Origin of the sequence: Vibrio owensii CAIM 1854 = LMG 25443, assembly GCF_000817815.1 — a bacterium.
Lineage (GTDB): Bacteria > Pseudomonadota > Gammaproteobacteria > Enterobacterales > Vibrionaceae > Vibrio > Vibrio owensii.
In genome coordinates this window covers 1-115,343 of sequence record NZ_JPRD01000006.1, presented here as the reverse complement: position 1 = coordinate 115,343, position 115,343 = coordinate 1, and the positions used below count along the sequence as shown (strand labels likewise).

Genomic DNA, 115,343 nt, shown 5'->3' with positions numbered 1-115,343 from the left:
CATTCGTCACCCGGCTTAAAGTTCTTCTTAATGACGTTAGGGCCTTCCATACAAACTGGCTCTTGTGAGTGACCACCCACAATCATGTCCAAATCACCTTCATTTAGGTAGCGAGCCAAGGCTACGTCACCGGGAGCATTCACACCACGGTTGCCGTTTTCGTAGTGACCCATGTGTGTCACTGCGAAGATAAGATCTGGCTTTTCAGTTTGCTTTAGTTCAGCAATCAGCTTTTTCGCTTCTTCTTTCGGGTCGCGGAAATCAACCTCGCCGATGTATTCTGGGTTACCCAGTTTTGCCGTGTCTTCTGTCGTAAGGCCAATCACGGCAATCTTGATGCCTTGCTTGTTGAACATGGCATAAGGTTGGAACAATCGCTCGCCGGTTTCTTTGTCGTAAATGTTGGCAGACAGCATCGGGAAGTTTGCCCACTCTTGCTGTTTGAACAACACTTCCAGTGGGTTATCGAATTCGTGGTTACCCAGCGCCATTGCGTCGTAACCAATCTTACTCATGCCTTTGAAGTCAGGCTCAGCATCTTGTAAGTCAGACTCAGGAACACCAGTGTTGATATCACCACCTGATAGTAGAAGCACGCTACCGCCTTCGGCTTGAATCTCTGCACGCAGTTCATCAATCAGCGTCTTACGTGCCGCCATGCCGTACTCACCGTACTTGTTTTGCCAAAAACGACCGTGGTGGTCATTGGTGTGCAGTACTGTCAGTTTGTAAGTTGTGTCTTCATTCCATTCGTGTGCTGGTTGCGTGGCACATCCGGCAAGAGTTGCCAAGATAGCTGCGCTCAAAGCGGTTTTTACAATCAGGCGTTGCTTCATTGTTTTACCTTTTTATCGTCTGGGGTCCACTGCATTACACGCTCAGCAACCAAGAAACAGGGTTCTCATTGTGCTAAAACGCGCAAACTTGGCGCTAGTGTAAATCACTAAGGTATTGATTTCATGTTTCTGCGACGCACTTTACTCATAGCAAACCAATTCGCCGCAAATCTAAGCAAATTATAGACATAATCAAGGTGGTGTAAGCGAGAAGCGAGAAAAGGATAGTGAGACAGAATCAATGTGTCGATACAAAAATGGCCAGCACACAGGCTGACCATTTCATTTAAACATTCACAACAACCGATTATTTGATATCGATGTCTGCAAAGCTCTTGATTAGATCGTCTAGCGATTTCATTTGCGCTAGGAACGGCTCTAGTTTGTCTAGCGGTAGAGCAGATGGGCCATCACAACGTGCTTGATCTGGGTTCGGGTGCGCTTCAATAAATAGACCTGCAATACCTGTTGCTAGACCTGCTTTCGCCAGTTCAACCGTTTGCTCACGACGACCGCCAGATGCCGCGCCCGATGGGTCACGCATTTGTAGTGAGTGCGTTACGTCAAAGATGATTGGGCTGCCTTTCGATGCGTTTTTCATCACACCAAAACCAAGCATATCAACCACTAGGTTGTCGTAACCGTGGCAAGAACCACGCTCACAAAGGATGATGTTTTCGTTACCACACTCTGCAAACTTCTCAACGATGTTACCCACTTGACCAGGGCTCATGAACTGAGGTTTCTTAACGTTGATCACCGCACCTGTTTTCGCCATTGCTTCAACAAGGTCAGTTTGACGAGCTAGGAATGCAGGAAGCTGGATAACGTCAACTACGTCAGCCACTGGTTGAGCTTGTGCTTCAGTGTGAACATCAGTGATGATCTTCACGCCGAACGTATCTTTCAGCTCTTGGAAGATTTTCATGCCTTCTTCTAGACCTGGGCCACGGTATGAGTGAACAGAACTGCGGTTCGCTTTGTCGAACGACGCCTTATACACGTATGGGATACCAAGCTTGTCCGTTACTTTTACGTAGTGCTCACAGATCTGCATAGCAAGATCACGAGACTCAAGAACGTTCATACCTGCAAATAGGGTGAATGGCTTGTCGTTAGCAACCTGAATGTCGCCAATATTAACGATTTTCTGTTCCATTTTGATTCTCTTTTGTCTGTCTTCGGCACGCCGGTTTCAGCATGCCGATAAAATTAGTGAAGCGTAACGTGCTTTTCGCTCATGGCGTTAACTTGTGATTTTAGTAGCTCTGATGCCGGATCGTCTGGGCATTGGTCAATAAAGTACTGAAAATCAGACACGGCTACCTGATGGCAATCCAACTGCTGGAAGATAAAACCACGGTCACGAATCTCGTATGGGTCATCAGGTACAAACGTCAACGCAAGATTGGTACAGCGCAGCGCCAATGTGTAACGCTCTTCACGTAGCATGGCGCTCTTAATCAACGCCAACCAACGACCAATCACAGTCGGGTTGTCCGCTTCTTCAAAGTGTTCTGGCTTTAATGTTGCCAGCGGGCCTTCTTGACCAATCAACCAAGCTTGGAGGATTTTCTCACCGACATACTCACCGTTAAACGGGTTAATGTAGTCTGGTGTTTTGTGCATCCAATCCACTTTGATCAAAAACTGAGTCGGGAATGTCACCCCTTTCATCGGGAAGCCAAGACGATTGCCCAAGTAAAGCAAGATGGCACCAAGACTGACCGGAATGCCTTTTTTGCGCTCCAACACCTTGTCGATGAAGCTGTTGTCAGAGATAAAATACTCTTGCTCGTCGCCTTTAAAGCCCCACTCATAAAAGAATAAGCGCAGAAACGATTCGAAACGTTGTTCTTCATCCGTCTCGTGAACCAAGGTAGCTTCCGCTTCTTTATAAAGACGTTCTAGTTCCAGTTTTGCCCAATGGACATTGGTGTCTGGATTGATGGAGTGGTTTAGCTCTAACGCGCCTTCCACCAACGCCATGTTGTCAAAATCTTCGTCAAAAAACTCAAGCATGAAGATTACCCAAATAGGTTTGGATTTTTAGATACTGCAATATTGGCGGCCATGACTAACCAGCCTAGAGCGCCAAAGAAGGCAAAAATTCTCAGCAACTTGTTTTTCGCCATTTTCAGAGCGAAGAAACCAAGAGCGATGTACGCAAGCACACAAGTGATCTTGTTGGTTAGCCAAGGTGCAGCATCCGTAAATGGAATGAAGCCGGTCACCATAATTAGGCCGATACCTGACAACAATAGTGCCGTATCAACAATATGTGGGATAACTTTCAAGAAGCGATTGTTGCGCTTTGGAGAATCCATCATCAACAATACAAATCGGATCGATAGCAGCGTCGCGCTCAATGCGATCGTTACTAAGTGAATGTGTTTTAGAGCTACGTACATTTTCTTTCTCTTTTATAAGTTACTGCTGACTTGCTCGTTATTATTGCGGTTTGTAACAACCGAGCGTCACTCGATCGTTATCACCATAGTCTTTTTCCGTAACGACTTGTTCAAAACCAAAGTGCGTCATGATCTCACGAACGGCTTCGCCCTGATCATAACCATGCTCGAACGCTAACCATCCACCCTCTTGCAAATATTGGCGCGCAAGATCAGAGATATGACGAATATCCGCTAGACCATTCTCATCGGCAACCAGCGCCGATTTTGGTTCAAAGCGCACATCTCCTTGAGAGAGGTGTGGGTCTTTTTCGTCGATGTACGGTGGGTTGGAGACAATTAAAGCAAACTTTGTTCCGCTGGCAATAGGTTCGAACCAACTACCTTGATCAAACGTCACATTTTTGATGTTTAATTGCGACGCATTGTGCTCAGCCAGCTCTTTCGCCTCTTGCTTAAGATCGATACCCATCACTTGGCGATTTGGCATTTCAGACGCCAATGCTAAAGCTATCGCGCCAGTTCCTGTGCCAAGGTCTAAGATCGGTCCCGTTTGTCCGAAAGTCTTATCTAATGCGACTTCAACCAAACGTTCAGTATCTGGTCTTGGGATCAATGTAGATGGCGAGACTTTAAGAGGTAAAGACCAAAACTCACGTTCACCAATGATGTAAGCCACGGGTTCACCAGCGATGCGTCGTGCCAATAGTGCATCAAATTGAGCTTGTTGCTCGGTTTCTAATGCTCTTTCTGGCCAGGTCAGTAGGTAGGTTCGTGGTTTGCCAAGGACATGGCAAAGAAGGACAGCTGCATCGAGAGAAGGCGACTCTTTGCCGCCTTCTGTCAGAATTGCCGTCGCACTTTTCAGTGCTTGCTCAATAGATTGAACTTGGCTCATCGATTAGCCATTCTCAGCTAGCGCCGCTAGTTGGTCTGCTTGGTGCTCTTGAACTACTGGATCGATCAGGCTTTGTAGATCACCTTCCATCACTTCGTTCAAACGGTAGATGGTTAGGTTGATACGGTGATCAGAAACACGACCTTGTGGGTAGTTGTAAGTACGGATGCGGTCACTACGGTCACCAGAACCTAGTAGGTTACGACGTGTGTCAGACACTTCTGCCGCACGACGCTCTTGCTCCGCTTGAACGATACGAGCAGCAAGTACTGCCATCGCTTTCGCTTTGTTCTTATGCTGTGAACGCTCGTCTTGACACTCAACGACTGTACCAGTTGGTAAGTGAGTAATACGGATTGCAGAATCCGTGGTGTTAACGTGCTGACCACCCGCGCCAGATGCACGGAAAGTATCGATTTTCAGGTCTGCAGCTTTGATTTCTGGCAGATCCGCTTCTGGGATTTCCGCCATAACCGCTACGGTACACGCTGAAGTATGAACACGACCTTGAGATTCTGTAGCAGGAACACGTTGTACACGGTGACCGCCTGACTCAAACTTCAATACGCCGTATGCACCGTCGCCGCTCACTTTCGCGATCATCTCTTTGTAACCGCCGTGCTCTGCTTCGTTAGAAGACATCACTTCGATACGCCAACCACGCTTCTCTGCGTATTTGCTGTACATGCGGAACAAGTCACCCGCGAAGATGCCTGCTTCATCACCGCCTGCACCTGCACGGATTTCAAGGAAACAGTTACGGTCATCGTTTGGATCTTTTGGAAGAAGAAGAATTTGTAGCTCATCAGTCAGACGCTCGATCGCATCTTTTGCTTCTTTGATTTCTTCCTGCGCCATTTCACGCATTTCTTCGTCGTCTTCGTTAGCCATATCTTCAGCAGCGATGAGGTCATCTTGCGCTTGTTGATACGCTTGGAAGCAATTAGTAACTTCTTCTAGCTGAGAGTACTCTTTTGATAGAGCGCGGAATTTATCCTGATTTCCAATTACATCAGGATCACCAAGAAGATGTTGAACTTCTTCGTAACGTTCTACTAGCGTTTCTAGCTTAGTCAGAATAGAGGCTTTCATAGTGTCGTTTTCTTAATAAAAAGCGTGAGTTACAGATCATCCAAACCAAGGGTCTGGCGGATAACCGTTAATTTTGCTGGTTCGCCCTGCTCGGCCGCGCTTTGCAGCGCACGAGTTGGAGCGTGAATCAGTTTGTTGGTGAGTTTATTACTAAGCTCGCGCAGCACTTTTTCTGGGTCTGCGCCCGTTGCCAATGATTGTAGGCTCTTACTTAGCAAATCTTCACGAATTTCGTTGGCCGATTTACGATAATCACGAATACTGTCCACCGCTTGGAGTGAACGTAGCCACGTCATAAATGCCGCGCTTTCTTCGCTTACGATCGCTTCTGCTTGAATCGCTTCTACTTTACGTTGTTCAATGTTGCTATCGATGATCGACTGCAAGTCATCCACCGAGTACAAGTAAGCATCATTCAATTCACTGACCTGCGCTTCCACATCACGTGGTACCGCAATATCCACCAAGAGCATCGGCTGGTGACGACGTTTCTTCAACGCAGTCTCAACCATCCCCTTACCAATAATAGGCAGTGGGCTCGCCGTTGAGCTGATCACGATGTCTGCTCTCGGTAAATGGTCCGGAATTTCATTCAAGCTGATCACTTCTGCCCCAAATTGCTCCGCTAACACAAGAGCACGCTCTCGAGTACGGTTAGCAACAATCATCTTAGTACAGCCGTTCGACGCCAAGTGCTTCGCCACCAATTCGATGGTTTCACCTGCGCCAACCAACAATACTGTTGAGTCAGACAGTGATTCAAAGATGTGTTTCGCCAGTGTACATGCAGCATAAGCTACCGACACGGCGTTACCACCAATATCAGTTTCTGTTCGAACACGTTTTGCGACTGAGAAAGTCTTTTGGAACAACTTATCAATCGACGCATCCACCGCCTGATGATCTCGGGAATCAGAAAACGCTTGTTTTACCTGACCCAAAATCTGAGGCTCACCTAGTACCAGTGAATCAAGGCCGCAAGAAACACGCATCAAGTGCTTAATCGCCGCTTGCTCTTCATGGACATAAAGGCTGGGCATCAAGTCTTCTTGATTAACTTGATGGAACTGGGCTAGCCAGTCGATAAGCTTATTTCGCGCTCCTTGCTTCACGTCGCAGTACACTTCGGTACGGTTACAGGTAGAAACAATCACACTGCCATTTACGGCTTCATGGTCTCTGAGTTGCTCAAGTGCTGGGCCCAATTTATCGGGTCCGAACGCCACTTTCTCTCGCAAGTCAACAGACGCTGTATTGTGATTGATTCCAATAGCAAGCAAGGACATCTAACGTGGTATCTCTGAGATCGGTTATAAAATAGGTTCAGAATTTTACTGTAAGCACGCATTTATTGAAAGGGTAAGCCGGATTTGTTTTCCTTCGCTCGGCTTTTCAATGCTATAGTTGTGAGCGATTACCGATGAAACTGATTAATAAGCCATCAAACATGACCTTACGCTCCTTTCTCATCTTGCTCTTATCGAGCCTAGTACTCGCGGGTTGTAGTTCTGTTCCTGAAAGTGTCACCAGCGTAGAGTGGCAAGCGCACGAACAGCGACTGGAAACCATTGATAACTTTCAAGCTACAGGCAAACTTGGCTACATTGGCCCTGATCAAAGACAAAGCCTGAACTTTTTCTGGAAGCACTCTTCCGCCTTAAGCCAATTGCGCTTAACCACTCTGCTTGGTCAAACCGCATTAAAGCTCACGATTACCCCGCAAGGCGCGACGGTCGAAACGTACGATGATCAAGTACTCTCTGCCCGTGATGCTAACCAACTCATTTTCCGTTTGACCGGTTTGATGATGCCAGTCGACCACATGCCAGATTGGCTACTCGGCTTGCCAACCGATGCAGACTCTTTCCAGCTTTCACCAACCAATACATTACAAGCCCTCGATAAACAGATCGGCCAGAATGATTGGAACATCGCGTATCAACGCTATGGTGACATTGAATGGCATCAACAGACATTGCCTCTACCAAGCAAGTTAAAGCTGAGCACAGCAGACGTAAAAATTAATTTAGTGATCACAAAATGGAACATCACCCAATGATCGATATTTCAACCCGCTGGCCATCTCCGGCGAAATTGAATCTCTTTCTTTATATTAATGGCCGAACTAAAAACGGCTACCACGAGCTACAAACCTTATTCCAATTCGTCGATCACGGCGATGAACTCACCATTCAAGCGAACGACTCTGGTGAGATCACCATTTCACCTGAGATTGAAGGTGTTCCTCTAAAAGACAACTTGATCTGGAAAGCTGCCACGGCGTTGCAACGCTACGCAAATTGCTCATACGGTGCCCATATTGATCTTCATAAGATCTTACCGATGGGCGGTGGCATTGGTGGCGGTTCTTCAAATGCGGCAACAGCGCTGGTTGCACTGAACTACCTATGGCAAACCCACTTAAGTGATGATGAATTAGCCGAAATCGGCCTTGCGCTTGGTGCGGATGTACCCGTTTTTGTTCGCGGCTTTGCGGCGTTTGCGGAAGGTGTTGGCGAGAAACTTTCTCCGGCTCATCCAGATGAGAAATGGTATTTGGTTGTTCGCCCAAATGTTTCCATTGCAACCGCCGACATATTCGGTCATCCAGATCTGACCCGAAATACGCCAAAACGCGATTTAGAAACGCTTTTAAACGCGCCAAGCGTAAACGATTGCGAAAAAATTGTACGAATGCTCTACCCAGAGGTTGATAAGCAACTTTCATGGCTGCTACAATACGCGCCGTCAAGATTGACGGGGACAGGATCTTGCGTTTTTGCTGAATTTTCGAGCAAAACCGAAGCGGAAACTATCCTTGCACAACTCTCTGATAAAGTCTCGGCATTTGTCGCTCAAGGGCGCAATGTTTCGCCACTGAAAGAGACTTTGGCTGAATACCAATCAGCCTCACACCGACCTATTTAAAACTGGACGCAAACCCGAGGTTTCCACCGTGCCTGATATGAAGCTATTTGCTGGTAACGCAACACCTGAACTAGCCCAACGTATTGCTGATCGTCTTTACATCTCTCTAGGTGATGCATCTGTTTCTCGCTTTTCTGATGGCGAAGTTGCAGTTCAAATCAACGAGAATGTTCGTGGTAGCGATGTTTTTATCATTCAATCCACTTGTGCACCGACTAACGACAACCTAATGGAACTGGTTGTTATGATTGATGCAATGCGCCGTGCTTCAGCAGGCCGTATCACTGCAGTTATTCCTTACTTCGGCTACGCTCGCCAAGATCGTCGTGTACGTTCTTCTCGTGTGCCAATTACTGCAAAAGTTGTTGCTGATTTCCTATCTAACGTTGGTGTTGACCGCGTTCTGACTATCGACCTACACGCAGAGCAAATCCAAGGCTTCTTCGATGTACCAGTTGATAACATCTTCGGTACGCCAGTACTTCTAGAAGACATGCAATCTCGTGGTCTAGAAAACCCAGTAGTGGTTTCTCCTGACCTAGGTGGCGTTGTTCGTGCTCGTGCAACCGCAAAAGCGCTAGGCGATATCGACATCGCTATCGTTGACAAGCGTCGTCCACGTGCAAACGTTTCTGAAGTAATGAACCTAATCGGTGACGTTGAAGGTCGTGACTGTGTGATCGTTGATGACATGATCGATACAGGTGGCACACTATGTAAAGCAGCTGAAGCGCTAAAAGAACGCGGTGCTAAGCGTGTATTCGCTTACGCAACTCACGCTGTTTTCTCTGGTAACGCTGCAGACAACATCAAGAACTCAGTTCTTGACCAAGTTATCGTAACTGACTCTATCTCTCTATCTAAAGAGATGGCTGCAACTGGCAAAGTAACTACACTAAGCCTATCGCGCATGCTAGCTGAAGCGATTCGTCGTATCAGCAACGAAGAGTCAATCTCTGCAATGTTCAACTAATACGAACATTTCAGTTAGACTGATTTTAAAAGCACCCCTCTTTGGGGTGTTTTTTTATTTGTATCGATAGGCAGAAAATCCCTTGGTCGCCCACTGTGAGAATTCTGTGCTATCATACTGCGCTTTTTGAGATTCCAGAGAGATCCTAACCTTGACTCAACCAATCAAACTTCTTGTTGGTCTTGCTAATCCGGGACCAGAATACGCCAAAACTCGCCACAATGCGGGCGCTTGGGTTGTAGAAGAATTAGCTCGCGTTCACAACGTTACCCTGAAGAACGAACCAAAGTTCTTTGGCCTAACAGGACGCATTTTGGTCAATGGCCAGGATCTCCGTTTGCTAATCCCAACCACCTTCATGAACCTATCTGGCAAGGCGATCGCAGCACTCGCGAAGTTTTACCAAATTAAGCCAGAAGAGATCATGGTTGCTCATGACGAGCTAGACTTACCGCCAGGTGTCGCTAAGTTTAAGAAAGGTGGCGGTCACGGTGGCCATAATGGTCTGCGTGACACGATTAGCAAACTGGGCAATAACAAAGATTTTTATCGTCTTCGTATCGGCATCGGCCATCCGGGACACAAAGATAAAGTGGCAGGTTTTGTACTAGGCAAAGCTCCAGCAAAAGAGCAAGAGCTACTAGACGCCGCAGCTGACGAATCAGTGCGCTGTCTAGATATCCTAATTAAGGATGGTCTATCAAAAGCACAAAATCGCCTCCACACGTTCAAAGCTGAATAAGGTTACTATCATGGGTTTTAAATGTGGCATCGTTGGTCTTCCTAACGTTGGTAAATCAACTCTGTTTAACGCACTAACTAAAGCGGGTATTGAAGCAGCAAACTTCCCGTTCTGTACCATTGAACCAAACACTGGTGTGGTTCCTGTGCCAGATCTACGTCTAGATGCTCTAGCAAAGATCGTTAACCCACAGAAAGTTCTGCCTACTACAATGGAATTCGTAGACATCGCTGGTCTAGTTGCAGGTGCATCTCGCGGTGAAGGTCTAGGTAACAAATTCCTAGCGAACATCCGTGAAACTGACGCAATCGGCCACGTTGTACGTTGTTTCGAAAACGACAACATCGTTCACGTTGCAGGTAAAGTATCTCCAATCGAAGATATTGAAGTTATCAACCTTGAGCTAGCAATGGCTGACCTTGATTCTTGTGAGCGCGCGATTCAGCGTAACGCTAAGAAAGCAAAAGGCGGCGATAAAGACGCAAAATTCGAACTGACGGTTCTAGAAAAACTGCTTCCTATCCTAACGGAAGGTGGCATGGCGCGTACTGTTGAGCTTACGAAAGAAGAACTAGCAGCAATTGGCTACCTAAACTTCCTGACGCTAAAACCAACTATGTACATCGCTAACGTGAACGAAGATGGTTTTGAAGACAACGCGTACCTAGACGCAGTACGTGAGTTTGCAGCAAAAGAAAACAACGTTGTTGTTCCTGTATGTGCAGCGATCGAATCAGAGATGGCTGAGCTAGAAGACGACGAGCGTGAAGAGTTCCTAGCTGACCTTGGTATCGAAGAACCAGGTCTAAACCGTGTTATCCGCGCGGGTTACGAACTGCTAAACCTACAAACTTACTTCACAGCTGGCGTGAAAGAAGTTCGTGCATGGACAATCCCTGTTGGTGCAACTGCGCCAAAAGCAGCAGCGAAGATCCACACTGACTTTGAAAAAGGCTTCATCCGTGCAGAAGTTGTTGGTTACGACGATTTCATCCAATGCAACGGTGAAAGCGGTGCGAAAGATGCAGGTAAATGGCGTCTAGAAGGTAAAGAATACATCGTTAAGGATGGCGATGTTGTACACTTCCGCTTCAACGTATAATTAAGTGAATGAATTTTAAACACTTCATTTACATAAAAAGCCAGCCGTAGTGCTGGCTTTTTTTATACCTTTCATAAACAACAGAAAATAAACTCCCTCACTCCAAGCCAATTTATTTCCAGTTTTAGATCATAAACGCGCCTCTTTGTTTAAAAAGGAAGCGAACGATGGATTTTGCGGGATTTATTGAAAAAAACTGTTGACGGATCTCACTCAACTTCGCATAATGCGCGCCGTTCCCGACAACAAGGCAACTTAGCGACGAGAACGAAAAATATGGTATTGGCTACGTAGCTCAGCTGGTTAGAGCACATCACTCATAATGATGGGGTCACAGGTTCGAATCCCGTCGTAGCCACCATTCCTAAACATTCTTTTATTAGAATAGTTAGGAATAGATGCGGTCGTGGCGGAATTGGTAGACGCACCAGATTTAGGTTCTGGCGCCGCAAGGTGTGAGAGTTCAAGTCTCTCCGACCGCACCATGTTTTAAGTAGTAGAAATACTACTGCCTGCAGGTCTATCGCCAAGCGGTAAGGCAGCGGCTTTTGATGCCGCCATTCCCTGGTTCGAATCCAGGTAGACCTGCCATTATTCCAAAGTGAGATTCCTTTAAGAAAAAGGGTTGTCACTTAGAGCGTGAAGGTTTATATTGTCTCGCTCAAAAAGATGGCTACGTAGCTCAGCTGGTTAGAGCACATCACTCATAATGATGGGGTCACAGGTTCGAATCCCGTCGTAGCCACCATTCTTTCTTTAATGAAAGAAAAAATTCAACGATTAGTTTTTACCAATTAACTAATGGTTAATAGATTTCAAGATGCGGTCGTGGCGGAATTGGTAGACGCACCAGATTTAGGTTCTGGCGCCGCAAGGTGTGAGAGTTCAAGTCTCTCCGACCGCACCATATATTTATTGCCTGCAGGTCTATCGCCAAGCGGTAAGGCAGCGGCTTTTGATGCCGCCATTCCCTGGTTCGAATCCAGGTAGACCTGCCACTATTTTAATTATTGAGTTTACTCAGTAGTTATGCGGTCGTGGCGGAATTGGTAGACGCACCAGATTTAGGTTCTGGCGCCGCAAGGTGTGAGAGTTCAAGTCTCTCCGACCGCACCATAATTAAAGTCTCTTTTATTAGAGCAATGTAGGGCTATCGCCAAGCGGTAAGGCAGCGGCTTTTGATGCCGCCATTCCCTGGTTCGAATCCAGGTAGCCCTGCCATATTTTCCCTTTAAAGGGACGTTATTGAGTTTTTACCAATTCTCTCGATAACAACAATTAAGACGCGGTCGTGGCGGAATTGGTAGACGCACCAGATTTAGGTTCTGGCGCCGCAAGGTGTGAGAGTTCAAGTCTCTCCGACCGCACCATCTTAATTAAAAGAATACATATGTTGTTAAAACATATTGTTGGCTACGTAGCTCAGCTGGTTAGAGCACATCACTCATAATGATGGGGTCACAGGTTCGAATCCCGTCGTAGCCACCATTTATTTTATTGTCTAGGTTTTACCAATTTCCTAGATGATTTAGAAAAGTCGCGGTCGTGGCGGAATTGGTAGACGCACCAGATTTAGGTTCTGGCGCCGCAAGGTGTGAGAGTTCAAGTCTCTCCGACCGCACCATACTTTTCTAATTTGATATGTCTTTTGACTATCACCCGTAGGTCTATCGCCAAGCGGTAAGGCAGCGGCTTTTGATGCCGCCATTCCCTGGTTCGAATCCAGGTAGACCTGCCATTATTCTCCCTTTAAAGGGACGTTATTGAGGTTTTACCAATTCTCTCGATAACAACAATTAAGATGCGGTCGTGGCGGAATTGGTAGACGCACCAGATTTAGGTTCTGGCGCCGCGAGGTGTGAGAGTTCAAGTCTCTCCGACCGCACCATCTTAATTAAAAACATATTGTTGGCTACGTAGCTCAGCTGGTTAGAGCACATCACTCATAATGATGGGGTCACAGGTTCGAATCCCGTCGTAGCCACCATTTATTCCGATAAATAGTTTATACTTAAGACTATTGATCAGAAGCGTTAAAGCGCGGTCGTGGCGGAATTGGTAGACGCACCAGATTTAGGTTCTGGCGCCGCAAGGTGTGAGAGTTCAAGTCTCTCCGACCGCACCATAACTTTCCTTAAATGGAAAGCACTTAGCTGAAAGACTAAGACCTGTAGGGCTATCGCCAAGCGGTAAGGCAGCGGCTTTTGATGCCGCCATTCCCTGGTTCGAATCCAGGTAGCCCTGCCATTACAAAACGTTGTTAAGGTTATACCAATCACCTTAGTAACTAAAAAACACGATGCGGTCGTGGCGGAATTGGTAGACGCACCAGATTTAGGTTCTGGCGCCGCAAGGTGTGAGAGTTCAAGTCTCTCCGACCGCACCATACTTTCCTTAAATGGAAAGCACTTAGTTGAAAGACTAAGACCTGTAGGGCTATCGCCAAGCGGTAAGGCAGCGGCTTTTGATGCCGCCATTCCCTGGTTCGAATCCAGGTAGCCCTGCCATTACAAAACGTTGTTAAGGTTATACCAATTACCTTAGTGACTAAAAAATACGATGCGGTCGTGGCGGAATTGGTAGACGCACCAGATTTAGGTTCTGGCGCCGCAAGGTGTGAGAGTTCAAGTCTCTCCGACCGCACCATGATTGAAAAACCCAGCATTAATTTGCTGGGTTTTTTCTTTTTTCCGATTCTGGACTCGGTAGATCTCTGATTTATCGAATTAAAAAAGCGAGCTCATGGCTCGCTTTTTTTCTATCTATTACTTTTCTACCTGACGCTTAAGGGTATCCAGACTTACATACCCAATGCGTACTTCAATACTTGCGCTTTAATCGGCCCTGAGTTTTCCGCCAACTTTAATGCTGCATTACGAGCGAACTTCAATGGGCCCAAATCATTACTAAAGCCTTTGTAGAACACATCCATGCCCGTTTGCATTAACAAGTTATCTGGTCGACGCGCGCGCTCATACTTGGCAAGTAATGCATCATTAAGTTGCTCTTGCTGATCCGTCACTGAAAGCAGGACATCAACATCTTTGAAGCCAAGGTTCACGCCTTGCCCAGCAAGTGGGTTAATTGTATGTGCAGAATCGCCCACTAACACGCAATTCTTGTTTGAATAACTTTGAGCGTGACGGCGAGTCAGTGGGAATGAACCAAACTGTAAAACGTCGATATCACCTAGTTCAGCAGGGAAATGACGTAGGATCTCTTCTTTTAGCTGAGGTTTGGTCATCGCGCACAATTGCTTAATGCGTTTTGGCGAGTCATACCACACCAGCGAGCCCTGCCCTACTTCTTTGCCATCTTCAGTTAATGAGCATAATGGCAAGAAAGAGCGTGGACCTGACGGAGTAAATTGCTGCCAAGTGATGTCTTGTTGAGGAAGTTCGGTTTTCACGTTGATCAGCATACAGTGTTGACGGTAATCCCATGCGGTTACGCCAATACCCGCCAATTGACGAACTTTTGAGTTCGCGCCATCGGCACCAACCACCCAACTCGCTTCAAACTGCTCGCCGCTTTCTAGCGTTACACGGTTTACCTCGGCAAATTCGATGTCTTTCAATCGCTCTGGGCACATCACCGTTAAGTTGTCGTATTGTGCGAAAATTTGCCAAAGGCCTAGTTGGATTAGGCGGTTTTCAACAATGTATCCTAACTGCTCCAATGAGAGTTCATCAGAGTGAAAACGAGTACGGCACTCTGGGTGCTCCCACGTTTCCAAACGGCGATAAGGACACACTCGCATGCTCTCAATTGCTGACCATGCACCTAATGAATCAAGTAGCTTCACTGACTGATGAGAAATCGCAGAAACGCGAATATCCAACGCTTGAGAAGCCTCAAACGCCTTTGGCTCAGCACCTTCTACCACTACAACGCTTCTGCCTTGCTTGGCAAAGCCAACAGCCACCGCTGCCCCGACCATGCCGCCACCGATTACGGCGATGTCATACTTGTTCATTTTTTGCTCTTCATCATATTGATTAATTGGCGTTTTTTAATTGTACGTTCCGTGGCTATTTTTACAAAATTGTTTAACAAAAAACCTTGCTGTATATAGGGCAAAAAACTAGATTTCATCAGGGTTTGCAGAGAATTTGTCAGATCACTAGTCAGGTGCTTTTTAAAGCAGTACAATACGCCGCTTACCGCCGAGATGGCGGCTATAATTTGAGCAATAGCTCTCCGATTTAAGAACAACTGAACGAGCGAAAGTGAGATGAGTAAGAAACTGCTAATTAAAACCTGGGGCTGCCAGATGAACGAATACGATTCATCAAAAATGGCCGACCTGCTTAATGCTGCAAACGGCTATGAGCTGACCGAAGAGCCAGAGGAAGCAGACGTACTTCTACTTAACACCTGTTCGATCCGTGAAAAAGCGCAAGAGAAAGTTTTCCACCAGCTTGGCCGTTGGAAGACACTAAAAGATAAAAAGCCTGGCGTAGTTATCGGCGTAGGTGGTTGTGTAGCAACTCAAGAAGGTGATCACATCCGTCAGCGTGCTCCATACGTTGATGTAATTTTTGGTCCACAAACTCTTCACCGTCTTCCTGAGATGATCAAACAATCTCAATCGGATGAAGCACCAGTAATGGACATTTCATTCCCAGAAATCGAAAAGTTCGACCGTTTACCTGAACCTCGTGCTGAAGGTGCAACGGCATTCGTTTCTATTATGGAAGGCTGTTCTAAGTACTGTACTTACTGTGTAGTACCGTACACTCGTGGTGAAGAAGTAAGCCGTCCAATGGATGACGTACTGTTCGAAATCGCACAGCTAGCAGATCAAGGCGTACGTGAAGTAAACCTACTCGGTCAAAACGTAAACGCGTACCGTGGTCCTATGCACGACGGTGAAATCTGTTCATTTGCAGAACTGCTTCGTTTGGTTGCGTCTATCGATGGTATTGATCGTATCCGCTTTACAACAAGCCACCCATTAGAGTTTACTGATGACATCATCGCAGTATACGAAGACACACCTGAGCTAGTGAGCTTCCTTCACCTACCAGTACAAAGTGGTAGTGACCGAGTGCTGACTATGATGAAACGTCCTCACACTGGGATTGAGTACAAGTCGATCATCCGTAAACTGCGTAAAGCACGTCCTGATATCCAAATCAGTTCAGACTTTATCGTTGGTTTCCCTGGTGAAACAGACAAAGATTTCCAAGACACAATGAAGCTAATCAAAGACGTAGACTTTGACATGAGCTTCAGCTTCATCTTCTCTCCACGTCCAGGTACGCCAGCGGCAGATTACCCTTGTGACCTATCAGAGCAAGTGAAGAAAGAGCGTCTATACGAGCTACAACAAACCGTAAACGCACAAGCAATGCGCTACTCTCGCCTAATGCTAGGCACTGAGCAACGCGTTCTGGTTGAAGGTCCTTCTAAGAAGAACCTAATGGAGCTTCGTGCTCGTACAGAAAACAACCGTGTAGTAAACTTTGAAGGTAGCGCAGACCTAATCGGTCAGTTCGTTGACGTGAAGATTACGGATGTATTTGCTAACTCACTACGCGGTGATCTAGTACGTACAGAAAAAGACATGGACCTTCGTAGCGTGATTTCACCAACGCAAATGATGGCGAAAACGCGTCGCGAAGATGAGCTAGGTGTAGCTACTTTTACGCCATAAGCTCGTACAAATAGCCATTGAGGGCCTGGTCGTTATCAGGCTCTCGTTAAATGGCATAAAATGAGAGGCAACATTGAGCAATAAAATCGTAACGCTAGAAATCAATCTAGAACCTTCAGACAACCGCCGACTAGCAAGCCTGTGCGGTCCATTCGATGACAACATCAAGCATTTAGAACGTCGTCTAGGCGTTGAAATTAACCACCGTAGCGACCTTTTCACCATTGTCGGTAAACCTCATACCGCAGCTGCTGCGCTGGATATTCTGAAAACCCTTTATGTAGACACCGCTCCTGTCCGCGGCGAAACGCCTGATATCGAACCAGAGCAGATCCATCTGGCGATCAAAGAATCAGGTGTGTTGGAGCAAAATACCGAGTCGAACATCGAACACGGTAAAGAAGTCTTCGTAAAAACTAAGAAAGGCGTGATCAAGCCTCGTACACCAAATCAGGGTCAATACCTGATGAACATGGTGACGCACGATATCACTTTCGGTATCGGTCCTGCAGGTACAGGTAAAACTTACCTAGCGGTTGCAGCAGCCGTTGACGCACTAGAGCGCCAAGAGATCCGTCGTATTCTATTAACTCGTCCTGCGGTTGAAGCGGGCGAGAAACTGGGCTTCCTACCTGGTGATTTGAGCCAGAAAGTCGACCCTTACCTACGTCCTCTGTACGATGCCCTATTTGAAATGCTGGGCTTTGAGCGCGTAGAAAAGCTGATTGAACGTAACGTGATTGAGGTGGCACCTCTTGCTTACATGCGTGGTCGTACTCTAAACGACGCCTTCATCATTCTTGATGAGAGCCAAAACACCACCGTTGAGCAGATGAAGATGTTCCTAACGCGTATCGGCTTCAACTCTCGTGCAGTTATCACCGGTGACGTGACACAGATTGACTTGCCTCGTGGTGCAAAATCGGGTCTTCGTCATGCAATTGAAGTACTGAGCGAAGTTGATGACATCAGCTTTAACTTCTTCCAAGCTGACGACGTAGTGCGCCACCCTGTGGTTGCTCGTATCGTTAACGCTTACGAGAAGTGGGAAGCGCAAGACCAGAAAGAACGTAAAGAGTTTGAAAAACGCCGTCGTGAAGAACGTGATGCCAAACTGCTAGAAGCAGCCAAAGCAGAGCTTAGCGCACAAGTCGCGGCAACTAAGGAATAACCATGGCAATTGAACTTGATTTGCAACTGGCAGTCGAAAGTGAAGAAGGCTTACCTTCTGAACAAGATTTCCAATTGTGGCTAGATAAGACTATTCCTCTTTTCCAACCACAAGCGGAACTGACGATTCGTATTGTCGACGAGCAAGAAAGTCACGAGCTAAACCACGAATACCGTGGTAAAGACAAGCCGACCAACGTGCTATCTTTCCCATTCGAAGTACCACCAGGTATGGAGATGGATCTACTGGGCGATTTGATTATCTGTCGCCAAGTTGTTGAAAAAGAGGCAGTAGAGCAGAACAAGCCCCTACTAGCACATTGGGCGCATATGGTTGTACATGGCAGCTTGCATCTGCTAGGTTATGACCATATCGAGGATGATGAAGCTGAAGAGATGGAATCCCTCGAGACAGAAATCATGCAAGGTATGGGTTACGAAGACCCGTATATTGCTGAAAAAGAGTAACTTTGGTTGCTCGACAGGGAAAGACGAACCACCCAGATAACCATCTCGTGCTCGTCTTTCTATGTGAGCTATCACACATCTGATAGCGTTACTTAATTGAGAAACAATGAACGAAGATAATTCTCCCTCTTCTAATGAAGGCAAGAAAGAAAAGGCAGAAGGTCCGAGTAGAAAGTCCTTCTTTGAACGTCTAGGTCAACTATTTCAAGGCGAACCAAAAGACCGCCAAGAGCTTGTAGATGTAATCCGCGACTCTGAAATTAATGACCTGATTGACCACGACACCCGCGACATGCTTGAAGGTGTTATGGAAATCTCCGAAATGCGCGTGCGTGACATCATGATCCCGCGTTCGCAAATGGTTACCGTTGAGCGCACAGACGATCTTGATACTTTGATCGCGCTAATTACTGATGCTCAACACTCTCGCTACCCTGTGATCAGCGAAGATAAAGACCACGTGGAAGGCATTCTACTAGCGAAGGACTTACTCAAATACTTGGGCTCAGGCAGTAACCCATTTGATATCGAAGAAGTAATTCGACAAGCAGTGGTTGTACCGGAAAGTAAACGTGTCGACCGTCTGTTGAAAGAATTCCGTGAAGAACGTTATCACATGGCGATTGTTGTCGATGAATTCGGTGGCGTTTCTGGTCTAGTGACTATCGAAGATATCCTTGAAGAAATCGTAGGGGATATTGAAGATGAGTTCGATGACGATGAAGAAACCGATATCCGTAAGCTAAGCAAACACACGTTTGCTGTCAGAGCTCTGACAACCATTGAAGAGTTTAATGAGACATTCGGTACCAACTTCAGCGATGAAGAAGTGGATACCGTTGGCGGCATGGTAATGACTGCTTTTGGTCACCTACCATCGCGTGGCGAAGTCGTAGAAATTGATGCATACAGCTTCAAAGTAACGGCTGCCGACAACCGTCGTGTCATTCAACTACAAGTGACGATTCCAGACGAAGAAACGCTGGTTGAAGCCACTCAAGAGTAACGCGATACCCTAACAACGGGAATATCAGAAAAATATAATGATGAATGTACTCTTTCATCGCCTCAAGCGGCCCTTAGTGGCCGCTTTTGTTGGCGCCTCCACTACCCTAGCATTTGCCCCTTACCAGTTATGGCCAATCGCCATACTCAGCCCTGCTATCCTACTTATTCTTCTTGCAAACCAGTCACCTAAGCGTGCGCTTTGGATCGGTTATGCATGGGGTTTAGGACAATTCGCTACGGGTGTAAGTTGGGTTTACGTCAGCATTGCTGGCTTTGGCGGTATGCCGCTGATTGCAAACGTCTTCCTAATGGGCCTACTGATCGCTTACCTGTCGGTTTACACCGGCCTGTTTGCTTGGCTCAGTAATAAGTTCTTCCCTGAATTCACGATAAGCAAAGCCCTCCTGGCAGCTCCAGCGTTATGGCTAGTTACTGATTGGCTGCGTGGTTGGGTGATGACAGGATTCCCTTGGCTATGGCTTGGCTACAGCCAAATCGACGCGCCTTTCGCAAGCTTCGCCCCTATTGGTGGCGTAGAGCTTCTAACGCTATTCATTATGATCAGCGCCGGTGCGCTCGCTTACGCTTGGGTTCACAAACAGTGGTTGATGATCGTCATCCCTGTGGTGCTATTAAGTGCGGGCTTTGGTATTCGCCAATACGACTGGGTAACCCCTCGTGTTGAAGACACCACCAAAGTGGCGCTGATCCAAGGTAACGTTGACCAAAATCTAAAATGGTTACCGAGCCAACGTTGGCCAACCATCATGAAGTACGCAGATCTAACTCGTGAAAACTGGGATGCGGACATCATTGTATGGCCAGAGGCTGCCATTCCTGCGTTTGAAATCGAAGTACCATCTTTCCTAAGAAACATCGATGCCGCCGCGAAGATGAACAACAGTGCCATCATTACCGGTGTCGTGAACCAAGGTGAAGACGGCCAGTTCTACAACAGCATTCTATCGCTTGGTGTGAATCCATACGGCGACTACAGCTTTGATATGGATAAGCGCTACCACAAACACCACCTATTACCATTTGGTGAGTTTGTTCCGTTTGAAGATGTACTGCGTCCACTAGCGCCATTCTTCAACTTACCGATGTCATCGTTCAGCCGTGGCGACTTTGTTCAGCCAAATATCGTGGCGAACGGTAAGCATATGGACCCAGCACTGTGTTACGAGATCATCTTCAGCGAACAAGTACGCCAAAACGTCACTGACGATACTGATTTCATTCTAACGCTGTCTAACGACGCGTGGTTCGGTCATTCGATTGGTCCATTGCAACACATGGAAATCGCGCGTATGCGTGCTCTTGAGCTTGGTAAGCCACTTATTCGCTCTACCAACAATGGCGTAACCGCAGTAACAGACCACAAAGGCAAAGTGATTGAACAGATCCCTCAGTTTGAAACTGCCGTACTTCGTGCAGAACTTGTTCCAACTGATGGACAAACACCATACCGCGTCGTAGGCACTTGGCCGCTGTACATTTGGTCGGCGCTGAGCTTGCTACTTGCTTGGTGGTTACCAAGAAAGAAAAAGTCATAAACGCAAAAAAGAGGCTCTAGGGCCTCTTTTTTATTCTTTGTTCTTTCGACTACAAACGCTATGGCTTGAGTGACTGACGACTAAATCCGGTGTGATTGCACTTGATACATGGAATGATCACGGTTGGGTGATTATATGTCGTCTTATGACCACACTCGTCACAAACTAAAGTACCGAGACCAATCACCTCGCCCGCTTCATAAAGCCCTTGATGCTCCAAATCATCAAATAGCTCGACCCATTCTACTTTGGTTCGATCGGTAATATCGAGCAGACCTTGCCAAATTGAATCAGCAATCGTGAGATAGAAAGGCCCACTCTTACCTTCTTCATAGTTGTCGGAAAACTCTTTTAAATCGGCTTTTACATAAGCGGATATCAGTGAGAGTTCGTCTTTGGTCATGTCGTTGGCAGCGTCCACCACTTTGCCCGACGTTTCGAATACTTTGTTAACTTCATCCGGACTGTGCTTCAAGGTTTCAATCACATCCTCGAGCATTTCCTCATAACCTGCTTTACGTTTAGGCATAACTGACCTCCATCTTTCCACTACCAAGCGTCACTTCAAGGCGCATGGGTATAGATTGGCTATTGTTGTGATCCCTAGCTTTAGGTATTCTATGACGATCTATTTAAGTCTGTTCTAACCGAACTCACAAATTCCAAGATAACCGGATACCATCGATGCAAGAACAATACAATCCACAAGACCTTGAACAGAAAGTTCAAAAGCACTGGGATGACAACAAGACCTTTGTTGTAAGTGAAGACCCAAACAAAGAAAAATTCTACTGTCTATCCATGTTCCCATACCCAAGTGGCCGACTGCACATGGGTCACGTGCGCAACTACACCATCGGTGACGTAGTATCTCGTTTCCAACGCCTACAAGGCAAAAACGTAATGCAACCAATCGGTTGGGATGCGTTTGGTCTACCTGCAGAAAACGCAGCGGTTAAAAACAACACCGCGCCTGCACCTTGGACTTACGAAAACATCGAATACATGAAGAACCAACTTAAGCTTCTTGGCTTTGGTTACGATTGGAACCGTGAATTCGCAACATGTACACCTGAGTACTACCGTTGGGAGCAAGAGTTCTTCACTAAGCTTTACGAGAAAGGTCTGGTTTACAAAAAGACTTCTTCTGTTAACTGGTGTCCAAACGACCAAACTGTTCTTGCAAACGAGCAGGTTGAAGACGGCTGCTGCTGGCGTTGTGACACTCCAGTAGAGCAAAAAGAAATTCCTCAGTGGTTTATCAAGATCACAGAATACGCTCAAGAGCTGCTAGACGATCTAGACAAACTTGAAGGTTGGCCAGAAATGGTTAAAACCATGCAGCGCAACTGGATCGGTCGTTCTGAAGGTGTTGAACTTAAGTTTGAAGTTAAAGGTCAACAAGACCTAGAAGTTTACACAACACGTCCAGACACACTAATGGGTGTGACTTACGTTGGTATCGCAGCAGGCCACCCTCTAGCGGCCATCGCAGCAGAGAACAACCCAGAACTAGCAGCGTTCATCGAAGAGTGTAAGAACACTAAAGTAGCTGAAGCTGAATTGGCGACAATGGAGAAGAAAGGTATGGCAACAGGCCTTACTGCTATCCACCCATTGAACGGCCGTGAAGTTCCTGTTTACGTAGCGAACTTCGTATTGATGGACTACGGTACAGGCGCTGTAATGGCAGTACCTGCACACGACCAACGTGACTTCGAATTCGCAACTAAGTACGGTCTAGATATCGTGCCTGTTATCAAGCCAGTTGATGGCAGCGAGTTAGACGTTTCTGAAGCGGCATACACAGAGAAAGGTGTACTGTTCGATTCAGGTGAATTTGACGGCCTAGAATTCCAAGCAGCATTCGATGCAATCGCAGCGAAGCTAGAAGCTGAAGGCAAAGGCACCAAGACAGTTAACTTCCGTCTACGTGACTGGGGTGTATCTCGTCAACGTTACTGGGGTGCGCCAATCCCAATGGTAACCACTGAAGACGGTGAAGTTCACCCAGTACCCGCTGACCAACTACCAGTCATTCTTCCAGAAGACGTGGTAATGGACGGCGTAACAAGCCCAATCAAAGCAGACAAAGAATGGGCGAAGACAACCTTCAACGGCGAACCTGCTCTACGTGAGACTGACACGTTCGATACGTTCATGGAGTCTTCTTGGTACTACGCACGTTACTGTTCACCACAAGCTGACGACATCCTAGATCCAGAAAAAGCAAACTACTGGCTACCAGTAGACCAGTACATCGGTGGTATCGAGCACGCTTGTATGCACCTATTGTACTCTCGCTTCTTCCACAAACTGCTACGTGATGCGGGCTACGTAACGTCTGACGAACCGTTCAAACAACTACTGTGTCAAGGCATGGTACTAGCAGACGCGTTCTACTTTGAGAACGAGAAAGGCGGTAAAGAGTGGGTTGCTCCAACTGACGTTAAAGTTGAGCGTGACGGTAAAGGTCGCATCACTTCTGCTACGGACAACGAAGGTCGCAACGTTGAACACTCAGGCATGATCAAAATGTCTAAGTCGAAGAACAACGGCATCGACCCACAAGAGATGGTAGACAAGTACGGTGCTGACACAGTACGTCTATTCATGATGTTTGCTTCACCAGCAGACATGACACTTGAGTGGCAAGAGTCTGGTGTAGAAGGTGCTAACCGCTTCTTGAAACGTGTTTGGAAACTGGTTAACACTCACGCTTCAAAAGGCGCTGCTGAGTCTGTTGATACAGCTGCACTTTCTGGTGACCAAAAAGCGCTACGTCGCGACGTTCATAAGACTATCGCAAAAGTGACTGACGATATCGCTCGTCGTCAAACATTCAACACTGCGATTGCCGCTATCATGGAACTGATGAACAAGCTTGCGAAAGCGCCTCAAGAGTCAGCACAAGATCGTGCGATCCTTGATGAAGCACTTAAAGCCGTAGTTGCAATGCTTTACCCAATCACTCCGCACATCTCATACGAGCTATGGACTGCGCTAGGTGAATCAGACATCGATAACGCAGTTTGGCCAACGTTTGACGAGAAAGCACTGGTTGAAGACGAGAAGACTATCGTTGTAATGATCAACGGTAAGCTACGTGCGAAACTAATTGTTGCTGCTGACGCTTCAGAAGAGCAAGTTCGTGAGCTTGGTCTAAACGATGAGAACGCGAAGAAGTTCCTAGATGGCCTAACTATCCGTAAAGTCATTTACGTACCAGGTAAACTATTGAACATCGTTGCAAACTAGCCTCTCGCTATTAACGAAACGCAGCTTGCAAAAACTCAACGCCGAGCGAACTTATTCGTTCGGCATGAGTCTTTTAACAGGGTGAGTCATCACCCTGTTTATTTACCTCAAACCATTCACGCCGAGTGGCTTAAGGTAAATAACCCCTTCAATTTAGGATGAATACAATCAATGCGCTTTTTCTCTTTGATTAAACTACCAGTGGTATTGGTATTAGCGGGGCTTCTTTCTGCCTGTGGTTTTCACCTTCGTGGTGAGTACTCCGTTCCGGAAGAACTGCACACAATGTCTTTCACAAGCTACGACGAATACAGCCCTCTTACGCGCTACATCCGCGATCAACTTGAATTGAATAAAGTCGACTTGGTTCAACCATCTTCGAATACACCAAACCTGCATCTCATTGAAGCAACCATCGACGAACGCACGCTGTCTCTGTACCAAAACAGCCGTGCTGCAGAAAAAGAACTGACTTACGTAGTGCAATACCGCGTGACCATTCCGGGTTTCGGCGCAAAAAACTTTACGACAACGGTAAACCGTAACTACCTAGACAACCCGCTAACTGCACTAGCAAAATCGGTTGAACGTGATGTAATCGAAGACGAAATGCGTCAACAAGCGGCGAGCCAAATGATGCGTCAGCTTGGTCGTGTTCGAGCGGAATACGAACAAGGCCACGTTGCTCCTGAGACAACAAACGCTAACTCTACGAACACAAACTCTTAATCAGAATGCGAATTTTTGCCGACAAGCTGGCTGACCATCTAGCGAAACACATTAAGCAGGTTTACCTGATCTTTGGTAATGAACCTCTGTTGATTCAAGAAAGCCGTCAAACGATCCAAAACATGGCTCGTCAACAAGGCTTTGAAGAAAGACACCGTTTTGCTGTCGATGCCAGCTTAGATTGGAATCAAGTGTACGACTGCTTCCAAGCGCTAAGTCTATTCTCTAGCCGTCAACTCATTGAGCTGGAGCTGCCAGAGGCAGGAGCTAACGCAGCGATCAGTAAAGAGCTGGTCAACCTATGCGAAATGCTGCACGACGACATCATGCTTGTGGTTGTGGGTAGCAAGCTGACCAAAGCGCAAGAGAACGCAAAGTGGTTTAAAGCTCTGAGCGGCAAAGGCGATTGGGTAAGCTGCTTAACGCCAGATTTACAGCGTTTACCAATGTTCGTCCAAGCACGTTGCCGAGCTTTAGGGCTAAAAGCAGACCAACAATCACTGCAAATGTTGGCACAGTGGCACGAAGGTAATTTGTTCGCGCTATCGCAAAGTTTAGAGAAACTTGCTCTACTCTATCCTGATGGTGAACTGACCGTTGTACGCTTAGAAGAGGCTCTAAGCCGCCATAACCACTTTACAACGTTCCACTGGATTGATGCTCTACTTGCTGGCAAAGGCAACCGTGCCCAACGCATTCTGCGCCAACTGGAAGCAGAAGGCGTAGAAACCGTTATTCTGATCCGTAGTGTCCAAAAAGAGTTCAACCAACTACTGAATATGCACCGTGACTTAACCCAAATGGGCATGAGTCAGGTGTTTGAAAAGCATCGAGTGTGGCAAAACAAACGTCCACTCTACAATGCTGCTCTGACTCGTCTGTCAGCCTCACGAATTTGTGCACTTTTGTCTCTTTTGGCGCATGCCGAGATAAAAGCCAAAACTCAATATGATGAATCTGTGTGGCCAACGATCCACCAGTTGAGCTTAGAAACCTGCTCTCCTGATATTAAGCTGGCAATTTAACATTCAAAGCGTGATATAGTGCGCGACCAGTTTTGATGACCATCATTCAAAAGCCCACAGACAGAAAAGAAAATACCGAGGAAAACCGAGTGCTTCGCGAAGAACTTAAAGACTTTTTAGCCGATAAAGCCGACGACATGAAAGCGGAAGAGATTGTTATTCTAGGTGTAGAAGGCAAATCAAGCGTGACAGATTACATGATCATTTGTACTGGTACGTCTAAGCGTCACGTTTCATCTATCGCTGATCACGTCGCATCTGAAGTGAAGAAAGCAGGTCTAGAGCCGCTAGGTATGGAAGGCGAAAATGAAGGTGAATGGGTTGTCCTAGATATGGGTGACGCAATGCTTCACGTGATGCAAGAAGAGCACCGCGAGCTATACCAACTAGAAAAACTCTGGGGTTAATCGTTTGAAAATTCAACTAATTGCCGTCGGCACAAAAATGCCAAAATGGGTCGAAGAAGGTTTTCAAGAATACCGTCGTCGTTTCCCACACGATATGCCACTCGAGTTGGTTGAAATCCCTGCGGGCAAACGCGGCAAAAATGCAGACATCGCGCGTATCTTGCAAAAAGAAGGCGAAGCGATGTTGGCAGCCGTGCCGAAAGGTGCACGTATCGTCACCCTAGATATCCCGGGCAAAAAGTGGGACACCCCACAACTGGCAGAACAATTGGAAGCGTGGAAACTCGATGGACGTGACGTATCGATTCTGATCGGTGGCCCTGAAGGTTTAGCTCCAGCATGTAAAGCCGCTGCAGACCAAAGTTGGTCACTGTCAGCCCTGACGCTACCGCACCCACTTGTGCGTATCGTGATGGCGGAAAGTTTATACCGAGCGTGGAGCATTACTGCTAACCACCCTTACCACCGCGAATAATCGCTACTAAGCTGTAGAGACAAGCGTTAATGATTCGTAAACGCCGCAGTCAAATTCGAGATTACCAAGCAGAAGCGCGCCTATTTTCTAGTCGCGCTATTTTTGCTTTTCTGGGTATCGTCATTTTGATGGGCTTGCTGGTCGCCAACATGTACAACATTCAGGTGAACCAGTTCCAAGACTACCAAACCCGTTCTAACGACAACCGCATCAAAGTGGTGCCAATTGCGCCTAACCGTGGTCTTATCTATGACCGCAACGGTATTTTGCTCGCTGAAAACCGCCCTGTCTTCAACTTGGAACTGACTCCAGAAAAAATCAAAGACATTGACGGTACGATCAAAGAGCTACAAACCATCCTTGAGATCACACCAGAACAGGTCGAGCGTTTCCATCGTGAACGCAAGCGTACTCGCCGCTTCAAATCGGTACCATTACTGACTCAATTAGATGAAAGCCAAGTGGCTATCTTCTCGGTAAATCAATACCGATTCCCTGGTGTGGAAATCAGCGCAACACTGAAACGCTATTATCCATTCAGTGAAGTTCTTACCCACGTTATCGGCTACGTATCGCGTATTAACGATCGTGATATGCAACGTCTGATCCGTGAAGAAAAAGATGCCAACTACCAAGCGACTCGTGACATCGGTAAGTTAGGTATTGAAAAGTACTACGAGGATTTATTGCACGGAACTGCCGGCTATCAAGAAGTTGAAGTCAACAGTCGTGGCCGCGTGATCCGCACCTTAAAGTACGTACCACCGATCCCGGGCAAAGACATCGTATTGAACCTTGATATCAACCTACAGCTCTACGTACACCAACTGCTTGATGGTCGACGTGGCAGTGCTGTCGTACTTGATCCAAGAGACAACGGCGTACTTGCGATGGTGTCGAGCCCAAGTTACGACCCGAACGCTTTCGTACACGGTATTTCTGGCAAAGCATACCGCGCCCTACTGAACGACAAAAACCGCCCATTGGTGAACCGAACGACACTAGGTATCTATCCACCCGCCTCAACCATCAAGCCATTTATGGCAGTGGCAGCGCTGGAAGAAGGTGTTATCACACCAAAAACAACGCGTAATGACCCGGGTTACTGGCGCATTCCAAATTCAGACACTCGTCCATTCCGTGACTGGTTACGATGGGGCCATGGCCGAGTTGATATCATTAAATCGATTGAAGAGTCCGTGGATACCTTCTTCTATCAAGTGGCTTATGACATGGGAATCGACCGCATCTCGAATTGGATGATGATGTTTGGTTTTGGTGACTACACGGGCATCGATATTTACGAAGAAAGTAAGGCCAACATGCCGACTCGTGAATGGAAGATGGCTCGTCATAAAACGCCTTGGTACAAGGGTGACACGATTCCGGTTGGTATCGGTCAGGGTTACTGGACAGCAACGCCTATGCAGATTGCCAAAGCAACCTCAGTACTGGTCAACGAAGGTGCTGTGACCGCTCCTCACTTATTGAAAGCCACCATCGATAACGGCGGTGATTTCGAAGAGCAAGAAAATTCAGAATACGTCACCTACCCACCTATTCAAAATGTGCCAGACAAGTACTGGAATATGGCGAAAGAAGGCATGCGTTTAGTAAACCATGGCACGAAAGGCACCGCTCGTCGCTCTTTCTACAACATGGATTACCAAACCGCAGGTAAGTCTGGTACGGCACAGGTATTTGGCCTTGGCGAAGACGAAGAGTACAACGCCGATGAGGTCGCCGAACACTTACGCGACCACGCCTTGTTCACTGGCTTTGCCCCATTTGAAGACCCTGAAGTTGTGGTATCAGTCGTGCTAGAAAACGCCGGTGGTGGTTCCAGTAACGGTGCGCCAGTCGCGAGAAAGATCTTCGACCGAGTCATTATCGGCCCTGAAAAAATAGAACCTGATGAAGAGCAAAACAACGCGAAAGAAGAGGTAACGCAGTAATGAAAATGGATCCCTCTACAGGTAAAAACCGCGCCCTGTTTGAACGCTTCCATATCGACTTGCCGTTATTGCTTGGCATCTTTGCATTGATGGGCTTTGGCCTAGTTATTATGTACAGCGCAAGTGGTCAAAGCTTGGCGATGATGGATCGCCAAGCGATGCGTATGGTGCTGTCTTTGGTTGTGATGATCGTTCTGGCGCAAATCTCGCCCAGAACCTATGAAAGCCTCGCCCCATTGATGTTTGTTGGTGGTGTGGTGCTGCTGTTTGGCGTGTTGTTCTTTGGTGAAGCCTCCAAAGGTGCTCAGCGCTGGCTAAACCTTGGCTTCGTTCGATTCCAACCTTCCGAACTTCTCAAACTCGCGGTGCCGTTAATGGTCGCGCGTTACATCGGCCGCCAACCACTTCCGCCGACATTCAAAACACTCATCGTCGCGCTAATTATGGTGTGTTTACCAACCATTCTTATCGCAAAACAGCCTGATTTAGGTACGTCGATTCTGATTGCCGCTTCCGGTATTTTCGTTATTTTCTTGGCAGGTATCAGCTGGAAGATCATTGCGGGCGCCGCCATCGCACTCGGTGGTTTCATTCCTATTCTGTGGTTCTTCTTGATGCGCGAATACCAAAAAGTTCGCGTACGTACTTTGTTTAACCCAGAATCAGATCCGCTTGGCGCGGGCTACCACATTATCCAAAGTAAAATCGCGATTGGCTCTGGCGGTATTTCAGGCAAAGGTTGGTTGCAAGGTACTCAATCACAACTGGAATTCCTTCCAGAGCGACACACTGACTTTATCTTTGCAGTAATTGCAGAAGAATGGGGTATGATTGGATTTCTTTGCCTACTAACCATCTATCTATTTATTATTGGCCGAGGTCTCTACCTCGCTAGCCAAGCGCAAACTGCGTTTGGTCGAATGATGGCAGGCAGTATTGTACTCAGCTTCTTTGTGTATATTTTTGTAAATATCGGCATGGTGAGTGGCATCCTACCTGTAGTAGGCGTACCTTTACCGTTGATCAGTTATGGTGGTACCTCGATGGTGACGCTTATGGCTGGTTTTGGCATTCTGATGTCGATCCATACGCATCGAAAAGCATTCTCTAAGGCAACCTAGACCATGCAAAAACGCGCTTTATATTCCTTAGTCTTCTCTGCTGTGATTTTGGCCGGCTGTTCTTCTACCGACCAAAAAAAGCAAGACGGCCGTTATGAACTTGAATCCGATGTGGCTCCTGACAAACCACTTTCGGTCGAGCACATTGAGGATGCGCATCCTAAATATGAGCCGTACAGCTTAGGCGGTAACAGCGATTACAACCTACGCGGTTCGGATTACAAAATCGTTCGTGATGCGAAAGGCTTTACAGAAAAAGGCCGTGCCTCATGGTACGGCAAGAAATTCCAAGGCCACTTAACATCGAACGGTGAAATCTACGACATGTATTCGATGACAGCAGCGCACAAAACGCTGCCACTACCAAGCTACGTGAAAGTCACTAATACCGACAATGGCAAATCAACCGTTGTACGTGTTAATGACCGGGGCCCTTTCCACGAAGGTCGCATCATTGATTTGAGCTACGCCGCGGCACATAAGCTAGATGTCGTAAAAACCGGTACTGCGAACGTAGAGATTGAAGTTATCACGGTAGACAAACCAACCGATGAAAAGTCACTCGCTGCGCACCCGAGATATGTCATCCAAGTTGCTTCTTCAAAATATGAAGATCGAGCGCGAACTTTAGGCCAAGAGCTTGGTCAAAAGCTGGATACGGAAACTTTCTTGGAATCAACGAAAGATACGTATCGCTTGTTGTTGGGTCCATATACTGACTATTCCCTGACGCAAGCCACTCTGGATAAAGTAAAGTTGCTCGGCTATTCGTCCGCATTTATTAAAAAACACAAAACTGGCAAATGACCTTGGTGTCATGATTTTCTATGCAGAGCCCCTCTTACATAAGTGGGGATTCTGGTAAGATGTCGACAGTTAACCAAAAAATTTGAATTACCATGAATAAAAATAAGTTTGTGAAATCTATTCTCGTTTCTTCGGTTGCCCTATCTGCAACCATCGCTCAATCTGCTTTTGCTTCACCAGTTGTTGTCCCAGATGCGCCTCAAATCGCAGCTAAAGGTTATGTCCTTATGGATTACAACTCAGGTAAAGTTCTGGCTGAGAAAGAGATGAACACAAAATTGTCTCCTGCTAGTCTGACAAAAATGATGACCAGCTACGTAATTGGCCAAGAGCTAGCGCGTGGTAATATTTCAGAAGACGATGATGTGACCATCAGCAAGAATGCTTGGGCGAAAAACTTCCCTGATTCTTCAAAAATGTTCATCGAAGTAGGCACAACGGTTAAGGTTCACGACCTAAACCGCGGCATCATCATTCAATCGGGTAACGATGCTTGTGTGGCAATGGCAGAACACATTGCTGGCTCAGAAGACGCATTCGTTGACCTAATGAACGCATGGGCAAACACACTAGGCATGAAGAACACGCACTTCGCGAACGTTCACGGTCTAGATAACCCGAACCTATACTCAACGCCTTACGATATGGCGCTACTTGGTAAAGCACTGATCCGTGACGTGCCAGACGAGTACCGTATCTACTCTGATAAGAAATTCACTTACAACGGTATCACTCAGTACAACCGTAACGGTCTACTGTGGGATAAGAGCATGAACGTTGACGGTATCAAAACTGGTCACACGAGCAATGCAGGTTACAGCCTAGTGAGTTCTGCAACAGAAGGTCAGATGCGTCTGGTTGCTGTTGTAATGGGTACAAAAGATGCAAACGCACGTAAATCAGAAAGCAAAAAGCTACTGAGCTACGGTTTCCGCTTCTTCGAAACAGTGGCACCACACAAAGCGGGTGAAACCTTCGTAGAAGAAAAAGTATGGATGGGTAACAAAGACACAGTAGCACTGGGTCTTGACCAAGATACTTACGTGACGCTACCTCGCGGCGAAGCGAAGAACCTAAAAGCAAGCTTCGTACTTGAAAAAGAGCTAGAAGCCCCAATTAAGAAAGGTGATGTAGTTGGTAAGCTATACTATCAGATTGATGGTGAAGATATTGCTGAGTACCCACTAATGGCACTGGAAACAGTAGACCAAGGCAGCCTATTCAGCCGCATGTGGGACTACATCGTATTGTTGTTTAAGAGCTTCTTCTAACAGTCGCTTCTGACCAACAAACAAGTCTGCAAAGCCGCCAACTAGGGCGGCTTTGTTAATCTTGAGTTCACCCTAATTTGACTGTACTATTTCGCACCGCAACGAATACCAACTGGAGTTACCGATATGCTAACCATCAACTCTGATGCAAAATTGAAAGACCTGCTTGAGTTCCCTTGTTCATTTACATACAAGGTAATGGGTCATGCAAAGCCTGAGCTTCCAGAGCTAGTTCTAGAAGTTATCCAGCGCCATGCTCCAGGTGACTACAGCCCAACAGTAAAACCAAGTGCTAAGGGCAACTACCACTCGGTGTCTATCAACATCACTGCAACGTCTATCGAGCAGGTTGAAACCCTTTACAAAGAACTGGGTGAAATCGACATCGTACGCATGGTTCTATAATTTTTTGATAAATTAAATTTTTTTTGAAAGCAGCTTCGGCTGCTTTCTTTTTATTTATCATATAGATAATGCAAACCAACATATCTTTCAGTTAAAAATCTGTTACTCAGCTGTAGAGCATCGGGTTCATCCGGTTTATAATCCAAAAACTTTATTTATTAGCGACAGGAATTCCCATGCAACACCAACTTGTTGTGAAACGACTTGGACGCCAAGATTATGAGCCTGTATGGAAGGCGATGCATGAGTTCACTGACCAACGCACAGACGACACGCCTGATGAAGTTTGGTTGGTAGAACACAACCCAGTATTCACGCAAGGTCAGGCGGGCAAAGCCGAGCACCTGATTAATACGGGTGATATTCCTGTCGTTCAAAGCGATCGTGGTGGTCAGGTGACTTATCATGGCCCGGGTCAATTAGTCGCGTACTTCTTGATCAATCTACGTCGCAAGAAATTAGGAGTGCGAGATCTCGTTACGCACATCGAGAACCTCGTTATTAACACTCTTAAGGCATACAATATCGATTCTGCTGCACGACCTGACGCTCCGGGCGTTTATGTCGACGGTAAAAAAATATGTTCTCTCGGACTTCGCATTCGAAAAGGATGCTCATTCCATGGCCTAGCGTTGAACGTCAATATGGACTTAGGTCCGTTTTTACGTATAAACCCATGTGGCTATGAAGGAATGGAGATGGTTCAGGTTAGCCAAGTTGGCGGGCCAGAAGACATCGAAGCCGTGGAAAAACAACTAATACAAGAACTCGTTACTTTGCTTGATTACGAGCAAGTAGAATTCAGCACAGAAGCACCTTCTCAAGGTAACAAAGCATGAGCAAACCAATCCAGATGGAAAAAGGCGTTAAATACCGCGACGCCGACAAGATGGCATTGATTCCCGTAAAGAACATGCCTACAGAGCAGAAAGAAGTGCTACGTAAGCCTGATTGGATGAAAATCAAGCTACCAGCCGACAGCCAACGTATTCAAGACATCAAATCAGCAATGCGTAAGAACAACCTTCACTCAGTATGTGAAGAAGCGTCTTGCCCTAACCTAGCTGAGTGTTTTAACCACGGTACGGCTACTTTCATGATCCTAGGCGCGATCTGTACCCGCCGCTGTCCATTCTGTGACGTTGCCCATGGTCGTCCGCTTGCTGTTGAAGCTGAAGAGCCGAAGAAACTAGCGAAAACCATCGCAGACATGAAGTTGAAGTACGTTGTAATCACTTCTGTTGACCGTGATGATTTGCGCGACGGCGGTGCGGAGCACTTTGCTAACTGTAACCGCGAAATCCGCGAACTAAACCCGCACATCAAGATTGAAACGCTGGTTCCTGACTTCCGTGGTCGTATGGATGTGGCACTTGATCTAATGAAAGACAACCCGCCAGATGTCTTCAACCACAACCTAGAAACAGCACCTCGTCTGTACCGTAAAGCTCGCCCAGGCGCGAACTACAAGTGGTCACTTCAATTGCTGCAAAAATTCAAAGAGCAGCATCCAAATGTACCGACGAAATCAGGTCTAATGATGGGTCTTGGTGAAACCAAAGAAGAGATCGTTGAAGTACTGAAAGACCTTCGTGCACATGGCGTAACTATGTTGACTCTTGGTCAGTACCTAGCACCAAGCCGTCACCACTTACCAGTAGAACGTTACGTTCCACCTTCAGAGTTTGACGAGCTAAAAGAAATCGCACTAGAGCTTGGCTTCACTCACGCAGCGTGTGGTCCATTTGTTCGCTCTTCTTACCATGCCGATATGCAGGCTCAAGGTATTGAGATTAAATAAGCACTCGCTTGTTTTGAAAAGAAAGGTTGGCTCAATGCCAACCTTTTTTGTGTCTGCTGAATCTAAACTACTGTCGTTCTGATAACGAGCCTATCTCCTCAAACCAATAGCACATCCTTCCGAAGAGCCTAGGCGATATCAGGAATCTCTTTTAAACACACTCTAAGCTGATATTTCCATACGCTAGAAAAACAAAAAGGCCCTCAAGTGAGGACCTTTCATCAATCAAATAATCAAACCGAATCGCAGAAATAGAACGGGTCCGTCTGAGTTATTTTCAAAAAACGTTACGCGTAAACTGGTAGACGCTTACAGATTTCTAGAACTTTCTGTTTTGTCGCTTCGATAACTTCTTCGTTGCCGATGTTATCTAGAACGTCACACATCCAGTTTGCTAGCTCTTTCGCGTCATCTTCAGTGAAGCCGCGACGAGTAATTGCTGGCGTACCAACGCGGATACCAGACGTTACGAATGGGCTGCGTGGGTCGTTTGGAACAGAGTTCTTGTTTACTGTGATGTTTGCTGCACCTAATGCTGCATCTGCATCTTTACCAGTGATGTCTTTGTCGATTAGGTCAACTAGGAATAGGTGGTTCTCAGTACCGTTAGAAACGATCTTGTAGCCACGCTCTTGGAATTGACCAACCATTGCTTTCGCGTTTTTCACTACGTTAGCTTGGTAAGCTTTGAATTCAGGTTCCATCGCTTCTTTGAACGCTACTGCTTTACCAGCGATAACGTGCATTAGAGGACCACCTTGACCGCCAGGGAATACTGCTGAGTTCAGCTTCTTGTACAGCTCTTCACCTTCGTTAGAAAGGATAAGACCGCCACGAGGACCCGCTAGCGTTTTGTGCGTAGTCGTTGTTACTACGTGAGCGTGTGGAACTGGTGTTGGGTACTCGCCTGCTGCGATTAGACCAGCAACGTGTGCCATGTCTACGAATAGGTAAGCGTCAACTTTGTCTGCGATTTCACGCATGCGTTTCCAATCAACGATTTGTGAGTAAGCAGAGAAACCACCGATGATCATCTTAGGCTTGTGCTCAAGCGCTAGCTGTTCCATTTCGTCGTAGTTGATTTGACCTGCTTCGTCGATACCGTAAGGAATAACGTTGTAGTGCTTACCAGAGAAGTTTACTGGTGAACCGTGAGTTAGGTGACCACCATGCGCTAGGCTCATACCTAGAACTGTGTCGCCTGGGTTTAGAAGCGCCATGTAAACTGCGCTGTTTGCTTGAGAACCTGAGTGAGGCTGTACGTTCGCGTACTCACAGCCGAATAGTTGGCATGCACGATCAATTGCTAGTGCTTCAGCTTTATCTACGTACTCACAACCGCCGTAGTAACGCTTGCCTGGGTAGCCTTCAGCGTATTTGTTCGTTAGCTGAGAACCTTGCGCTTCCATTACACGTGGACTTGTGTAGTTTTCAGAAGCGATAAGTTCAATGTGTTCTTCCTGGCGAAGTGTTTCTTCCTGGATAGCTGCGAACAGTTCCGCATCGTAATCTGCGATGTTCATATCACGCTTAAGCATCTGTATCTCCTGACTCAGATTAGTACTGAAAGTTGCAAAAAAACCGACGAATGACCTAACGCAAACGTTTTCGTCACCGTAATGGCGCGCATTCTACATAATTTGATCTAGGTCATAAAGAGAAATTTACAATTTTTCTCATGCAGTTTTTTCATGATGACAAGTAAGGATTATCATGGCGATGTTGCAATCGTTTAACCAAGATCCGCTCACTGTCAAATTTGTGCTTTACACCCTGTAAAACAACAATTACATAGGTTTACCGCAAATTTTACCCTCTAGCTACCGAAAAGATCATCTTTTTACTACTATGCACGCCCTATTTATCATTAACGACTGCATATTAGATGGAAAAACACTCAAGAAAAGAAGACTGGATGGCAATTCTTACAGGTACCTTTTTGGTAGCTCAAGGCGTTTTCTTTCTCCAATCCGCAGACCTCTTAACCGGAGGCACAACAGGATTGGCTCTGCTTATTAGCCAATTTACACCTTTTACGTTTGGTGTGCTTTACTTTTTAGCCAACTGTCCATTTTACTTGCTCGCATGGAAACGCTTTGGCCGTCGTTTTGCGATTAATAGTGCAATTTCCGGCGCTTTGGTTTCTATCTTTGCGGATAATCTGTATTTACTGATTTCACTCGAGTCGATTAACGAGATTTACTGTGCCGTAGCAGGTGGCTTGCTTATGGGCTTGGGTATGCTGATCTTATTTCGTCACCGCTCAAGTCTGGGTGGCTTCAACGTATTGTGCTTATTCATTCAAGATAAGTTCGGTATCTCTGTAGGGAAATCTCAGATGGCGATTGATGCTTGTATCCTATTTGCGTCTTTCTTCTTCGTCACACCTTGGGTTATCGGTCTATCGATTCTTGGTGCATTCGCACTAAACCTAGTGCTTGCAATGAACCACAAGCCACACCGCTATTCTGTGAGCTACGGTTCATAACCTTTCTATAGTAATTGGAGCGCAATTTATAAGATTTTGCGCTCCAATGCCTATATAATATCTCGCCATTTCCTAATCACTCATGATGGTATGCGCGACTTCCTACAACAAGCCAAACAAACCAACAGTCAGATTGTTATTGGCGAACTGATCTACAAACCAGAGACTCAAACGCTTCACAAGCAAGCGGTCGTTATCGATCTTGAGCCGCGTAGCATCGAGTTGTTAGAACTGTTGCTCACCAGTGTTGGCCACCCGCTGCCTGCAGAAACCATCATAGAGACCATTTGGCAAAGTAAGTTTATCTCAAAGAACGTGCTTACCAATCGAATCAGTACACTTCGAGCCTTGCTACAAGAGCACTTACCAGAGCACGATGCCGCTAAGCTATTGGTGACCTACCCGCGTAAAGGCTACTTCCTCAACCCAGCGAACGTTCAACTATTGCCACCAGCAAAGTCGAGCAAGCGCAAAGCCAAACTCGCCAATGAGGGTAAAGCGCCATCTTCACGCAAACTTGGGGTTGTTTATGGCTTATGTGCTTTATTCGCGCTGACCAGTATTGGACTGGGTGTGGCTCTCTGGCAACAACAAGGCATTTCCACTCAGCAGACGCGTAACCAACTGCTGATCCCAAAAGTCGAGCTTCTCCTAAATCGTGTCGATGCAATAGGCACCGCTGCACGTGAGTATCGTACCGTGGTGAAAGCCATCTTGCTCCAACAGCAAGTTGAATACCCTTATACTGATATTGCCAACCAAGATGCTCCGAGCTACTTTCTCGATCCAATCAACGAGACGCCTTACTTCCCTGGCGCGCGCAACATGCAGACCAGTGATTATCAGCTCAATATCGAACTCAAAGACAGTCCGACAGAGGGCATGATAAAAGCGCAAATGAACCTGATTTACCCAGCGACAGGAAAATTAGCGTTTCGAAATCAGTACGTCCTACGTATCGACCACCTGCAATCAGAGTTATTCCGCTTGCACAGCGACATTGCTCAGTACTTCAATCTGCCGGAACCTTCAAAAAGCACTTGGCACTTTACTGACGCACACGAAAAGATGTTGCTCGACGAGCAGTTTTCCAACTCACCAATTGAGCACATGGACGAGTTCACTGCTATCACCATCGCTCGCCATCTTGCGTTGTACGAACAAGATAAAACCAAGCTAGAGGAATACCTCACTCAGGCTCAATCGGAATTTGATGTCCTCCCCGACGAGCTGAGTTTGTGGCTTGGTATCTTGCACTACAAGTTAGGTAACCTCGATAAAGCCAAAACGTTACTGACGACACCAGCAGGCGACTCACGAATTCAAAACGCCTTGGTGTACACCTTCGTTTCTCATATCGCTTACAAGCAGAATAAGCTCGACCAGTTCCGCCTCAATTACATGGAGTCTTTGGTTGCTCTACTGCGCGTCATGCCTTCTGAAGAATTATTCAGTCGCTTGTCACAACCAGAATCAAAAGAGACCTGCTTACAACCTTGGACAAAACTGCGTGTTAGCATTAAAGAGAAAGAAATTGTGATGCGTTGGAAGGCGCTAATCGAAGAATACTGCACGAATATCGACGCTGAAATTACTCCAGATAAAACAAAGACCTAAATATAAAATTAAGCTTTCATTAGACTCTGTTAGCTTTTGTTTTTTGCCCTTTTTCTGCCACAAAACTTAGCATGGCGACATTCAAATAACGGCTCGATTTATCAGCCTTCTAAAATTAGGAATGTAAACTCATGCTTAAAAAAATGACGCTTATCGCAGCAGCTACGATCGCACTTTACGGCTGTGGTGGCGGCTCTTCTTCTGGCTCTTCAAGCGGCAATAAAGGTCCACAAAACAGCTTTGATTACCCGATTTCAAACTCATCTTTTGCACCAGTATCAAGTACAAAATTGCGCTATGACATTGCTTCTGATGAACAGCAAATCGGTACAGTGACGATGGACTTTGAGGCAATGAGCAGTCAGGAGCTTATTGATGCTTTGTCTAACATTCCACAATCGGCACCTGTGATTCAAATCATCCACGATCTGGTTAACAACGGTATCACTCAATTTTATCTGTCTGAGCAAGTTGAAGAGAACGGCGAAGACGATAAGTCGATCTACTTTACCGGCACCGATGGCGCACTACACGAAATCACCGATGCTTACCTTGTTAGCGGTATCTCTATCGCAATGCTTATGGATAGCAGCCCTGTGTTTCGCGTGGAAGGTTCGACGGTTAAGGAGAAAGATCCGAACATTGATATTAGCGTAAACACCGTCTCTATTGATTTATCGCTGAATGGTGAACAAGTAGCTAACCTTCTGAATGATTTTGAGGATCACGAATGGGTAGAAAAGCTGCTAGATAATGCAGATTGCAAAGCTTGGTGGAGCCAACAAATCACTGAGACAGGTGCGCGCAAAACCTTCACTGTATCTGGCAAATCGATTGAAGCGGCATACCTAACCGAGAAGAACAGCTACAACCTAAGATGTGATGGTATGGATTCAATGGAATTTGAAACCTCAGCAGAGCGTTGGTTTAACCCTGCACTAGGCTTGATTGAGCAGGTTGAACTGTTGAAAGCTGAACAGACTCAAATCAGTGAAGAGAAAGCAACACTGAGCAAGATCGAGAAAGCATAAGCCGCAATCTTATCTCATAGAAAAAAGGCTTTGGGGAGCACTCCAAAGCCTTTTGTTTAGGATCGAGATCCTTAGGGTACTTATTATTTGCCTTTAAGATTCAATCAGCAAAATGCGTGTTTCGTAAGGACGCAGAACTTGATGATTGGAAGCAATTGCGCTGGTCGCATTCTGATAGTTGGAAAGCAGATTCTTGGCTTTGCTCATGTCAAAGCGCTCTGGTAACACACACTCCACTTCTTCGCCGTAGTAGTTGTTAATACACAGCAGCGTTTGCTTGTCGTTCTGACGAGCGTAAGCAAAAATACGTTTGTGCTCTGGCAGTAAGTCCTCATAACGACCATCAGTGATCACCGGAACCTGTTTACGCAGTTCAATCAAGCGCTTGTAGAAGTAGAACACAGAGTTCAAATCGGCAATCGCGGCTTCCGCGTTGATCTCAGAATAGTTCTGAGCCACTTCTAACCACGGCGTGCCTTCAGTAAAGCCCGCATGTTTCGCGCTGTTCCATTGCATTGGCGTACGTGAGTTATCACGCGATTTCTGTGCCAAAATCGCCATCATATCGTCGTGAGATACGCCATCGCGATTGACCATGATGTCGTACATGTTCGTGCTTTCAACATCACGATATTGGCTGATTTCGGTGTAGCCCGGGTTGGTCATGCCGATCTCTTCACCTTGATAAACATAAGGCGTGCCTTGCATCATGTGTACCGATGCCGCAAGCATTTTGGCAGATTCAACACGGTATTGTTCGTCGTTACCTAATCGGCTCACAACGCGTGGTTGGTCGTGATTACACCAAAATAGTGCGCCCCACCCTTTGCCATTTAAGCCGGTTTGCCAGTGGTTGAAGATCTGTTTCAGTTGAATGAAATCAAACGGCGCTTTCGTCCACTTATCACCATTCGGGTAATCGACTTTCAGGTGGTGGAAATTGAACACCATCGACAGCTCTTTGCCATCTTGCGCTGAGTATTGCTGACAATGCTCTAGTGTAGTGGAGGACATTTCACCCACCGTCACGCTTCCATATTTTTGGAACACGGCTTCGCTGATCTCTTGAAGGTATTCGTGCACACGTGGGCCATCGGTGTAGAAACGGCGACCATCACCAATATCGTCACTTGGGAAATCTTGCTGCTTGGAAATCAGGTTGATAACGTCAAGACGGAAACCATCGACGCCTTTTTCTGCCCAGAAGCTGATGACTTCTTTCACTTCTTCACGCACCACTGGGTTTTCCCAGTTTAAGTCCGCTTGCTCTTTAGCAAAAAGGTGCAAATAGTATTGACCCGTTTTTTCATCCAGTGCCCAAGCGTTACCACCAAACTTAGATTGCCAGTTGTTTGGCTCTGCGCCATCAACCGGATCTTTCCAGATGTAGTAATCACGGTACGGGCTGTTTTTGTCACCCAATGCTGATTGGAACCATTTGTGTTCTGTCGAAGTATGGTTGACCACGATATCCATGATGATTCGAATACCCAGCTGGTGAGCCTCAGCCAACAGGGTATCGAAATCTTGCATGGTGCCGAAATCTGGGTTGATCGCGTAGTAATCGGAAATGTCATAACCATTGTCGATCATTGGCGATTGATAAACCGGCGTTAGCCAAATCGCATCCACACCAAGGTGTTTTAGATAATCCAGTTTAGAAATGATCCCTTTAATATCGCCCGTGCCTTTACTTCCACTGTCACAAAAGCTTTTTGGGTAAATTTGGTAGATGGTTGCGGTTTTCCACCAGCTCTCATCATGCTTGGTCATTGCCATTTCTAACGCTCACTTACCATTAAACGGAAACTTAAAAATCTTAAAAAATAGAGGAGATAAACGAGGCAGCCAAATAGCCGCCTCAGTTTGAATTACGCGTTAGCGGTTTCTAACTCGCCTTTCATCTGTGCGCGCTTATACAACACAAGCGTCAGCGCTACTGGGACCACAATCGCCACCAACATCGCCAGAGCAAAGACACCCCAGAACTGTGGTTGGATAGACAAGATGCCCGGCAAACCGCCCACACCGATGCCGTTCGCCATCACACCTGCGCTGCCACAGATAGCAGCGGCAATCGCACTACCGATCATCGCGCTCAACATTGGGAATTTGTATTTCAAGTTGATGCCGTACATCGCTGGCTCAGTCACACCAAGGTAAGCTGAGATAGCCGCAGGTACTGAGATATCACGCTCGCCATGTTTTTTACTGATGATAATGATGCCGACTACTGCAGACGCTTGAGCAATGTTTGAAAGCGCAATCAAAGGCCAAATTGGCGTGCCGCCTAGCTCTTGCATCAGTTGAAGGTCAACCGCGTTGGTAGTGTGGTGAATACCGGTAATTACCAATGGTGCGTATAGGAAGCCGAAGATGGTTGAGCCAATCATTGCGAAGTCACCTGTCATGGCTGCTTTTGCTGCGAAAGCAACGCCGTCACCCAACATACGACCGAATGGGCCAATGATAGAGTGCGCAAGAATCACAGACACGATGATAGAAACAAACGGCACGACCACTAAATAAAGGTAAGACGGAATGATGCGTTTTAAGTTGGTTTCAATAAACGCCAGTGCCATACCAGCAAGCATCGCTGGAATCACTTGCGCTTGATAGCCTACTTTCTCGATGGCAAATAAGCCAAAGTCCCATACTTCAGGCACTTGCTTACCAATTAGGTAGGCGTTCATTAATTGTGGCGAAACCAGCGTGACACCCAATGTGATACCCAGAATCGGAGTACCGCCGAGTTTTTTCACTGTCGACCAACACACGCCAACCGGTAGGAAGAAGAAGATCGCCTCACCAATTAGCCATAAGAAAGAGTGTACCGTTGCCCAAAACTGGCTGATTTCCGTTAGCGTTTGACCATCAAACATCTTGATGTCGCCAATCACGTTACGGAAGCCAAGAATCAGACCACCGGTAATGATCGCAGGTAGCAGTGGTACAAAGATTTCAGCAAGGTGGGAAATACCACGCTCAACGATGTTCATGTTTTGACGAGCAGCGTTCTTAGATTCGTCCTTGCTCACTTCACTTTTGCCGCTTAGCTCGATCAGTACTTTGTAAACCTCATCAACTTCTGTGCCGATGACGACCTGAAATTGACCTGCGTTGGTAAAGCAGCCCTTCACCATAGGCTGTGCATCTAACTGTTTTGTATCGGCTTTGTCAGTGTCATTCAACACGAAACGCAAGCGAGTTAAGCAGTGGCTTACACTGGCAATATTGTCCGATCCCCCGACCAGCTCAATAAGACGCTGTACGTCTTGACGCGCAATCTTACTCATAACTTTGTCCACCCTGTATTGGATACATTCAATTCATCGTTTTATTTTTATAATGGGAACATTCCCATTTGATGATTTTAATAGTGCCATTTCGCATTCAAAAACAAAATGGGAACAGTCCCATTAATTGAGAATGATCACAGTCTAATTTTAGAGCAGATCATCGAAAGGTGGATTAATGACGGATAGGCTGCTGGGTAAAATGCACCACAGACTCATCACCATTTAATTGATTAATCAGCATGTTAGCGGCTTTTTCACCGGCATGAGAGTAGCCTGGATCCACACTGAAAACATTAGGGAAGAGAAAAGAGAGTAATTCGTTACCACCGACACCGGTAACCACCACATCCTCACGTCCCACTTCTTGCAGACGTTTAATTACACCGAGAGCGATAGTGTCACTGGCACAAGCGATGGCTTGTGTATCGGATTGAAGGACTTGATCCACCAACTGATAAGCACTTTCGTGATTGAGCTTGCCAGTTTGAAAGCAAGGTTCGATGCGCTTTTGCTCACACCAAGCTTGGTAAGCATTAAGGCGAGCAAGACCCGTGGTGCGGTCTTCTGGGTCAACACCAATGTAGGCAATACGAGAAATAGATTGTTGTTCGAGATGAGAGAGCGCCATATCGATAACGCCTTGGTTGTCGTAGTTGATCGAGGAGACCATTTGCGTGTCCATCGCGATCACGACAATGCGGTTGCCCCACTCCGCTAACGCCAGCTCATCACACCCAGTAAAACCAAACACGATAACCCCATCAACATTGCGACGTTTAAGCACATCCAAATGCTCATTGGTTTTATCGCGATCGAATTGGCTCTCCATGATCACCACGTCATACCCTGCTGAGTACAAAGCGTTGAGCATAGTGCCAACAGCGCGGTTTTCCGATGGTGAATCCAAACGAGAGATGATCACGCCGATCACCTTTTGGCTGCCACCACGCATAGACTGCGCAGACTTTGATGGGACGTAGCCTGATTCACGAATGATTTGCTCTACCTTCTCACGCGTTTGCGGTTTTACCTTGGGATCATTGGTAAGCACACGACTAACCGTCGATTTGCCCACGCCAGCCAATTTCGCGATATCAAGAATGGTGAGTTTTTTGCTCATAAGTGTTCAGACTAAAAGAAGGAATCAAACAAAAGGGAAGCAGCGGCTTCCCTTATCTCAGTCAGTAATGAAGATTACTTGTTTAGGTACGCAGGCACGTCTGCAATGCTATCTAATACTACTGTTGCAATCGCTTCACCTTGTTCTGTTACTGGCTTACCAGTGCGAACCAAAATCTTAGTGCCAACGCCTGCCGCTTCTGCTGCCATCATATCTTCGGCTTTGTCACCGATCATCACAGATTTCTCCATGTCGATCTTCAAGAAGTCACGTGCAGAAATGAACATGCCTGGCTTTGGCTTACGGCACTCACAATCTTGCTTGTACTCACCAATACCATGTTCTGGATGATGTGGGCAGTAGTAGATGCCATCGAACTCAACGCCATTATCAGCGAAGTTCCAGTCCATCCACTGAGTCAGAGATAAGAAACGGTCTTCGCTGAATTTACCACGTGCAATGCCAGATTGATTGGTCACAAGCACCAACAGGTAGCCTTTATCTTTCAGCGCTTTTGTCGCTTCAAAGACACCGTCAATGTACTCAAAATCATGTTCGTCATGAACGTAGCCGTGGTCAACGTTGATCACGCCGTCACGATCGATAAAAACAGCAGGTTTTGCCAAAACGTATTTCTCTATTTACTCGGTTTCATCAGATTATTACATACCTTATAAGCACTCACACTATCTAATTGGCGTGAGTGAGCGACAAAACAGTTGATTTGTCGCCCGAGAATCGGTAAATCTTGAATATCCCTCTTCTATATTCCTTTCCGCCAAACATCCTCTGTTTTATTTTCCCAACAGAACATCCATACATTTAGACGTCTAGACGTAAAAATATCTATTGACTTACTACTGCTTAACCCATAGCATCAACTGAGAATTGAGATAGAGTTCAAAATTTACTCCTGTTAAAAGCCGTTTTTAACAGCGAAGTTCCCAGTATCTCTGTGCAGGTTGAAACATGATAGAAATAAAAAACGTCAATAAAGTGTTCTACCAAGGCAGTAAGGAAATTCTTGCCCTTAAGGACATTAATCTAGATATCGCGAAGGGCACCATCTTTGGTGTTATCGGCTCATCGGGCGCGGGTAAAAGTACCCTAATCCGCTGTGTAAACATGCTGGAAGCCCCAACATCGGGTTCCATCATCGTAGATGGCGTTGATCTAACCAAATTAAGCAAAAAGCAATTGGGAGAAACTCGCCGTAACATCGGGATGATCTTCCAACACTTTAACCTGCTGTCGTCTCGCACCGTTTTCGACAATGTCGCACTCCCTCTTGAGCTAGCAGGCAAAGACAAATCGCAAATCACAACAAAAGTGACTGAGCTACTTAAGCTTGTTGGTCTTTCAGACAAGCATGAAAGCTACCCCGCAAACCTAAGTGGTGGTCAAAAGCAACGTGTGGCAATTGCACGTGCACTGGCATCAGACCCTAGCGTTCTGCTGTGTGACGAAGCAACCAGCGCGCTGGATCCAGCAACAACTCAGTCCATCTTAGAACTACTCAAAGAAATCAACCGCAAGCTAGAAATCACCATTCTTCTGATCACTCATGAAATGGAAGTGGTTAAGAGCATCTGTCACGAAGTGGCGATCATCGGTGATGGTGAACTAGTGGAAAAAGGCACCGTTGGTGAAATCTTCGCTCATCCGAAGACGGCTCTGGCACACGAGTTCATTCGTTCGACTTTGGATCTATCTATCCCAGAAGATTACCAAGCTCGCTTACAAACTACGCGCGTAGAAAACAGCTACCCATTGGTTCGCCTAGAGTTTACTGGTGCAACTGTGGATGCCCCTCTGATGACGCAAATCGCTCGTAAGTACAACATCGACGTGAGCATCCTAAGTTCTGATCTCGATTACGCTGGCGGCGTGAAGTTCGGCATGATGGTCGCAGAGCTGTTTGGTAGTGAAGAAGACGATAACGCAGCAATTGAATTCCTGCGTGAGCACAACGTGAAAGTAGAGGTACTTGGCTATGTCCTTTAATACGATTTCTGAATGGCTGAGCTTAAACAGCAACCTACTTTTAGGCGCAACGTGGGAAACCTTTTACATGGTGGCGGTTGCGGGCATCGTTGGTTTCGCGGTTGGTATTCCTCTTGGTGTGATTCTGCATACCACTAAAAAAGGTGGCCTGCTGGAAAACACCAAACTCAACGGCATTCTTGGCGCGATCGTCAACGTGGGTCGTTCAGTTCCTTTCCTAGTATTGATGGTTGCGATTATCCCAGTAACCAAACTGTTGGTTGGTACCTTTATCGGTACAACCGCAGCAATCGTACCTTTGACCATTGGTGCTATCCCATTTGTGGCGCGTCTAATTGAAGGCGCACTACTGGAAGTTCCATCAGGTTTGGTTGAAGCTGCGCAATCTATGGGTGCGACACCAACACAAATCATCACAAAAGTTCTGCTTCCTGAAGCAATGCCGACTATTGTTAACTCAGTGACGATTACCCTAGTAACACTAGTAAGCTATTCAGCAATGGCAGGGACAGTAGGCGGCGGTGGCCTTGGTGACGTAGCTATCCGCTATGGCTTCCACCGTTATGATGTAGTCATCATGGCCGTGACCGTCGTGATGCTGATTGTTCTAGTACAAATTATTCAGTCTATCGGTGATGCAATCGTACGCCGCGTAGACCACAGATAAGAATTGAAAATACCAATTATAAGGAGATAAAGATGAAATTTAGCCTTAAGAGTCTTTTGACTGTTGCAACTGCCGCTTCTGCACTGGTTCTTGCTGGTTGTGGCGAAAAAGAAGTTGACGTGAACAAAGTAAAAGTTGGCGTTATGGCAGGTGCGGAAGCACAAGTTGCTGAAGTTGCAGCAAAAGTTGCTAAAGAGAAATACAACCTGGACGTTGAGCTTGTTACCTTTACTGATTACGTAACACCAAACGCAGCGCTAGATGATGGCTCAATCGACGCAAACGCGTTCCAACACAAGCCATACCTAGACCAGCAAGTAACTGACCGTGGCTACAAGCTAGTAACGGCTGGTAACTCTTTCGTATACCCAATTGCTGGTTACTCTAAGCAAGTAAAATCAGTGGATGAGATCGAAGATGGCGCTCGTATCGCAGTACCAAACGATCCAACCAACCTTGGTCGTTCACTTCTACTGCTTGAGCAACAAGGTCTGATCGAACTGCGTGATGGCGTTGGTCTACAAGCAACAGTACGTGACATCGTTGGTAACCCGAAAAACATCACTATCGTGGAGCTAGATGCAGCACAACTTCCACGTTCTCTTGATGACGTAGCGGTTTCTATCATCAACACGACTTACGCAAGCTCAATCGACCTAACACCTGAGCGTGACGGTATCTTCGTAGAAGACAAAGAGTCTCCATACGTAAACCTAATTGTTGCTCGTGAAGACAACGTTCAAGCAGCTAACGTACAAAACTTCGTGAAAGCATACCAAACTGATGAAGTTTACGAAGCAGCGAAAGATATCTTCAAAGGCGGCGTAGTGAAAGGTTGGTAATCCACTCTTTCTACAACATTTGAAACTTAAAAAGGGCGCTCATCGGAGCGCCCTTTTTGCATTTGTTTTCATTGCGGTTTTATATCGCTAGAACAGCTGAACTTCGTCTTGCTCAACCTTCTTTTGCTCCTGCTCTAGCTGCGTATCCACTTGCGGATGTTTAAACACATAAGGCGCTAAAAACGCAGTAAAAGGGATAGTAAGCACAATGCCTACACTGCCCGCTAACGCATTCACCACTGCGAGTCCTACCAACGGCATGTTCATAAACTGGCTTGCTGGCATGTTAAGCCCCCACACCATCATGATGGTCGTTAATGAGCCACCAGCAAACGCCAAAATCAAGGTGTTAGTCATGGTGCCCATGATGTCTCGACCAATGTTCATCGACGCTTTAACCAACTGCTTTGGTTTGAGTTTCGGGTCGGTTTGTTGCAGCTCCGCGTACGCAGATGCAATCGAAATCGCCACATCCATAACAGCGCCAAGTGCCGCAACGACAATCGTCACGAACATCAACCAACGGATGCCCATCTTCACCGACGTTAGGTAAATCACGTCTTCGCCTTTGTCGAGGTAAATGCCCGACAAGTGTGCCATTTCGCCAAACCACTGCGCCATTACACCCGCAGCGATTACGCCAAGTAACGTGCCGCCCATGGCGCATAAACTCTTCCGGTTATAGCCAGAAACGAGAATAAAACTGACCACGATGATCACCACCATCAATAAGATGCTGACCAACATCGGATTCCAACCCGCAAAAATACTCGGCACCAATACGCCAACGATCAAGGCCGCTGTAAAATAGAGCGCGACCATCGAGTTGATGCCCTCTTTCTTGCCAAAACTCAACAACAGCGCGCAAAACAGTGCAAGCATCAGGTAAATAGCGTCTGATCGTTTGTGGTTATACGCCCAATAAACGGTGCCATTGGTGGTTTCGCGGATCATCATAATGAAAGTATCGCCTTCACTGACATACACGTTGTGCTGGCGACTAAGAGGATTGGTGACTTCCACCTCTAAGCCTTCGCTCTCTCCCTCAAGGATTTTTGCCATGAAGACTTGTTTGCCAGTCATCACATCTGGCACGAGCGGATCTGGCGCAACATGGTTTGAAATCGAACGTGTGACGGTCGCTTCAACAAACTCTTGTTGCTGACGAGATTTAGGACGGAAATCTTCACTCCACGAAGAAGAAAACTGAAAGATAAGCGTGGAGATAATAGTAATCAGTAGGGTAAAACCCCATCGGTTATAGATTCTTTTGATCATGAAGCACTCTTCTACATCACTCACTAAACGGGCTTTGCCTATGGTGAGTAAAATTAGGCGCGGTAAAGATTACCGCGCCCACATGCAGGATTAATGAGTTGGGTTACAACCTGCGACTTTCTCATCAAGGGTCGCCGCGTCTTTGTTAGGGTTATCAACATAGCTAGACGAATCATTGATGTTCACAGACTTAACAATCGCTGGGTATTTCGGGTTTTCCAAGTCAATCGAGACACAGATTTCCATGTTCTTCAATTGATCCCACAGCGCTTTGCCTTCGCCCTCACGCAGTGTCGTGATCTCACCACTTGGTAGGTATTGAGTGAATGACCAGTTACCAACGCTGCCACTGAAATCAGCCACGTTGATACCTTTGTTCTCTTCAACATACGCAGTCAGCATATCGCGAATTGCATACACTTGTTCATTCACTGAGTCATAGAACACGTCGTCTTTGCTCGCCCAACCAAACTTCTGGATTTGCGAACCAAAGCGGTAGCTGTTCATCGCTACTTTGTAAGTCGCGTTTGGATCGAACTGCTCGCCACCAATGCTGGTGATGTTTACGCGGCTACCTTCATTTGTCACCGTGTTGTTTTCATCCAACTCTAGAGATGGTTTACTTAGATCCACAGTGAACTCGATATCACCATCGAATTGATCGTACAGGTAAGCTGGTGCGCCTTTCTTAAACGACACCGTAATATCACCCGGTTGGTACTGGTTGAAGTAAGAGTAAGACCACTCAATGAAGCGTTTTAGGTTCGCACCTGTCATCTCAACGCCAAGCAAGGTGTTGTCATACTTGTACAAGTTGGTCGATTTACCTTTGGTGTACACTTCACCATCGATCAGGTTAGATTGATCAGAGAAAAGCGACGCAGCAGATACAACTGCACCATTACCTTTACCAACCGCATCTTCGATTTCCTGCATTTGGATTTGGTTAATCACGTCCATTAATGGCGTATCAACCACTTTCGCAAGGTGAATCGTCGAGTACAAACGCTCTGCCGTGTAGTTGTAATCCGTCGCAGTCACTTCATCTGGGAAACCCGTTGCGCTTGGTGTGAAGTTACCCGTGACACGGCCAAGCTCGCGAGTTGCGTCTTCAATCGAGATATCGTCCACGTATTGGAATTTCGCTTGCAGCGCTTGATCTTGTTCCACTTTCTTCGTGCCAATATTGGTCAATGTGGTGTCTTCCATCGTCCACTTACCATCGACTTTTTTCAGTTGAATTTCAGCTTTCGCTAGGTAAGCACCCCACTTGCCTGGTTCAATGATTTTCACGCTTTGCGCGCGATTGTCTTGGTTGTATTCGCCAGACTTCGCTTTATCTTCAATCAGCGTATTTTCACCGCCAATTTCTGATGTGGATTTGCTGATTGGTGTAACAGAGCCGTCTGCGTTCACTTGCTCGATGTAGTTCGCGTGTTCGTGACCCGCTAAGATGACATCGAATTTATCCGCCATTGCAGACGCGATTTCGTAAACGCCCACACCACCGTCTTCTTGTCGGCCAAGGTGAAGCGCCCCAACAATCACATCTGGATTGTATTCAGATACCAGTTGATCAACCGCTTCTTTGGTTGCATCCAATTCGTTCTCAAACTTCAAGCCTTTGAAGTGATCCGGTGCAGATGCTTCCCAGTTAGGCACGTTCGATGGTGTTAGACCAACGATCGCCACTTTCACACCCTCCACTTCAAACATTTGGAACGCACGAATGTAGTTCACATCGTTGCTTTCCCATTTGATGTTTGAAGACAGTACCGCACCATTAAAATGATCGAGGTTGCGATCGACAAACGAACGCTCAAAGTTGAATTCATGGTTGCCTGGTACCCAAACGTCAAAGCCAAGAGAGTTCATGCTCTCGACCACTGGGTGAGTTGGATCATCGTTGAATAGCTGCGCGGAGTTGCCCTGAACCGTATCACCGATATCAATCAGGATCATGTTTGGATGTGCCGCTTTTTGGTCAGCAAGCAAAGTGGCTACACGAGTAATACCAGCGTCATCGTCTTCTGCGTTCAACGCGTAGTCAAAACCAAACAAACGACCGTGTAGATCCGATGTTGCTGCGATAGCAATGGTTACTTCATCCGCTTGTGTTGCTTCACCTTTCACAACCACATCTGGCGTGTTGGTTAGTGTTTTACCTTCTGCGACTACAGGGCTGTAATCCGACGGTACCTCTACGTATTTGGTGTCATCGTCGTTACAACCAGCCATTAAGCCGACAACAGCAATGCAGACTAGGCTTCGTTTAAATAAAGTCATCTCAATTCCTTCCAGATTATTTTTTTATATATATTTTCGGAAGGGGCCCTCTTCCCAAAACCTCAAAAAGGATATGGATATTATTTGAAATTTTTGAGAAGCAAACGTTTCAATGCTTATAAACCATGCAACTGAGTTACATTTTTCTTTAAAAATGAACAAAGATCACAATCAAGGGGATGAGAGGAATGGTCAGTGAAAATGCTTTTTGAATCAATATATTGATAAAATCAATAATAGATAATTTGACTAAGCAGCTTCGATCCATTTATCGCGATAGAAAAAAGCTGGCATAGACGCCAGCTTTAGAAAATAGACTACTTGATGTGGTCCCAAGAGATGTTGGAAACGATTCGGCAATCGTCGCACTTAAAGTAGAAGATGTCGTGTAGTGGCTCATCGAGTAACCACTCACCGCCACACTTTGGACACTTGCGCGCTTTTTCTGCTTCAAGTGACTCACCACCAACTCGGTATTGGTAGTAATACGTCGGGATCTTAGTGAGGTATTCAATACGACCTCGCAAATCCCAACCTCGACGGAACAACACACTGTCAGTATCGCAAATTTCGTGCAATGCCGCGTGTTCTGCACGACACCCGCCTGCCATTTGGATTTCATCACACGCTTGCCATTCGGTTTGCCATTTCACCACCGCTTTGTGGTCACCATTCAGTGTTGCACCATTGCGGTAAAGTGGAATTGGCAACAGTGTCTCGCCACTGCGCAGTGGAGAACAAGTATGAACGTACGTGGTGTAGAGCACTTGCCAGCTTGGTGTTTCTTCTTCCGCCGCTTCTTCTGAGTTCAAATCACGACCCAACATGCGCATTTTCGGCGCAAGCAGCGACGCTTCTGACAAACGGTTCATGCACACTTTGACGAAATCAGAATGGTAGCGAGGGTGTAAACTGTCTTGCTCTGGGCAAACGACACGAACATAAAATTCACCATCACCCATTACGATAGGAAATTCACGACCCAAAACTTGTCCGTTGTAACGCAGTGCGTCCATCAGACCATTAATAGCTTTATCAACCGCGCTTACGGTGGTGTTATCAAAACACTCAAACTGCAACTCAACAACGTGCATGCTTACACCGCAGCCTCAAGTTTGCTTAGAAACTCGGTCAGTGTTTCAGCCAATACGTCACGTTTATCTGAACCCAAGCGCTCAAGAATGACATTACCGGTTAAGTTACAGATTGAAATCACATCCAGCTCGGCATCGGTCGCTGCAATAAATACCGTCGGCTTTAGTTTTAGGCGACGCTGAGTCACAAGGTGGCCAAGAATGTTCTCTTGCAGACGAGTAAAGTCATCATCACTCCATACTTGCAGCAGTGTCAGTTCATTGCCTTGCCAAGTCGCTTCCATATCCGCGCTGTATTGCGAACCATAGAAAAGCTTAATGTCTTCATGCAACGTCAATTCAATTGCGTTCTCAACGTTGGTGAAATCTGCCATCTCTTCACGTGGAACCGATTTCCACAAAACGACCTCATCGCGTTTCTCTTCTACGCATGGAGAAACAAGATCAGCAAGCTCTTCACTGCGTGGCAGTTCGTTGTGTTTGTCTTGCCAAGCTTGTTGGTAGCGCAGGCTAAAGCCCTGTAGAGCCTGAGGAACGGTTTGGGTCATGAAGGTCTCCTGGTTTGTTTTTATCAGGTTGCGGTATCTGCCGGATGGCAATTAATCAGCGGATTCAGTAAAATTCTCGCCATTCTAATCGAAAATGACCACAAAGTATGAGCAAATATTCTGACGCTAAAGAGCTTGCTGGCCTGACTCTGGGTAAAAAGACCGAGTACGCAAACCAATACGACGCGAGCTTGCTGCAACCAGTACCTCGCAGCCTAAACCGTGACGACCTTGAACTTGGCGACAGCCTGCCGTTTATGGGCCACGACATTTGGACGCTGTACGAGCTATCTTGGCTAAACAGCAAAGGCTTACCTCAAGTTGCGGTTGGTGAAGTGTACATCCCAGCAACCAGCGCTAACTTGATTGAGTCTAAGTCGTTCAAACTGTACTTAAACAGCTACAACCAAACGCGTTTCGCTACTTGGGAAGAAGTGACTGAGCGTTTGACGCAAGACCTATCGGCATGCGCAGGTGAGCAAGTACTTGTGGAAGTAAACCCAGTAACGCATTACACCAACCAACCTATCGTAACGATGGAAGGCGAGTGTATTGACGATCAAGACATCGAAATCACCAGCTATGATTTTGACGCTGCACTGCTTGAAGGTGCGGCTGGTGATGAGCAAGTAGAAGAAATTCTTCACAGCCATCTACTGAAATCTAACTGTCTGATCACCAACCAGCCAGACTGGGGCAGCGTAGAAATTCGCTACCAAGGCGCTAAGCTTGATCGTGAGAAATTACTTCGTTACCTCGTTTCGTTCCGTGAGCACAACGAGTTCCACGAGCAATGTGTGGAGCGTATTTTCACTGACCTGATGAAGTACTGCCAGCCAACGAAACTGACGGTATTTGCACGTTACACACGTCGTGGTGGTTTGGATATCAACCCTTACCGCTCAACGGAACAAGACAAGCCCGCTCACAATAACCGCATGGCGCGTCAGTAATCTGAGTTGAGAATCAAAAGTGCTTGAGTTCCACACTCAAAAACTAATTGCTTAAATACTCAAAAACGCTCAGCTATCTGTTGGATTGCTGGGCGTTTTTCTCTACTATTGTTTATTCAAAAACACGTAAATTACGACACAGTTCGAGGGAACGAAAAGGATGTTTTGGGACAGTTCGCGTCTATTTAGGCTGATTGGCTTTCTTTGCTTGTTGTTAGCACAGCCACTTCACGCGACCATTTTATCTTCCGCTTTGCTTAATGAAGCTCAGCAACTGGCTGAGATCGACCCCGTACAGGCAAAGCAAGCGGCCAAAAACTACCTTTTGCAACGCGAACTGACAGAGCGCCAAGACAACGGCAGCCCTTCTTCAATGTCTCGCGAAGAGACCGACCGTAGCATCCGCACGCCAAGCAGCACGATTGAAGCACACAAAATCATCGCGCAAGCCGACTACACAATGGGCAACATTCGCTCTGCCATCAACAACCTTGATGAAGCAGAACGCCTCGCCAACGAATATCAATTGCCGTACATGAATCTTGATGTGCAACTGATGCGCAACCAAATGATTTGGATGTACGACAAAAACTATGCAGCCGCAGAAGAAAAGCTCGACCAAATCGAAAAGCAGATTGAAGAAGCCAATCCAGTATTACAACGCACCGACAGTGTTCGTTATCGCTTGGTCATGCAACGAGCACTATTAGCTGCCAACAGTGGTGACAGCGTTAATGCCGATCGCTTATACACAAAAGCGAAAACCATGCTGGAAGACAACCGTTCTGATCTGACTCTGATTGATTACCACACCGCCGTTGGCGAGTTTTACCTGAACGACAAGAAATACAACCTTGCCCTTTCTGAGCTGCTCTACGGTTACTGGCAATCCATTGAAAGCGATAGCGGCGCACGCCTTGCGAAAGTCAATCGCTTGCTGGCTCGCCTGTTCCAAGAACGCCGAGTGTATGACAAAGCGATTGAATACCTCTCTCAGGCGGCAGATTATTATGACAGCTACCCAAGCTCCCCGATTTTGGCCGACGTGCTAGAGCAGATGGGTGACATCTATTTCTACCAAGGCAAATTTAATCTGGCTTTGGTGCATTACTTCAACGTACTGGACCATGACAGCACCAGTAAAAACATCAACCGCATCATTAAGATTCGTCTGAGCTTAGCGGCCACTTACTTACAGCTCTACAACTATGCATTAGCAGAACAGTACCTAGACCGCTCAACCGATCTATTGGAGTACGCAGACCTACCTCAACTGGAAGCCAAAGCTGCCTTGTTGCAGTCTGGCTTGGCGTACCACCAAAACGACAGTAAAGACGTCATTGAAAACGCTAAACGAGCGCTCGATTTAATTGAAAAAGCCCCAGATGATACCGGCTTTATCAAACAACAATCTTATCGCTTATTAGGGCTAGGCTATGAACAAGCTGGCGAGTACCAACTGTCATTACAAGCGTATAAGAAATACGCCAGTCTAGTACGCCTAGAACAAAAGCAGCTTAACCAAATCAGTGAAGATGCGTTCCGCCAACAAAAAGAATTTGCCGAGCAAAGTATTCATCACGTAGGCCAAGCTGAGAAATTGGCACAAGTCGAAATGGAGCATCGCAAATTCCAAAAAATCTCGTTTGCGTTGTTCATTACTGTCTTGGTCATGTTCCTGTTCATCATGCGCCGTGGCGTCATCAATCAACGCCAAACCGCTGAGATTGAAAAACTGCGTAATGACCTGTTCACCCACTCCCGTTCTCGCCTGCGTAACCTACGCATGTTGAATGTGAAGTTGTCCCGCTCATTGAAGAAATCGAGCGACACCTTCGAGCAGTGGCAAATGGGTGAATTAATTCACGAACCTTTGAACGACCGCTTGCGCTTCGTGATGATCGATCTGCCATTCCTACGCAGCATGTACGTGCAGCATGGTTACAAAGCCGGCTTAGAGTTAGAACGTGCTTTTGGTGAGTTCCTAGCAGAACGTATTCAGAAGCCGACACGTTTGTACCATTTCTCCGATGCAAACTTGTTATACATCGAGCCAAATGCCGATCGTGACGCATCAGCAGAAGCGACGTTCGAAAAATTCCAAAGCTGGGTGGATGAGTTCGCGGCCAAACACAACGTCAACCGCATCATCCGCATGGGCATCAGTGACTACCCATTCTTACCACGTGCATACACGGCAATTAACGATGAAGAATTACTCGATCTATTGCTGCTCGCCACACACATTGCGCGTGAAGTCAGCTTAAAAGATAAACACAGTCATTGGGTGTTCTTGAAGGCCATTGATAATGCTCCGGCAGCGAGCTTTGCAACCGGTGACATAAGGACTGCGTGCCAACACGCCATCAACCAAGGGCTAATTAAAATTCATTCTTCGTACAAGAATGAGGACGACATCAAAAAAATATTAAAAAACGGATAATTAACCAACGGTTGAGCGTGATCAGTGATGACGCTATAAAGTTTTTTGTTATTATCAAATAATCGTCAGTAGTACATGGACTTAACCGTAGTCACTTCATGGGAATCTTGGAATCCGATATTCAGTCGCAGCTTCATCAGCTGAGTTGTCAACTTGACCAACTCAGGCTGACTCATCGTGATACTTCGCTCAAATTTCAACGTGAGCAGCAAGTTCTTAAGCGAGTTGTGGCATCATTGTCTTCTGCTTGTCAGGGTTCAAACTCTCAAGTAACTAACTACCTGCGCGAAATTCAGCAAGAACTGGAACATCAAAAAGATGTCAGTACGCTGATACCTCGCTTAGCAGTGCTAGAAAGAATGCTCAAACAGCAGTCTAAGGCGATGGAAAAACAAAACGGTTATCTCGACGAACAAATCAAACACAGTGGTGAAACGCTTCAACGTATCACCGGATTGCCTGCGCAGCTAAAACGTGAATTGCGCAATCTCATGAGCTTTTCTGAAGTTCACGCAGGTAAGAAAGTTGACCAAGCCACCAAGCTACTGAGCATCTACGAGCGCGCGCTCAAGATCATCACTTCCAATTCTCGCCTTAACCTTGGTGAATTAGAACACGGCCCAGATAAGTCCCAACTAGAGTGTCTTGCGAGCGACTTGCAGCACACCATCACCGAACTCGATTTTGAAGGTGAGTCTGGCGACCAACTGTTGGATATCCGAGCTAAGTTGCTGTTGGGGGTTAACGCAGAATCTCTGATCGAACTGACTTTAAATACCCTCAAATTGGTCGTAGAAGCGACTAAATACGAGCGCAAATCATCAGAGCAGTTCTTAGAGCAGTTGAATACCTCACTGTCTAGCAATCTAAAGACGGTTCATCAGAACGTCGACCAGCATCAAACCTACTTTGAACATCGCCAAGAGCTGAACTCAGAGATGACCACTTTGGTTGAACGCAGCCAAGAATCTCTGGAACACGCACAAGATCTCGAAGAGTTGAAAGGTGAAGTATCGCCATTGCTGGCCAAGATGGCCTCTTTGACTGAGCGCTTAAGAATGACCGAAGAGCGCGAACAAGCCCTTCAAGAACGCTTGAGCTACAGCAAAAATCAGCTCGAAGCGGTATTTGAAACGACTCAAGACTACCGTCGCCGCTTGGAAGACCAAGCACAACGTATGCTGTTAGACCCTTTGACGAAGGTATGCAACCGTGCCGCTTTCAATGATCGCTTAGAGTTGGAATACCGTCGTTGGATTCGCTCACAGCAAAATCTTCGCGTAGTTCTGTTTGATGTGGATAACTTTAAAGCGGTTAACGACAGCTATGGCTACACCGCTGGCGATAAAGCACTCAAGATCATTGCTCGCACCATGAGCAAACGCGTTGCTGATACGGAAACCGTAGCTCGTTTCGGTGGTGAAGAGTTTATCTTACTCATCCCAGAGCAAACGGAAGAATACACTCTTGAGCTGATGAAAAACATTCAGCGTGACATCAGCAAATTACCATTCAAGTTCCGCGAACAGAACATCATGATCACTCTCACGGCCGTCTCTACTTGCTTTAAAGAAGCGGACAACCCTGAATACGTATTAGATCGCCTTGCCAATATGCTCAAAGACGCCAAGCAGCGCGGCGGCAATCAGGTTAACTGGGGGTAAAAAGCGTTTAAAAAACAACCAAACAAACGCTTTTTACGTCTTCTTCTGTCATATTGCCTCAAATTTTCAACGGGTTATCACGTTTCTCCTCTTTTAGTCTGCTAAGCTGTTTAAACGCTATAAAACAAAGTCTGCCAACCACTGAGTAGAACGATACGTACAAGCTAAGTAGGTGAGTTGGTTTATTCCCTCAAAAGAACGCATTAGCAAGGAGGCCTTATGATTACCCATATAAGCCCCGCAGGTAGCATGGATCTGCTATCACAACTGGAAGTTGAACGTCTCAAAAAAACCGCATCAAGTGAGCTTTATCTGCTCTACCGTAACTGTACACTTGCGGTCCTCAACTCCGGCAGCCACACCGATAACTCAAAAGAGCTATTAGACAAATACCTTTCGTTCGATGTTAACGTCGTGCGTCGTGAGCGCGGTATCAAACTTGAACTAGCGAACCCACCTGAGCATGCATTTGTCGATGGTGAGATCATCAAAGGCATTCAAGAGCACTTGTTCTCGGTTCTCCGTGACATCGTGTATGTCAACATGCACCTCGCGGATAACCAGCGTCTGAACCTCACCAATGCCACTCACATTACCAACCTCGTGTTCGGTATTTTGCGTAATGCTGGTGCATTAACGCCGGGTATTGAACCGAACCTAGTGGTGTGTTGGGGTGGTCACTCGATCAACGCAACCGAATACCAATACACACGCGAAGTGGGTAACGAACTTGGCCTGCGTGAACTGAACATCTGTACTGGCTGTGGTCCCGGTGCGATGGAGGGTCCAATGAAAGGTGCAGCGATTGGTCACGCGAAACAACGTTACACAGAACAGCGCTATCTTGGCCTAACAGAGCCTTCAATCATTGCGGCTGAGCCACCAAACCCAATCGTGAACGAACTGGTGATCATGCCAGATATAGAGAAACGTCTCGAAGCCTTCGTTCGTATGGCGCACGGCATCGTGATCTTCCCGGGTGGTCCGGGTACAGCGGAAGAGCTGCTGTACATCTTGGGTATCATGATGCACCCAGAAAATGCTGACCAACCTATGCCGATCGTCTTAACCGGCCCGAAAGAGAGTGAAGCTTACTTCCGCTCTATCGATGCTTTTATTGCTGATACATTGGGTGAAGAAGGTCAGAAACACTATCAAATCGTGATTGATGACCCAGCGGAAGTAGCGCGCATCATGAAGCGTTCAATGGAAGACGTTCGCCAACATCGTAAAGAGAAAGGCGACGCATACAGCTTTAACTGGTCGTTGAAAATCGAGCCTGAGTTCCAACTGCCGTTCGAACCAACTCATGAGGCAATGGCAAGCCTAGATCTGCATTTGAACCAACAACCGCAAGTACTGGCTGCAAGTCTTCGCCAAGCCTTCTCTGGCATCGTTGCGGGTAACGTCAAAGCGGAAGGGATTCGAGAGATCGAACGCAAAGGTCCATTCACCATCAACGGTGACCCGGTACTGATGACCAAACTCGACAAGCTATTGAAAGATTTCGTAGAGCAACACCGCATGAAGCTACCCGGCGGTACCGATTACGAGCCATGTTACCGTATTGCCCATAAGGAAAATGGTGGTCGATAGATAACTCAGCTTTGGTTACACTAGGGGCATTACGCCCCTTTTTTATTGCTAAGTCATTATGTCTATTCATCTTGTTATCATTGATGCCCTAAACCTGATTCGCCGCGTGCACTCAGCGCAACCCGATCCAACTGACATAGCAAGAACCATCACCACTACAGGTAGAACCCTGACTCGCATTCTATCTGAAGCGCAGCCGACGCATATCATCGCGGTATTCGATCATCACGAACAAGACCGAGGTTGGCGCGCGGAAATCCTTCCAGACTACAAACAAAACCGCAAACCTATGCCAGAGCCTCTGATGCAAGGTTTAGACGCGATTCAACAAGCGTGGTGGGAACAAGGCATTGATTCACTGCTGTCTGAAGGTGATGAGGCAGACGATCTCGTTGCAACACTCGCAACCAAAGTCGCGAGTCACGGCGAAAAAGTCACGATTGTCTCTACCGACAAAGGCTATTGCCAGCTGCTCTCCCCGACTCTTCAGATCCGAGATTACTTCCAGCACCGTTGGCTAGATGAACCGTTCATCGAAAAAGAGTTTGGCGTAAAACCATCTCAGCTTGCGGATTATTGGGGTTTGACGGGAATCAGCTCAAGCCAAGTTCCGGGCATTCCGGGTGTTGGCCCTAAAGCAGCCAAAGAGATCTTAACTCAATTTGAAGACATTGAAGCCGCTTACGCTAGCGAAGAACTGGTCCCTAAATATCGTAAGAAGTTTGATGAACATATTGAGTCAGCCCGCTTATGTAAAAAAGTCGCGGCGTTGAAATGCGATATCGAACTCGGCTTTAACCTACAAGACATTCGCTTTACTGGACCAAATAAAGCGCAATAGCAGTCAACTTCAGACACTAAAAAAGCGCCTATTACAGGCGCTTTTTTGCTTCTACTCTATCGCATATCAATGCTTAGATTAGTGCGGAGAGATGTTAGACAGACACTGAATGTGAATCGTGATCTCTTCGCGGTCATGGTACAAGTGCTTAGCTTGCAGCTTGAATTTCACCTTGTTCTCAATCAGGAACATTTTTAGGTTTTCAAGATCTTGCAGCACTTCGTCGTAACGACCTTTCATTGGAAGCTTAAGGTTGAAGATCGCTTCTTTCGCCCAACCCTTTAGCAGCCATTGGCCCATAAGGTGCGCAACGCGTGCTGGCTTCTCAACCATGTCACACACAATCCAAGTAACGTTCTTACGGTCTGGTTCAAATTTAAAGCCATCCACCATGTGGTGCTTGATTTGACCCGTTTCCATAAGGCTATCCGCCATCATGCCGTTGTCCACACAGTGAACAAACATCGAACGTTTTACTAGTTGGTAAGTCCAACCACCCGGACATGCACCTAAGTCAACACCCCACATACCTGGCGCCAAACGCTCATCCCACTCTTCACGAGGAATGAAGACGTGGAATGCTTCTTCTAGTTTCAACGTTGAACGGCTTGGCGCGTCTGCTGGGAACTTAAGGCGAGGAATACCCATAAAGAACTGCGAGTTGTTGCCTGGGTATGAGTAACCGACGTAACAATGACCCGGAGCCACAAAGCAAATATGCAGTACAGGCTTCTTCGCGTTGTCTTTGTTCCACATCAGACCTTTACCACGCATCGCTTGACGCATTGGTACCGTGAACTTACGGCAGAACTTCAATAGCTCTTTTGCTTCGTTCGTGTCTGGGGTTTCAATGCGCAGATCGCCACAACGTGGGAATTCTTCGATTTCTGACAGTTCAGCAAGAATTGGGCTGATGCGGTCGTCGCTTGGTAGCGCTTCAAACTCAGCCGCCACAGCAAACATCTGACGTGCAAAAATCAGGGCGCTAAAGTCCAAACCTTTAGCAAGCTTGTCTGCGTCTCCATCTTGGTAACACTCGAAGACAACATAACCTGAGTTTTTCTTCACACGAGGGAAGCCATACACTTCCAACTGTGTCGCTTTGTCCTGAATTTCACCAGCACACTCTTTCTCAAAGCCAGAACGGCAATAGAGCATTAGTTGTTTCACTTGGAGACCTCTTTGATATTAAACGCAGCAAAAAAGAACAGACACCAACCGATCATGAACAAAAATCCTCCCATAGGAGTGATGGGTCCAAACCACTTAATGCCCGTCAGCGCCAGCGCGTAAAGACTGCCGCTAAAACAAAAGATGCCGATGATAAAGCAAATCGCGGCGATGAAAAAATACTTTTGTGCTTTTTTTCCCAAATTCAACAGCAGTAAGATGGCACACAATGCGATAGCTAAAGTATGGATGAATTGGTACAAAACGCCGGTTTCAAACACACCCAATAAATAAGGCGATAACTTCGCTTTCAAACCGTGTGCTGCAAATGCACCTAACGCCACCGAAGTTAAGCCAGAAAGACCAGTAAACGAGAGTAACCACTTACTTTTCACGGTACACCTCTTTAATAAATGCCACTAACTGCTCTACCGTCGAGGCAATGTTGCCTGCTTCTGTGTAACCAGAGCTCTTACGAGGCTTAAAGCTGTGGTCACCATCGGGCAAAAAGCGCACTTTCACTTGCTCTGACAACGCAAAGCCATCGAACTCTTCGCGCTTGCCGAATGTATCGCGCTCACCTTGTAGAATTAAGGTTGGCTTTTCAATGTTGGCCAGATGCTCGCCTTTGTATTTCTCTGGTTTGCCCGGAGGGTGAAAAGGAAAACCTAAACAGGCAATACCCGCCACCAGCTCATTACCGGCAAGCAAACTCGACATGCGCCCCCCCATCGATTTGCCACCAATAACAATAGGTTGAGAAGTAAAGTGAGTGATCACTTCTTCATAAGCTTCCAGAAGCTTTGGCGCACGATCGGGCGGACGCTTCTTGCCATCTTCCGCTCGCTTAACCATGTAAGGAAAATTAAAACGCACCACGCGTATGCCCTGCTCAACTAATCCTTTGGCAACGGCAGACATGAAATCGTGTTCCATACCCGCACCAGCGCCGTGAGCGAAAATAAATAGCGGTCCGTTTTCAGGTCCCTCAGCTATCCAATGGCTCATCCAATACTTCCTCTTGTTCTTTTCTTGCAGTGGCCAGCATCCAGTCCCTAAACGTTGCGATACGTCCCATGTCCGCTTGCTGTTCGTGACACACTACATAGAAGGCATTCTTCGACACCAACACCTCATCAAATGGCGCAATTAAGCGTCCCGCTTCCATTTCAGGTTTGGCTAATACGTTGTTTCCAAGTGCGACACCTTGTCCGTGCGCAGCCGCTTGAAGCACCATAGTCGAGTGGCTGAAAATAGGACCATGATTTACATTGATACCTTCAATATTGTGCTGACGAGCAAACTGCTTCCAATCTTTACGAGAGGTATCATGTAACAAGGTATGCAATTTAAGGTCACTTAGAGATTCTAATGGTTTGTTACCTAAAAGTAACGAAGGTGAACAAAGTGGGATCAAAAACTCTTGGTAGAGTTTATCGGCACGCAAACCAGGCCAATTACCGCGACCATAATAGATAGCAACATCGACATCATCGGTCAGTGAACCTTCGTCCATATCTACCGCTTTAATACGTACATCAATGTCCGGTTCTTGCGCGTTAAAATCAGCCAAGCGCGGAACCAACCACTGAATAGCAAAGCTTGGTGGCAAACTGATGGTCAATGCACCTTTTTCACTACGTTCCAATACCTTATCGGTCGCTTCTGCAATCGAAGTGAAGATATCTTTAATGTCTAGGAAGTAACTTTGCCCTTCTTCGGTAAGCAAGAGAGAGCGATTTCGGCGACGGAAAAGCTTCAAAGATAAGAACTCTTCTAACGCTTTTATTTGGTGACTTACTGCCGCTTGGGTAACGAATAGCTCTTCAGCAGCACGGGTAAAACTGAGATGACGAGCAGCCGCTTCAAAAACGCGAAGCGAATTCAACGGAGGCAATCTGCGAGACATTATGGGACCTCAAGTAGGATTAGTTTTTTTTATCTGAAACATTATAAAATGTCCGTTGCCGAACAGCCAGATAAATTCTATATTTCATCCCGCAACACGAGCCTGAACGGCTTGATTCCATTTGTGAATCAATTGGCTTCGTTGTTGCGATGTTGTGTTTGCAAACTCGTATTTCGAGTTAGGTAGATTTCTACCATATGTTTTGTCCACACTCCCTGTGACAAAACAGATACTTCCTGTATTTATTTTGACCTGTCTGTCAAATTTCTTGCACCGCCTTATTAGGCGGTGTTTTTTTATCTAAAAAATCTCACCTTCTTCTTCCTTCAGAAAATGGCATCAGCATCACTTTTGCGTTCTCATTTCGGATTAATTATCGTTATATCAATACAAATTCCGAAGGATGCGATTGAGGTCAATCTTATCACTTCACAAAGAATAATTTTGCGTGTGCTAGAACGAAAAAAGCGCAAACTGATTTCTCAATTTGCGCTTTTGTGACTGTCTGTTTTACAACACGATTATGGGCGGTAAACCTTCACGTTGTTGAAGCCTTGTTCTTGCAAGTAAAGCGCTTGCAGACGGCTCATCACACCACGTTCACAGTACAGTAGGTATGTCTTAGCTTGGTCTAGATCGCCAAACTGAGTACCCAGTTTGTAGAATGGAATGTGTTTCACATCAACGCCATCGATTTCTAGTGGGCTATCGTCTTCCTCTTCAGGGCTACGAATATCCAATACAATTGCATCGCCTTCTACTGCTTGTACTTGCTCAACTTCTGGTGCCGCTTGCTCAGATTCTTTTGCGATGTCACGGATGTCCATCATGCGAGCTTCTTGAACCACTTGCTCAAGGATGCTGAAGTCGAATTTCTGTTCTTCTGCTTCTAGCTTGCCTTTCACCGCTTTCACAGTTGGCTTTTTAGAGATAACACCACAGTATTCTGGCATTGTCTTCGCAAAGTCTTCAGTGCCGATTTCACGCGCTAGGTTGATGATGTCTTCTTTGTCCCAGTTGATTAGCGGACGAAGAATCAGCGTGTCTGTCACGTTGTCGATGTGGCGTAGGTTCGTTAGTGTCTGGCTTGATACCTGACCTAGCGCTTCACCAGTCACCAATGCTTCGATCTTCATCTTCTGAGCGATCATGCCTGCTGCACGCATGAACATACGCTTCAGAATCACGCCCATTTGGCCGTCATCAACTTTCTCTAGAATTTCTGCCACTACTGGTTCGAAATCAACTGAGATGAAACGTACTTTTGCTGAAGAACCGTATTTATTCCATAGGTAGTGAGAAACCTGCTTAACGCCGATCTCGTGTGCTGGACCACCTAGGTTAAAGAAACAGTAATGTACTTTTGAACCACGTTTGATGTGCAGGTAGCTTGAAACACCAGAGTCGAAACCACCTGAGATCAGGCTTAGTACGTCTTCTTGTGTACCTAGTGGGAAACCACCTAGACCTTTATGACGCGCCAACACTTGGTTTAGCTTGTCGTTAGTCACTTCAACGTTGATCGTTACGTCTGGCTTGCTTAGCTTAACTCGAGCGCTTTCTACCGCTTGGTTAAGACCGCCACCTACGTAACGCTCTAGTTCAATAGAAGTAAAATCGTGCTTACCGCGACGCTTAGCGCGCACAACGAAAGTTTTACCTTCGATCAGTGAACCGCTTAGCTCCAACACTTGCTCGAAGATGTCGTGCAAGTCTTTGAATTCGGTTTGTTTTACTTCAAGAATGTGGTGAATACCTGGCGTGTGCGTCAGGATTTCTAAGACTTCAGCGTGAAACTCGTCACTCTCAGAGGTCACTTCAATGTGATCACGACGGTTGAATACCGCGACAGATTCCGTACGGCTCTTAACGATGTTACGAATGTTGCACTCTAAAATCTTTGTGAAGCGCTTACGCACAGATTCACTTTTTACAAAAATTTCTGGATGGGGCTTTACAATAAATTTCATAGTCTAGTTCGCAGGTTAGGTTCGCAATCAACAATGAGTGAAAACTCCGCACTAGGTGTTCATACGCAACAACATCATGAGTTGTTCACACCCAGCTCAATGAGCTCACTTTTAAAGGCGCAAGATTATACACCCAAGCGAAATGGAAAGACAAAAAAAGCGAGCCAACGCTCGCTTTTAGTATAAGAACAAATGTTCGGTTATTGAATTACTGGCACTTCATCACTGTAGAGTGGCTCGCCTTGCATGATGCTGATTTCAACGCGGCGGTTTAGCGCTCGGTTTGCATCCGAATCATTTGGGGCCAATGGCTCAGTATCCGCCATGCCACGCACGCGTAAGCGTTGATGCGAGAATCCCCTAACCTTCTCCATTTCTTGAGCAACCGACACCGCACGCTGCGACGACAGATCCCAATTAGAGCGGTACAGTTCAGAATCCAGCGGTTGGTTATCCGTATGACCTGATACTCGAACAATACCCGGTACGTCTTTGACCAATTCCGCGATTTGACGCACTAACGGTCTAAACTTCGGTTGTAAGAACGCAGAACCCTCTGGGAAAGCGCCTTTCTCACGCATTCGGATTACTATCTGCTGACCAAGGTTTTCAACTTCTATGGCCCCTTGTTCAATCTCACGTTCCAACGCTTTCTTGATACTTTCCATCAAGGTGTCCATCTCTTGCGAGGTTTGCTCAGACTGCTGCTGTTGCATGTCTGATTCCGCCGATTGGTTGTTTTGCGTTGACGTTTCTGGTGATTGACCACCCGTTAACTTGCCTTGGTCGCGCTTGGTGCCACCCGCTCGGTCAGATTCTCCCTCGTGAAATTCTAACGTCTGCTGGGTGATGTCCATGGTTTGTTGCATGATGACATCAATTGGCGTTGGTTCCGGACGACCCGGTCTAAACTCTTGGGCAATGATGCTGGTGCCTTTTGGAATGTCCTTCACCTCAAGTTGATTCTGAACACCGAAAGCAAACTTCATCGACCCCGCGATCTGTTTGAACTTCAGTACGTCCATTTCCGAAAACGAAAGCAACAGCACGAAGAAACACATCAGCAATGACATCAAGTCAGCGAATGTCCCCATCCACTGGGGGAGGCCGGGTGGCGGACAATCACATTTATTATCTTCATCCATCAGATGACCTCCAGATTAGTCGTCAATCTCAAGGGCACGTTTGCCCTCGTTGAGGTAGTTCTTCAGGTAACTATCGATAACTCGCGGGTTTTGACCATCTTGAATGGCAAGCACTCCGTCCATGATCAAACGACGGTTTAACGTTTCTTGATCACGACGCAGTGACAATTTGTCCGCAATCGGGAAAAACAGCATGTTAGAAAGCACCGCACCGTAAAGCGTGGTCAACAAGGCAACCGCCATCGCAGGACCGATCGCTTTTGGGTCATCCATATTCGAAAGCATGGCAACCAGACCGACTAACGTACCAATCATACCCATCGCTGGCGCTACATCGCCAAATGCGCGAAATACACCAGTACCTTGAGTGTGACGCTCGTCAGTTAACGCGATGTCTTTTTGTAGCGCGGCACGCACCACGTCTGCATCATGGCCATCCACCAACAAGTCGATGCCTTTTTGCATAAAGCTGTTGTTGATTTCCATCTCTTCTAAAGCAAGGAAGCCGCCTTTACGTGCTGCGTCTGCCATTTCTACAATCTTCGCGATCAAGTCTTCCGGCTCGTCCGCTTTAAACATGAATGCTTTGCCCGCAATTTTGGTTGCGCCGAAGAACTGCCCTATGGTGAACTTCATCAATACTACAAACGTTGAACCACCAACGACGATTAGGATTGAGGTGACGTCGATGAACATGCCGATGCTGCCACCTAGCACCATCGCCATGATGACGAATGCAAAACCACCAATCAAACCTATTAGGGTTGCTAAATCCACAAAGCACTCCTCTCGCTATACTCAAATATTGCCTAGTCAGGCGAATTATTACTTGTATCGACAACTAGAACAGTTTTTTTAGAAAAATCTTGGTCAATACATCACAAAATGATCGTTTAGGCTCGAACTAAATGATCGAGATTGTCTTATCAGACCCGTTGAGCGCTAATTTTGTGACAATTATGTAAGGTTAAATTTGACCAACTTAGTAGGCTAAGGTAACTTGCGTGCATTCTATTAGAGGCTTGATTAAGGCAGATAAAAGATGGCGGTCAAGAAACCAGAAAACATGACCTTCGAAGCGACCATTGAAGAGCTAGATAGCTTGGTTGATCAACTAGAGAATGGCGATATTGCCCTAGATGATGCTCTACGTAAATTTGAACGTGGCATTGCACTGGCTCGTGCTGGTCAAACTAAACTGAGCGACGCCGAACAGCGCGTAAGCATTCTTCTTAGCGAAGATGATGAAGCACCACTGAGTGACTTCAACCCTGAGTCAGAATAATAATCAGTAGTGAGCAATGTGATGCAAGAGACATTGACGTCTTATCAACAAAGAAATAACCAACAATTAAACCTGTGGCTGGAGCAACTTCCTCATCAAGAACAGCCGCTGATTCAAGCGATGAAATACGGCCTGTTGCTAGGCGGAAAACGTGTTCGTCCATTTCTTGTTTACATCACAGGTCAAATGCTGGGTTGTAAGCCAGAAGATCTCGACACTCCCGCTTCTGCGGTTGAGTGTATTCACGCCTACTCTCTTATCCATGATGACCTGCCTGCGATGGATGATGATGAACTGCGCCGTGGACAACCTACTTGCCACATCAAATTTGATGAAGCGACAGCGATTCTCACCGGCGACGCACTCCAAACTCTTGCCTTTACTATCCTTGCAGAAGGTGAACTGAATCCGAACGCTGAAAGCCAGCGTATAAAAATGGTACAGGCACTGGCGCAGGCGTCTGGTGCGAGCGGCATGTGTCTTGGACAAGCGCTGGATTTAGGTGCAGAAAATCGTCGTGTTTCTCTCGCAGATTTGGAAGAAATTCATCGCAATAAAACCGGAGCACTGATTAACTGTGCGGTAAAATTAGGTGCTTTAGCCGCAGGTGAAAAAGGCCTAGAAGTTTTGCCACACTTAGAACGTTATTCAAAAGCGATCGGTCTGGCGTTTCAGGTTCAAGACGATATTCTTGATATCATCAGTGACACTGAAACACTGGGTAAGCCTCAAGGTTCAGACCAAGAGTTGAACAAGAGCACTTATCCATCGTTGCTGGGTTTAGAGGGAGCAATGGAGAAAGCTCACACTCTGCTACAGGAAGCGCTTCAAGCATTGGAAGCAATCCCATACAATACTCAGTTACTCGAAGAATTCGCCCGATATGTCATCGAGCGCAAGAACTAACACTATAAGCGCGCATTTATATGACTCTTGATATTTCAAAGTACCCAACACTGGCGTTAGCAAATACACCGGAGGAGTTGCGTCTTCTTCCGAAAGAAACATTGCCAACTTTGTGCGATGAACTACGCACGTATCTGCTAAATTCAGTGAGTCAGTCTAGCGGACATTTAGCGTCTGGCTTAGGCACGGTAGAGCTAACTGTAGCTCTGCATTATGTTTACAACACCCCTGTTGACCAGTTGATCTGGGACGTGGGCCATCAGGCTTACCCACACAAGATTCTCACTGGCCGTCGTGATCAGATGCCAACTATCCGTCAGAAAGACGGTCTTCACCCATTCCCATGGCGTGAAGAGAGCGAATACGACACCCTTTCTGTTGGTCACTCCTCTACTTCTATCAGTGCCGGTCTTGGCATGGCCATCAGTGCACAAAAAGAAGGTGAAGGTCGTAAAGTCGTCAGTGTGATTGGTGATGGTGCGATCACAGCAGGTATGGCATTTGAAGCCATGAACCATGCTGGTGACGTTCATCCGGACATGCTAGTGATTCTGAACGACAACGAAATGTCGATCTCAGAAAACGTCGGCGCACTGAACAACCATCTTGCTAAAGTGCTTTCTGGCAGCTTGTACACTTCTATCCGTGAAGGCGGTAAGAAAGTGCTGTCTGGCGTTCCACCAATCAAAGAGTTGGTGCGTCGTACTGAAGAGCATCTAAAAGGCATGGTAGTTCCAGGTACTCTGTTTGAAGAGCTTGGCTTTAACTACATCGGCCCAATCGACGGTCACGATGTCAATGAGCTCGTCAAAACGCTGAAAAACATGCGTGAGCTAAAAGGTCCTCAATTCCTGCATATCATGACCAAGAAAGGTAAAGGTTATGAGCCAGCAGAGAAGGATCCGATCGGCTACCACGGCGTACCAAAATTTGACCCATCACACAGCAGCCTACCTAAGAGCAGTGGCGGTAAGCCGACCTTCTCTAAGATCTTTGGTGATTTCCTATGTGATATGGCCGCGCAAGATCCTAAGCTAATGGCAATCACGCCAGCGATGCGAGAAGGCTCTGGTATGGTTCGCTTCTCAAAAGAGTACCCAAGCCAATACTTCGATGTTGCCATCGCAGAGCAACACGCTGTGACGCTTGCTACCGGTATGGCGATTGCGGGTGATAGCCCAATCGTTGCGATCTACTCAACCTTCCTACAGCGTGGTTATGATCAACTGATCCACGACGTTGCGATTATGGACTTGCCAGTGATGTTTGCTATCGACCGTGCTGGTCTAGTTGGTGCAGATGGTCAAACTCACCAAGGTGCGTTCGACTTAAGCTTTATGCGTTGTATCCCAAACATGGTGATCATGGCACCAAGCGACGAAAACGAATGTCGTCAAATGCTGTACACAGGCCATAAGCATACTGGTCCAAGTGCCGTTCGTTACCCACGCGGTAGCGGTATGGGCACAGAAATCGAAAAAGACTTCACTGCACTTGAAATCGGTAAAGGTCGCATCGTTCGTAAAGGTGAAAAAGTGGCGATTCTTAGCTTCGGTACCTTCTTAGGTAACGCGCTAGAAGCAGCTGAAAAACTAAACGCAACGGTAGCAGACATGCGCTTTGTGAAGCCACTTGATGAAGCCTTGATTCGTCAACTAGCCGCAGAGCACGATGTTCTGGTTACACTAGAAGAAAACGCGATTGCAGGTGGTGCTGGCGCGGGTGTGATTGAGTTTATGATGAAAGATAAGATCATCAAGCCAGTACTCAACCTTGGCTTGCCAGATCGCTTCGTTCCTCAAGGGACACAAGACGAGCTACATGAAGAGCTTGGCTTAGATGCAAAAGGCATCGAGAAGTCGATCAACGATTACTTAGCCAAGTAAGCGAACCTAACACAACGAAGTAAACACAGAAAAGGGATGCCGTGGCATCCCTTTTGTTTATCTGTCACTTTTAGATCTTTAAAGATAAGTGTTACATCCAACCTGCGTATTTCGCCACTAAGAACAGCGCGATGCCCGCCATAATGCCTGCCACGATATCATCAATCATGATACCTAAGCCGCCATGAACACGTTTGTCTAACCAACCGATTGGCCACGGTTTTACCATGTCAAAGAAGCGGAACAAGATGAAACCGGTGAGTAACCATTTCCACTCTGTTAGCGGAATATTCAATGCAGGTACTAAACTCATGGTGATCCAAAAACCTGCAAATTCATCCCACACGATCGAACCATGGTCGTGCACACCCATATCATCGGATGTCACCTGACAAATTTTAATGCCAACCAAACAAGAGACAAGCACAACAACCACATAAGCAGGGAAAGGCAATTGAGCAAGCAACAAGAACAATGGAACCGCCGCAAGCGTCCCCATCGTGCCGGGAACAACAGGCGATAAGCCGCTACCAAAACCTGTCGCTAATAAGTGCCACGGGTTCTTTAATGAAATCAGAGAGAGAGGGTTGGTCATTTCCTTTAAACCTATACTGCGAGTTTGGTTTCAATCTTAGGCTAGAGCCTAGCTCAGATCATTTGAAGTGGTCAAAGCCACTGAGATCCCAATCAAGAGGTTGATTGTTATCATGCAGCTCAAACGTACCTTTTGGTCGTATCTGGCCAATGCACGTTACTTTACACCCAGTGTGCGACAAAGCACTTTGTAGTGAGCCATGGTTTTGCTCTGGCACGGTAAAGCACAGTTCGTATTCTTCACCACTGGATAAAGCATACTGCTGCGCGCTCACCTTATCATCTAAAAACTGAACCAATTCTGAAGATATTGGCAGTTGGGAAACATCCAAACTGACTCCAACCTCAGAGCGCTTAAGAATGTGCTTAATATCAGATATCAAACCATCAGAGATATCAATCGCCGACGAAGCGAGCCCAACCAATGCTTGCCCTGCCAAAACTCGAGGCGTACTGAGATAATGTGCTTTCTCTAACTCTGGCGCAGCAACTCGAGTGCGTAATGTGTTATCGAGCACAACATCGAGCCCCGCTTTCGCATCACCAAGGTTACCCGTCACATAAACCCAATCTCCGACTTTTGCCCCTGAGCGAGTCAATGCTTTACCCTCTGGAACAAAACCTTGCACCGTCAAAGTTAGACTTAATGGCCCCTTTGTCGTGTCACCGCCGATTAACTGAATCCCGAAGTAATCAGCTAGGTCAAAAAACGCATCACAGAAAGGCGCTAACCATGCTTCGTCAGGCTCTGGCATCGTCAATGCAAAACTGACCCAAGCCGGCGTTGCTCCCATTGCCGCTAAATCACTGATATTAGAGGCAAGTGCTTTGTGAGCGACCCAAGCAGGATTCGCCTCCGCGAGAAAATGAGTCCCCGCCACCAGCGTATCGGTACTAATAGCTATCTGCACATTCGCAGGCGCCTTTACTAACGCACAATCGTCACCCGCAGCGAGGTGCACGTCTTTCCGCTGGCTTTGACGCCCAACAAAATACTTATCGATTAAACTGAATTCACCAGACATTGTTCACTGACTTTTTGATGTAAAAGTTTTTGATACAAAAAAGGTCAGCATGTGCTGACCTTTTTAATGAAGAAATCGTTATTTCTTACGTACGTGTGGCGCCGCTTTATCTAGCACACCATTCACAAATTTGTGGCTGTCTTCTGCCGCGAATACTTTAGCAAGTTCAATCGCTTCGTTGATTACCACTTTGTAAGGAACATCTTCGCGACGAGTCATCTCGTACATAGCAAGGCGAAGAAGAGCAAGCTCCATCATGTCTAGATCCTGCATTGGACGAGACACGTATGGACGGATTTTGCTATCTAGCTCAGAGTGGCTAAGTACAACACCGCTTAGTAGTTCACGGAAGTAAGCTACGTCTGTTTCTGGAGCAGCTAGTGCAGGCTCAGATGCGTGAAGTTCTTCTTCATCGTATTTGTCGCCAGACAAAAACTGTTCTTCGATCGTGGCAACATTGTCTTTAGTAATTTGCCATGAATAGATCGCTTGTAGCGCGAATTGACGTGCGTTACGACGTGCGGCTGGTTTCACACTGGCCCCCATTAGGAATCAATTTCAGATAGTACATTAATCATTTCAAGTGCGCTTAGTGCAGCCTCTGCACCTTTATTACCAGCCTTGGTTCCTGCGCGTTCAATCGCTTGATCGATAGTATCAACAGTCAATACGCCAAATGCTACTGGAAGGCTGTATTCCAGAGAAACTTGTGCAAGACCCTTGTTACATTCACTACAAACATAATCAAAGTGTGGAGTACCGCCACGGATTACTGTACCTAGAGATACGATAGCATCGTACTTACCAGTTTTAGCAACACGTTGAGCTACTAGAGGTAGTTCTACGGCACCTGGACAACGAACAACAGTGATGTTGTCTTCGCTTACTTGTCCGTGACGCTTTAGTGTATCGATCGCACCAGAAAGTAGGCTTTCGTTAATAAAACTGTTGAAGCGAGAAATAACGATAGCAATTTTTGCATTTGGCGCTGGGAAGCCACCCTCGATCACTTTCATAAGCTTTCCTTTAACTCTATTTATAAGTGAAAATTGTTCATCAAGTGAGAATCGCCGGATTCTATCACAAATTTGTGAGCAATATCTAATGGAAATTGGAGACGAATCACGAGTTCCTAGTCACCGCTGTGCTAAGTGAGTTGACGACTAGGAACGGATCGCTTGGTAATTATTCGCAGATGTACTCAACGACGTTGAGACCAAATCCGCCAAGTGCGTGGTATTTCTTGTTAGTAGAAGAAAGCAGACGCATGTCATGGATGCCTAGATCAGCAAGGATTTGCGAACCAACACCAACACGGCGAGATGTACCTTGCTTCTTCGCTAACGTTGGCGCTTCGCCTTTGTCTTGTGCTTCAAACATTTTCACACGATGGATAAGCAGGTCTGTTGACTCTTCGTTACCAAGGACAACCAATACACCACCTTCTTCACCGATGCGTTTCATTGCCTTCTCAAGAGTCCAGCTGCGCTCTGCATTACGGTCGCTGCGAAGCACATCCGTAAATACGTCTTGGAGGTGAACACGAACCAGCGGCGCTTCAGATGCTAGATCACCTTTACACATTGCGTAGTGTACTTGGTTGTCGATCGTGTCTTTGTAAGTCACAAGCGTGAATTCGCCAAATTCCGTTGGTAGCGCACACTCAGCAACGCGTTCAATCGTTGTTTCTGTGTTGTTGCGGTATTCAATAAGATCAGCGATGGTGCCTAGCTTAAGATCGTGTTTTTCTGCAAACACTTCTAGGTCTGGGCGACGTGCCATCGTGCCATCGTCATTTAGAATTTCTACGATAACCGATGCAGGCTCAAATCCCGCAAGACGAGCCAAATCACAACCCGCTTCTGTATGACCAGCACGAGTTAGAACGCCACCATCTTGAGCAGCAAGAGGGAAGATATGACCCGGCTGCACTAGGTCAGCCGCTTTCGCGTTTGGCGCAACCGCAGCTTGAACAGTGCGAGCACGGTCAGCAGCAGAAATGCCCGTTGTTACACCTTCAGCCGCTTCAATAGAAACGGTAAAGTTCGTGGTGTATTGCGCGTTGTTGTCTTGCACCATCGGCGGAAGACCTAGGCTTTCACAACGAGCTTTAGTCATAGTAAGACAGATCAAGCCACGACCATGCGTAGCCATAAAGTTGATAGCTTCCGGCGTAATGTGCTCGGCAGCCATGATCAAATCACCTTCGTTCTCACGATCTTCATCATCCATTAGGATGACCATTTTGCCCGCGCGAATATCATCAATAATTTCTTGTGGCGTGCTGATAGGCATATTCTGTTTCCCGTTATTCAAAAATTTATTATTGCAGCAGCAATGTGTTTAACGTCTTGGTTAGGCATGGATGCTGGCTTTAGTTAGCAACGAGTTTGAACCTAACCTTTATTAAGTCAATTAACCTGATAACGTTCTGTGATTATGGTCTGCTTCGCTTAAGCAAAACCATTTTGCTGCAAGAATTCCATCGTGATGCGAGATTCTTGCGTCTCTTCCTTTTGGCCTTGTAACAAGCGTTCCATGTAGCGAGCTAATACGTCCACTTCTAGGTTCACTTTACGGCCAACTTGGAACTGATCGATGGTCGTTTCTTCACTGGTGTGAGGAACAATCGTCAGTTTAAAACCATTCTTACGTAGGTCATTCACCGTCAGACTAATGCCGTCTACCGTGATAGAGCCTTTCTCTGCGACATACTTAGTGATTTCGGCAGGCATCTCTACCCAGAACTCAATCGCACGACCCACTTGGTTACGTTCAACAATCACACCCACGCCATCAACATGGCCAGAAACAATGTGACCACCAAAACGTGTCGTCGGCAACATGGCTTTTTCTAGGTTCACTTTATCGCCAACTTGGTATGCAGCAAAACCTGTTTTGTTCAGCGTTTCCAGTGATAAGTCTGCACTGTAATAGTTGCTACCGAAGTCTACCACCGTCAAGCAGACACCATTCGTTGCGATACTGTCGCCTAACTTCACGTCAGCCATATCCAACTTGCCAACTTCTACCGTTACGGTGATGTCTTCGCCTTTTGGCGTAATCGCAGTTAGTTTGCCAACTGCTTCTACAATTCCTGTAAACATAATGCTTCTTTCTAGCTTTGGTTGCGTTTGACGGTTGCGGTGATGCGAATATCCTCACCCACCATTCGAACGTCGGTAATAGTTAAATCGATAACTTGCGCCATCTCAGTCAGGCCAAGTGCGCCAATCAAACCTCGCCCATCGCTGCCCATCAACTTAGGCGCAAGATAAACGATCAGTTCATCTACAAGGTTAGCTTTGATTAATGAGCTCGCGAGTGTCGCTCCAGCTTCAACCCACAAATGATTAATATGAGTTCCGCTTGCGACCGCTTTAAGTGTTGCCGCCAAGTCGACTTGGCCGTTTTTATCTAGCTCAGGCGCAATATCGCCACCATGGCTAACAATAATACGCTCACCGTCAGTATTGAATAGCTTTAGATCATCGCTAAGTTGAGACTGACGATCCAAAATAACACGAGGAGGCTGACGAACTTCATCTTGTTGGTAGTGCGCTTTTACACTGTTAGGCAAGTCGTCCCAACGTACGTTCAGTGATGCATTGTCATCAATCACTGTTTTACTGGTTGAGAGAACACCGCCACTCAATGCTCGGTAACGCTGCACATCTTGGCGAGCCTTTGGGGAGGTGATCCATTGGCTCTGGCCATTGCTGAGCGCACTTTGCCCGTCTAAACTGGCCGCCATTTTAAGTTGAACGTATGGCATGCCCGTTTGCATAAATTTGATGAAGCCCTTGTTCAGCTCAATAGCTTCGTTTTCTAACAAGCCAACCTGAACTTCTACGCCAGCATCACGCAGCATTTGAAAACCACGTCCTGCTACTTTTGGGTTTGGGTCTTCCATCGCACAGACAACACGAGCCACTTTGGCTTTGATTAACCCTTCAGCGCAAGGCGGTGTGCGACCATAATGAGAGCAAGGCTCCAACGTCACATAAGCCGTTGCACCTTCGGCTTTATCACCCGCCATACGCATTGCATAAACTTCAGCATGAGGTTCACCCGCTCGGTGATGATGACCTTCGCCAACTATCTCACCGTCACGGACAATAACGCAGCCTACGTTAGGGTTAGGTGCTGTGGTGTAAATGCCGCGTTTCGCCAATTTGAGCGCACGCGACATCATTTCGAAATCTTGAGGGGTAAATTCTGAAGAGAGAGATTGTTGAGCCATGATTCAATCAGTCTTCTAGGCGAGCAATTTCTTCGCCGAATTCACGGATATCTTCAAAGCTGCGGTAAACCGATGCAAAACGGATGTAAGCGACCTTATCCAGCTCTTTCAATTGATCCATCACTAGATTGCCAATCATCTCACTTGGTACTTCACGTTCACCCGTTGCACGCAACTGAGACTTAATCATGCTGATTGCGAGCTCGATTGAATCGGCACTAACCGGGCGCTTTTCTAGTGCGCGTTGAATACCACCAACCATTTTATCTTCGTCAAACGGTTCACGGTTGCCGTTAGACTTAATCACTTTCGGCATCACCAATTCGGCCGTTTCAAACGTGGTAAAACGTTCGCTACACGCCAAACATTGGCGACGGCGACGAACCTGATGGCCGTCCGCAACTAAGCGAGAATCAATTACTTTTGTATCGTTCTCAGAACAAAAAGGACAATGCATATCACCTCCAAATAGCATGCGATTGGGGTAGTCCCAAAAGCAAGACTAGTGTAGCGGAATTGCTATGTTAGAGAAAACAAAAAGGGGCATCTCAGCCCCTTTTCAATCAATATCAGACAGTTTCTGTTAACTGCGTGCTAGGTAGTTTGCTTTACCAACCCATTTGTAGCTGGTTAGTTCTTCTAAACCCATTGGACCACGTGCGTGCAGCTTCTGAGTAGATACCGCTACTTCAGCACCTAAGCCAAACTGTGCACCGTCAGTGAAGCGTGTTGCTGCGTTTACGTAAACCGCTGCAGAACCGACAGAATTGATAAACAATTCTGAGTTCACCAAGCTGTTGGTCATGATCGCATCAGAGTGGCTCGCGTTATGAATACGCATGTGGTCAATCGCTTCTTTCACGTCTGCAACCACTTTTACACCTAGCGTGTAGCTTAGCCATTCCGTATCAAAGTCACCTTCCGCTGCATCACGAATTTGTGTTGCTTGAGCCATCAGTGCTTTTGCCTTTGGCTCAGCCACGAAAGTCACTTTATCGTTCATACGCTCTACGATCATTGGTAGGAATTGCGCCGCAACATCTTCATGTACAAGCAGAGTGTCTAGCGAGTTACATGCAGATGGGCGTTGAACTTTCGAGTTTTCAACTACGTTCAGAGATTTTTCTAAATCCGCAGATTCATCAACGAAGATATGGCTGATACCAAAACCACCAATGATCACTGGAATTGTGCTGTTCTCTTTACACATTTTGTGTAGACCAGCACCACCGCGTGGAATGATCATATCAACGTAATCATCAAGCTTAAGCAGTTGAGAAACCAACTCACGGTCTGGCTTTTCAATGTACTGCACAGAGGCTGCTGGTAAGTTCGCTTTAGCCAATGCTGATTGGATAACTTTCACCAGCTCCATGTTGGAGAAGAACGTCTCTTTACCACCACGTAGGATGCTTGCGTTGCCTGTTTTTAGGCACAGTGCTGCGATATCGATGGTTACGTTCGGACGCGCTTCGTAAATCACACCGACCACACCCAGTGGTACGCGACGACGAGACAGTGACATGCCGTTTTCTAGCACTTTGCTGTCGATCTCGCTGCCCACAGGATCGTTTAGGCTGATCACGTTACGAACGTCATTAGCAATGCCTGTCAAACGCTCTTCGTTAAGTAGAAGACGATCTAGTAGCGCATCGGTTAGACCCGCTTCACGGCCGAGTTCGATATCTTTTGCATTTGCAGCCAAAATCGTTGCTGCATTTGCTTCTAGCTCATCAGCGATGATCGCTAGTGCTTGGTTCTTTTGTGCGGTTGACGCTGTCGCCAATTCGAAAGCTGCATCTTTGGCAGCTTTACCCATATTCGTTAAATCCACTTTGCTTCCCTCAATCTATTCTTGAATGACGACAAGATCATCGCGATGAATCACTTCTGAGCCGTAGTCATGACCCAAAATAGAGATGATGTCTTTACTGTGCTTACCAGCAATTTTGGCTAGGTCTTCACTTGAGTAGGCGCTAATACCACGAGCAACCAATTTACCCTGTGCGTTTGTCACACGTGCAACTTCACCACGAGCAAAATCACCACTGACTTTTACAACGCCTTTTGCAAGTAGGCTGCTGCCCTTACCCACAACGGCGTTCACTGCACCATCATCGATAATGATGTCGCCCGATGCCGCAGGACCAGCTAAGATCCAACGTTTACGGTTTTCTAGTGCTTCTGAACAAGGTAAGAAACGCGTGCCTTGTGGCTCCGAACTCAATGAATCGAAGATAACATTTGGCGCACTACCCGCAGCGATAATGACCTCAATACCTGCACGACGAGCAATATCTGCCGCTTGAAGTTTGGTTGCCATACCGCCTGTACCTAGCGTAGTGCCACTACCACCCGCAATTTTACGCAAAGTATCATCGATGGTTTTCACTTCTTTGATCAGCTCAGCATTCGGATCTTTACGTGGGTCTGCGGTAAACAAGCCCTTTTGGTCAGTCAGGAGCAGTAATTTGTCTGCACCACACAAAATCCCTACCAAAGCAGACAAGTTATCGTTGTCACCAACTTTGATTTCGTTTGTCGCAACTGCATCGTTTTCGTTCACGATCGGAATAATGTCGTTTGCTACCAGAGCATTAATGGTGTCACGTGCGTTTAGGAAACGCTCACGATCATCCAAGTCAGCACGAGTTAACAACATCTGACCAATTTTGATGCCATAAATGCCAAACAAAGACTCCCATGTTTGAATCAAGCGGCTCTGGCCAACGGCTGCAAGCAACTGTTTGCTCGCCATCGCGTTGGGCAGTGCGGGGTATCCAAGATGCTCACGGCCTGCTGCAATTGCACCAGACGAAACCATTACTACTGAATGGCCTTGTTTCTTTAGTTCAGCACATTGACGAGCCAGCTCTACCATATGAGCACGGTCTAACGCCAAAGTGCCGCCTGTCAGCACACTTGTACCCAGTTTCACAACGACGGTTTGTGGTTGTGAAATAACTGCATTCTGTTGATTCGTTGTCATGATGTCTTCTGAAATGAAAAACAAATAAAGAGTGAACGTTTTAGCAATCAAATGGGGATTTAACAAGCAGAAAAGGTGCGAAAACGCACCTTTTTGTCTTATAGAGGAAGAAAACAGCCAAATTAGGCGAAATCAAACGATTCTGTGTGATATTCCACTTCCAGTTTGAAATGCTCAGCCACTGTATCGATAAGCTTTTGATGGAAGGTACTCTGAGTGAGGTACACTTCTTCAGTCACCTTATCTGGCAATGGTTCTGAGGTCCAATCCCCTTCTTTGTTGTATTTACCGATGTGGTATTTTGCCGTAAAGCCACCTTCAATGGACTCCAAGTCCATCCACCAGCCCCAAAATTCACGTTTTTCTGGTGACTTTTTATCGTCAACACAGACAGATAGGCAGTCAAAATAGTAATGCCCTTCTTGTGATTGTGGTTCGCGCAGGTAAGGACCTATCGCCTTCAACTTTGACATCAAGCGAAAGTGAGTCGGCCCTTGAGTCGTCTCTGACATAAGAATCTCCGTTTCCATAGTAAGGATATTGAGCTATCCAAGAATGATTATTATTTTTAATTATCATAAGCTTATTTTTTGCTCATCTATATCACTCTTAACTAAATTAGGAGATTTGTCATCTTAATAATTCGTCCTCCAACCACTTTATGGCTAAATCGAGGGATTGCTCATAACCTTTTGTAATTGTCTTGGAACTGATTTTCTTAGCTTGTCCGTACTGGCTAAACAGCGCAACCAACTGGTTGTCACTGTGTGGTGAAACAGGGTCGCCTTCTAAGCTGAGCGCAAGAATTGGCACCTTAGTTTTGCGGCTGCTCAAAAAGCCTTGTACCTTCAACGACCACGCCATCATCTGACCTGCCATGCTATTGATGTCCACGGCGCTCTTACCCAAACGAGACGCCAGCAGATCTAGGTACATCTTCGGCATCTGCTGCAGTTTCTTCGGTGAGGTAAACAGATCATGCACCGGCGCACCTAATGCTACACAAGCTTTGATCTTCTCTTGCTCAACGAAAGAAAGACGAATCATCGCATTGCCGCCGAAGCGGAAACCAATCAAACCCACCTTATGATGATCAACCCAAGGTAAAGAGAACAACTCATTGAGTACAGCTTGGTGCAGACAACTTGAATCTTCCGTTAAAGGCCAATGCGAGCTGTGGCCGACCGATGGCATATCAATGGTCAACATCGCAATGTCTTTTGGCGCAAGGTGATTACGGAACAAACGCCACATGTCGGTTTGTAAGCTATCCAGTCCCGCACTGACCATGACAACAGGAAGTTGTTTATCTGTGCGTGGCAAGTGTAAGTTCGCGATGATCTTACGCTTTTGGTAAGGCACTTCGATCTGCTTGATAACGTACTGAGTTTTCTCAGAACCTTCGGTATAAGCTTTGTTTGCCAACACTTGAGCTTGAGCCGCTAAGTTGTCGTTCTTTAAATGTGGGTAGCCCGCAATACTGAAGCACAGTGATGCCGTAAACAGTTCATCAGCAGCCTCTTCTCCCTTCATTTCACCCGCACGACGCTGGTGTTCCATGCCCAGTTTGATCCATTCAAACGTCCAGTTGCCGCTGTGGTAGCCCATGACAGTGTCGAGCCACTGGTCTTCGGTACGCGAATGCTTGGACGACGCAATCTTAGACAGAACACTTTCCATTTCGATTGGTGACAAACCTTGCCACGCCCATTGAAGGCGTCTTAAGTGGCGATACCAAGCACGGTCGCCATGCTCTTCTCGCTCATCAAGAATCTTTTGACTGGTCGGCATGTACTGAGTAAGTGCGGAGGTTTCTTTCGCTTGCTTGTGTTTTACAAACAAAGTTTCGGAGAGATTTTTACTGACGTCTTCTGGCATAGGAAGAACTCTAGGCTGGTTGCGATAGCGTAATAATAATAAAAAAAATGCCCCTATAAAGGGGCATTTCTCAATATTCTTAGTGCAAACTTATTTTTGCTTACGGTTCACTGGCTCAGCAAACTGGATAGACATATCCCAAGGTTGCTCGATCCAAGTGTCTTGAGCGATGTCTACTACGTAATCATCTAGTAGCTCAACACCTGCAGGCTTAGCACATACTGCGATAAGTTTCGCTTTCGGGTACATTTCACGTAGCTTGCGTGCTGTGTCACCGCTATCTACTAGGTCTTCAACGATTAGGAAACCTTCGCCGTCACCTTCTGGTGCTTTAACTACTGTCATATCACGCTGGTGATCGTGGTCGTAGCTAGAGATACAAATAGTATCAACGTGACGAATACCCAGTTCACGCGCTAGGATTGCACCAGGAACTAGACCACCACGGCTTACCGCCCAAATACCTTTCCATTGCTCAGCTGGCATTTGTTTCTCAGCCAGTTCACGGCAGTAAGACTGCATCGCATCCCAAGTGATAATGAATTTTTTACTCATTGTAATAACCTAATAATTTCAAAATATGCATCCCCTCTATCTAGCTGTTGGCGCTGAAATGGACTCAACAAGCTAAACTTTCCACACCAGAGGAAATGGGGGTTTCAAGCTGCGCAAACGATTATTCTACCGAAACCCATGGCTAATACCAACGCTGATATCAAAATTCTCCGCCAATTCCGCAGAAAAACCGAGTTCGGTGAACAATACAAAATAGAAAAGTGGATGAATTTGAATACAAATCCCCCACAAACAAAAAGCCAGTGCGAACTCGAGCTCGCACTGGCTTTTTTCAATCGTTGGAATTAACCGACCATGTATTTCACGATGAAGATAGCAGACATCACCCACACACTCATCGATACTTCACGGCCTTTGCCGCTGAATAGTTTGATAGCAGCGTAAGCGATGAAACCTAGCGTGATACCTTCTGCAATCGAGAAAGTAAGAGGCATTACCAAACAAGTAACCACAACTGGCGCAGCTTCTGTTAGGTCACGCCAGTCGATACCAACAAGACCAGAAAGCATTAGGATCGCTACGTAGAACAGCGCACCAGATGTTGCGTAAGCTGGAATCATACCTGCTAGTGGCGAGAACAACAGAGCAAGAAGGAACAATACGCCAACAACCACAGCCGTTAGACCAGTACGACCGCCAGCCGCTACACCAGAAACACTCTCAATGTATGACGTCGTGTTAGATGTACCTAGTAGAGCACCTACTGATGTTGCTGTTGAGTCAGCAAGTAGCGCTTTGTTTAGACGTGGAATGTTACCGTTCTCGTCAGTTAGACCTGCTTTTTGTGAAACGCCAACTAGCGTGCCTGCAGTGTCGAACAAGTCAACGAATAGGAAAGCAAATACTACCGAGATCATGCCAACTTCGAACAAACCAGAGAAGTCTAGCTGCATGAAGGTTGGTGCAATGCTTGGTGGTGTAGACATGATGCCGCCCCATTGAACGTCACCAAAGATAAGACCAAGAATTGTCACACCCAAAATGGCAATCATAACCGCACCTTTCACACCACGGTGAACCAGCGCGATAGTCACAAAGAAGCCAATAGCCGCAAGTACAGATGGTAGCGAAGTGATGTTACCCATTGAAACTAGCGTTGCTGGGTTATCTACTACGATGCCTGCGTTTTTCAGTGCGATGAACGCAAGGAAAAGACCGATACCTGCAGAGATACCTGTACGAAGAGAAAGTGGAATTGAGTTGATGATCCACTCACGGATCTTGAACACACTCAAGACAATGAATAACAGACCAGAAACAAATACTGCTGCTAGCGCTACTTGCCACGTGTAACCCATACCCAACACAACAGAGTAGGTAAAGAACGCGTTTAGGCCCATACCTGGAGCCTGAGCGATTGGGTAGTTTGCTACTAAGCCCATGATGAAACAGCCAATAGCTGCAGCAAGACACGTCGCAACGAACACGGCACCACGATCCATACCAGTATCTGCAAGGATAGCTGGGTTTACAAAGATGATGTAAGCCATAGTTAGGAAGGTAGTGATACCTGCGATGATCTCAGTGCGCACGTTGGTGCCATTTTCACTAAGTTTAAAGAGCCTTTCGAGCATGATCGAATCCTGTAAAAGGTAAAAAGTAAACGGTTGCGTAATCGATTGGCTCGAATTATAAAGTTATCAAATAACAAATTCCAGATAGAATTTTCACTCTAATAGGATTTTTTTCTTCGGATATGAAACCTATCCGCTAGTGTTTTAAACAGGCTAAAAATTTAGGCCTTAATAAACAACGACTAACAGAGTTATGTTCTGTACAACCCAACGTGTACAAACTGAACAATGTATTAAACTTTCAAACGCAAACCTAAGGTTTTGGACGTAAAACACCCACAGAATTGGTCAGGAAATGAAATATGTGGAAGAAGCAGCAGTAGAATGCGAACTTGGTGGCGAGAAAGTAGCCGAAGTTTGGAATTGCAGATAAAAAAACGCCACTCAATTTGAGTGGCGGTGAATCATGTCAGCACTATGCACTGAAAAAAAATTCCAATTTATAGGGGTGAACAAATTTGTTCGAGTCACATGCGTTGGCTTCAATTAGTAACCAAAGCTTGTTGGGTATACAAAGTTACCGGTGTAAACAGATTTGCTGTTCCAGAACATTGCACTTGGTAAACCTTTCATAAATATCACCTTCTAAATCAATTAATACTGTTAATTTGGTTGATTTCTCGGTTCCTTGGAGGCGATAAACGGACTCATCCTTTGAGCATTTCATTCTTCTCTCAGAAGCTGGTTACAAATATACCACCAAGAAATTTAATTACAAGCATTTTAGTGACCAAAATCACAAAACATTGATAAATTGATCTTCCTCAAGAATTAACTGTAATTAAATTACAGTTTAGTAAATTAAAAAATAGCCAAACTTTCAATTCATACTAAGTGCGTTGCATTAGTGTATTGCATTGTGTTCATAATCTGTGACAGTTCTAGAGCAAATCCTTTTCACCACAACTACTAGAACGGCTTTTGTGGTGGTATGCTGATGGCAATTTCAAGCCAATACCGATTAGCATTTACTGCTAAACACTCATTAAGTTTACGGTTTAAATTTGGCAAAGCACATCAAAAGGAGTCTTCCGTGTCTGAATTCCATTCTGAAATCAGTACCTTATCACCTACTCCACTCTGGCAGTTTTTCGATAAGATTTGTTCAATTCCTCACCCTTCAAAACATGAAGAGGCGCTAGCTCAGTACATTGTTACTTGGGCAACAGAGCAAGGTTTTGACGTACGCCGCGATTCAACTGGCAACGTGTTCATTAAGAAGCCTGCTACTCCTGGCATGGAAAACAAGAAAGGCGTGGTTCTTCAAGCGCACATCGACATGGTGCCGCAAAAGAATGAAGATACTGATCACGACTTCACAAAAGATCCTATCCAGCCATACATCGATGGCGAATGGGTAACCGCAAAAGGCACAACACTTGGTGCGGACAACGGCATCGGTATGGCTTCTTGTCTTGCGGTTCTTGCTTCTACTGAAATCAAACACGGCCCTATTGAAGTGCTGCTAACGATTGATGAAGAAGCAGGCATGACTGGCGCATTTGGCCTTGAAGAAGGTTGGCTAGAAGGCGACATCCTTCTAAACACGGATTCAGAGCAAGAAGGCGAAGTCTACATGGGTTGTGCTGGCGGTATCGACGGCGCAATGACATTCGACATCACTCGCGATGCCATTCCAGCAGGCTTTGTTACTCGTCAGCTAACGCTAAAAGGCCTTAAAGGTGGTCACTCTGGCTGTGATATCCACACAGGTCGTGGCAACGCAAACAAACTGATTGGTCGTTTCCTTGCTGGTCACGCACAAGAGTTGGATCTTCGTCTTGTCGAGTTCCGTGGTGGTAGCCTACGTAACGCTATTCCTCGTGAAGCATTCGTTACGGTTGCTCTACCAGCAGAAAACCAAGATAAGTTAGCGGAATTGTTCAACTACTACACTGAGCTACTAAAAACTGAGCTTGGTAAAGTTGAAACTGACATTGTGACTTTCAACGAAGAGTTCGCGACTGACGCACAAGTATTTGCAGTTGCAGATCAACAACGTTTCATCGCGGCGCTTAACGCGTGTCCAAACGGCGTAATGCGCATGAGTGACGAAGTTGAAGGTGTGGTTGAAACGTCACTTAACGTTGGCGTTATCACAACAGAAGAGAACAAAGTAACCGTACTTTGCCTAATTCGCTCACTGATCGACTCAGGTCGTAGCCAAGTTGAAGGCATGCTTCAGTCTGTGGCTGAACTTGCAGGTGCGCAAATCGAATTCTCTGGTGCTTACCCAGGTTGGAAACCAGATGCAGATTCTGAAATCATGGCAATCTTCCGTGATATGTACGAAGGCATCTACGGTCACAAACCAAACATCATGGTTATTCACGCAGGTCTTGAGTGTGGTCTATTCAAAGAACCTTACCCGAACATGGATATGGTTTCTTTCGGTCCAACCATCAAGTTCCCGCACTCTCCAGATGAGAAAGTGAAGATTGATACCGTTCAGCTGTTCTGGGATCAAATGGTTGCACTGCTAGAAGCAATTCCAGAAAAAGCGTAATCCTAACCAGATACGATAAATACGAAAAAGGGTGCCGAGGCACCCTTTTTTATTGCGAACTCAGAAAAAATCGCAACTTATGCACGAGTTTGCGCGTATGACGCTAGCTCATCCATAGAAGTCTTAGCAACAACTTCACCATCGATGTAGTAAGTAACAAACTCACCTTCACGAACACCCATTAGTGTCGCTTTTTCACCGTTGTTGTAAGTGATGTCCATTTGAACTGTGTTTTCGTCGATCTGTTGCATTTGACCTTGTTCGATAACACGGTTATTCGTAATAGGACCAACAGGAGCTGTCGTTAGAGACTTATCTAACTGGTGGTTTACGTCGATGTAAGTGTCCATCTTCTTGTCAAAGATGTGTGGCTTACCGTTTAGCGGGTTTTTACCAGTCCAGAACTCTAGCGAGTTGAACACAATGTAGTCAGCCGCAATCGCAACACCGTAAACTGGCGCCATTAGCATGTTTAGACCACCACGAGCGTAACGGTTATCAACGGCTTTCAAGTTGAAGCCCATAACGTAACCCGTTACTGCGTTGCTGCCTACACAGCCAGAAAGAGAAACTGCTACTGCAGTTAGTGCGCCAATTTTAGCGATCGCCTTTTTCATTAAAACCTCTAGTTAAATAGTATTAGGTCAAAAATTCGGCGGGGATAGTAGCGGATAAAAACAAGAGGTAAAAGACAGTTTTTCGCCAAAAAAATATTAGTATTAAATTTAACACAGCCTTATTTTTTCTATGAATGTAACGCATCAAAAACCAAGGCAAGGCTACTCAATCGATACTAGATTTCACCCAATAAACTTACACAAGCCATACATTCGGTGAATTTTTGATCTTTTCAATAAAAATTATTGTTCGTCACATCAAGAAGAATGATTAGTGTGATTTTGAACCAGTTGTTACATTGTTGCTAACGTATTTGACAGAGATGGTTTATGGCCAGAAGTAAAAAAAGCAAAGTATTTGAGCTGCTCGGGCACCAAGTACAACCAGGACAACGACTAGAAACCGAATTTGAAGCGGCACAGCTTTACACGCACTCGCCTCTTTCTATTCCTGTGGAAATTATCCACGGTAAACAGGAAGGCCCTGTTTTAATGGTAAATGCAGCGATCCATGGTGATGAGCTTAATGGCGTAGAGATCGTTCGTCAGATGATCAACCAATTGGATCCAGCCAAACTAAAAGGCACGGTGATTGCGGTTCCTATCGTCAACGTGTTTGGCTTTATCCATAAGTCGCGCTACCTTCCAGACCGTCGCGACCTAAACCGCTGCTTCCCGGGCAGTGAGAAAGGCGCATTGGCATCACGCATGGCGCATGGCTTCTTCAATAACATCGCCAAGCGTTGTGACTATATTTTGGATCTTCACACGGGTGCGATTCACCGTACTAACCTACCTCAGATCCGTGCGAACTTGAGCAACCCAGAAACACTACGTATTGCAAAAGCATTTGCGACACCTGTGATCGTAGACTCTGCTCTTCGTGACGGCTCTCTTCGTAGTGAAGCGGAAAAGTGCGATATCCCAGTACTGACTTACGAAGCTGGTGAAGCTCTGCGCTTTGACCCATTGTCGATCAGTGCAGGTGTACTAGGTGTGCAACGTGTGATGCAAGCTATCGGCATGCTACGTGCGAGCCGCAAAAAGCTACCAGAGCCAATCATCGCAAAATCCACCAGCTGGGTTCGCGCATCGGGCAACGGTATCCTACGTACGGTTGTGAACTTAGGTGATAAAGTAGAAGAAGGCGAGACTCTCGCTTACATCAGCTCGCCTTTAGGTCATGACGAACTAGAGCTGTTGGCACCAAAAGGCGGTATCGTAATTGGCCAGCAAACACTGCCACTGGTTAACGAAGGTGATGCTATCTTCCACATCGCTTACTTCAAGCAAGATGATGACATGGTTGAGCAAACGGTAGAAAGCTATATTGAGGAGCTGACTGAGTTTGATGTCGACCAAGTGACGACGGGGCAAATCCCACTAGAAACGCAACAATAATTGCGAACTAGCAGAAACCAACTTCCAAGCCCAGATTCCATCTCTGGGCTTTCTTTTGTCGTAAAAATAGACACACTCACTATCTAATAGACCAAAAGCCAAACAATAATCCAATTTACCGTCAAATAGTGGGTATAAAAGTTTACAGGAAAATAAAAAGCAATTATTGATAATTAATCTCATTATCATTTATTAATCTTTTCAGCATTCATATAATCCTCGCCTCTCAAATTACTATAACAAATGAATATGAAACGATTATCGAACCATCGCTTAAAAGTAAGCCTTGTCTTGCTCGCAGTGCTCAACTCACTTTCTCTCCATGCAGCGGAAAACGCCGACGAAGAACTTGAAGTCATTGGTGTCCACTACGCCAAACCGATTACCGTCGCAGAACCTGCTGAAACCATCATTGATTGGACCCAAATCGAAGAGCAGCAATACTCTAACTTTGCAGCAATGATTGACGCCGTGCCTGGTGCCACGCTTGACGGAGGTGCTCGTTCTGGTGGTGAGCGTATTAACATTCGTGGTTTCGATGACCCGAGTGATATCGCCGTATTCGTTGATGGCGCTCCAATTGGCTTTCAACAATACCGTTACGGCACCTTCTTCTTTGACCCCTTCTTGATTGGTGAAGCGAAAATCATCAAAGGTGCGCACGACTACCGCGCGCTAAACGGCAAATTTGGTGGGTCTATCCGAATCAAAACCAAAAGCGTTGATGACTTGCTCGAGGGCGATCGCAACTTCGGCGTTCGTGCTTCAACGGGTTATAACAACAATGGCGATGAGAACTCATACACACTCTCCCTTTATGGCAAAAATGATGCTGGCTTCTACTTCCTAGCTAACGGCTCAGTAAAAGATTCCGACGATATTAAAGTCAGCGGCGGTGAGACGCTGGATTACTCGGGTTACGAGCAAGAGAATATGCTCGTAAAAGTTGGCTATGAAAATGATGACCACGAATTTGAAATCAGCCATACACGTTACCAAGATGAAGGTCGTAAACCATGGGCTAACCGTCGTGGTCAAATGCCAACTATTTCGGATTACAACATCAAAAAATATGGCTCGTTAGAAAAAGCACAATACGCTTACACGGTCTACAACGAATACAAAGACAATACGACGACTATCTCCTACCATTACATGCCAACCAACCCTTATATTGATTTCAATATCAAATTGGCTCGCTCGGAGAATGACCGCCACTGGGTTCGTCCTGATATCGCTTTCGAGAAAATGTTCGTCTCAGTTGGCAGCTACGGTCATGAATCTTGGCTAAGCTATCAACGCGATTACGTCGACGTATTCAACCAAGCTCAACTTGGTGATCACACACTAGTCACAGGGCTTCAGTACCAAAAAACGGATCGCGACTCCTTGGTGTTTAACGCTTCTTATGATGATAAAGAAGCAAAAAACTACGGTTGGTATACTCCGTACTATGAACCATCGGGCACTCAGTCTATATACGCGGCCTACATTGCTGACCACTATCAAGCAACCGACCGCCTGACGATTACCCCTTCTCTGCGTTATGAGTACATCACGAGCGAAGGTAAAGGTAACGCGGCGCCAGATTACAATGATCCAACAGCAGGCCATGATTACAGTGAAACCAGCCATAACGGCTTTAGTCCACGTTTGGATGTCGATTTTGACGCGACCAACAATACTCGTTTGAACTTCTCTTATGCCTACGCCTTAAAAGCTCCAACCGTCGATAACATTTACTCTGTGCAATATGCCCGAGCAACAGCGACAGCAACGGCACGCGATCTCGAGGTTTCTCGTATTCATGCTTATCAAGCCAGTGTGATTAATTTGGCCAAAGGATTGGTTAGCGAGCGCGACAACCTCGCAACAGAACTGACGTTGTTCTACAACGATGTGAGTGACACTGTTGATATCCGAACTGGTGAAAACTTAGATAAAGACAGCGGTGATATTCAAAGTTGGAGCACAAACCTAGATGGTTTCAAAAACTACGGCTTCGAGTTGATTTCGCAGTACCGCATCGCAGATTTCTATTCTGATTTCTCAGCAAGTTACATTCGCGGTAAAAACAAAGGCAGCCTATCTGACTCTACGGGCTCTGATGATGACTACCCAGGTGTACCACCTCTGAATATTAACCTTGGGTTGGGCTACGAGTGGATTCCGGGTCTGAGAACAGGTTGGGAAGTCCGTTGGTACGATGCACAAACGAAAACCAAAGCGGAAGGTGACAACCTAAAAGTCAAATCACCAAGCGAGCAGTACACATTACAAAATGCTTACGTTGTCTGGGACGTACAACAAGTTAAAGGTCTAAGTGTCGGAGCAGTCGTCAACAACCTAACTGATCGTTATTACGAAGCTTACTTGTCGAATGGTGTGCCTTCTCCTGGCCGAGAAGTGAAATTGAATCTGACTTACCAGTACTAATTCGATACTCATTAACCAATAGCAATCTAGCCAAACTCGGAGTAACCGCTTGCTCCGAGTTTTTATTTTTACTCAAAGCCATTTTTAGTACGTTCGCCGATGAAGAATATGACAAGAACACAAAAAGCAAAAACAACGGTTGTTGCAATAAGCCTGTCCTGCGTTGTTACGCCCTGTCTAGCACAACAAAACCTCACTCAATATTTAGAACAACAAAGCAATAATTTATCGCAGGAAGATCATTACTCAGCTCCCGTTGCGGGGAACTTAGATCTTGATGCTAAAGCAGACACAATTGTATGGAAAGACGACCAAACGCCTAGAGATTGTCAGTACGCCAAAGGAGAGGCTACCGAAGCAAAAGATTACGACTACGGTGTGGCAAACAATCTATCAGACGGGTTACACCACATTGATTTACAGCCTGTTCACACGCCGAAAAAGCTGCGCAAAGATCATATCTACAATACCGCGTCATCGGGCAGTTCAGTGAAGTTCTCAGTTTTCTTCTGACTGCTTATAACGACGCAAATAAAAATGCCCCGAGATAACCTCGGGGCATTTTCAAATTCATAGTCGATGGTATTCAACCATCAAGCACACTGCGATTATTCTTCGTCAGCGTCTGCTTCACGAGCTTGACGAGCTTCTTCTTTGCGAACTTTTGCCGCTAGTTGCTCTGCTTCACGCTCTTGACGTTGTACTGCTTTACGCTCGTTACGAACTACTTGTTTTTGTACAAAACCCGCTAGTTCCTGCTCAGCCCAAGCTTGTGCTTTCTCTTCGCTGTCAAAACCTGTTTCACGTTTTGATACCACTACTTTACGAGAAGTCACCTGACGAGTGATCTCTGCGCTCCAACCGTTACGTTTTTCAGTTACGCGGATAGCAAATTTTGGATTTTTAGCCATTTCTTTCATTTCCTAAGGGATTAATCAGGGATTCGGTCAACTTGATAACTCCATCTAAGCTGAGCTGTTTAACACCATCCCTTGGTAAGCGCGGTATTAGAGCATAAAAGTTACCGAAACGCTGCAAGTTTTTTACGAGAGACGGGAGACGGGAGACGGGAGACGGGAGACGGGAGACGGGAGACGATTTCATTTTGTCTATTTAGGAATTAATACTGTCAGCACCTTATGAGTCCAACGCAATTTAATCGTCATCCTCAAGAACAAGGCACGAGTGAGTTGGGGCTCTCTCCCTATTCATTGTTCAAAAGAGATTTCCTACTCCTTCCTTCGCCAGTCTAGGAAATGACGCCACTATTTTTCCCGCCCCTCGAAACGCGCCGTCCTATAGGATGAAGTCCGTTCTCGATTCCCTTAAACAAAGAAAGCGCCGGTCTCTCAACCAGCGCTTTACTATTTTCGTTAACCGTTGACTAAGTCAAGGTTAGCCGATGTTCTTGCGCGCGTTTTGGAACATACGCATCCAAGCGCCGTTCTCACCCCAACCTTCTGGAGACCATGAGTTCGCAACTGTACGGAATACACGCTCTGGGTGCGGCATCATGATAGTTACGCGGCCATCTTGAGTCGTTAGACCTGTGATTGCGTTTGGCGAACCGTTCGGGTTGTTCGGATATTGCTGCGTTGGGTTACCGTGGTTATCCACGTAACGAACGGCAACCGTACCTGAAGCTTCAATCGCTGCTAGGTGGTCAGCATCACGTACTTCTACGCGACCTTCACCGTGAGACACTGCGATTGGCATACGAGAACCGGCCATACCGTCGAAGAACACAGAATCAGATTTCTGAACTTCTACTAGACTAAAGCGAGCTTCAAAACGCTCAGATTCGTTACGAACGAAGCGAGGCCACAGGTCTGCACCTGGGATTAGCTCTTTCAGGTTCGATAGCATCTGACAGCCGTTACACACACCTAGAGAGAAGGTATCTTCACGCTGGAAGAAGCCTTCAAACTGGTTGCGAGCTTGCTCGTTGAACAGGATAGACTTAGCCCAACCTTCACCCGCACCAAGTACGTCACCGTAAGAGAAGCCACCACAAGCGACTAGGCCCTGGTACTCTTCTAGAACCGCTTGACCAGTCAGGATGTCGCTCATGTGGATATCTGTTGCTTCAAAGCCTGCACGGTCAAAGGCTGCTGCCATCTCAACGTGAGAGTTAACGCCCTGCTCACGCAGAATTGCCATCTTAGGCTTAGCGCCTTTCGCGATATATGGCGCTGCAATGTCTTCGTTCACATCGAAGCTTAGCTTAACGTTCAGACCTGGGTCCGAGTTGTCTTTCTTAGCTTCGTGCTCTTGGTCAGCACATGCTGGGTTGTCACGTAGACCTTGCATCTTGTGCGTTGTCTCAGCCCAGATAGTGCGTAGTTCAGTGCGGTTACGCTCAAGAACAACTGTCTCACCAGAAGTAATCACTAGCTCATCAGAAGCTTCTACTGAACCAATTACGTGTGAACATGCCTCAAGACCGTTTGCTGCTAGCGTTGAAAGTACAGCGTCTAAATCTTCGTTCTTAACCTGAAGTACCGCACCTAGCTCTTCGTTGAATAGTGCAGCTAGAGCGTCGTCGCCTAGGCCAGCAATGTCAGCTTTAACGCCACAGTGACCTGCGAATGCCATCTCAGCTAAAGTAACGAATAGACCGCCATCACCTTTATCGTGATAAGCCATTACTTGATCGTTCGCAACTAGAGTTTGAACGCCTTCGTAGAAACCTTTTAGCTGTGCTGCGTTATCTACGTCTGCTGGCTTATCACCAAGCTGCTTGTAAACCTGTGCTAGAGCCGTTGCACCTAGACGGTTTTGACCGTTACCTAGGTCGATAAGAACCAGTGACGTGTCACCTTTATCTGTGCGCAATTGCGGAGTGATGGTCTTACGAACATCTTCAACACGAGCAAACGCAGTGATGATGAGAGATAGCGGAGACGTTACTTCTTTCTGTTCGCCATTCTCTTCCCACTTGGTCTTCATCGACATTGAGTCTTTACCAACTGGGATAGTTAAACCAAGTGCTGGACATAGCTCTTCACCCACCGCTTTCACTGCTTCGTAAAGACCTGCATCTTCACCCGGGTGACCTGCTGGAGACATCCAGTTTGCAGACAGTTTAATGTGTTTGATATCACCGATGTTTGTCGCAGCGATGTTTGTGATTGCTTCACCAACCGCTAGACGAGCCGAAGCACCGAAGTCTAGTAGAGCCACTGGCGTACGCTCACCCATCGACATTGCTTCGCCGTGGTAAGTGTCGTAGCTTGCTGCGGTTACCGCGCAGTTTGCTACTGGAACCTGCCAAGGGCCAACCATTTGGTCACGCGCAACAAGACCAGTCACCGTGCGGTCACCGATAGTGATTAGGAATGTTTTTTCTGCAACCGTTGGAAGACGTAGAACGCGATCCACTGCTTCGTTTAGCTCGATACCGTCACGGTTAACCGCTGGGTTGTTCGCTTTAAGCGTTTTCGCATCACGGTGCATCTTAGGCGTCTTACCAAGAAGCACATCCATTGGCATATCGATTGGCGTATTCTCGAAGTGTGAATCTTCAAGTTTCAGTTCACGCTCTTCTGTTGCGATACCAACAACTGCGTATGGTGCACGTTCACGCTTACAGATCGCATCGAATACTTCCATATTCTCTGGCGCAACAGCCATTACGTAACGCTCTTGAGATTCGTTACACCAGATCTCAAGTGGGCTCATGCCTGGTTCATCATTTGGTACATCGCGCAGTTGGAAGATACCACCACGTTCGCCATCGTCTACAAGCTCTGGAAGTGCGTTCGAGATACCGCCCGCGCCCACATCGTGGATAAATGCGATAGGGTTAGCATCACCAAGTTGCCAACAACGGTCGATTACTTCCTGACAGCGGCGTTCCATCTCTGGGTTTTCACGCTGTACTGAAGCGAAATCTAGGTCTTCTGCTGATTGACCAGATGCCATTGAAGAAGCTGCACCACCGCCAAGACCGATGTTCATTGCAGGACCACCAAGTACGATTAGGCTTGCACCTACTGGGATCTCTTTCTTCTGAACGTGCTCGTCACGAATGTTCCCCATACCACCAGCAATCATGATTGGCTTGTGGTAACCACGAACCTCTTCACCAGCGTGCGAGTTAACTTTCTCTTCGTAAGTACGGAAGTAACCAAGTAAGTTTGGACGACCAAATTCGTTGTTGAACGCCGCGCCACCAAGTGGGCCTTCTAGCATGATATCTAAAGCGTTAACGATGCGACCCGGCTTACCGAAATCTGTTTCCCATGGCTGTTCAAAACCAGGGATACGTAGGTTAGAGGTAGTGAAGCCAACAAGACCTGCTTTTGGCTTACCACCGATACCAGTCGCGCCTTCATCACGGATTTCACCACCAGAACCAGTAGAAGCACCCGGCCAAGGAGAGATAGCAGTTGGGTGGTTGTGCGTTTCCACCTTCATTAGGATGTGCGCTTTCTCTTGGCTATAGCCGTACTGGCGAGTTTCTGGGTTCGGGAAGAAACGACCTACATCAGAACCTACCATTACGGCTGCGTTGTCTTTGTACGCAGACAGTACGTTTTCAGGCGTAGTTTCGAATGTGTTCTTGATCATCTTGAACAGAGACTTCTCTTGCTTAACGCCGTCGATAGTCCAATCTGCATTGAAGATCTTGTGACGACAGTGCTCTGAGTTCGCTTGTGCAAACATCATTAGCTCAATGTCAGTCGGGTTGCGTTCTAGCTTATTTACGAACGCATCGTAAAGGTATTCGATTTCATCATCTGCAAGTGCAAGACCTAGGGTAACGTTTGCGTTTTCAAGCGCAGCACGACCGCCGTTTAATAGGTCAACATCTGCTACAGGAGCAGGTTCCGCCGCTTGGAATAACGCATTTGCTGCATCAAAATCAGTAAATGTCACTTCCATCATGCGATCATGGATGAGTGCTTTTACATCAGCAATTTGAGCATCGTTAAGAGGAGTTGATGTCTCTACGTAGTATGCAGTGCCGCGCTCAAGACGTTTTACTTTGTCTAGACCACAGTTGATTGCGATATCAGTAGATTTAGAAGACCAAGGCGAAATAGTGCCCGGACGAGGCGTAACAAGAAGTAGAAGACCTTCTGGCTCATGCTCTTCGATCGTTGGACCGTAAGTCAGCAATTTTTCCAGTTTTTCCAACTCTTGAGCATCAAGGTCAGACTTTAGATCCGCAAAGTGCATGAACTCAGCGTAAATGCCAGTGACAGGCAGATCTTGTTCACGACAAAGTTCCAGTAGTTTATTAACACGAAACTCAGAAAGAGCTGGGGAGCCACGCAAAATTCTCATGTGCTTAGGTCTCTTATTGCAAGTGATTAAGGTGATATTGGAATAAATTCAGTGGGTTATACTGTTTTCTTCGAAGCTATTCCCGAAGGTTTTTCAAACCTATGCCGATGCCACCTCTTCGTTGCGAGCGCATTATATAGCAATTGTTTTTGTGATGTAACACCAAAAGCAACCGTTTGCGTCATTTTTTTCGTCAAATTTGAATTACGACTAAAATGTCGATAAATCACACAATGTCGCACTCTATCTGTCTGATTCACTTTGCCCCACCTGCTCGCTTTGATATAAAGGCAACTAGAAATTTATCGAGACGTACCGAATTAATGCAAATAAGTCAGTTCAACCGACTCAAGCGCAGCGCCCTACTTTTCGCTTCTGTGCTTTTACTTTCTGCCTGTCAGATTGAGTCGGAACCCAAAAGTGAATTCGAGCAAATCCAAGAGCGCGGTGTCCTACGTGTTGGCACGCTAAATAATCAACTCTCCTACTATATCGGTCCTGATGGCCCTGCTGGCTTGGATTATGAACTGGCGCGTAAATTTGCAGAACAACTCGGCGTTAAGCTCGAGATCAGACCCGCTTTTCGTCAGGCAGAGTTATTCCCTGCCCTGAAAAAAGGCGATATCGATATTATTGCGACAGGTTTAAACCAAACCTCTCAAGCGGTGCAACGCTTCCGTCCTGGGCCTGCTTACTACTATGTGAGTCAGCAAGTGGTGTACAAAAAAGGCCAGCTTCGTCCTCGTGATATAAATCAACTCATCAACTACCAAGAGTCGAAAGATGAGAAAGCGGGCAATGAAGACACGAACGCCGGAGCAGAGACGCTACAAATCGTTGAACAGTCTCAATTTGTTCCAACACTGACGGCACTACAAAAAGAGCACCCAGAGCTTCAATTTGAAATTGTGGGTGATGCGGATACTCGAGATCTACTGAAACACGTATCGACAGGTGAACTACGTTTTACCGTTACAGACTCTGTGGAACTGTCTTTGGCTCAGCGCCTTTACCCAGATCTAGCTTTGGCTTTTGAGCTAACCGAAGACCAACCCGTTTCTTGGTTCACTCGTCGTTCTGAAGATGAAAGCTTGTATGCCATGTTGATCGAGTTCTTTGGCAACATTAAGCAGTCTGGCGAACTCGCGACGCTCGAAGAGAAATACATCGGCCATATTGAAGCGTTCGACTACGTAGACACGCGTGCCTTTATTCGCGCCTTGGATAACACCTTGCCGAAATGGTCACCACTGTTCCAAAAATACAGTGAAGAGTTCGACTGGCGCTTGATTGCAGCCTTGGCATACCAAGAGTCTCACTGGAAACCGAAAGCGAAATCGCCAACTGGCGTGCGCGGAATGATGATGCTAACGCTGCCAACAGCGAAGAGTGTTGGGGTAACGGATCGCCTAGATCCAGAGCAGTCCGTACGTGGTGGTGTGGAATACCTTCGCCGTATCGTGGCTCGTGTGCCAGATTCAATTAATGAACATGAGAAGATTTGGTTTGCGTTGGCCTCTTACAACGTGGGTTATGGCCATATGATGGATGCAAGACGCTTAACGAAAGCGCAAGGTGGCGATCCAAATGCATGGGCAGATGTGAAAGAGCGCCTACCATTGCTACGTCAGAAACGCTTCTACAGCCAAACTCGTTATGGCTATGCTCGCGGTGATGAAGCTCGTAACTACGTCGAAAATATTCGTCGCTACTACCAGTCGATCATTGGTCACGTCAGCCAAAAGCCAGCGATTGATGAAGACACAGAAGATCTACAAGTGATCCCGCCACTCAATCCAGATTTGTTAATTTCTGGAGCAGTGAAAACCTTGGCGGAGCAGACTTCTGGAGCGGTGGAAACGATCTCCAACACTGAGGAAAGTTCACCTCAAGAGGCGGAACAGACACCCGAACCAAAAGCAGAATAAACCTTTCGAAAATAGCGAGCTCACAGCTCGCTATTTTTTTATTGAGTCAACAGATAAAGTTATCTAGAATCCTTTCTTTCGGGCTAATCTAGCTTGTGCTGCTCCTTGGTGCCTTACCAAGATTGGGCTCGCATAACATAGAGGCTCTTTTGGTCACCTCTCCTCGAACTGATGCCACCTTCGTCCGTAAGCGTGCCTCATCAGAATGTCATCGATTGATAATAAATCAGACACTTTGCCATGCGAGTGTCGGAGAGTGTGTTCGTTGTCTGCAAGAGGTTCTGATAATGAGAAAACGCAGAGTGCAGTCAAAACGTTTGAATAAGACAGTGGCTGCTAACCGCCGTAAGCGCAAGCTTACGTGTATGAAAAAGAAAGTCAGTGCACGTAACCGTGTTTTCGTTCACCTTGTGAATCACTGAGAACTTAAAGCAAACATCTACTCTTGGGTAGGTGTTTGCTAAAGGCTACTCGTGGCTAAAAGCCCAAGTCCCCCACCTTTAAGAAGCCCTTTTCCTTAAACTATTCGCCCTTTGTTTCCTGTCCATCATCGTTCGCTCTTTGCGCTTGCTTCTTAGCTTTAATCTCTTTGCGACGACGCTTGAAAAACGCTTGTAACTGCGAGCGACATTCATCCTCTAGCAACCCACTTTCGACTGTCGCGTAATGATACGCCGCTTGGCTTTCGAACAAGTTCAATACCGTCCCTGCCGCACCTGCTTTTAAATCAGGCGCACCGTAAACGACTCGTTTCACTCGGCTATGTAGCAACGCACCAGCACACATTGGGCAAGGCTCCAGCGTGACATACAAAGTGGTATCAAGCAGTCGATAGTTTTCTAAAGCCTCTCCTGCTTTGCGTAACGTCTGGATCTCGGCATGAGCAGTCGCATCATGAGCACAAATAGAGCGGTTCCAACCTTCCGCAATGATCTCTCCGTCTTTCACTAAAACAGCACCAACCGGCACTTCCCCTTCTGCTTCTGCTTGCTCTGCAAGCTCCATCGCACGGCGCATAAATAGTTCGTCTTGAGGGGAAAACTGAGAATCTGACAAAAGGAGGCTCCGGTATTGGGGATAGATCGTGATTGAAAGTGGATTTTAACCTTCAAAGAGGGGAAGTGGAAGCGGGATGATTTTGCCTGTTAGGGTACAAATACCGTGATTCAAAGCAGTTTGATCATCATCCTCAAGAGCGAGGTACGAGCGAGTTGGGGATCTCTTTATTTTGTATCCCGAAGGGCAAAGTCCGTTCCCGACTCTCAAAACAAAAAAAAGCGCCAGTCTCTCGACCAGCGCTTTCGAATTACCAATACCTAAATAGTTGGTGTTGTAGCTAGGCAACAAGCAAGTTCAGCCCTATGAGCATAGAGGCTCTATGTGATTAGGGTGAACTTGCGCAGTTAACAACGCTACAGCGCCAAATATGACGGTATTTACATTGTGTAAGTGTATGGCGCTTGGATACCTAGAGGAATACCTAGCATCCAGTAAGCAACTAGGAAGATAGACCAACCGATTAGCATAGCAATCGAGAATGGCATCATTAGAGACGCTAGCGTACCGATACCTGTCGACTTCACGTAACGTTGACAGTAAACCACTACTAGAGGGAAGAATACCATCAGAGGTGAAATGATGTTCGATACAGAGTCACCTACACGGTAAGCCGCTTGAGATAGCTCAGGCGAGATACCTACAGCCATTAGCATAGGAACTAGGATAGGACCGATAAGAGCCCATTTCGCTGATGCAGAACCAATTAGAAGGTTTACAGAAGCTGTTAGAAGAATCATACCGATGATAGTTGCTTCACCTGGTAGGTTCATCGTTTTCAGGCCTTCCGCACCGTATAGCGCTAGCATCGTACCGATGTTTGATTGCGCGAATGCAGATAGGAACTGCGCACAGAAGAACGACATGACAATGTATGCGCCCATCGTAGACATAGTATCCGCCATCGCTTTGATGATGTCGTTGCTTGTCTTGAACGTGCCAGAAACGCGACCGTAAACGTAACCTGGAATGATAAACAGGATGAAGATCAACGGAACGATAGACTTCATGATCGGCGCAGAGAACGCTGTGATTTCACCTTCAGGTGAACGCAGTGCAGAGTTTTCTGGGATAAGCGCCACAACAAGAAGTGCGATACCTGCCATCATAGCCCAACCAGCGTAACGGAACGCTTTTGATTCAGTTTCAGTGAAAGAACCAAGATCTGGTGCTTTTTCTGCATCTTCATCAACAGGCGTGTTCGCTAGGCGAGGTTCGATGATTTTCTCAGTTACATACCAACCAATAGCAACGATGATTACTGAAGATAGACCAGTAAAGAAGATGTTAGCTAGAGGGTTTACTACGTATTCAGGGTCTAGAACCTGTGCCGCTGTTTGCGTGAAGCCAGCTAGTAGAGGGTCGATCCCTGAAGGGATGAAGTTTGCAGAGAAACCACCTGATACACCTGCGAACGCTGCCGCGATACCCGCTAGAGGGTGACGACCTGCTGCGTGGAAGATGATACCACCAAGAGGAATAACTAGAACGTAGCCCGCATCCGCCGCAGTGTGCGATACGATTGCCACAAGAATTAGCATTGGAGTAAGAAGTTTTGCTGGCGTGAAGTTCAGCATCTTCTTAAGACCAGTTGTGATGAAGCCAGAAGAATCGGCAACACCTACACCCAACATCGCTACAAGAACGATACCAAGTGGCGCAAAGCCAGTGAACGTTGTCACCATGTTAGCAAGGAAACTTGCTAGTGCTTCACCTGTTAGAAGGTTAGTAATAGTAAGAGCTTCGCCAGTTCGAGGATTTAGAAGGTCGAAAGAAACATTCGACAAAAGTGCAGACGCAGCCCAAGTAATGATTAGTGCCCAGAAGAACAAAATCGCTGGATCAGGGATTTTATTACCTGCTCGCTCGATAAAGTTCAGAAAGCGATCCATACCGCTCGGCTTCGGTGACGGTGCTTTATTTACTGCTTGGTTACTCATGGTAACTCCATATGAATGATGTTGGTGCCATGGCCTATTTGAATAATTATAACGGCCTATTTTCAACCGAGCATTCTATTAAATAGTGATTAAGAAAGCACAAGGTTCTACGTTTTTTTCCATATTTGGAGACATATTTTGCAAAAAAGTTATATCAATTAAACATAAAAAAACAGTAGCACACCATTCACATTAACAGTTGCAAAACCACCTGTTAACCACCGAAATTAGCAATAAAAAGCGTCAATATTAACGATAAAAGTAATTATAAGCGGAATAGAAAACACCTCAGTTTTCGAACTCACTGTACTGCGAAATCATAGTTTTCAATTCAACAGATTGTGTTTCCCCCATCCGGTCTTGCCAGCTAGAAGTAATGGTAATGGTTTTGAGTGAACCAGAGACTGTTGCCGCTGGAACTTCCCATTCCACAATGTAAGCTCCCGCAGTAGAAGATCCTGTCATGATCGAAGCAAAAGAGGCAGTAGAAATTGTAGAAAGCGCATCAGAAGCGCCACGAGTCCGAAACCTCTCGAGTTTATTTTCCGCTAAGCGTAGCGCCTCAATATTGTGAATCGCATATTCTGATTTGCGTTCCATATAGATTTGCAGCTTTGTCAGGCCAAGTGCGCCGATGCCGAGTAGCAAGAATGAAATGAGCACCTCAATTAAACTAAAACCTTGTTGTTTAGAGATCATTCCAAGAGCCCTTTTTCCACTTGAATTTAATGATCGGATCGACCACCTCATCTATGTTATCTCGGTTGTATGCAAAATTTAGAGAGTTCACAAAATAAGCACTATAACCAGGGCTATCTAACACTTGTCCACCCGAAAAACTAAAGGAACCGCGTTGGAGGTAAACGACTTTATCTAAAGCAAGCGTGGGAAAGTTAGCCGCATCTCCAAAGTGATCTTTGGCCTCGAATAAGTCCCAATGTGTATCCAACCCTGTAAGTGAGTTGGTTGTGAGTTGATAAAGCATACCGGGGAAAGTCATAGAGCCATGTACAGCGAAGATACCATCTTGAATCAAGAGTAATATTGGCGTTTCTCCTGTTGCATCAAAGGCTTCGTTGAGATAATCAATGCCACCTTTGATTGGTACCCCATCAGAATCATTCTCATAACCTCCAGAGCTATTCTTTTTCGAGGAAGTAAACTCACAGGACCCAGTCACCCAAATATGAGTTTTGCCTGCTGAAATTTGCTCCCCAACTTTCTTTCCACAATCGGTAACGATTTGATTGGTTGAATCATCGTAATCAATCGCAGTAAAACCCCAGTCAGATTTCACAGAATCCCAATTACTACGCTGCTCTCTAAAAATGTCGAAAAATGGCTCTAGGTCTGCGTCTTGAATAAAGTCCTCACCATAGCCTGAGTCAGAAGCAGTGACACTCTTATGTTCTGCTTTACAATCTATGTTGTTGTGAACAAAATCTGCATAAGGCGCTGAGCCATGGATAACCCCTTGATTAGTCGCCCCAGCTCGAGAATGGAAAGCATTTTTATAGCGAATAGCCACACATTCCCACCCACTACCGACTAACTCTCCAGGATCTGGTGTCGAAAAAGCAGAGCTGCCATTCACATATAAATCAGTGCTACTTTTTAGTGCTCCAGAAGCTCTTCCACGAGATAGAACTAGTTGCTTTTCAATGGTTCGGCTAGAACTCGCAACGGGCTGACTTAGCACCTTATTGTCGGGTTCTAAAGTTAGTTGATGCAGGTCTAACGGTGTTTCACATCTGTTTGAAATTAGTGACGTTGCAGAAGAAACATCACCTGTACTTTGAACTAAAGAATAGAAACACTCCAATCCCCCCTCAGCACGCCAATGCTCTTGCCGCGCTTCAATCTGGTTATTAGCACGTTTGATCTGATAGAAAAGAGACTTGTAGCTACCAAGCGACATCATTAACGCTGCGACAAGTAATACGCTGACAACCAGTAACGCTGCTGCACCTTGTTCTTTATTCATTATTGCCAGTTCCTTTGTTTCACCGTAAAGGACTGCTCGGTACGAGTACCCGTCGCATCTTTTAACTCTGTTCCCAATGTAACCGTCACCAAGGCACTCTCAGCATCGGTATTTCTTACCGTAGCCGCTACCAACGAAAATTGATTTACATGAATGGCTTTCTTATCAAAAAGCGTGTTACATGATCCCGTTCCAGATAAAGCGATCACATCAGCCACACTCCAAAGCGTTGCTTGTTTTTTTTCACATACAAACAGAGATTCAGGCGTATCGATTCGCTGTTCATACACCACGTTTTTATACAAAGGTGTCGCTCCTGAAGTTCCGACATTGTAGGCGTAAGCAATAAGCCCCATTCCCGGAGCATCAAGAGTAAAAATCGTATTGCTGGCGCCCGAAATTTTCACGGAGTTCCCATCGCTACCATCAAATCCTGCACGCTGAATATCACTTTTCATCATCTGTAAAACACTGGCCGTATTTTGCAATAGCATCAGCTCCTTTGAGCGCTCCATCGCTACCTTCTGACCACTGATATAAAGCGAGCCGACGATACCCAAAGAAATCAGCCCTAAAGAAGAAGCAATCATGAACTCAACGAGGCTGGCACCTTTTTGGTTAAACATATTCACCTCTTAAGAACACGTTGAGTAACCGAAGAACTCGGTATTGTTGCTATCGCTGCATACACGAACGCGAGCAGAAAGAGTATGGGAGATGAGTTTGAGTGCTTTTGTAGATTCTCCTACCGGATAGAATTTGATATTGCCGGAAGAAGGGCGACCATGAACGTCGTCGAAACTGATTTGGTCGGAAGCGTAATTAGGTGTAACGACGATCCCTTCATAAGGCGCTCCTGAAAAAGAGAACAAAACCGTCCCTGCGCCCTCCGTTCCGTTATCAGTAAGATCGATGCGCCAGTGACCATCATCAGATGAACTATCGGGCATGATAAAGTGCGCCCACAACCTCTCTCTGCGCAATACCGCTTCTGACTTACCTTGAATAACAAAGCCATGCAGTTCATTCGCTAAGCGCTGCATTTTGTTGGTTTCAAAAACATTTTGGAAATAAGGAGCAGCAGCCGTGAGCAAAACACCCAGCACGGCGATAGTGATCAGAAGCTCCAATAATGTAAACCCGCGAGGCATTTCCCAAATTCCTATGCAAACGGCAAGAGGACCGTAATTCATCTTGCGCAGATGCTATCACCTGAGAAAAATAGGCGGAAAAGTGAAAAGGAAACTACTCGTCATGATTCGAATTTCTGGTTGTAACGGATACAACAAACGATTTAGAGGGATGACATTGATCGAAATACTGATAGCAGTTGTGATTATTGGAATCATCGCGGCTATCGCTTATCCGTCATATACCAACCACACCATTACGGCACACCGCACCGTTGCTCTAAGCGATATCAGTCGCATACAACTGGAGCTAGAAACCTCTTACAACGGTGGGTACGATTGGAGTAGTATCATCTCTGGCGGGACTTGTACGATCTGCGACTCCGATTCAAATCGCTTTTCATTTAGTATCGCAAGCACATCCAGCGCAGCTTATGTTATCGAAGCAACGGCAAAAGCCGATTTAGGGCAAAACGGTGATAACTGTTTCCCTAGTGGGGTAAATAAAATAACCCTAACGTCCACCAACATAGAGTCACCGAGTGCATGTTGGGATTAGCCCTTTCGAGAATAGATAAAGACAACTTAGACGACAAGTTCGATGCCATAAAGTCACTTTAAATAAAAAGAAAGCAGATACAAAAAAGCCTGCATCACAGCAGGCTTTTTATTGGATTCAACTAACCAGCAATTAGCTTGTTAGGTCATCAAAGAACTTCTTCACGCCGTTGAAGAAGCCTTCAGATTTTGGTTTGTGCTTAGTTGCGGCATCACCACCACAAGATTCATCAAACTCTTTAAGCAATTCTTTCTGACGAGCGCTCAAGTTAACTGGAGTCTCTACTACAAGCTTAACGATTAGGTCACCAACACCGCCACCACGAACGCCTTTCACCCCTTTACCGCGCATACGGAACATACGTCCTGTTTGCGTTTCTGTTGGTACTTTAAGGTTCACACGACCATCTAGTGTCGGAACTTCAACTTCACCACCTAGAGCAGCCATAGCAAAGCTAACTGGCACTTCACAATACAAGTTGTTGCCTTCACGTTCGAAGATATGGTGCTCTTTCACGTGAACTTGTACGTATAGGTCACCTGCTGGTGCACCCATTTCTCCAGCTTCGCCTTCGCCAGATAGACGAATGCGATCGCCAGTATCAACACCTGCTGGGATCTTAACGTTAAGTGTCTTAGTTTTCTGCTTACGACCTTGACCATGACATTCATTACATGGGTCTTTGATGATCTTGCCTTTACCGTGACAGGTAGGACAGGTCTGTTGTACGGCAAAGAAGCCTTGACGCATCTGAACTTGACCGTGACCATGACAGGTACCACACGTTTCAGCTGATGAGCCTTTCTTCGCGCCGCTACCATCACAGGTATCACAGTGAACAAGCGTAGGTACTTCGATCTCTTTTGATACGCCACGAACCGCCTCTTCTAGCGACAGTTCCATGTTGTAACGCAGGTCAGCGCCACGTTGCGCGCGTTGCTGACCACCGCCACGACGGCCGCCACCAAAGATATCACCGAACACATCGCCAAAGATGTCGCCGAAGTCAGCGCCACCGCCACCAAAACCGCCGCCGCCGAAGCCGCCACCGCCTTGTTCAAAAGCTGCATGGCCGTACTGATCGTACGCCGCTTTCTTTTGAGGGTCAGTGAGAATTTCGTACGCTTCTTTTACTTCTTTAAACTTGTCCGCAGCAGACTCATCACCCTGGTTACGGTCTGGGTGGAATTTCATCGCTAGACGCTTGTACGCCTTTTTGATATCGCGCTCAGAGGCATCACGGCCTACGCCTAATACTTCGTAAAAATCACGTTTTGACATGTTCTTCGTCACCAATTAATTACTGCAAACGGCATCATTTACCGCTTGGTGTTTGTATCGTTCTAGGTAAGTGCACTCATTGCAAAATACTTAACTAGAAAGACAGCTTTGACAAACAGACGGGCGTAAGAGTTACCCCAAACGCCCGCGCACAAAGTCTTATCGACTCTAGGCGACCATAGGCCACCTAGTTAGAAATAATATTATTTCTTGTCGTCTTTAACTTCTTCGAACTCAGCATCAACTACGTCGTCTTCTTTAGACTGTTGAGAGTCAGCGTCAGCACCTTGTGCTTGTTGCGCTTGAGCTTGTTGTTGAGCGATTTCCATTAGCTTTTGAGCAGCCGTCATTAGCGCTTGAACTTTAGCGTCGATCGCTTCTTTGTCATCGCCTTTACGTGCAGTTTCTAGCTCAGAGATAGCTGCTTCAATCTTCTCTTTCTCTTCAGCAGGTAGTGCTTCACCAGCTTCTTCTACTTGCTTGCGAGTACCGTGAATCATTTGGTCAGCTTGGTTACGTGCAGTTGCTAGCTCTTCGAACTTTTTGTCCGCTTCTTTGTTAGCTTCTGCTTCTTGAACCATTTTCTCGATGTCGTCATCGCTTAGACCGCCAGAAGCTTGGATAGTGATCTTCTGCTCTTTACCAGTCTGCTTGTCTTTCGCCGAAACGTGTAGGATACCATCCGCATCTAGGTCGAAAGTAACTTCGATTTGTGGCATACCACGTGGTGCAGCTTGGATACCTTCTAGGTTGAATTGACCTAGAGATTTGTTGAAAGACGCTTGCTTACGCTCACCTTGAAGAACGTGGATAGTTACCGCGCTCTGGTTGTCTTCTGCTGTAGAGAAAACTTGGTTCGCTTTAGTTGGGATAGTCGTGTTTTTCTCAACTAGCTTAGTCATTACGCCGCCCATTGTCTCGATACCTAGAGACAGTGGAGTAACGTCTAGTAGAAGTACGTCTTTAACGTCACCAGCAAGTACACCACCTTGAACTGCAGCACCCATTGCTACTGCTTCATCAGGGTTTACGTCGCGGCGAGCTTCTTTACCAAAGAACTCAGCAACTTTCGCTTGAACCATAGGCATACGAGTCTGACCACCAACTAGGATTACGTCAGTGATGTCGTTTACAGATAGGTCAGCGTCAGCTAGAGCAACTTTTAGTGGCTCAAGAGAACGTTGTACTAGGTCTTCAACTAGAGATTCTAGTTTCGCACGAGTCACTTTCACGTTCATGTGCTTAGGACCAGTCGCGTCTGCAGTTACGTAAGGTAGGTTTACGTCAGTTTGAGAAGTAGAAGAAAGCTCGATTTTCGCTTTTTCTGCTGCTTCTTTAACACGTTGCATCGCTAGTGGATCGTTCTTAAGGTTGATGCCTTGCTCTTTGTTGAACTCGTCTACTAGGTAGTTGATTAGACGCGTATCAAAGTCTTCACCACCAAGGTGAGTGTCACCGTTAGTTGCTAGAACTTCGAACGTTTTCTCGCCTTCAACTTCATCGATTTCGATGATAGAGATATCGAATGTACCACCACCAAGGTCGTATACCGCGATAGTGCGGTCGCCGCCTGACTTGTCTAGACCGTATGCTAGAGCAGCCGCTGTTGGTTCGTTGATGATACGTTTAACTTCTAGACCTGCGATACGGCCAGCGTCTTTTGTAGCTTGACGTTGAGCATCGTTAAAGTAAGCAGGAACTGTGATAACTGCGCCAGTTACTTCCTCACCTAGGAAGTCTTCAGCAGTTTTCTTCATTTTCTTCAGGATTTCAGCTGAAACTTGAGGAGCAGCCATTTTTTGGCCTTGCGCTTCTACCCAAGCATCACCGTTGTCAGCCTTAACGATTTTGTAAGGCATGATTTCGATGTCACGTTGAACTTCTTCGTCTTCAAAACGACGACCAATTAGACGCTTAATTGCAAATAGCGTGTTAGTTGGGTTTGTTACTGCTTGACGTTTAGCAGGTTGGCCTACTAGCGTTTCGCCGTCTGTGTATGCAACAACAGATGCGGTTGTACGCTCGCCTTCTGCGTTTTCAATTACGCGTGGCTTGTCACCGTCTAGAACAGCAACACAAGAGTTAGTAGTACCTAAGTCAATACCAATGATTTTACCCATCAGGCTATCTCCAAATAAATTCTATTTTCGTTTTGCTATATCCCCTATGTGGGGACGTAGAATCGGGTTTCAACCCTTGCTCACAAACAAAAATAATGTTGTTTGCTTCTCTTATGCCCAATAGATAAGGGCTGCAAATGGCTTTTCAAGGGAGGGAGCAAAAAAAATTAAAAAAAGTTGCGCAAAAGAAGAGATACGAGCGCAACTCTGCCCCCTTCGACTCTTCAATCTCGATTCTCATTTCTATAAAAGAAAAAGCGAGGCATATAGCCTCGCTTTTCAACTAAGAGTGTATTGCAAATTATGCGCTTGCTTGTGCTGGCTCTGCGTCTACCACTTCTTCTTTACCAATCTCACCTTCAGACTTCGCAACAATGGTGTTTACTGCTGTATCACCAACCACGTTAGATGAAGTACAGAACATATCATTGATACGGTCTACGGCTGCGATAATTGCAAGACCTTCTGGCGGAAGACCTAGTTGGTGCAATAGAACACCTACCATCACTACACCGCCACCTGGGACACCACCCGCACCGATAGACAGTAGCAAGATAGTTAGACCAAGAGTAAAGATATCAGCAGTGTTGATTGGCTGACCAAACGCGTTTGCGACAAACATCGTTGCTAGTGCGATGTAGATAGAAACACCAGACATGTTCATTGTTGCGCCCAGTGGTACACCGAAACCAGCTACCGATTTAGATACTTTAAGCTTCTCAGTCAGCGTACGCATTGTTACTGGAATGGTCGCGTTAGAGCTTGCTGTCGATAGCGAGAATAGGATCTGCTCTCGAGTTGCACGTAGGAAAGTTTTTGGCGAAGTGCCCGTCGCAATACCTACTGCCATTGGGTAGAAGAAGAAAATCCAGAACACTAGCATTGCAACAACAAGTGCTACGTAGCCAGCAACAGACATCAATGTGTTTGCATCCAGTGTTGCACCTAGTTGAATCATCAGAGCAAATACACCGTAAGGCGCAAGGCTCATTACTAGACCAACCAGCTTCATCATGATTTCATTCGCCATCTTGAACGTACGAATAGCTGGACCACCACGTGAGTCAAGAGCTTGAATAGCAAGACCTGTCAGGATTGCCATAAAGATGATTTGTAACATGTCGCCATTTGCAAACGCTTGTACTGGGTTGCTTGGAACAATGTTTACCACTAACGAGAAAATGTCAGGAGTTTCTGTTGTTGTTAGTTTAACGGTCTCTGAAATCGTACCCGCTAGATTCGCATCTGCACCCGGTTGGAAAATAAGACCAACGGTGAGTGCCGCAGTAATCGCGATGATGGTGTTGATAATGTATAGAGCAAAGGTTTTACCACCAAGACGACCAAAAGCAGTGATGTCTTTCAGGTCAACGATACCGCATACGATAGATACGTAAACAAGAGGTACTACTAACAGCTTAATCAATGATACAAACATGCCACCAGCGCCTTCTGCTGCGCCAAGTAAATAAGTATCAAAGAGAGCAACGCCACTAAAAAGATACTGAATTGCAGTACCGATCAGAAGACCCGCAAACAAGCCGATAAAAATCTTGCTAGAAAGCGATTTATCCATCATAAATCTCCAAAATGTTGTGTTTGCTATTTATACTTTTATAGTTACATCTGCTGGTTTTTACGGCAGACCTCGCGAATAATACACACCACAGTTACAAAATAAAGACTCTCTTTACGAAATTGTTAATAAATAACATTAAAAGTAAATCGCTAGATCTACATTCATATTCAGAATTAAATGTTGACTGCGAGTGATAACAGGAACTTATAGACACACCCATTCCATGGGTAAGCAAGATAAAGAAAGGATATCCCTTATTGGAAAAATTTTTACCAATAAGAAAAAATTTGAAGGGGATCAAATTTCATTTTGCGCACATATTCAGAGAGATGAATATGTTGATGGTAATGTTTGAAACAAAAACGCCCGCTATTGAATGGTGGGCGTTTTAATATATTTATATCAATGATTTAGTTGATTACTTAGCAACCATAACCATTGCAGGACGAACAACTCGACCGTTTAGCTCATAGCCTTTTTGCATCACAAACATAACTGTGTTTGATTCGTGATCTGGGCTTTCTTGAATAGACATAGCTTGGTGGAATTCAGGGTTGAATGCTTCACCTTCTGGGTTGATCTCTTTCAAACCAAATTTCGATACTGCGTCTACAAACGTCTTGTGTGTTAGCTCAACACCTTCAAGAATTGGCTTAACCACTTCGTGCTCTGCATCTGCAGCTTGGATTGCACGCTCAAGGTTATCGATAACTGGAAGTAGTTCTTCAGCGAATTTGTTCAGAGCGTACTTACGAGCTTTATCGATTTCTTGCTCAGTACGACGACGCATGTTTTCTACTTCAGCTTTAGAGCGAAGAACCGCATCTTGCTGGTCTTTCACTTTTGTTTCGCTAGACAGTAGTGCTGCTTCTAGTTGAGCAATCTTAGCGTCTTTCTCATCACCAATTTCTTCAAGTTCTGCTTCAGCTTCTTGCGCTGCGGCTTCTACTTTCTCAGCTTCTTCGATGATTTGATCAAGCTCTTCTTCTGTAACTTTGTTTTCTTCGTTGCTCATGATATCTCCAGAATTCAACTTAATGTCCTTAAAGCCACTCACGTTTTGTGGGCTTTAACCACATAAAAATTCGCATATTTAGGTAACTTGCCATTATTATGGGGATGAAGATTCCTGATTCAAGCCTCTTTAATGCGGAAATGCTATGAAAAACCCATGTAACGTGATCGCGATTATCGGAAAACCACGAGATCAGCAGGCAATTCAAACTCATAGAGAGTTATACGAATGGCTGACCTCTGAAGGTTACCAAGTCTTTATCGATGATCGCCTTGCTGCAATTTTAGACGAAATCCCGCAAAACCAGTTTGCTAGCCTTGTTGAATTGGGTAAAAACGCCGATCTCGCTATTGTCGTTGGCGGTGATGGCAACATGTTAGGCGCAGCTCGCATCTTGTCTCGTTTTGATGTGGCTGTCATTGGGGTAAACCGAGGAAACTTGGGCTTCCTGACTGACCTTGATCCTGATAACTTTAAAGAAGCACTGAAGGCCGTATTAAAAGGCGAATATATTGAGGAAGAGCGCTTTTTATTGGAAGCAGAAATCCATCGTCACGGTCAAATCAAGAGTCACAACGCAGCATTGAACGAAGCGGTCTTGCACCCTGGCCAAGTCGCGCACATGATTGAATTCGAAGTCTATATTGATAACAGCTTCGCGTTCTCACTGCGTGCCGATGGGTTAATTGTTTCTACTCCAACGGGCTCTACGGCTTACTCTTTGTCAGGTGGCGGCCCAATTTTGTCACCAAGCCTAAACGCGATTTCTCTGGTGCCAATGTTCCCGCATACATTGTCTAGCCGACCGTTAGTTGTGGATGGAAAACGTCGTATCAAACTGGTCGTTTCTCCAGAAAACCGCGGCACACAAGAAGTGAGCTGTGACGGGCAAGTCTCTCTACCAGTGTCTCCAGGCGATGAAATCCATATCTATCAGAGCCCGAACGTTCTCAAGCTGATCCATCCGAAGGACTACAGCTACTATCACGTACTCAGAAATAAGCTTGCTTGGTCAAGCAAACTGTTTTAGCAATAAAGGTTGGTGTGAAAGCATCAACCTTTTTTCTTCTCTGCCATAAAAGCTCTTGTAAAAGCCAAACGACATTCAATCAAGCAACATTAAAATTAATTTTATAAATTTAGATCTTGTGTGCAAAATTTATACAAACCTTAACGCTCGAATTGAATGCTCGATGTCCGATGATATTCTCACCATGAATAGAATACGAACTCTATTTCATACCAGTTATCTCAAAGGACGCATTATGAAAAAAACAATTATATTGTCCGCTCTCAGTATGTTAGCGCTTATGGGCTGCCAATCTGAGGAGGCAAAGGTTACCGATATTTCAAACGCAAAAGCCGAGGACATCACCAACACTAAACGAGCGTTGGCACAACAACTCAGCGAGAGCTACACCGACATAGAACCGATGCTGCGCCGAGACATCACCGCAGAGCACATCAATGTCCCTGTTTCTTCTTTTGTTGAACAAACTCCCCTATCAACTTTCAGTAAACAACTTATACAAGCCGATACACAAATTCGCTCATGGAAAGGCATTTCAGAATACTCAGAACAGCTTCTCGAAGTTCGCCTTGCAAATGAAGCGATGCTAGATGTATGGCAAGAAGGCAAAATTAGCCCCCTATTTGCTTTTGAACCAAGTGGCGATGATGAGCAATGGCAATACATCGAAGCGTACGATGTCTATGGTCAAATCCACCAGTTGGACGTTTATCAACTTCCTGACGTACCGGTTTTGGTTATTGATAACAATAGCTCTGCAGAACTCAAAGCTGGCCTGCAAGCCATGCAAGCAGAGATGAAAAGCTTAGGCCAAGCAACCATGGTCCAGCCGTATCTATCCGATAACCAGCGAGCTAATGCCCCTCTTCTGGCCAGTGCAGCAAGCTCCACTCAACCAATTCAAACCACGCAACTTAAGAAAATTCGTCTTTCAGATGATCAAGAACCTTGGATCTCGGGCAAAGCAGAAATCTACGCCATCGTTACTGGCGTCAATCCAAGCCGTGACGAGCCAGCGTTAGATTTGGTCGAACTTCCATATTTGGATTACGACAATCAAGATTACTATCCGAACCAAATCATCATTCACTGGTCTCGTTACCGTTGGGGGGCGGCGGATATCGTCTTGATGGAGCAAGATGACGGCACCGATTACAAACAGTTAGCCAAGCTGCTTGTTCAGGTTGCAGAAGAGGTTCTGAAGGCAATTCCAGATCCAGAAGTACAGGCATACGCCATTATTCCTCAAATCACGAACAAAATTATCGATGCGATCCCGGATGGAGCACTCACCAACGATGATGATTTTGTCGATGTTTACTACACGCTGATGCAAGACACTTCTTATGTTGACCATCCAGGTGCTGGCGTCAACGCAGTGGTTACTTTAGAGCCGCTCACAATTAACCCAACTCGCCCGTAACTTGTTCAATTTAAATAGGTCGTTGCATTTTCTGCGACCTATTTTTCCCTTCTCCCTCACAAAAAATCGCTTCTTTGAGAAAAAATACCTAACCCACCTTTACTGTATAAAGAAACAGTATATACTGTTTTCTTATACAGTATTGTTCGGTTATACAGGTAAATAAAAATGCTGGCTCATCTAAGTGTTAATAATTTTGCGATTGTTAAATCTTTACAGCTCGAGCTTTCAAAGGGCATGACCACCATCACTGGTGAAACAGGCGCAGGTAAATCTATTGCAATTGATGCATTAGGTCTTTGTTTAGGCGGACGTGCCGATGCAGGCATGGTGCGACAAGGCGAAGAAAAAACAGAAGTCAGCGCAGCCTTTTTACTGGACAACAATCTACACGCAACGCGTTGGCTAGAAGATAACGACCTGCTGGATGGCAGCGAATGTATCTTGCGTCGCATCATCACTAAAGAGGGCCGCTCTAGAGCCTTCATCAACGGCAGCCCAGTCCCACTTTCACAACTCAAATCTCTTGGGCAGTTGTTGATCAACATCCATGGACAGCACGCCCATCATCAACTGATGAAAAGCGAGCATCAAATGGCCATGCTTGACCAATATGCAGGACATTTAAACTTATTAAAAAGCACACGCAGTGCTTACCAGCATTGGCGTCAGGCAGACAATAACCTTAAGCAACTAAAAGAGAACAGCCAGCAAAACCAGGCGCAAAAACAGTTGCTTGAATACCAAATCAAAGAACTGAATGAGTTATCGCTAGGTGAAGAAGAATTCGCAGAGCTCGAGCAAGAGCACAAACGACTGTCCAACAGCGGTGAACTTGCCGCTACCTGCCAGCAAGCCATCGAACTTATTTACGAAGGTGAAGAAGTCAATGCGCTTGGTATTTTGCAATCGGCCAATCACTCCCTAATCCAATTAGCGGAATTAGATGAGAAATTAGCTGAACTACCAAACATGCTGTCAGAGGCAATGATCCAGCTAGAAGAAACCAAAAACGAACTTCGCAGCTACCTTGACGGCATTGATGTCGATCCGGGTCGCATGGCTTATGTAGAAGAACGTTTTTCTAAAGTGATGTCGATGGCTCGCAAACACCATGTGATGCCTGATGAGCTCTACCAACACCACCAAGATCTGCTAGCACAAATTGAAGCACTAGATTGCTCTGATGAACGCTTGGATGAATTAGCACAAGAAGTGGAACAGAAATACCAAAGCTTCTTAACTCAAGCAGAAAAACTGCACAAATCACGCAGCCGTTATGCCAAAGAATTGAACAAGCTAATCACGCAAAGCATGCACGAGTTGAGCATGGAAAAAGCCATGTTCAGCATCGAAGTGAACAACGAAAACGCGCATCCATCTCCACTAGGCATGGACAGCGTATGCTTCTTGGTTTCAACCAACCCAGGTCAGCCATTGCAGCCTATCGCTAAAGTCGCGTCTGGTGGTGAGCTATCGCGTATCTCCTTAGCGATCCAAGTAATCACCGCTCAAAAAGTCGACACACCAAGCTTGATCTTCGATGAAGTGGACGTAGGTATCAGTGGCCCAACAGCGGCCGTAGTTGGCAAGATGCTACGCAAACTAGGTGAATCGACCCAAGTCATGTGTGTTACCCACTTGCCGCAAGTTGCTGGTTGTGGTCACCAACAGATGTTTGTCGCGAAACACACCAAAAGCGGCCAAACTGAAACACAAATGCGCTCACTGGATGAAGAGCAACGTGTGGCAGAACTCGCTCGCTTACTTGGTGGCAGCCAAATCACTGACTCTACACTGGCAAACGCAAAAGAACTGCTTATTGCAGCTTAACGACTTAGCCTTAATAAGGGGATGAAATATGGATATCAGGACAGTCAACCATGAAAGCTGTTTAGATCTCGTCCCCATTTTTACCGAATTAGAGCAGTACTACTTCAAAGAACAAGCAGCCACCGAGAAAGAGCTGGCACATTATCTCAAGTACAAAGTCTTTTCAGAGTACTCAGGCGTCAAAGTTATTGCTGCATACAATAACGATACCATAATGGGGTTTGCGACTTACACCGTGATGTTTCCTGCGCCGAAACTCTCCGGGCAAATGTACTTGAAGGACCTATTCGTGTCCTCTTCTGCGCGAGGAAAAGGCGTAGGACTAAAGTTGATGAAATATCTCGCGTCTCTTGCCGTCAATCATGGTTGTCATCGATTAGATTGGACAGCAGAAAGCACAAACCCTATCGCAGGTCGGTTTTACCAATCGATTGGCGCTGAGCGAGTCAACGAGAAAGAGTACTATCGCTTTTCCGACGATACTCTACTTGAGTTTTCACAAGCCAAATAACCACTGAATTTTCTCCTTCATTGGCCTGACAAACATGCCATTATTGTGCGTGACAAACTGTTCAGTTCTCGGTTTAAGCGAATTTGTGAGTCATGTTCTGTCATTTAGCGTGCAATATCAGCGAATAAATGCAACTCAACTCAAAATTCGTTGTCAGATTTCCTACCATACGACGCATAGCTTTTTACATCTGCGTCGAGCTTGTTTATTATCAGCGCAGTATTTTAAAGGTTACTAAGAAATTATTATGCAATTAAAGAAGTGGTTAGTTGCCGTACCATTAGCAATGACATTGCTGACAGGATGTTCGGTATTGGAAAGACTGGTTTATCGTATTGATATCAACCAAGGCAACTATGTAGAACAAAGTGCGGTTGATAAATTAAAGTTTGGGATGACTAAAGCACAGGTTCGCTACGTTCTTGGTTCACCTATGTTGGTTGAAAATGGCTACCCGAACACGTGGTACTACATTTACCATCACACACCAGGTCACGGTGATTCCGTGCAAAAAGATCTGATCGTTCAATTTAGCGATCAAGGTACGCTGGCTGATCTAACTGGCGACTACCCAAAAAGCGATGCGTTTTACGAGAAGATTCAGTAAACAACTTTTATTTTCGCAGTATTCCTAAAGCCTCCTCATGGAGGTTTTTTTATTGCTTGTGTACCGTCCTAAATAAG

At 46.1% G+C, this 115,343-nt stretch carries 99 protein-coding genes and 19 tRNA genes (1 of these 118 running past the window's edge); 66 read left to right on the top strand and 52 right to left on the bottom strand.

All coding sequences use genetic code 11. The features are described from left to right. The 7 genes from ushA to hemA all read right to left on the bottom strand — a co-directional run. Positions 1–836: the 5' portion of a bifunctional UDP-sugar hydrolase/5'-nucleotidase UshA gene (gene ushA / locus H735_RS02825; protein WP_009705661.1), read on the bottom strand. Its footprint begins 826 nt before the window's first position; only the first 836 of its 1,662 coding nucleotides appear in the window; the start codon lies at positions 834–836; its stop codon lies beyond the left edge, outside the window. A 307-nt stretch (positions 837–1,143) separates the two neighbouring features. Next, positions 1,144–1,995, bottom strand: a complete 852-nt coding sequence (gene kdsA / locus H735_RS02820; protein ID WP_020198209.1) for a 3-deoxy-8-phosphooctulonate synthase — start codon at positions 1,993–1,995, stop codon at positions 1,144–1,146. A gap of 53 nt (positions 1,996–2,048) precedes the next feature. Next, positions 2,049–2,858, bottom strand: a complete 810-nt coding sequence (locus tag H735_RS02815) for a SirB1 family protein (protein WP_020198208.1) — start codon at positions 2,856–2,858, stop codon at positions 2,049–2,051. A 5-nt stretch (positions 2,859–2,863) separates the two neighbouring features. Continuing rightward, on the bottom strand, positions 2,864–3,247 hold the full coding sequence (locus H735_RS02810; RefSeq protein ID WP_005438606.1) for a SirB2 family protein: 384 nt from the start codon (positions 3,245–3,247) through the stop codon (positions 2,864–2,866). A gap of 40 nt (positions 3,248–3,287) precedes the next feature. Then, the gene (gene prmC / locus H735_RS02805) at positions 3,288–4,145 is read right to left on the bottom strand and encodes a peptide chain release factor N(5)-glutamine methyltransferase (protein ID WP_020198207.1); all 858 of its coding nucleotides are present in this window, start codon (positions 4,143–4,145) and stop codon (positions 3,288–3,290) included. A gap of 3 nt (positions 4,146–4,148) precedes the next feature. After that, on the bottom strand, positions 4,149–5,237 hold the full coding sequence (gene prfA / locus H735_RS02800) for a peptide chain release factor 1 (protein ID WP_005438604.1): 1,089 nt from the start codon (positions 5,235–5,237) through the stop codon (positions 4,149–4,151). Between the two features lie 29 nt (positions 5,238–5,266). Continuing rightward, positions 5,267–6,523, bottom strand: a complete 1,257-nt coding sequence (gene hemA, locus H735_RS02795) for a glutamyl-tRNA reductase (RefSeq protein WP_005438602.1) — start codon at positions 6,521–6,523, stop codon at positions 5,267–5,269. A 134-nt stretch (positions 6,524–6,657) separates the two neighbouring features. Here hemA and lolB point away from each other — a divergent pair, with 134 nt between their 5' ends. The 24 genes from lolB to H735_RS02675 all read left to right on the top strand — a co-directional run bounded on the left by lolB (position 6,658) and on the right by H735_RS02675 (position 13,628). Next, positions 6,658–7,296, top strand: a complete 639-nt coding sequence (gene lolB / locus H735_RS02790) for a lipoprotein insertase outer membrane protein LolB (protein WP_020198206.1) — start codon at positions 6,658–6,660, stop codon at positions 7,294–7,296. Next, positions 7,293–8,165 (top strand): 4-(cytidine 5'-diphospho)-2-C-methyl-D-erythritol kinase, encoded by an 873-nt coding sequence (ispE, locus tag H735_RS02785; protein WP_020198205.1) that lies wholly within the window; start codon positions 7,293–7,295, stop codon positions 8,163–8,165. Before lolB ends, ispE begins: the two co-directional genes overlap by 4 nt. A gap of 28 nt (positions 8,166–8,193) precedes the next feature. Then, entirely contained in the window at positions 8,194–9,138 is a 945-nt protein-coding gene (locus H735_RS02780) for a ribose-phosphate pyrophosphokinase (protein WP_010446481.1), read from the top strand. Positions 9,139–9,289: 151 nt separating this feature from the next. Further along, the gene (gene pth / locus H735_RS02775) at positions 9,290–9,880 is read left to right on the top strand and encodes an aminoacyl-tRNA hydrolase (RefSeq protein ID WP_020198204.1); all 591 of its coding nucleotides are present in this window, start codon (positions 9,290–9,292) and stop codon (positions 9,878–9,880) included. A gap of 10 nt (positions 9,881–9,890) precedes the next feature. Next, positions 9,891–10,982 carry a redox-regulated ATPase YchF gene (gene ychF, locus H735_RS02770; RefSeq protein WP_009705656.1) on the top strand — a complete coding sequence of 364 codons (1,092 nt, stop codon included), beginning with the start codon at positions 9,891–9,893 and terminating at the stop codon, positions 10,980–10,982. Positions 10,983–11,266: 284 nt separating this feature from the next. Continuing rightward, positions 11,267–11,343: transfer RNA gene (locus H735_RS02765), tRNA-Met, on the top strand. A gap of 39 nt (positions 11,344–11,382) precedes the next feature. Beyond that, positions 11,383–11,467, top strand: a tRNA-Leu gene (locus tag H735_RS02760). Positions 11,468–11,498: 31 nt separating this feature from the next. After that, positions 11,499–11,573 (top strand) — tRNA-Gln (locus H735_RS02755). Between the two features lie 80 nt (positions 11,574–11,653). Beyond that, positions 11,654–11,730: transfer RNA gene (locus H735_RS02750), tRNA-Met, on the top strand. A 74-nt stretch (positions 11,731–11,804) separates the two neighbouring features. Then, positions 11,805–11,889 (top strand) — tRNA-Leu (locus H735_RS02745). A gap of 16 nt (positions 11,890–11,905) precedes the next feature. Further along, positions 11,906–11,980 (top strand) — tRNA-Gln (locus H735_RS02740). Between the two features lie 33 nt (positions 11,981–12,013). After that, positions 12,014–12,098 (top strand) — tRNA-Leu (locus H735_RS02735). A gap of 30 nt (positions 12,099–12,128) precedes the next feature. Continuing rightward, positions 12,129–12,203, top strand: a tRNA-Gln gene (locus H735_RS02730). A gap of 64 nt (positions 12,204–12,267) precedes the next feature. Continuing rightward, positions 12,268–12,352: transfer RNA gene (locus H735_RS02725), tRNA-Leu, on the top strand. Positions 12,353–12,393: 41 nt separating this feature from the next. Further along, positions 12,394–12,470: transfer RNA gene (locus tag H735_RS02720), tRNA-Met, on the top strand. A gap of 51 nt (positions 12,471–12,521) precedes the next feature. Beyond that, positions 12,522–12,606, top strand: a tRNA-Leu gene (locus H735_RS02715). A gap of 39 nt (positions 12,607–12,645) precedes the next feature. Then, a tRNA-Gln gene (locus H735_RS02710) sits at positions 12,646–12,720 on the top strand. A 65-nt stretch (positions 12,721–12,785) separates the two neighbouring features. Next, positions 12,786–12,870, top strand: a tRNA-Leu gene (locus H735_RS02705). 22 nt (positions 12,871–12,892) lie between these two features. Beyond that, positions 12,893–12,969: transfer RNA gene (locus H735_RS02700), tRNA-Met, on the top strand. Positions 12,970–13,022: 53 nt separating this feature from the next. Further along, positions 13,023–13,107: transfer RNA gene (locus tag H735_RS02695), tRNA-Leu, on the top strand. A gap of 47 nt (positions 13,108–13,154) precedes the next feature. Beyond that, positions 13,155–13,229 (top strand) — tRNA-Gln (locus H735_RS02690). A gap of 54 nt (positions 13,230–13,283) precedes the next feature. Continuing rightward, positions 13,284–13,368: transfer RNA gene (locus H735_RS02685), tRNA-Leu, on the top strand. Positions 13,369–13,414: 46 nt separating this feature from the next. After that, positions 13,415–13,489 (top strand) — tRNA-Gln (locus H735_RS02680). Between the two features lie 54 nt (positions 13,490–13,543). Further along, positions 13,544–13,628, top strand: a tRNA-Leu gene (locus tag H735_RS02675). A 154-nt stretch (positions 13,629–13,782) separates the two neighbouring features. On the opposite strand, the gene H735_RS02670 is transcribed toward H735_RS02675, so the two are convergent. Then, positions 13,783–14,958, bottom strand: a complete 1,176-nt coding sequence (locus tag H735_RS02670; RefSeq protein ID WP_020196483.1) for a 2-octaprenyl-3-methyl-6-methoxy-1,4-benzoquinol hydroxylase — start codon at positions 14,956–14,958, stop codon at positions 13,783–13,785. 258 nt (positions 14,959–15,216) lie between these two features. Here H735_RS02670 and miaB point away from each other — a divergent pair, with 258 nt between their 5' ends. From miaB to lnt, 5 genes are all read left to right on the top strand, one after another. Then, on the top strand, positions 15,217–16,641 hold the full coding sequence (gene miaB, locus H735_RS02665) for a tRNA (N6-isopentenyl adenosine(37)-C2)-methylthiotransferase MiaB (RefSeq protein ID WP_020196482.1): 1,425 nt from the start codon (positions 15,217–15,219) through the stop codon (positions 16,639–16,641). Positions 16,642–16,714: 73 nt separating this feature from the next. After that, on the top strand, positions 16,715–17,812 hold the full coding sequence (locus H735_RS02660; protein ID WP_005438593.1) for a PhoH family protein: 1,098 nt from the start codon (positions 16,715–16,717) through the stop codon (positions 17,810–17,812). A gap of 2 nt (positions 17,813–17,814) precedes the next feature. After that, positions 17,815–18,279, top strand: a complete 465-nt coding sequence (gene ybeY, locus H735_RS02655; RefSeq protein ID WP_020196481.1) for an rRNA maturation RNase YbeY — start codon at positions 17,815–17,817, stop codon at positions 18,277–18,279. A 106-nt stretch (positions 18,280–18,385) separates the two neighbouring features. After that, positions 18,386–19,285, top strand: a complete 900-nt coding sequence (gene corC, locus H735_RS02650; protein WP_005438590.1) for a CNNM family magnesium/cobalt transport protein CorC — start codon at positions 18,386–18,388, stop codon at positions 19,283–19,285. Between the two features lie 37 nt (positions 19,286–19,322). Further along, on the top strand, positions 19,323–20,843 hold the full coding sequence (gene lnt / locus H735_RS02645) for an apolipoprotein N-acyltransferase (RefSeq protein ID WP_027726720.1): 1,521 nt from the start codon (positions 19,323–19,325) through the stop codon (positions 20,841–20,843). Positions 20,844–20,901: 58 nt separating this feature from the next. Here the strand turns inward: lnt and H735_RS02640 are convergent, their stop codons facing one another. Continuing rightward, a complete protein-coding gene (locus tag H735_RS02640) occupies positions 20,902–21,372 on the bottom strand; it encodes a zinc ribbon-containing protein (RefSeq protein ID WP_005438586.1) in 471 nt (156 codons plus the stop codon). Between the two features lie 155 nt (positions 21,373–21,527). Between H735_RS02640 and leuS the strand changes: the two genes are divergently transcribed. The 12 genes from leuS (at position 21,528) to lipA (ending at position 34,097) form a co-directional block, all read left to right on the top strand. After that, positions 21,528–24,101, top strand: a complete 2,574-nt coding sequence (gene leuS / locus H735_RS02635) for a leucine--tRNA ligase (protein WP_020196479.1) — start codon at positions 21,528–21,530, stop codon at positions 24,099–24,101. Positions 24,102–24,272: 171 nt separating this feature from the next. Next, a complete protein-coding gene (locus H735_RS02630) occupies positions 24,273–24,830 on the top strand; it encodes an LPS-assembly lipoprotein LptE (RefSeq protein ID WP_020196478.1) in 558 nt (185 codons plus the stop codon). Between the two features lie 5 nt (positions 24,831–24,835). Continuing rightward, on the top strand, positions 24,836–25,855 hold the full coding sequence (gene holA / locus H735_RS02625) for a DNA polymerase III subunit delta (protein ID WP_009705649.1): 1,020 nt from the start codon (positions 24,836–24,838) through the stop codon (positions 25,853–25,855). 89 nt (positions 25,856–25,944) lie between these two features. After that, positions 25,945–26,262: a ribosome silencing factor gene (gene rsfS, locus H735_RS02620; protein ID WP_027726719.1), complete on the top strand. Its 318-nt coding sequence runs from the start codon at positions 25,945–25,947 to the stop codon at positions 26,260–26,262. A gap of 4 nt (positions 26,263–26,266) precedes the next feature. After that, on the top strand, positions 26,267–26,737 hold the full coding sequence (gene rlmH / locus H735_RS02615) for a 23S rRNA (pseudouridine(1915)-N(3))-methyltransferase RlmH (protein ID WP_005447517.1): 471 nt from the start codon (positions 26,267–26,269) through the stop codon (positions 26,735–26,737). 29 nt (positions 26,738–26,766) lie between these two features. Beyond that, positions 26,767–28,692 (top strand): penicillin-binding protein 2, encoded by a 1,926-nt coding sequence (gene mrdA, locus H735_RS02610; RefSeq protein WP_020196476.1) that lies wholly within the window; start codon positions 26,767–26,769, stop codon positions 28,690–28,692. Next, positions 28,692–29,813 carry a rod shape-determining protein RodA gene (gene rodA / locus H735_RS02605; RefSeq protein ID WP_020196475.1) on the top strand — a complete coding sequence of 374 codons (1,122 nt, stop codon included), beginning with the start codon at positions 28,692–28,694 and terminating at the stop codon, positions 29,811–29,813. Before mrdA ends, rodA begins: the two co-directional genes overlap by 1 nt. 3 nt (positions 29,814–29,816) lie before the next feature. After that, the gene (locus tag H735_RS02600) at positions 29,817–30,620 is read left to right on the top strand and encodes a septal ring lytic transglycosylase RlpA family protein (RefSeq protein WP_009705646.1); all 804 of its coding nucleotides are present in this window, start codon (positions 29,817–29,819) and stop codon (positions 30,618–30,620) included. A gap of 92 nt (positions 30,621–30,712) precedes the next feature. Next, the gene (locus tag H735_RS02595) at positions 30,713–31,891 is read left to right on the top strand and encodes a serine hydrolase (RefSeq protein WP_005438576.1); all 1,179 of its coding nucleotides are present in this window, start codon (positions 30,713–30,715) and stop codon (positions 31,889–31,891) included. Between the two features lie 126 nt (positions 31,892–32,017). Next, a complete protein-coding gene (gene ybeD, locus H735_RS02590; RefSeq protein ID WP_005384135.1) occupies positions 32,018–32,296 on the top strand; it encodes a DUF493 family protein YbeD in 279 nt (92 codons plus the stop codon). Positions 32,297–32,472: 176 nt separating this feature from the next. Then, the gene (lipB, locus tag H735_RS02585; RefSeq protein WP_005438575.1) at positions 32,473–33,135 is read left to right on the top strand and encodes a lipoyl(octanoyl) transferase LipB; all 663 of its coding nucleotides are present in this window, start codon (positions 32,473–32,475) and stop codon (positions 33,133–33,135) included. Then, positions 33,132–34,097, top strand: a complete 966-nt coding sequence (gene lipA, locus H735_RS02580; RefSeq protein WP_005438574.1) for a lipoyl synthase — start codon at positions 33,132–33,134, stop codon at positions 34,095–34,097. The genes lipB and lipA overlap by 4 nt, the downstream gene beginning before the upstream one ends. A 287-nt stretch (positions 34,098–34,384) precedes the next feature. Here lipA and glyA read toward each other — a convergent pair whose 3' ends face one another. Further along, on the bottom strand, positions 34,385–35,635 hold the full coding sequence (gene glyA / locus H735_RS02575) for a serine hydroxymethyltransferase (protein ID WP_005440106.1): 1,251 nt from the start codon (positions 35,633–35,635) through the stop codon (positions 34,385–34,387). Between the two features lie 347 nt (positions 35,636–35,982). Here glyA and H735_RS02570 point away from each other — a divergent pair, with 347 nt between their 5' ends. From H735_RS02570 to H735_RS02560, 3 genes are all read left to right on the top strand, one after another. Then, complete coding sequence (locus H735_RS02570) at positions 35,983–36,585, top strand: YitT family protein (RefSeq protein WP_009705643.1); 603 nt, start codon at positions 35,983–35,985, stop codon at positions 36,583–36,585. Between the two features lie 90 nt (positions 36,586–36,675). Continuing rightward, the gene (locus H735_RS02565; RefSeq protein WP_020196474.1) at positions 36,676–38,202 is read left to right on the top strand and encodes a winged helix-turn-helix domain-containing protein; all 1,527 of its coding nucleotides are present in this window, start codon (positions 36,676–36,678) and stop codon (positions 38,200–38,202) included. 131 nt (positions 38,203–38,333) lie between these two features. Beyond that, positions 38,334–39,233, top strand: coding sequence for a hypothetical protein (locus tag H735_RS02560; RefSeq protein WP_020196473.1), 900 nt, complete (start codon positions 38,334–38,336; stop codon positions 39,231–39,233). A 93-nt stretch (positions 39,234–39,326) separates the two neighbouring features. Here the strand turns inward: H735_RS02560 and treC are convergent, their stop codons facing one another. From treC to gmhB, 4 genes are all read right to left on the bottom strand, one after another. Next, on the bottom strand, positions 39,327–41,012 hold the full coding sequence (gene treC, locus H735_RS02555) for an alpha,alpha-phosphotrehalase (RefSeq protein WP_020196472.1): 1,686 nt from the start codon (positions 41,010–41,012) through the stop codon (positions 39,327–39,329). A 92-nt stretch (positions 41,013–41,104) separates the two neighbouring features. Further along, positions 41,105–42,529, bottom strand: a complete 1,425-nt coding sequence (gene treB / locus H735_RS02550) for a PTS trehalose transporter subunit IIBC (RefSeq protein WP_020196471.1) — start codon at positions 42,527–42,529, stop codon at positions 41,105–41,107. A 175-nt stretch (positions 42,530–42,704) separates the two neighbouring features. Further along, positions 42,705–43,652 carry a trehalose operon repressor TreR gene (treR, locus tag H735_RS02545; RefSeq protein ID WP_020196470.1) on the bottom strand — a complete coding sequence of 316 codons (948 nt, stop codon included), beginning with the start codon at positions 43,650–43,652 and terminating at the stop codon, positions 42,705–42,707. A 74-nt stretch (positions 43,653–43,726) separates the two neighbouring features. Continuing rightward, complete coding sequence (gmhB, locus tag H735_RS02540; protein WP_005381961.1) at positions 43,727–44,278, bottom strand: D-glycero-beta-D-manno-heptose 1,7-bisphosphate 7-phosphatase; 552 nt, start codon at positions 44,276–44,278, stop codon at positions 43,727–43,729. A gap of 343 nt (positions 44,279–44,621) precedes the next feature. Here gmhB and metN point away from each other — a divergent pair, with 343 nt between their 5' ends. From metN to H735_RS02525, 3 genes are read left to right on the top strand one after another with little or no spacing between them, the layout of a single operon-like run. Next, complete coding sequence (gene metN, locus H735_RS02535; protein ID WP_005440122.1) at positions 44,622–45,656, top strand: methionine ABC transporter ATP-binding protein MetN; 1,035 nt, start codon at positions 44,622–44,624, stop codon at positions 45,654–45,656. Then, entirely contained in the window at positions 45,646–46,323 is a 678-nt protein-coding gene (locus tag H735_RS02530; RefSeq protein ID WP_009705638.1) for a methionine ABC transporter permease, read from the top strand. The genes metN and H735_RS02530 overlap by 11 nt, the downstream gene beginning before the upstream one ends. Before the next feature lie 32 nt (positions 46,324–46,355). Next, positions 46,356–47,165: a MetQ/NlpA family lipoprotein gene (locus tag H735_RS02525; RefSeq protein ID WP_005440125.1), complete on the top strand. Its 810-nt coding sequence runs from the start codon at positions 46,356–46,358 to the stop codon at positions 47,163–47,165. An 87-nt stretch (positions 47,166–47,252) separates the two neighbouring features. Here H735_RS02525 and H735_RS02520 read toward each other — a convergent pair whose 3' ends face one another. From H735_RS02520 to syd, 4 genes are all read right to left on the bottom strand, one after another. After that, positions 47,253–48,443 (bottom strand): YibE/F family protein, encoded by a 1,191-nt coding sequence (locus H735_RS02520; RefSeq protein ID WP_020196469.1) that lies wholly within the window; start codon positions 48,441–48,443, stop codon positions 47,253–47,255. A gap of 90 nt (positions 48,444–48,533) precedes the next feature. Next, positions 48,534–50,729 (bottom strand): bifunctional metallophosphatase/5'-nucleotidase, encoded by a 2,196-nt coding sequence (locus H735_RS02515; RefSeq protein ID WP_020196468.1) that lies wholly within the window; start codon positions 50,727–50,729, stop codon positions 48,534–48,536. 317 nt (positions 50,730–51,046) lie between these two features. Next, positions 51,047–51,823, bottom strand: coding sequence for a Zn-ribbon-containing protein (locus H735_RS02510; protein WP_020196467.1), 777 nt, complete (start codon positions 51,821–51,823; stop codon positions 51,047–51,049). A gap of 2 nt (positions 51,824–51,825) precedes the next feature. After that, positions 51,826–52,371: a SecY-interacting protein gene (gene syd, locus H735_RS02505; RefSeq protein WP_020196466.1), complete on the bottom strand. Its 546-nt coding sequence runs from the start codon at positions 52,369–52,371 to the stop codon at positions 51,826–51,828. Positions 52,372–52,478: 107 nt separating this feature from the next. On the opposite strand from syd, the gene queF reads away from it, so the two are divergent. The 5 genes from queF (at position 52,479) to xni (ending at position 59,868) form a co-directional block, all read left to right on the top strand. Further along, complete coding sequence (queF, locus tag H735_RS02500) at positions 52,479–53,324, top strand: NADPH-dependent 7-cyano-7-deazaguanine reductase QueF (RefSeq protein ID WP_020196465.1); 846 nt, start codon at positions 52,479–52,481, stop codon at positions 53,322–53,324. Between the two features lie 160 nt (positions 53,325–53,484). Then, positions 53,485–55,767, top strand: a complete 2,283-nt coding sequence (locus tag H735_RS02495; RefSeq protein ID WP_005440131.1) for a tetratricopeptide repeat protein — start codon at positions 53,485–53,487, stop codon at positions 55,765–55,767. A 98-nt stretch (positions 55,768–55,865) separates the two neighbouring features. After that, a complete protein-coding gene (locus H735_RS02490; protein ID WP_020196464.1) occupies positions 55,866–57,431 on the top strand; it encodes a GGDEF domain-containing protein in 1,566 nt (521 codons plus the stop codon). Positions 57,432–57,650: 219 nt separating this feature from the next. Beyond that, positions 57,651–59,027 carry a nucleotide 5'-monophosphate nucleosidase PpnN gene (gene ppnN / locus H735_RS02485; RefSeq protein WP_020196463.1) on the top strand — a complete coding sequence of 459 codons (1,377 nt, stop codon included), beginning with the start codon at positions 57,651–57,653 and terminating at the stop codon, positions 59,025–59,027. 58 nt (positions 59,028–59,085) lie between these two features. Continuing rightward, positions 59,086–59,868, top strand: coding sequence for a flap endonuclease Xni (gene xni, locus H735_RS02480; RefSeq protein WP_020196462.1), 783 nt, complete (start codon positions 59,086–59,088; stop codon positions 59,866–59,868). A gap of 78 nt (positions 59,869–59,946) precedes the next feature. Here xni and rlmM read toward each other — a convergent pair whose 3' ends face one another. The 7 genes from rlmM to pomA all read right to left on the bottom strand — a co-directional run bounded on the left by rlmM (position 59,947) and on the right by pomA (position 66,839). Continuing rightward, positions 59,947–61,038 carry a 23S rRNA (cytidine(2498)-2'-O)-methyltransferase RlmM gene (gene rlmM / locus H735_RS02475; protein WP_020196461.1) on the bottom strand — a complete coding sequence of 364 codons (1,092 nt, stop codon included), beginning with the start codon at positions 61,036–61,038 and terminating at the stop codon, positions 59,947–59,949. Beyond that, a complete protein-coding gene (locus H735_RS02470; RefSeq protein ID WP_020196460.1) occupies positions 61,035–61,433 on the bottom strand; it encodes a DUF423 domain-containing protein in 399 nt (132 codons plus the stop codon). Before H735_RS02470 ends, rlmM begins: the two co-directional genes overlap by 4 nt. After that, entirely contained in the window at positions 61,423–62,046 is a 624-nt protein-coding gene (locus tag H735_RS02465; RefSeq protein WP_020196459.1) for an alpha/beta family hydrolase, read from the bottom strand. The genes H735_RS02470 and H735_RS02465 overlap by 11 nt, the downstream gene beginning before the upstream one ends. Further along, positions 62,027–62,947: a transcriptional regulator GcvA gene (locus H735_RS02460; RefSeq protein ID WP_009705628.1), complete on the bottom strand. Its 921-nt coding sequence runs from the start codon at positions 62,945–62,947 to the stop codon at positions 62,027–62,029. Before H735_RS02460 ends, H735_RS02465 begins: the two co-directional genes overlap by 20 nt. 521 nt (positions 62,948–63,468) lie before the next feature. Beyond that, the gene (gene thiI, locus H735_RS02455) at positions 63,469–64,917 is read right to left on the bottom strand and encodes a tRNA uracil 4-sulfurtransferase ThiI (protein ID WP_020196458.1); all 1,449 of its coding nucleotides are present in this window, start codon (positions 64,915–64,917) and stop codon (positions 63,469–63,471) included. Between the two features lie 200 nt (positions 64,918–65,117). Beyond that, a complete protein-coding gene (locus H735_RS02450) occupies positions 65,118–66,062 on the bottom strand; it encodes a flagellar motor protein MotB (protein WP_020196457.1) in 945 nt (314 codons plus the stop codon). A 15-nt stretch (positions 66,063–66,077) separates the two neighbouring features. After that, positions 66,078–66,839, bottom strand: a complete 762-nt coding sequence (gene pomA / locus H735_RS02445) for a flagellar motor protein PomA (protein WP_020196456.1) — start codon at positions 66,837–66,839, stop codon at positions 66,078–66,080. 265 nt (positions 66,840–67,104) lie between these two features. On the opposite strand from pomA, the gene xseB reads away from it, so the two are divergent. The 3 genes from xseB to dxs are packed head-to-tail and all read left to right on the top strand — an operon-like array spanning position 67,105 to position 70,139. Further along, complete coding sequence (gene xseB, locus H735_RS02440; protein WP_020196455.1) at positions 67,105–67,347, top strand: exodeoxyribonuclease VII small subunit; 243 nt, start codon at positions 67,105–67,107, stop codon at positions 67,345–67,347. 21 nt (positions 67,348–67,368) lie between these two features. Then, positions 67,369–68,253 carry a (2E,6E)-farnesyl diphosphate synthase gene (gene ispA / locus H735_RS02435; RefSeq protein ID WP_005440174.1) on the top strand — a complete coding sequence of 295 codons (885 nt, stop codon included), beginning with the start codon at positions 67,369–67,371 and terminating at the stop codon, positions 68,251–68,253. Between the two features lie 20 nt (positions 68,254–68,273). Further along, positions 68,274–70,139 carry a 1-deoxy-D-xylulose-5-phosphate synthase gene (gene dxs, locus H735_RS02430; protein ID WP_020196454.1) on the top strand — a complete coding sequence of 622 codons (1,866 nt, stop codon included), beginning with the start codon at positions 68,274–68,276 and terminating at the stop codon, positions 70,137–70,139. A gap of 91 nt (positions 70,140–70,230) precedes the next feature. Here the strand turns inward: dxs and pgpA are convergent, their stop codons facing one another. The 14 genes from pgpA to H735_RS02360 all read right to left on the bottom strand — a co-directional run bounded on the left by pgpA (position 70,231) and on the right by H735_RS02360 (position 83,018). After that, positions 70,231–70,734, bottom strand: a complete 504-nt coding sequence (gene pgpA / locus H735_RS02425) for a phosphatidylglycerophosphatase A (protein WP_009705624.1) — start codon at positions 70,732–70,734, stop codon at positions 70,231–70,233. Between the two features lie 58 nt (positions 70,735–70,792). Beyond that, positions 70,793–71,758, bottom strand: a complete 966-nt coding sequence (gene thiL / locus H735_RS02420; protein ID WP_009705623.1) for a thiamine-phosphate kinase — start codon at positions 71,756–71,758, stop codon at positions 70,793–70,795. Positions 71,759–71,836: 78 nt separating this feature from the next. Then, on the bottom strand, positions 71,837–72,304 hold the full coding sequence (nusB, locus tag H735_RS02415) for a transcription antitermination factor NusB (RefSeq protein WP_005440182.1): 468 nt from the start codon (positions 72,302–72,304) through the stop codon (positions 71,837–71,839). Further along, on the bottom strand, positions 72,304–72,774 hold the full coding sequence (gene ribH, locus H735_RS02410) for a 6,7-dimethyl-8-ribityllumazine synthase (protein WP_005440184.1): 471 nt from the start codon (positions 72,772–72,774) through the stop codon (positions 72,304–72,306). The genes nusB and ribH overlap by 1 nt, the downstream gene beginning before the upstream one ends. A gap of 169 nt (positions 72,775–72,943) precedes the next feature. Then, positions 72,944–74,053, bottom strand: a complete 1,110-nt coding sequence (gene ribBA, locus H735_RS02405; protein WP_005440186.1) for a bifunctional 3,4-dihydroxy-2-butanone-4-phosphate synthase/GTP cyclohydrolase II — start codon at positions 74,051–74,053, stop codon at positions 72,944–72,946. A gap of 158 nt (positions 74,054–74,211) precedes the next feature. Then, entirely contained in the window at positions 74,212–74,865 is a 654-nt protein-coding gene (locus H735_RS02400) for a riboflavin synthase (RefSeq protein ID WP_005440188.1), read from the bottom strand. An 11-nt stretch (positions 74,866–74,876) separates the two neighbouring features. Further along, the gene (ribD, locus tag H735_RS02395) at positions 74,877–76,001 is read right to left on the bottom strand and encodes a bifunctional diaminohydroxyphosphoribosylaminopyrimidine deaminase/5-amino-6-(5-phosphoribosylamino)uracil reductase RibD (protein WP_020196453.1); all 1,125 of its coding nucleotides are present in this window, start codon (positions 75,999–76,001) and stop codon (positions 74,877–74,879) included. A gap of 7 nt (positions 76,002–76,008) precedes the next feature. After that, entirely contained in the window at positions 76,009–76,458 is a 450-nt protein-coding gene (gene nrdR / locus H735_RS02390) for a transcriptional regulator NrdR (RefSeq protein WP_005424846.1), read from the bottom strand. A gap of 126 nt (positions 76,459–76,584) precedes the next feature. Continuing rightward, complete coding sequence (locus tag H735_RS02385) at positions 76,585–77,835, bottom strand: glutamate-5-semialdehyde dehydrogenase (protein ID WP_027726718.1); 1,251 nt, start codon at positions 77,833–77,835, stop codon at positions 76,585–76,587. A 15-nt stretch (positions 77,836–77,850) separates the two neighbouring features. Continuing rightward, entirely contained in the window at positions 77,851–78,990 is a 1,140-nt protein-coding gene (gene proB, locus H735_RS02380) for a glutamate 5-kinase (protein WP_005440196.1), read from the bottom strand. A gap of 122 nt (positions 78,991–79,112) precedes the next feature. Further along, on the bottom strand, positions 79,113–79,502 hold the full coding sequence (gene crl, locus H735_RS02375) for a sigma factor-binding protein Crl (protein ID WP_009705620.1): 390 nt from the start codon (positions 79,500–79,502) through the stop codon (positions 79,113–79,115). 118 nt (positions 79,503–79,620) lie between these two features. Further along, positions 79,621–80,868 (bottom strand): esterase FrsA, encoded by a 1,248-nt coding sequence (gene frsA, locus H735_RS02370; protein WP_020196451.1) that lies wholly within the window; start codon positions 80,866–80,868, stop codon positions 79,621–79,623. Between the two features lie 90 nt (positions 80,869–80,958). Continuing rightward, positions 80,959–81,423, bottom strand: coding sequence for a xanthine phosphoribosyltransferase (gene gpt / locus H735_RS02365; protein ID WP_005440202.1), 465 nt, complete (start codon positions 81,421–81,423; stop codon positions 80,959–80,961). Between the two features lie 305 nt (positions 81,424–81,728). Continuing rightward, positions 81,729–83,018, bottom strand: coding sequence for an NCS2 family permease (locus tag H735_RS02360; RefSeq protein ID WP_020196449.1), 1,290 nt, complete (start codon positions 83,016–83,018; stop codon positions 81,729–81,731). 1,033 nt (positions 83,019–84,051) lie between these two features. Here H735_RS02360 and H735_RS02355 point away from each other — a divergent pair. Continuing rightward, positions 84,052–85,524, top strand: a complete 1,473-nt coding sequence (locus H735_RS02355; RefSeq protein ID WP_020196448.1) for an aminoacyl-histidine dipeptidase — start codon at positions 84,052–84,054, stop codon at positions 85,522–85,524. Positions 85,525–85,601: 77 nt separating this feature from the next. Here H735_RS02355 and H735_RS02350 read toward each other — a convergent pair whose 3' ends face one another. After that, positions 85,602–86,141: a DUF3332 domain-containing protein gene (locus H735_RS02350; RefSeq protein ID WP_005440209.1), complete on the bottom strand. Its 540-nt coding sequence runs from the start codon at positions 86,139–86,141 to the stop codon at positions 85,602–85,604. 330 nt (positions 86,142–86,471) lie between these two features. Between H735_RS02350 and H735_RS02345 the strand changes: the two genes are divergently transcribed. The 3 genes from H735_RS02345 (at position 86,472) to H735_RS02335 (ending at position 90,491) form a co-directional block, all read left to right on the top strand. Next, positions 86,472–87,542, top strand: coding sequence for a succinylglutamate desuccinylase/aspartoacylase family protein (locus H735_RS02345; RefSeq protein WP_005440211.1), 1,071 nt, complete (start codon positions 86,472–86,474; stop codon positions 87,540–87,542). A 249-nt stretch (positions 87,543–87,791) separates the two neighbouring features. After that, positions 87,792–89,978: a TonB-dependent receptor domain-containing protein gene (locus H735_RS02340; protein ID WP_020196447.1), complete on the top strand. Its 2,187-nt coding sequence runs from the start codon at positions 87,792–87,794 to the stop codon at positions 89,976–89,978. Between the two features lie 108 nt (positions 89,979–90,086). After that, positions 90,087–90,491, top strand: coding sequence for a hypothetical protein (locus H735_RS02335; RefSeq protein ID WP_020196446.1), 405 nt, complete (start codon positions 90,087–90,089; stop codon positions 90,489–90,491). Between the two features lie 95 nt (positions 90,492–90,586). Here H735_RS02335 and H735_RS02330 read toward each other — a convergent pair whose 3' ends face one another. Together H735_RS02330 and purL are read right to left on the bottom strand one after the other, a co-directional pair. Then, entirely contained in the window at positions 90,587–90,889 is a 303-nt protein-coding gene (locus tag H735_RS02330) for a DUF3622 domain-containing protein (protein WP_027726716.1), read from the bottom strand. A gap of 484 nt (positions 90,890–91,373) precedes the next feature. Then, positions 91,374–95,270, bottom strand: coding sequence for a phosphoribosylformylglycinamidine synthase (gene purL / locus H735_RS02325; RefSeq protein ID WP_020196444.1), 3,897 nt, complete (start codon positions 95,268–95,270; stop codon positions 91,374–91,376). 323 nt (positions 95,271–95,593) lie between these two features. Between purL and mltF the strand changes: the two genes are divergently transcribed. Continuing rightward, entirely contained in the window at positions 95,594–97,198 is a 1,605-nt protein-coding gene (mltF, locus tag H735_RS02320) for a membrane-bound lytic murein transglycosylase MltF (RefSeq protein ID WP_020196443.1), read from the top strand. Positions 97,199–97,720: 522 nt separating this feature from the next. On the opposite strand, the gene tadA is transcribed toward mltF, so the two are convergent. The 6 genes from tadA to H735_RS02290 form a co-directional block, all read right to left on the bottom strand. Next, positions 97,721–98,254 (bottom strand): tRNA adenosine(34) deaminase TadA, encoded by a 534-nt coding sequence (tadA, locus tag H735_RS02315; RefSeq protein WP_027726715.1) that lies wholly within the window; start codon positions 98,252–98,254, stop codon positions 97,721–97,723. 380 nt (positions 98,255–98,634) lie between these two features. Then, positions 98,635–100,194, bottom strand: coding sequence for an AbgT family transporter (locus H735_RS02310; protein WP_020196441.1), 1,560 nt, complete (start codon positions 100,192–100,194; stop codon positions 98,635–98,637). A 288-nt stretch (positions 100,195–100,482) separates the two neighbouring features. Beyond that, the gene (locus tag H735_RS02305) at positions 100,483–100,893 is read right to left on the bottom strand and encodes a type IV pilus modification PilV family protein (protein ID WP_020196440.1); all 411 of its coding nucleotides are present in this window, start codon (positions 100,891–100,893) and stop codon (positions 100,483–100,485) included. After that, complete coding sequence (locus H735_RS02300; protein ID WP_020196439.1) at positions 100,883–102,178, bottom strand: hypothetical protein; 1,296 nt, start codon at positions 102,176–102,178, stop codon at positions 100,883–100,885. Before H735_RS02300 ends, H735_RS02305 begins: the two co-directional genes overlap by 11 nt. Then, positions 102,178–102,804 (bottom strand): PilW family protein, encoded by a 627-nt coding sequence (locus H735_RS02295; protein WP_020196438.1) that lies wholly within the window; start codon positions 102,802–102,804, stop codon positions 102,178–102,180. The genes H735_RS02300 and H735_RS02295 overlap by 1 nt, the downstream gene beginning before the upstream one ends. A gap of 9 nt (positions 102,805–102,813) precedes the next feature. Next, positions 102,814–103,329 carry a GspH/FimT family pseudopilin gene (locus H735_RS02290; protein WP_020196437.1) on the bottom strand — a complete coding sequence of 172 codons (516 nt, stop codon included), beginning with the start codon at positions 103,327–103,329 and terminating at the stop codon, positions 102,814–102,816. Between the two features lie 103 nt (positions 103,330–103,432). Between H735_RS02290 and H735_RS02285 the strand changes: the two genes are divergently transcribed. Next, positions 103,433–103,867, top strand: a complete 435-nt coding sequence (locus H735_RS02285) for a type IV pilin protein (protein WP_005447645.1) — start codon at positions 103,433–103,435, stop codon at positions 103,865–103,867. A 132-nt stretch (positions 103,868–103,999) separates the two neighbouring features. Here the strand turns inward: H735_RS02285 and dnaJ are convergent, their stop codons facing one another. From dnaJ to grpE, 4 genes are all read right to left on the bottom strand, one after another. Next, positions 104,000–105,148, bottom strand: a complete 1,149-nt coding sequence (dnaJ, locus tag H735_RS02280; RefSeq protein WP_020196436.1) for a molecular chaperone DnaJ — start codon at positions 105,146–105,148, stop codon at positions 104,000–104,002. A 203-nt stretch (positions 105,149–105,351) separates the two neighbouring features. Next, positions 105,352–107,268: a molecular chaperone DnaK gene (gene dnaK / locus H735_RS02275; protein ID WP_020196435.1), complete on the bottom strand. Its 1,917-nt coding sequence runs from the start codon at positions 107,266–107,268 to the stop codon at positions 105,352–105,354. 301 nt (positions 107,269–107,569) lie between these two features. Next, positions 107,570–108,844 carry a dicarboxylate/amino acid:cation symporter gene (locus tag H735_RS02270; protein WP_010446260.1) on the bottom strand — a complete coding sequence of 425 codons (1,275 nt, stop codon included), beginning with the start codon at positions 108,842–108,844 and terminating at the stop codon, positions 107,570–107,572. A 421-nt stretch (positions 108,845–109,265) separates the two neighbouring features. Beyond that, complete coding sequence (gene grpE, locus H735_RS02265) at positions 109,266–109,862, bottom strand: nucleotide exchange factor GrpE (RefSeq protein WP_005447652.1); 597 nt, start codon at positions 109,860–109,862, stop codon at positions 109,266–109,268. A gap of 145 nt (positions 109,863–110,007) precedes the next feature. On the opposite strand from grpE, the gene nadK reads away from it, so the two are divergent. From nadK to bamE, 5 genes are all read left to right on the top strand, one after another. Next, complete coding sequence (gene nadK / locus H735_RS02260) at positions 110,008–110,892, top strand: NAD(+) kinase (protein WP_020196433.1); 885 nt, start codon at positions 110,008–110,010, stop codon at positions 110,890–110,892. 235 nt (positions 110,893–111,127) lie between these two features. Further along, positions 111,128–112,315, top strand: a complete 1,188-nt coding sequence (locus H735_RS02255) for a DUF3103 domain-containing protein (RefSeq protein ID WP_020196432.1) — start codon at positions 111,128–111,130, stop codon at positions 112,313–112,315. A 168-nt stretch (positions 112,316–112,483) separates the two neighbouring features. Continuing rightward, complete coding sequence (gene recN / locus H735_RS02250) at positions 112,484–114,148, top strand: DNA repair protein RecN (protein ID WP_020196431.1); 1,665 nt, start codon at positions 112,484–112,486, stop codon at positions 114,146–114,148. A 28-nt stretch (positions 114,149–114,176) separates the two neighbouring features. Continuing rightward, positions 114,177–114,659 (top strand): GNAT family N-acetyltransferase, encoded by a 483-nt coding sequence (locus H735_RS02245; protein ID WP_020196430.1) that lies wholly within the window; start codon positions 114,177–114,179, stop codon positions 114,657–114,659. 247 nt (positions 114,660–114,906) lie between these two features. Continuing rightward, positions 114,907–115,266 carry an outer membrane protein assembly factor BamE gene (bamE, locus tag H735_RS02240; RefSeq protein ID WP_020196429.1) on the top strand — a complete coding sequence of 120 codons (360 nt, stop codon included), beginning with the start codon at positions 114,907–114,909 and terminating at the stop codon, positions 115,264–115,266. Positions 115,267–115,343: the final 77 nt, after the last annotated feature.

Coding starts and splice junctions, on each gene's coding strand:
- thiL (WP_009705623.1), bottom strand. CDS start 71,758: ATGTCTGGTGAATTCAGTTTAATCGATAAGTATTTTGTTGGGCGTCAA.
- ppnN (WP_020196463.1), top strand. CDS start 57,651: ATGATTACCCATATAAGCCCCGCAGGTAGCATGGATCTGCTATCACAA.
- H735_RS02570 (WP_009705643.1), top strand. CDS start 35,983: ATGGAAAAACACTCAAGAAAAGAAGACTGGATGGCAATTCTTACAGGT.
- miaB (WP_020196482.1), top strand. CDS start 15,217: ATGAGTAAGAAACTGCTAATTAAAACCTGGGGCTGCCAGATGAACGAA.
- mltF (WP_020196443.1), top strand. CDS start 95,594: ATGCAAATAAGTCAGTTCAACCGACTCAAGCGCAGCGCCCTACTTTTC.
- leuS (WP_020196479.1), top strand. CDS start 21,528: ATGCAAGAACAATACAATCCACAAGACCTTGAACAGAAAGTTCAAAAG.
- lipB (WP_005438575.1), top strand. CDS start 32,473: ATGCAACACCAACTTGTTGTGAAACGACTTGGACGCCAAGATTATGAG.
- nusB (WP_005440182.1), bottom strand. CDS start 72,304: ATGGGGGCCAGTGTGAAACCAGCCGCACGTCGTAACGCACGTCAATTC.
- ribH (WP_005440184.1), bottom strand. CDS start 72,774: ATGAAAGTGATCGAGGGTGGCTTCCCAGCGCCAAATGCAAAAATTGCT.
- H735_RS02525 (WP_005440125.1), top strand. CDS start 46,356: ATGAAATTTAGCCTTAAGAGTCTTTTGACTGTTGCAACTGCCGCTTCT.
- treC (WP_020196472.1), bottom strand. CDS start 41,012: ATGGCAATGACCAAGCATGATGAGAGCTGGTGGAAAACCGCAACCATC.
- grpE (WP_005447652.1), bottom strand. CDS start 109,862: ATGAGCAACGAAGAAAACAAAGTTACAGAAGAAGAGCTTGATCAAATC.
- purL (WP_020196444.1), bottom strand. CDS start 95,270: ATGAGAATTTTGCGTGGCTCCCCAGCTCTTTCTGAGTTTCGTGTTAAT.
- lolB (WP_020198206.1), top strand. CDS start 6,658: ATGAAACTGATTAATAAGCCATCAAACATGACCTTACGCTCCTTTCTC.
- H735_RS02245 (WP_020196430.1), top strand. CDS start 114,177: ATGGATATCAGGACAGTCAACCATGAAAGCTGTTTAGATCTCGTCCCC.
- dxs (WP_020196454.1), top strand. CDS start 68,274: ATGACTCTTGATATTTCAAAGTACCCAACACTGGCGTTAGCAAATACA.
- proB (WP_005440196.1), bottom strand. CDS start 78,990: ATGACAACGAATCAACAGAATGCAGTTATTTCACAACCACAAACCGTC.
- frsA (WP_020196451.1), bottom strand. CDS start 80,868: ATGCCAGAAGACGTCAGTAAAAATCTCTCCGAAACTTTGTTTGTAAAA.
- crl (WP_009705620.1), bottom strand. CDS start 79,502: ATGTCAGAGACGACTCAAGGGCCGACTCACTTTCGCTTGATGTCAAAG.
- ybeD (WP_005384135.1), top strand. CDS start 32,018: ATGCTAACCATCAACTCTGATGCAAAATTGAAAGACCTGCTTGAGTTC.
- H735_RS02510 (WP_020196467.1), bottom strand. CDS start 51,823: ATGCACGTTGTTGAGTTGCAGTTTGAGTGTTTTGATAACACCACCGTA.
- H735_RS02310 (WP_020196441.1), bottom strand. CDS start 100,194: ATGAGTAACCAAGCAGTAAATAAAGCACCGTCACCGAAGCCGAGCGGT.
- rodA (WP_020196475.1), top strand. CDS start 28,692: ATGAAAATGGATCCCTCTACAGGTAAAAACCGCGCCCTGTTTGAACGC.
- ispA (WP_005440174.1), top strand. CDS start 67,369: ATGCAAGAGACATTGACGTCTTATCAACAAAGAAATAACCAACAATTA.
- dnaJ (WP_020196436.1), bottom strand. CDS start 105,148: ATGTCAAAACGTGATTTTTACGAAGTATTAGGCGTAGGCCGTGATGCC.
- H735_RS02285 (WP_005447645.1), top strand. CDS start 103,433: ATGATTCGAATTTCTGGTTGTAACGGATACAACAAACGATTTAGAGGG.
- lnt (WP_027726720.1), top strand. CDS start 19,323: ATGATGAATGTACTCTTTCATCGCCTCAAGCGGCCCTTAGTGGCCGCT.
- nrdR (WP_005424846.1), bottom strand. CDS start 76,458: ATGCATTGTCCTTTTTGTTCTGAGAACGATACAAAAGTAATTGATTCT.
- H735_RS02595 (WP_005438576.1), top strand. CDS start 30,713: ATGAATAAAAATAAGTTTGTGAAATCTATTCTCGTTTCTTCGGTTGCC.
- H735_RS02360 (WP_020196449.1), bottom strand. CDS start 83,018: ATGCTCGAAAGGCTCTTTAAACTTAGTGAAAATGGCACCAACGTGCGC.
- H735_RS02600 (WP_009705646.1), top strand. CDS start 29,817: ATGCAAAAACGCGCTTTATATTCCTTAGTCTTCTCTGCTGTGATTTTG.
- H735_RS02295 (WP_020196438.1), bottom strand. CDS start 102,804: ATGTTTAACCAAAAAGGTGCCAGCCTCGTTGAGTTCATGATTGCTTCT.
- H735_RS02330 (WP_027726716.1), bottom strand. CDS start 90,889: ATGGCTAAAAATCCAAAATTTGCTATCCGCGTAACTGAAAAACGTAAC.
- lipA (WP_005438574.1), top strand. CDS start 33,132: ATGAGCAAACCAATCCAGATGGAAAAAGGCGTTAAATACCGCGACGCC.
- H735_RS02515 (WP_020196468.1), bottom strand. CDS start 50,729: ATGACTTTATTTAAACGAAGCCTAGTCTGCATTGCTGTTGTCGGCTTA.
- prmC (WP_020198207.1), bottom strand. CDS start 4,145: ATGAGCCAAGTTCAATCTATTGAGCAAGCACTGAAAAGTGCGACGGCA.
- prfA (WP_005438604.1), bottom strand. CDS start 5,237: ATGAAAGCCTCTATTCTGACTAAGCTAGAAACGCTAGTAGAACGTTAC.
- H735_RS02640 (WP_005438586.1), bottom strand. CDS start 21,372: ATGCCTAAACGTAAAGCAGGTTATGAGGAAATGCTCGAGGATGTGATT.
- metN (WP_005440122.1), top strand. CDS start 44,622: ATGATAGAAATAAAAAACGTCAATAAAGTGTTCTACCAAGGCAGTAAG.
- nadK (WP_020196433.1), top strand. CDS start 110,008: ATGAAAAACCCATGTAACGTGATCGCGATTATCGGAAAACCACGAGAT.
- kdsA (WP_020198209.1), bottom strand. CDS start 1,995: ATGGAACAGAAAATCGTTAATATTGGCGACATTCAGGTTGCTAACGAC.
- ybeY (WP_020196481.1), top strand. CDS start 17,815: ATGGCAATTGAACTTGATTTGCAACTGGCAGTCGAAAGTGAAGAAGGC.
- H735_RS02305 (WP_020196440.1), bottom strand. CDS start 100,893: ATGATCTCTAAACAACAAGGTTTTAGTTTAATTGAGGTGCTCATTTCA.
- hemA (WP_005438602.1), bottom strand. CDS start 6,523: ATGTCCTTGCTTGCTATTGGAATCAATCACAATACAGCGTCTGTTGAC.
- H735_RS02345 (WP_005440211.1), top strand. CDS start 86,472: ATGGCCAGAAGTAAAAAAAGCAAAGTATTTGAGCTGCTCGGGCACCAA.
- gpt (WP_005440202.1), bottom strand. CDS start 81,423: ATGAGTAAAAAATTCATTATCACTTGGGATGCGATGCAGTCTTACTGC.
- ribD (WP_020196453.1), bottom strand. CDS start 76,001: ATGGCTCAACAATCTCTCTCTTCAGAATTTACCCCTCAAGATTTCGAA.
- bamE (WP_020196429.1), top strand. CDS start 114,907: ATGCAATTAAAGAAGTGGTTAGTTGCCGTACCATTAGCAATGACATTG.
- H735_RS02300 (WP_020196439.1), bottom strand. CDS start 102,178: ATGAATAAAGAACAAGGTGCAGCAGCGTTACTGGTTGTCAGCGTATTA.
- H735_RS02815 (WP_020198208.1), bottom strand. CDS start 2,858: ATGCTTGAGTTTTTTGACGAAGATTTTGACAACATGGCGTTGGTGGAA.
- H735_RS02290 (WP_020196437.1), bottom strand. CDS start 103,329: ATGCCTCGCGGGTTTACATTATTGGAGCTTCTGATCACTATCGCCGTG.
- xseB (WP_020196455.1), top strand. CDS start 67,105: ATGGCGGTCAAGAAACCAGAAAACATGACCTTCGAAGCGACCATTGAA.
- treR (WP_020196470.1), bottom strand. CDS start 43,652: ATGAGCAAAAAACTCACCATTCTTGATATCGCGAAATTGGCTGGCGTG.
- H735_RS02810 (WP_005438606.1), bottom strand. CDS start 3,247: ATGTACGTAGCTCTAAAACACATTCACTTAGTAACGATCGCATTGAGC.
- thiI (WP_020196458.1), bottom strand. CDS start 64,917: ATGAAATTTATTGTAAAGCCCCATCCAGAAATTTTTGTAAAAAGTGAA.
- H735_RS02670 (WP_020196483.1), bottom strand. CDS start 14,958: ATGAACAAGTATGACATCGCCGTAATCGGTGGCGGCATGGTCGGGGCA.
- corC (WP_005438590.1), top strand. CDS start 18,386: ATGAACGAAGATAATTCTCCCTCTTCTAATGAAGGCAAGAAAGAAAAG.
- xni (WP_020196462.1), top strand. CDS start 59,086: ATGTCTATTCATCTTGTTATCATTGATGCCCTAAACCTGATTCGCCGC.
- H735_RS02335 (WP_020196446.1), top strand. CDS start 90,087: ATGACAAGAACACAAAAAGCAAAAACAACGGTTGTTGCAATAAGCCTG.
- mrdA (WP_020196476.1), top strand. CDS start 26,767: ATGATTCGTAAACGCCGCAGTCAAATTCGAGATTACCAAGCAGAAGCG.
- H735_RS02400 (WP_005440188.1), bottom strand. CDS start 74,865: ATGTTTACAGGAATTGTAGAAGCAGTTGGCAAACTAACTGCGATTACG.
- H735_RS02450 (WP_020196457.1), bottom strand. CDS start 66,062: ATGGATGAAGATAATAAATGTGATTGTCCGCCACCCGGCCTCCCCCAG.
- H735_RS02490 (WP_020196464.1), top strand. CDS start 55,866: ATGGGAATCTTGGAATCCGATATTCAGTCGCAGCTTCATCAGCTGAGT.
- H735_RS02465 (WP_020196459.1), bottom strand. CDS start 62,046: ATGAGCCATTGGATAGCTGAGGGACCTGAAAACGGACCGCTATTTATT.
- H735_RS02520 (WP_020196469.1), bottom strand. CDS start 48,443: ATGATCAAAAGAATCTATAACCGATGGGGTTTTACCCTACTGATTACT.
- H735_RS02340 (WP_020196447.1), top strand. CDS start 87,792: ATGAAACGATTATCGAACCATCGCTTAAAAGTAAGCCTTGTCTTGCTC.
- syd (WP_020196466.1), bottom strand. CDS start 52,371: ATGACCCAAACCGTTCCTCAGGCTCTACAGGGCTTTAGCCTGCGCTAC.
- H735_RS02270 (WP_010446260.1), bottom strand. CDS start 108,844: ATGGATAAATCGCTTTCTAGCAAGATTTTTATCGGCTTGTTTGCGGGT.
- H735_RS02630 (WP_020196478.1), top strand. CDS start 24,273: ATGCGCTTTTTCTCTTTGATTAAACTACCAGTGGTATTGGTATTAGCG.
- recN (WP_020196431.1), top strand. CDS start 112,484: ATGCTGGCTCATCTAAGTGTTAATAATTTTGCGATTGTTAAATCTTTA.
- ispE (WP_020198205.1), top strand. CDS start 7,293: ATGATCGATATTTCAACCCGCTGGCCATCTCCGGCGAAATTGAATCTC.
- ribBA (WP_005440186.1), bottom strand. CDS start 74,053: ATGCCTATCAGCACGCCACAAGAAATTATTGATGATATTCGCGCGGGC.
- H735_RS02530 (WP_009705638.1), top strand. CDS start 45,646: ATGTCCTTTAATACGATTTCTGAATGGCTGAGCTTAAACAGCAACCTA.
- dnaK (WP_020196435.1), bottom strand. CDS start 107,268: ATGGGTAAAATCATTGGTATTGACTTAGGTACTACTAACTCTTGTGTT.
- H735_RS02560 (WP_020196473.1), top strand. CDS start 38,334: ATGCTTAAAAAAATGACGCTTATCGCAGCAGCTACGATCGCACTTTAC.
- H735_RS02495 (WP_005440131.1), top strand. CDS start 53,485: ATGTTTTGGGACAGTTCGCGTCTATTTAGGCTGATTGGCTTTCTTTGC.
- H735_RS02255 (WP_020196432.1), top strand. CDS start 111,128: ATGAAAAAAACAATTATATTGTCCGCTCTCAGTATGTTAGCGCTTATG.
- H735_RS02460 (WP_009705628.1), bottom strand. CDS start 62,947: ATGTCTCGCAGATTGCCTCCGTTGAATTCGCTTCGCGTTTTTGAAGCG.
- pgpA (WP_009705624.1), bottom strand. CDS start 70,734: ATGACCAACCCTCTCTCTCTGATTTCATTAAAGAACCCGTGGCACTTA.
- queF (WP_020196465.1), top strand. CDS start 52,479: ATGAGCAAATATTCTGACGCTAAAGAGCTTGCTGGCCTGACTCTGGGT.
- glyA (WP_005440106.1), bottom strand. CDS start 35,635: ATGCTTAAGCGTGATATGAACATCGCAGATTACGATGCGGAACTGTTC.
- treB (WP_020196471.1), bottom strand. CDS start 42,529: ATGAGTAAGATTGCGCGTCAAGACGTACAGCGTCTTATTGAGCTGGTC.
- H735_RS02350 (WP_005440209.1), bottom strand. CDS start 86,141: ATGAAAAAGGCGATCGCTAAAATTGGCGCACTAACTGCAGTAGCAGTT.
- holA (WP_009705649.1), top strand. CDS start 24,836: ATGCGAATTTTTGCCGACAAGCTGGCTGACCATCTAGCGAAACACATT.
- H735_RS02565 (WP_020196474.1), top strand. CDS start 36,676: ATGCGCGACTTCCTACAACAAGCCAAACAAACCAACAGTCAGATTGTT.
- ychF (WP_009705656.1), top strand. CDS start 9,891: ATGGGTTTTAAATGTGGCATCGTTGGTCTTCCTAACGTTGGTAAATCA.